Source organism: Superficieibacter sp. HKU1, assembly GCF_029319185.1.
In the GTDB taxonomy this organism is placed as follows: domain Bacteria; phylum Pseudomonadota; class Gammaproteobacteria; order Enterobacterales; family Enterobacteriaceae; genus Superficieibacter.
On the sequence record NZ_CP119754.1, the window covers coordinates 4,029,722 to 4,144,498 of the forward strand.

The following is a 114,777-nucleotide window of genomic DNA, read 5'->3' on the forward strand; positions in this document are numbered from 1 at the left end:
TGCAGAGCCTATCAGATCAGGAAACGAAAATGATTGACCCGAAAAAAATTGAACAAATCGCCCGCCAGGTCCATGAATCGATGCCGAAGGGGATCCGGGACTTCGGGGAAGACGTAGAGAAGAAAATCCGTCAGGTGCTTCAGTCGCAGCTTACCCGTCTGGATTTGATCAGTCGTGAAGAGTTTGACGTACAGACGCAGGTACTCCTGCGTACCCGTGAGAAGCTGGCGCTACTTGAGCAGCGTCTGAGCGAGCTGGAGAGCCGTTCGCAGAACGTGCCGACGGAAGTGAAACCGGCTCCGGCGATCCCGCCGGTCGATCCGCAGGAATAATCGCCCAATAAAAATGGCCCGGTAAATACCGGGCCATTCTGTTTATTCGCATACCGTTTGGCGTTGATAAAACTCGTAGCGCTGGCAGAACCAGCTACGGTGTTCCTCATCCATGTTGCCGGTCACCTTCCTGATATCAATCTGCCGTCCTTCTCTTTGCATCCTGGCAAAACTCCGCGCCAGAAAGTCAAAATTCTGTACCGAGTACAAGTCCTGTTCGTTCATTTTTACCGCATCTCCCATGATTTTTTTTAAGCGTAGGTCAAATTCTGGAAGGCGTAAGAGAGAGTGAAGCAAAATTGATCTGAGTGGGTAAAAAGTGGGCGATTAAAAATGTTAAAGGCGCGATAGCAGGTACTATCGCGCCTTAGCTACGTTTCACCGATTATTTTTTATCAGTGATCAGTCGCATCACTGCGACGATGATTTCGATGACCAGTTTAATGATGGTCAAAAGCTCAATCATCCGTTCTTCCTTAAATAAGGAATGCAGCCAGCCTGATTAGCCCTAGAATTTTCCCAAACCAGACCATGCCAGCGTTGAAATGTACTTGCTGCACTCCGGGCCGGAGCTCTGACGGCACCCCCCGTTTCAGTGGGAAAAACTTTTGGCTAAAAGCCCTACGCCCAGCAATGATTTCAACGATTGAATTTTACACGACTGATAGCGGCTGCAAAGTGAATTAACACTTGAAATTCGTAGGGCATTGAGTAATCTTGATCGGGTTGAAATGTACTTGCTGCATGCTGTATATCCGGGCCACCAATCTGTGATGTGCAGTAAATAAAAAACCCGGCCTGAGGTCGGGTTTTTTGCGTTTAATGGATATGCCGGAAGCGTTAGCAGTACTGTGTTTACAGACCGTAGCCCCGGTAAGCGTAGCGCCACCGGGGGATCGCGCCTACTGGTGGCTGTCTTTCTGGATCTTGCGAATGATATTGGTCGTCGAGCAGCCGTCTTCGAAGTTAAGCACCAGCACCTCGCCGCCGTTGGCCCACACTTCTTTGCTACCGGCGATATCTTCCGGCTTGTAGTCGCCGCCTTTCACCAGCAGATCCGGCAGAACCCCGGCAATCAGACGTTGCGGCGTGTCTTCTTCAAAAGAAACCACCCAGTCTACCGCTTCCAGCGCGCCGAGTACGATCATCCGCTGTTCCAGCGGGTTGACCGGACGCGAGTCGCCCTTCAGCCGTTTGGTGGAGGCGTCGCTGTTGACCGCGACAATGAGGCGATCGCCCAGTTTGCGGGCGTTGGCGAGATAAGAGACGTGACCCGCATGAAGAATATCGAATACGCCGTTGGTCATGACCACTTTCTCGCCGCGCTTGCGCGCCGCCGCGACCGCTTCCTGTAACTCCGCTTCGTCCATCACGCCAAAGCCGGTTTCCGAACGGCCGCGCACCGCGTTTTCGAGTTCGATGGGAGAAACCGTTGAGGTGCCGAGCTTGCCCACCACCACGCCTGCCGCCGCGTTGGCGAAGTAGCAGGCTTCTTCCAGCGTATTTCCCGCCGCCAGCGTTGCCGCCAGCACGCCGATCACCGTGTCGCCTGCGCCGGTGACGTCGTAGACTTCCTGCGCCTGGGTCGGCATATGCAGCGGCGCTTTGCCCGGCTGTAGCAGCGTCATCCCCTGTTCGGAGCGCGTGACCAGCAGGGCGCTGAGGTCGAAATCGGCAATAATCTTCATGCCGCGTTCAACCAGTTCCTCTTCGCTCTGGCATTTCCCCGCCACCGCTTCAAACTCGGAAAGGTTCGGCGTCAGCAGCGTCGCGCCACGGTAGCGCTCAAATTCAGTGCCTTTCGGGTCAATCAGCACCGGAACGTTCGCCTGCCGTGCCAGGGCGATCATTTGCTGAACGCTCGCTAACGCGCCCTTGGCATAATCAGAGAGCACCAGCGCCCCCACGTGCTTCAGCGCCTGCTGGATGCGATCGTGCATCGGCTGCGGATCGACGCCGGCGAAGCCTTCTTCAAAATCGAGGCGGATTAATTGCTGATTGCGCGACAGCACGCGCAGTTTGGTGATGGTCGGATGCGTCGGGACGGAAACAAAATCGCACTTCACGTTAACGTCAGCCAGTGATTTACTCAGCGCACGCGCTGCGTCATCGATCCCGGTCAGACCGACCAGCCGTGACGCTGCCCCCAGCGAGGCAATGTTCATTGCCACGTTCGCCGCGCCGCCAGGACGCTCCTCAATGGTATCCACTTTCACGACCGGCACCGGCGCTTCCGGTGAAATACGGCTGGTAGGGCCGTACCAGTAGCGATCCAGCATCACGTCACCGACCACCATGACGTCTGCGCGAGTAAATTCTGGCAGCGTTACTTTCATTCCTGTCTCCTGAGAGATTCATCAGTCATACGTTTTGTTGCGCGCGATAATATCACACCTGCCCTGATGTGCACGGTTCCACCAGCCACTTCTGCCAGCTGGCGCTGACCTGTGCACGTTCCGCCGTAAAGGCCTCCGGCGGCAAATGCCCCGCCTGCTCCTGAAGCGCAAGATGGTGCAGCTCATCACGCAAGGTGGTGTAAGCCCGGGTCAGCGCCTGCGCTTCCTGCTCGTCCATAATGTCGTTTTGCGCCAGCAATTCCAGGATGCGCACGTTATCTGACCAGCGGGTCAGCTTCGGTTTTTGATGGGCATAGCGCAGCACCAGGTACTGGGCAATGAATTCAATATCGGTGATGCCGCCCGCGTCGGTTTTGATGTCAAAACGGTCACGGTGCTTATTGCCGAGATGGGCGCGCATTTTCTCGCGCATCTCGCGCACGTCGGTTTGCAGTTTTTCACCCTCGCGCGGCATGCTTAAAATCTCGCGGCGGATGGCGTCAAACTGCTGGTTAAGCTGCGGATCGCCATACACCGCGCGGGCACGGACCAGCGCCTGGTGTTCCCACGTCCACGCCTCGTTTTTCTGATAATCAGCAAAGGCTTCGGCGGTAGTCACCAGCATGCCTGCCGCGCCGGAAGGCCGCAGACGCGCATCTACCTCATACAGAATGCCGGAGGAAGTGCGGGTGCTGAACAGATGCATAATGCGCTGAGCCAGCCGCAGATAGAACTGACGGCCGTCGATTTCGCGTTCACCGTCGGTCATAACGTCAATCGGACAATCATGCAGGAAGACCAGGTCGAGATCGGAACTGTAGCCCAGCTCCCAGCCTCCGAGCTTGCCATAGCCGATAACGGCAAACCCACGACCTTCACGCTCGCGAAGATGAGCGGGCTGCCCGTAGCGGGCGATCATTTGCGTCCACGCCTGCTGAACCACGGCGTCAATCATCGCCTCCGCCAGCCAGGTTAAGTGATCGCTCACTTTCATCACTGGCAGCGTACCGGCAATATCCGCCGCGGCAATACGCAGCAACTGCGCCTGCTTAAACTGACGCAGCGCTTCAAGCTGTTGCTCCTCATCCTCTTCCGGCACCCGCAACAGATACTGGCGCAGCTCATCACGATAAGCATCCGTCGCGGTCGGCTGATAGAGCGTATTCGGATCGAGAAGCTCATCCAGCAGCAGCGGATAACGTGCCAGTTGGCTGGCCACCATCGGTGAGGCGGCGCAAAGCGTAATCAGATGTTTGAGCGCGCCGGGAAACTCGCTCAGCAGCTCGAGATAGGTGGTGCGGGTGACGATCCCGCTGAGCAGCGGTATTAACCGTGACAGCGGGATCGGCGCGTCGTCGCGGGAGCAGACATCGGCCAGCAGATGCGGCATCAGGTGATCCAGCACCTGCCGACCGCGTGGGCCAATGGTCCGTTTATCCAGCTCCTTGCGAAAATCAGCGATCAGCGCCACCACCCGCTGACGGTCAGCGTCGCTGAGATGCGCCAGCACTGGCGTGACATCCTCTTCCTGCAACGCATCCTGCCACAGTTCGCGCCAGCTTTCCGACAGCTGTTCTTCCTGAGTATCGGTATCATCATCGCCGATTAGCTCGTTAAAGACCCGACGCACGCGGCGCATATGACGGGCCAGTTCTGTTTCCAGCGCGGACCAGTCGGCAAGGCGCATGCCCCACGCCAGCCGCGCGCGGTTGAGATCGTCCCCCGGCAGGGTCTGGGTCTGCTCATCGTTAATACTTTGCAGCAGATTCTCCAGCCGACGTAAAAACAGGTACGCCTCGCGTAACGCCGTGGCATCCTCTTCCGGCAGCAAATGCAATGCCGCAATCGCCGACAGCGTCGGCAGTAACGAACGCAGCTGCAATGACGGCTCGCGCCCGCCGCGAATTAACTGGAAAACCTGGACGATAAACTCAATTTCACGAATGCCGCCCGCGCCGAGTTTGATATTGTCTTTCAGGCCGCGCCGTCTGACTTCACGGGCGATCATGCCCTTCATATTGCGTAAAGACTGAATAACGCTGAAGTCGATATAGCGACGGAAGACAAATGGCCGCAGCATGGCGCGCAGTTCGCTGGCGTAAACGCCGTCGTTGTCGCCCATAATGCGAGCCTTGACCATCGCATAGCGCTCCCAGTCGCGGCCCTGCTCCTGATAATAATCTTCCAGCGCTGCAAAACTCAGCACCAGCGGGCCGCTGTCGCCAAAGGGACGCAGACGCATGTCCACACGATAAACAAAGCCGTCCTGGGTGGGCTGATCCAGCGCTTTAATCAGCCGCTGTCCGAGGCGGGTGAAAAACTGCGCGTTATCCAGCTCGCGACGCCCGCCCTGGGTCGTTCCCTTCTCCGGCCAGGCAAAAATCAGGTCGATGTCTGAAGAGAAGTTCAGCTCACCGCCGCCCAGCTTGCCCATGCCGAGAATAAGCAGCGGCTGCGCCTCGCCACGGGCGTTGCACGGCGTTCCCCACTCCCGGCAGCAGGCCGTATACAGCCAGTCGCGGGCGGCGACAATCAGCGTTTCCGCCAGCGCGCTGAGCTGCTGGAGGGTTTCCTCCTCGCTCACCAGCATTAGCGCCTGCGCCCACGCAATACGCACCATAATACGGCGCCGGAACAGGCGCAGCGCGTGCATCAATGCCGCTTCATCGTTTACCGACGCCAGCGCGTCCTGTAACCACGGCGCATAATGCCGCCACTCATCCGCCTGCGGCGGATGACTTTCCAGCGCGGTCAGCCATTCCGGATGCGCCGCTACGCTTTGCTGAACAAAATCACTGAAAGTAAGCACTAACTGCGCCTGTTCACCGGGTGCCTGAACCGGAAAATCGTCCGGCAGGCGCTCAAGCACCGTCTGCCAGTGCTGCTGTAACGCTGAAGAAAGCGGCATCATGGAATCTGTCCTTAGCCTGAATTAACGTTTACCGCTGTGTAACCAGAACGGCTCCATCGCCATCGCTTCATTGCGGAAGTGTTCGATTTCGATGTGCTGGCGTTTTTTGATGGCGTGTAGCAGACCCTGCCAGTTCTCCAGCCAGGCCTGTGCCACGACGGGATCGTAATTTCCCGCCAGCAGCGAGATGCTGTCGATATCACGACTCAGACGAGGGATTTGATCGCCATAGCTGTCACCCAGCGGATAGACGAAGGTTTTGCGCAGTTCCGCTGCATGACGGGAAAGCGAAATGTCCGCATAGCGCTTGAAAGAATCAGCAAATTTCGTTTGGGCTTTAGCGTCGAGGAATGGCTGCCAGCCGCGGGTAATCAGCCACTCGGTCAGATTGAGTTTTGCCAGCGCGATGTTGGCGCTGCTGGCAGCGGTTTCCGCCGACACATCTGACGCCAGCGTCGCTTCTGACAGCGTAAGCAGATCGCGTAAGCGAGCGCTCGCTTTACGCGGCACGATGCCGCCAAACAGGGTAAGCGTATGGCGGATCAGGCTGATAGCCGCCTGCACGCCCGCTTTGGCCGCCGCATTGCCGCGGACCCACAGTTCTTCGTGATACTGCCACTGGGAAAGCGCCTTTTCGAGCGCCGCCTCGAACGCCTGCTCAACGCTGGCTTTGCGCGGCACGCTTAAAATCGTCAGCGGCCTGAGCGGACGCTCCGGATTGCCCTGCGCCAGGTGATAACCACGCGCCGCTTTGCTCAGACTTCCCTGACGCAGCACCTCCAGATTCACCAGCTGGCGCGCCAGCTTCAGGAGATCCTGCGTTTCGCCGGACAGTAATTCCAGCTCAAGTTCACCAATCGGCTCCTGCATTTCACCGGCTTTAACTTCACCGCGATCCAGCGCGATTTCAATCCGGCTCGCGCCCACCTCCACCAGCCACTTTTCGCGCTGAAAGTCGGTACTGAACAGCGGCTGCACCTGCTCTGCCAGATGCGCAGGTAGTTCGCCCTGCGGCCAGACTTCAACCGGGAAAAGCGACAAATCCAGCTCCGGCTGGCTCAGTTCGATATTGTATTCCGGACGCTGATGCAGCCCGCCGACCACGCGCCCGGCGATTTTAATGGTCATTTCATAGCGACCATCATTGCCGCGAATACGCAGCCCCATATCATGCTGACGCAGCCAGTTATCCGGCGTCTCGTAGTAAATATTGAGCAGCGGGCTGGCAGGAACGTGCTCTGCGGACAGCGTATTCAGGTGGTTGCGCAGCGTCTCAACGCCGTCGTGGTTAACAATAAACTTCAATTCGATTTCTTGAGCCATAGCTGAATTCTTATGATTACGTTGATACGAAAGACAATTAGCACGAACTAACGCGCATCTTTTTTGTCAGTAGATAGTATTTTGCGGCAAAATACCATGAACTGTGCGTGTTGAAGGCAGAAAAGTTTGACTTCCCGACCCGGATGATTCCGATTGCTGCTTACGCCATTACGTCGTCAGACTGTTGCCACGACATTCGTTCCACTTCCATGACAATAACGATGATCTAATGCCTAAATTACGCCTTATTGCCTTAACTTTATTGACGCTCAGCGTTTCCACCGTCTCTCATGGCGAAGAAAAGCGTTACGTTTCGGATGAACTGAACACCTGGGTACGTAGCGGCCCCGGAGATAATTATCGTCTCGTTGGCACGGTAAATGCCGGCGAAGAAGTTGCCCTGCTCCAGACGGATGCGGGCAGCAACTATGGCCAGGTACGCGACAGCAGCGGCCGTACCGCCTGGATCCCGCTGAAAGAGCTGAATGCCGAGCCAAGCCTGCGCTCACGCGTGCCGGATCTGGAAAATCAGGTGAAAACGTTGACCGATAAGCTAAACGGTATCGACACCACCTGGAATCAGCGCACCGCTGAAATGCAGCAAAAAGTGGCGCAGAGTGATAGCGTCATTAACGGCCTGAAAGATGAAAACCAGAAGCTGAAAAATGAGCTCATCGTGGCGCAGAAAAAGGTGAGCGCCGCCAATTTGCAGCTTGATGACAAGCAGCGCACCATCATTATGCAGTGGTTTATGTACGGTGGCGGCGTGCTGGGTATCGGGCTGATCCTGGGGCTGGTGCTGCCGCATATGATCCCAAGCCGCAAGCGCAAAGACCGCTGGATGAACTAAGCCAAATTCGCCTTCTCCTCTACACTTACGTATGATTCGGCAAAGACAACGCGTGAGGAGAGGTGTAGTGAAGAGTTATCTGGTCGGTGGCGCAGTCAGGGACGGGTTATTAGGGCTACCGATTAAAGACCGGGATTGGGTCGTGGTTGGCGCTACACCGCAGCAAATGCTTGACGCGGGCTACCAGCAGGTAGGCCGCGATTTTCCCGTGTTTCTCCATCCTGAAAGCCACGAAGAGTACGCGCTGGCCCGTACCGAGCGTAAATCCGGTTCCGGCTACACCGGTTTCACCTGCTACGCCGCCCCGGACGTTACCCTCGAAGACGATTTACAGCGTCGCGATTTGACGGTTAACGCACTCGCTCAGGATACCGACGGCACGCTGATCGATCCCTATCACGGGCAGGCGGACCTGCAAAACCGCCTCCTGCGCCATGTTTCTCCCGCCTTTAGTGAAGATCCGTTACGTGTACTGCGCGTGGCGCGATTCGCCGCCCGCTATGCGCACCTGAGTTTTCGCATCGCCGATGAAACGATAGCGTTGATGCGCGAGATGACCGCCGCTGGCGAACTGGAACATCTGACGCCCGAGCGGGTATGGAAAGAGACGGAAGGGGCGCTCGGCACGCGTAATCCTCAGGTTTATTTTCAGGTGCTGCGCGACTGCGGCGCATTAAAGGTTCTGTTTCCTGAACTGGATGCATTATTCGGTATCCCCGCCCCGGCAAAATGGCATCCGGAAATCGACACCGGTATTCATACCCTGATGACGCTTTCAATGGCGGCGATGCTCAGCCCGGCGATTGATGTGCGCTTCGCCACCCTGTGCCACGATCTCGGCAAGGGTCTGACGCCCAAAGAACTATGGCCACGGCATCACGGTCACGGTCCGGCAGGCGTCCGTCTGGTCAGCGAAATCTGTGCGCGCCTGCGGGTGCCGAACGACATTCGCGATTTAGCGAAGCTGGTGGCGGAGTATCACGATCTCATCCATACCTTCCCGCTGCTACAGCCCAAAACCATCGTTAAACTGTTTGACTCTATCGACGCCTGGCGCAAGCCGCAGCGCGTGGAGCAGATCGCTTTAACCAGCGAAGCCGACGTGCGGGGTCGCACCGGGTTTGAAAGCAATGCGTATCCGCAAGGACGCCAGCTACGCGCCGCATGGGAAGTTGCCCGTGCAGTGCCGGTTAATGAGGTGGTGGAAGCAGGATTTCAGGGACCGGAGATCAGAGAAGAGTTAACCCGTCGTCGCATCCGGGCCGTGGCCCAGTGGAAAGATAAAAACTGCCCCCAGCCGGAAAGCTGAGGGCCGGATCTTACATAAAGACCGCGTAGACCGCGGCTGCCACGATAAAACGGTAGATGGCGAACGGAATAAACGAAATCCGTTTGATGATATGCAGGAAGGTTTTGATGGCGATCAGCGCTACAACAAAGGCGGTGATGAAGCCCACGGCAAACATCGGAATATCCGCAACCGATAAAAAGCCGATGCTCTTATAGAGATCCAGCGCGGTGGCGCCCATCATCATCGGCACCGCCAGCAGGAACGAGAATTCAGATGCGGCATAGCGGCTGACGCCCATCAGCATCCCGCCGGAGATTGTCGCCCCGGAGCGGGAGAAACCCGGCCACAGCGCCAGACACTGAAAACAGCCAATCATAAACGCCTGACGATACGTCATGTCGTCCACCCCTACGGCGCGCGGCTCTTTCGGCTTGAGACACTCGGCGGCAATCAGTAACAGGCCACCGACGACCAGCGCATACATCACGTTAATCGGGTTAAACAACGATTTAATCGTATCGTGGAATACCAGACCCAGCACCACCGCCGGGATCATACCGAGAAGGATATGAATGAGGGACAGACGACCCTTGCCAGTCCCTTCATGCTGCGGCTTGCGGCCAAAATGGATGCCAATCAGGCCAAACAGACGACGCCAGAACATCACCACCACCGCCAGAATTGAACCTAACTGGATGACCACTTCAAAGGTTTTCGCCGTTTCGTCTTCAAAGCCCAGCAGGTGGCCGACGATAATCATGTGACCGGTACTGGAAACAGGCAGAAACTCTGTCAATCCTTCGACCACGCCCAATATCGCCGCAATCAGCAGCGAATGCATATCGCTCATCAGGTAAACCCCTAAAAGATAAATGAATGAAACCCAAAATAATCCTGCATTATGACCAGCATTATCGCGCTGCGTTTAATAATACTTTATTTAAATGTTTTCTTTAGGAATATTGCCACGCTCAATGATTACGCCAACGCTTGCCGCCCGCGCTACCGCCCCCGGCTTACTGACTTTGATGCGCACCCACGGTGACGGAAAACGTTCCAGTAGCAGAGTCGCAACTTCTTCCGCGACGCGCTCGACCAGCGCAAAGCGCCCGCCTTCCACATGGCTGACCACCAGCTCGCTGACGTCGGCGTAGCTCAGACAGTCGGCGACATCATCGCTGGCCGCCGCTTTACGGTTATCCCACGCCATTTCGATATCGAACATGAGCTTTTGTTCGATAGTTTGCTCCCAGTCATACACGCCAATAGTGGTGATTACCGAAAGTTGCTCTATAAATACAATATCCATCATGACCTGCCTTTTTGGCTAAACCGGATACCACTTCCGGCGAATTATGCGTATTATCCACAGATGCAGAGAATAAACCGATTTTTTCTAAACGGAACAGCGTTATGAGTGCAATCGCGCCTGGAATGATCTTCCTTGCCTACCTTTGCGGCTCAATTTCCAGCGCCATTCTGGTCTGCCGCATTGCAGGTTTACCCGATCCGCGCGATAGCGGTTCCGGTAATCCGGGGGCGACCAATGTTTTACGAATTGGCGGCAAGGGAGCAGCCGTAACCGTACTGATTTTTGATGTCTTAAAAGGCATGCTGCCGGTCTGGGGCGCGTATGCGCTGGGCCTTGCGCCTTTCTGGCTGGGGTTAATTGCCATCGCCGCCTGCCTCGGGCACATCTGGCCCGTCTTCTTCCATTTTCGCGGTGGCAAAGGCGTTGCGACAGCCTTCGGTGCCATTGCGCCTATCGGCTGGGACCTGACCGGCGTGATGGCCGGAACCTGGCTGCTGACAATTTTGCTGAGCGGCTATTCCTCGCTGGGTGCTATCGTCAGCGCATTGATCGCGCCCTTCTACGTGTGGTGGTTCAGACCGGAGTTTACCTTCCCGGTCTCGATGCTGTCGTGCCTGATCCTGCTCCGTCATCACGACAACATCCAGCGGCTCTGGCGTCGTCAGGAGACCAAAATCTGGACCCGGCTAAAGAAGAAAAAGCAAAAAGACGCGGATGGCGGTCGTGATGCCTGATGGCGCTTCGCTTATCAGGCCTACAACATTTCCCGACATCATGCCGCCATAAGAAATGACTATCCTTTCGTAGGCCCGGATAAGGCGCAGCCGCCATCCGGCATTACGCCAGCGTCGTTCGTCTGCTTTACCCCTCTTGTTGCCCTCCCGTTATGACTTATAACCAAATGTGATTTAGCTCACTTTCTTCCGCTGGGTACTCTTTCACAACACATCGCCAACACAACTATACAAAAAATGACTGAAATCACTGAATCTGCTGCCGTTGCAACGGCAGGCAATGCCCCTGGCGGCGACATTAAATGGGTGCGGAACGCCTCCGACGTCACGCAACTGGTGAACACCGGATCGCAGGGACGGGCTAACGCCCGGATCGTCATCGGCATTGCGCTGGGCGGCATTTTCCTCGACGCTTACGATCTCGGCGCGCTGGCGTTTGGCATCAAAGACATTACCCGCGAGTTCAACCTGACGCCCGCGGGCACCGGAATGGTAGCGTCGGCCATCACCTTCGGCGCGATTGTCGGGGCCTTAATTGGCGGTTATCTCACGGATAAAATCGGCCGCTACCGGGTGTTTATGGCCGACATGATCTTCTTCGTGGTCGCCGCAATTGCCTGCGCCTTTGCGCCGAACGAATACGCGCTCGCCGGCGCGCGCTTTGTGATGGGATTGGGCGTTGGCATCGATCTTCCCGTAGCCATGGCCTTCCTGAGCGAGTTCGCCAGGCTGAAAGGCCCCGGCAACAAAGCCGCCAGCGTCGCCATGTGGTGTCCGACGTGGTACGCCGCCATCAGCATTTCCTACCTGCTGGTGCTCTTCTTCTATGCCGTTCTGCCGGAAAGCCACAGCGACTGGCTGTGGCGGATCATCCTCGGCTTTGGGGCCATTCCCGCGCTGGTGATTATCGCCATTCGCAGCCGCTATATGAGCGAATCTCCGGTGTGGGCGGCAAATCAGGGCAACCTGAAAGAAGCTGCGTCGATACTGCGCAAGGCTTACAACATTAACGCTCACGTTCCGCAAGATGCGCTGGATCGGCCTGCGCCGGTGGTCAATAAAGCCAGATGGCAAAACTATCTGGATCTGTTTCGCGGCGTGTATTTACGCCGTACCACGCTGGCCACGCTGCTGTCGGTGGTCTCGTCGTTTGCCTATAACGCCGTGGCGTTTGGTCTGCCGGTGATCATCTCCAGCTTCTTCGTACAGTCGATGCTCACCACCATTCTGATTTCGCTGGCGCTGAACCTGCTGTTTGCCTTCGTGGGTGGCCTGCTGGCCGTACGGCTGGTGCCGCGCTTCGGCGCATGGCGGATGTCGCTCGGCGGCTATGCCTGCCAGCTGATTGCGCTGCTGGTGCTGGCGCTGATTGGCCGACCGGAAGGCGCGGCGGAAGGGGTGGCGTCAGTCGCGATGCTGGCGCTATTTCTATTTGGTCAGGGGTTTGGACCGGGCGCACATACCATGGCGTTCGCCTCCCTCAGCTACCCGACTTCGCTGCGCGGCGTCGGCGTGGGTCTTAACCAGACGCTGATGCGCAGCAGCTCTACGTTGTCGCTGTTCCTGTTCCCGCTGCTGGTGGCCTCGCTGGATACCGCCGTGTTCTGGATCATCGCCCTCGCACCGTTGATTGGTCTGGTGTCGCTACTGGCGATCCGCTGGGAGCCGTCAGGCTACGATATCGACGCCGAAGATTATCGGTAATCTTCCTGAAACGGCGCAGAAATGCGCCGTTTTATCATCCATCCATAAGCGACTTGTATGACCGCGTTGATTTCCGCCAGGGCATACTAAAACAGTACATCGCGAGCGGACGGATGCAGCATGGTTGTTACCCAGGTCACTGATAAAACGTATAAAGGCTGGCAGGCATCGCTTGCATTGCAGTTTTGTCATACCGCGGAAAAAACCCTTCTGCGCTCCGCCCGCCACAGCGGTCCGCTCACCGTACAGCGGCCTTTTTATCCTGAAGGCGATACCTGCCATCTCTATTTGCTGCACCCTCCCGGCGGAATTGTCGGCGGTGACGAGTTGACGATTACCGTCAGCCTCGATCCTGCAAGCCATGCGCTACTGACGATGCCGGGCGCGAGCAAATTTTATCGCAGCGGCGGTGCTACCGCCCGGCTGAATCAGCGCTTCGATCTCGCCCCGGACGCCACGCTGGAATGGCTGCCGCAGGATGCGATTTTCTTCCCCGGTGCGCAGGCCCGCGTGCAAACCGTTTTTCATCTCAGCATCGGTTCTCGCCTGCTGGCGTGGGATCTGCTGTGCCTTGGCCGCCCGGTCATCGGCGAGTCTTTTAGCCGGGGGAAACTGGACAACCGGCTGGAAGTGTGGAAAGACGGCGTGCCGCTGCTGATTGAACGTCTGCACCTGGCGGACGGCGATCTGTCGCCCGTGGCGAATCACCCCTGGGTCGGCACGCTGCTGTTTTATCCGGCCACTGAAATGCTGCTGGACGCCGTGCGTGAAAGGCTCGCTCCGCTGGGCGCGTTCGCTGGCGCGACCCTCGTCGACAGCCTTCTGACCGTGCGGTTTCTCAGCGATGACAATTTAATTTGCCTGCGGGCGATGCGCGACATCTGGTGCTTTATGCGTCCTCACCTGCTGCAAAAACCTCCCGTACTCCCCCGTATCTGGCAGACATAAGAGACTCCTATGGAATTGACGCCGAGAGAAAAAGATAAGCTGCTGTTATTTACCGCCGCGCTTGTGGCGGAAAGACGCCTCGCCCGCGGCCTGAAGCTTAACTATCCGGAAGCCGTGGCGCTGATCAGCGCCTTTATTATGGAAGGCGCGCGCGACGGCAAAAGCGTGGCGGCGCTGATGGAAGACGGACGTCATGTGCTGACCCGCGATCAGGTGATGGAAGGCATTCCGGAGATGATCCCCGACATCCAGGTCGAGGCTACCTTCCCGGACGGATCGAAGCTGGTCACCGTCCATCATCCGATTATCTGAGGAGGAAATATGATCCCAGGCGAGTACAGGATCCAGTCCGGCGACATTGAGATTAACGTTGGCCGTCCGACGCTGACAGTGATTGTCGAAAACCACGGCGATCGGCCAATTCAGGTGGGATCGCATTATCATTTTTACGAGGTCAATCCGGCGCTGAAGTTCGATCGCGAATCCTGCAAAGGTTATCGATTGAATATAGCCTCGGGTACGGCAGTACGTTTTGAACCCGGGCAAAAGCGCGACGTAATGCTGGTCGCCGTCGCCGGTGCGCGACGCATATTCGGCTTTCGCGGTGACGTGATGGATAGCCTGGAGGCCGATCATGACTAAGATTTCTCGTCAGGCCTGGGCCGATATGTTCGGTCCCACTACCGGTGACAAAGTGCGGCTGGCGGACAGCGAACTGTGGATCGAGGTGGAGAAGGACTTCACCACGCCCGGCGAAGAGGTGAAATTCGGCGGTGGCAAGGTGATCCGCGACGGCATGGGTCAGGGACAAATGCCCGCCAGCGAGTGCGTGGATCTGGTGCTGACCAACGCGCTGATTATCGATCACTGGGGGATCGTCAAAGCGGATATCGGCGTTAAAGACGGTCGGATCTTTGCGATCGGCAAAGCCGGTAATCCGGATATTCAGCCTGATGTGACGATCCCGATTGGGGTGGCGACGGAGGTGATCGCCGCTGAAGGGAAGATCGTCACCGCAGGCGGTGTGGATACGCATATTCACTGGATCTGTCCGCAGCAGGCTGAGGAAGCGCTGATCTCCGGCGTGACCACCATGATCGGCGGTGGCACCGGTCCGGCGGCGGGGACGAATGCCACGACCTGTACCCCCGGCCCGTGGTACATCGCCCGTATGCTCCAGGCGGCGGATGCGCTGCCGGTCAACATTGGCCTGCTTGGTAAAGGCAACGGCTCAAACCCGGAAACCCTGCGCGAGCAGGTAGCGGCGGGGGCGATCGGCCTGAAAATCCATGAAGACTGGGGCGCGACGCCCGCCGCGATTAATTGCTCGCTGACCGTCGCCGACGAGATGGATGTTCAGGTGGCGCTGCACAGCGACACGCTTAATGAGTCCGGCTTCGTTGAAGATACGCTGGCGGCGATAGGCGATCGCACCATCCATACCTTTCATACCGAAGGCGCGGGCGGCGGCCACGCGCCGGATATTATCACCGCCTGCGCACACCCCAATATTCTGCCCTCTTCCACCAACCCGACGCTGCCGTATACCGTCAATACCATCGACGAACATCTCGATATGCTGATGGTCTGCCATCATCTTGACCCGGATATTGCCGAGGACGTGGCGTTTGCCGAGTCGCGCATCCGCCGGGAGACCATCGCCGCTGAAGATGTACTGCACGATGTCGGCGCGTTCTCGCTGACGTCGTCGGACTCGCAGGCCATGGGACGCGTCGGTGAAGTGATCCTGCGTACCTGGCAGGTAGCGCACCGAATGAAGGTTCAACGCGGCGCGCTGCCCGAAGAGACGGGCGATAACGATAATTTCCGCGTGAAGCGCTATATCGCCAAATACACCATTAACCCGGCGCTGACCCACGGAATCGCTCATGAAGTCGGCTCGGTCGAAGCGGGGAAACTGGCGGATCTGGTGGTCTGGTCGCCTGCCTTTTTTGGCGTTAAACCGGCGACGATTGTGAAAGGCGGGATGATTGCCGCCGCGCCGATGGGCGATATCAACGCCTCGATCCCCACGCCGCAGCCGGTGCACTACCGGCCGATGTTCGGCGCGCTGGGGGCCGCACGTCACGCCTGCCGGATGACGTTTATTTCGCAGGCGGCGCAGGCCGCCAGTATTCCGCAGCAGCTGAATTTGCAGAGCAGCATCGGCATGGTGAAAGGCTGCCGGACGGTGAAAAAGCGCGACATGATCCACAACCATCTGCAACCTAACATTACCGTTGATGCCCAGACCTACGAGGTACGCATTGACGGGGAACTCATTACCAGCGAGCCGGCGGACGTGCTGCCAATGGCACAACGCTATTTTCTGTTTTAAGGAGTCGCTATGCTCTATTTAACCACGCGGATTGACGTCCCCGCCCGGATTACGGCGACGGTAACGCTCCCCATCGACGTGCGGGTGAAAAGCCGGGCCAGAGTGACGCTCAGCGACGGGCGCGAAGCCGGGCTGATGCTGCCGCGCGGCTTGCTGCTGCGCGGCGGCGATGTCCTCAGCAGCGACGACGGCCTGGAAAGGGTTGAAGTGATCGCCGCCGATGAACCGGTCTCCGTCGTGCGCTGCGACGATCCTTTCCTGCTCGCCAGAGCCTGTTATCACCTCGGCAACCGCCATGTTCCGTTGCAGATCCTGCCGGGCGAACTGCGCTACCACCACGATCACGTGCTGGACGATATGCTGCGCCAGTTCGCGCTGGACGTTACGTTTGCTCAGGTGCCGTTTGAGCCGGAGGCCGGGGCATATTCCGGCGAAGCCCACGCACATTCGCACGCGCACTAAATGATCGAGTCTGTACGATTATTGCGCCTGATGCAGCTTGCCAGCAGCAGCCTTCCGGTCGGCTCCTTTACCTGGTCACAGGGGCTGGAATGGGCGACAGAAGCGGGCTGGGTCGCCGATAGCAAGGCTTTTAAGCGCTGGCAGATCCAGCAGATGAAGCACAGCTTCTTTTGCGTGGATCTGCCCATTTTCGCCCGGCTGTACCACGCCTGTGCCGAAGAGGATATCGACCAGGCCCGACGCTGGACGGCGTACCTGCTGGCCTGCCGTGAGACGCGCGAGCTGCGGGAAGAGGAGCGCAATCGCGGCGCGGCCTTTACCCGCCTGGTAACCGACTGGGAGCCGCAATGTACCCCGGCCTGGCGCGCGCTGTTCGCGCAAAGCCAGCTGTGCGGGATGGCCTGGCTCGGCGTGCGCTGGCGGATCGATCTCAACGCACTGGCGCTCAGTCTCGGCTATAGCTGGATCGAAAGTGCGGTGATGGCGGGCGTCAAACTGGTGCCGTTCGGCCAGCAGGCGGCGCAGCAGTTGATCCTGTCTCTGTCCGAGCACTATGCGGCAGGCATGGAAGAGGCGCTGTTGCGTGAGGAGGCTGATATTGGATCGGCCACGCCGCTGACCGCCATCGCTTCTGCACGCCATGAAACTCAATATTCGCGGTTGTTCCGTTCCTGAGGAGAGAACATGTCACACACTAAACATCCGTTGCGCGTCGGCGTCGGCGGCCCGGTCGGGTCCGGCAAAACCGCGCTGCTGGAAGCCTTATGCAAGGCGATGCGTAATACCTATCAGCTGGCGGTCGTCACTAACGATATTTATACCAAAGAAGACCAGCGCATCCTGACCGAAGCGGGCGCACTGGAGCCGGAGCGCATTGTCGGCGTGGAAACCGGCGGCTGTCCGCACACGGCGATCCGTGAAGATGCGTCGATGAATCTGGCGGCAGTGGAAGCGCTGAGCGAAAAATTCGGCAATCTGGATGTGATTTTCATTGAGAGCGGCGGCGATAACCTGAGCGCCACGTTCAGCCCGGAGCTGGCGGATCTGACGATTTACGTGATCGACGTGGCCGAAGGCGAGAAAATCCCGCGAAAAGGCGGACCAGGGATCACTAAGTCCGATTTTCTGGCGATCAACAAAACCGATCTCGCGCCGTATGTCGGAGCATCGCTGGAGGTGATGGAGCGCGATACGTTAAGAATGCGCGGCGAAAGACCGTGGACGTTCACCAACCTGAAAAGCGGCGACGGTCTGGCGAAGATTATTGCGTTTCTGGAAGATAAAGGGATGCTGAAGGGGTAAGGCTGGTCACAATGCCCGGTGGCGCTGCGCTTACCGGGCCTACGATTATTATGTAAACCGCTGATATTGTAGATTTTGTAGGCCGGGTAAGGCGCAGCCGCCACCCGGCATTCCGCCAGCTTACGCCGCAGGCAGTTCCGCCAGCGGCCAGCGCGGGCGCACGGTCACGCCGAGATCCGCCGTCGCTCCGGCTTTAAAACGCACCATGCCTGCATAGGCGATCATCGCGCCGTTATCGGTACAAAACTCCGGTCGCGCATAAAACACCTCGCCGCGGCGCTTTTGCATCATCTCTGCCAGCTTCGCCCGCAGCGTGCGGTTGGCGCTGACGCCCCCCGCCATCACCAGACGTTTAAACCCGGTCTGATCCAGCGCGCGCTTGCACTTAATCATTAAGGTATCGACCACCGCATCTTCAAACGCGCGGGCGATATCGGCGCGGGTTTGATCGTCAGCGTCGTTATTACGAATCGTATTCGCAGCAAAGGTTTTCAGGCCGGAGAAGCTAAAATCCAGCCCCGGACGATCGGTCATCGGACGCGGGAACACAAAGCGCCCTTCCGTCCCCTGCGCGGCCATTTTTGACAGCATCGGACCGCCGGGGTAATCCAGCCCCAGCAGCTTAGCGGTTTTATCGAACGCTTCACCGGCGGCGTCATCAATCGACTCGCCCAGCAGTTCATACTGGCCGATACCGGTCACGCTGATAAGCTGGGTATGCCCGCCGGAAACCAGCAGCGCAACGAACGGGAATTCAGGCGGATTCTCTTCCAGCATCGGGGCCAGCAGATGCCCTTCCATATGATGAACCGCAATCGCCGGGACGTTCCAGGCAAAGGCCAGCGAGCGCCCCACGGTCGCACCAACCAGCAGCGCGCCAACCAGTCCTGGACCGGCGGTATACGCCACCGCATCAAGATCTTTTGCCGTCAGCCCGGCCTCTTTCAGCGCCACCTGAATCAGCGGCACGGTTTTACGCACATGGTCGCGGGAGGCCAGCTCCGGCACCACGCCGCCGTAGTCAGCGTGTAATTTCACCTGACTATACAATTGGTTGGCTAACAGACCTTTTTCGTCGTCGTAAATGGCGATGCCGGTCTCATCGCAGGATGTTTCAATACCCAGTACACGCATGGCTTGTTTTACCTCATTTCACTACCGCGCAGTGTAGGGCCAACACGGGGTGATGTAAAACTTTGTTCGCCGCAGCAGTCAGCCTCGTGTATACTCCTCTCCCTTATAAAAGTCCCTTTCAAAATCGCTTCGGTGCTTTACAAAGCAGCAGCATTTGCAGTAAAATTCCGCACCATTTTGAAATAAGCTGGCGTTGATGCCAGCGGCAAACCGAATTTATTAAAGGTGAGAGTTACATGCCGGTAATTAAAGTACGTGAAAACGAGCCGTTCGACGTAGCACTGCGTCGCTTCAAGCGTTCATGCGAAAAAGCAGGTGTTCTGGCGGAAGTTCGTCGTCGTGAGTTCTATGAAAAACCGACTACCGAACGTAAACGCGCTAAAGCTTCTGCTGTGAAACGTCACGCGAAGAAACTGGCTCGCGAAAACGCACGCCGTACTCGTCTGTACTAATGATTTGAGAGCCAACGCTCTCATCTGACAGACCGAGTTGTAGTTGTAAGGCCGTGCTTCCGGAAGGAATGCGCGGCTTATTTTCGTTTACGAGTTGGTAAAAATTGTACGGGGCTTATGGCTGGACGAATCCCACGCGTATTTATCAATGACCTGCTGGCGCGCACCGACATCGTCGATCTTATCGATGCGCGGGTGAAGCTCAAAAAGCAGGGCAAGAATTTTCATGCGTGCTGTCCGTTCCATAACGAAAAGACCCCCTCTTTCACCGTTAACGGTGATAAGCAGTTTTACCACTGCTTCGGCTGTGGTGCGCACGGCAATGCCATCGACTTTTTGATGAACTACGACAAGCTCGAGTTCGTCGAAACCGTTGAAGAACTGGCCGCCATGCACAACCTGGAAATTCCGTATGAAGCAGGCAGCGGGCCCACGCAGATTGAGCGTCATCAACGGCAGACCCTTTATCAGTTGATGGATGGCCTGAATGCGTTTTATCAGCAATCTCTTACGCATCCCGCCGCAGAACCCGCGCGTCAGTATCTGGAAAAACGTGGTTTAAGCAGTGACATCATTGCTCGATTTGCCGTCGGCTATGCACCGCCGGGCTGGGATAACGCGTTAAAGCGTTTTGGTGGCAACAGCGAAAACCGCCAGTCGTTAACCGACGCGGGAATGCTGGTCACCAACGATCAGGGACGCAGTTACGACCGCTTTCGCGACCGGGTGATGTTCCCCATTCGTGACAAGCGTGGCCGGGTGATTGGTTTTGGTGGTCGCGTATTGGGTAACGATACGCCGAAATACCTGAACTCGCCGGAAACCGATATTTTCCATAAGGGCCGCCAGCTGTACGGCCTTTATGAAGCGTTACAGCACGCGGCGGAACCGCAGCGTTTGCTGGTGGTCGAAGGGTACATGGACGTGGTCGCGCTGGCGCAGTTTGACATCAACTATGCCGTTGCGTCGCTGGGAACCTCCACCACCGCCGATCATATCCAGCTGCTGTTCCGTTCAACGCCGAACGTGATTTGCTGCTATGACGGCGACCGGGCCGGACGCGATGCCGCGTGGCGCGCGCTGGAAACCGCGATGCCGTATATGACCGATGGCCGGCAGCTACGTTTTATGTTTCTGCCTGATGGTGAAGATCCGGATACGCTGGTGCGTAAAGAGGGTAAAGAGGCGTTTGAAGCGCGTATGGAGCATGCCCAGCCGCTGTCAGCGTTTTTGTTTAATAACCTGTTACCGCAGGTCGATTTAAGCACCCCCGATGGCAGCACGCAGCTTGCGGCCCTCGCGCTACCGCTGATTAACCAGGTGCCGGGTGATGCGCATCGTATTCAGCTACGCCAGACGCTGGGGCTGAAATTAGGTATTTTTGACGACGGCCAGCTTGATCGTTTAATGCCAAAACAGGCAGAAAGTGGCACGGTACGCGCGGCTCCTCAGCTAAAACGCACGACGATGCGTATACTAATAGGGCTGCTATTACAAAATCCGGATTTAGCTCCGCTGGTGCCGCCGCTGACCGGTCTTGATCAAAGTAAGCTGCCCGGGCTTGGCTTATTTGCCGAATTGGTCAACACTTGTTTGTCACAGCCTGGCCTGACCACTGGGCAACTTTTAGAACATTATCGTGGCACAAATGAAGCTGCAACCCTTGAAAAACTGTCGATGTGGGACGATATAGCAGATAAAGAGATTGCAGAAAAAACGTTCACCGACTCGCTTAACCATATGTTTGATTCGTTGCTCAGGCTGCGTCAGGAAGAATTAATCGCTCGCGACCGCACGCATGGTCTGAACAGCGAAGAACGCCGGGAGTTCTGGGAAATCAGACAGGCCCTGGAAAAAAAATGAATTTAACGGCTTAAGTGCCGAATATCGTTCGGGTAGAACCCGACAGCCGCACTGAAGGGCAGCGGCAAAAATATAAGCAAGCCCTCATTAAGTCATACAGGCCGTCGTTTCACCTGCCTCAGCGCAGCGTAAAAGATGAAATGTATTATGTTGGCGGTTCATTTCGCCGACCGACACCAACCTCATGAATTAAGTGTGGATACCGTCTTATGGAGCAAAACCCGCAGTCACAGCTGAAGCTTCTTGTCCAACGTGGTAAGGAGCAAGGCTATCTGACCTATGCCGAGGTCAACGACCATCTGCCGGAAGATATCGTCGACTCAGATCAGATCGAAGACATCATCCAGATGATTAACGATATGGGTATTCAGGTGATGGAAGAAGCACCGGATGCCGACGATCTGTTGCTTGCTGAAAACTCAAACAATACTGACGAAGATGCGGAAGAAGCGGCTGCGCAGGTTCTTTCCAGCGTTGAATCCGAAATCGGGCGCACCACTGACCCGGTCCGCATGTACATGCGTGAAATGGGTACCGTTGAACTTCTGACCCGTGAAGGCGAAATTGACATCGCCAAGCGTATTGAAGACGGTATCAACCAGGTTCAGTGCTCCGTTGCTGAATATCCGGAAGCGATCACCTATCTGCTGGAGCAGTACGATCGCGTTGAAGCGGAAGAGGCTCGCCTTTCCGATCTGATTACCGGTTTTGTCGATCCGAACGCTGAGGAAGATCTGGCTCCGACGGCAACGCACGTCGGCTCTGAACTTTCCAGCGAAGAAATGGATGACGAAGACGAAGACGAGGAAGAAGACGACGACAGCAGCGACGACGATAACAGCATCGATCCTGAGCTGGCGCGCGAGAAATTCGCTGAACTGCGCACGCAGTACATTGTCACCCGCGACACCATTAAGGCAAAAGGCCGCAGCAACGCCGCGTCACAGGAAGAGATCCTGAAACTGTCTGAAGTCTTTAAACAGTTCCGCCTGGTGCCAAAACAGTTCGATTACCTGGTTAACAGTATGCGCGTCATGATGGATCGCGTGCGTACCCAGGAACGTCTCATCATGAAGATGTGCGTCGAACAGTGCAAAATGCCGAAGAAAAACTTCATCACCCTGTTCACCGGCAATGAAACCAGCGAAACCTGGTTCAACGCGGCTATCGCGATGAACAAGCCGTGGTCTGAGAAGCTGCACGATGTCTCTGATGAAGTGCATCGCAGCCTGCAAAAACTGCATCTGATTGAAGAAGAGACCGGCCTGACCATCGAGCAGGTGAAAGACATCAACCGTCGCATGTCCATCGGTGAAGCGAAAGCCCGCCGTGCGAAGAAAGAGATGGTTGAAGCGAACTTACGTCTGGTTATTTCTATCGCGAAAAAATACACCAACCGTGGCCTGCAATTCCTCGATCTGATCCAGGAAGGCAACATCGGTCTGATGAAAGCGGTCGATAAGTTTGAATATCGTCGTGGTTACAAGTTCTCCACCTACGCAACATGGTGGATCCGTCAGGCGATCACCCGCTCTATCGCGGACCAGGCGCGCACCATCCGTATTCCGGTGCATATGATTGAGACCATCAACAAGCTCAACCGTATTTCTCGCCAGATGCTGCAAGAGATGGGCCGTGAGCCGACGCCGGAAGAGCTGGCCGAACGCATGCTGATGCCGGAAGACAAAATCCGTAAAGTGCTGAAAATCGCCAAAGAGCCTATCTCCATGGAAACGCCGATCGGCGACGATGAAGATTCGCATCTGGGTGATTTCATCGAGGATACCACCCTCGAGCTGCCGCTGGATTCTGCAACTACCGAGAGCCTGCGTGCCGCCACGCACGATGTGCTGGCTGGCCTGACCGCCCGTGAAGCGAAAGTCCTGCGTATGCGTTTCGGTATCGATATGAACACCGATCACACGCTGGAAGAAGTGGGTAAACAGTTTGACGTTACCCGCGAACGTATCCGTCAGATCGAAGCCAAGGCGCTGCGTAAACTGCGCCACCCGAGCCGTTCTGAAGTGCTGCGTAGCTTCCTCGACGATTAATCACTTCCGTCCTTCAATAAAGCCCTCCTCGTGAGGGCTTTGTTTTAACTGGAGTTCTGTATGCCGCAAGGATGTTATTCCCTCTCCGCCCTGCTCTGCGCGCTGGATAAAGGCGAGCAGGTTAAATACCTCTGGTTCTGGGGCCATCAGCCTTCCGCCAGCGGAGAAATCACCGCCTCCTGTTTCAGCCAGTGGTGGCAGGGTTCGCCTTTTACCTGCGACGGTGTCGTCTACGCGACGGCTGAACACTGGATGATGGCCGGGAAAGCGCGGCTGTTTGGTGATGACGCGACGCTCGGTAAAATTCTCCACGCCGTCACACCCGGTGAAGCCAAAAAGCTGGGCCGTCAGGTGACAGGCTTTGATGAGGCTCGCTGGCAGTCAGCCTGTTTCGATCTGGTCTGCGAAGGCAATTACCATAAGTTTGCCCGGCATCCGGCGCTGAAAACATTCTTGCTCAATACCCACTCCCGCGTACTGGTTGAAGCCAGTCCGGTAGATAAAATCTGGGGTATTGGGCTGGCGAAGGATCACCCTGACGCCGCGACGCCTTCCCGCTGGAAAGGCCAGAACCTGCTGGGATTTGCCCTGATGGCCGTGCGGGATCGTCTGGCGTCTGAGTAATCGCGCTGGTTTCCTGCTTCATGTCGTTGTGAGGCAGGCAACCGCTTTCTTACATTCCCCGCGCGATTAACGCTTCATCCAGTTCACGATAAGCCTCGACCAGTTTATCCAGCGTCGCACGGTTCAGCCCGCTGGGATTGGGCAGCACCCAGACCTGCGTCGCCCCGATGGCGATCTGCTGTTTTCCCCACGCGGCCCCGCGCTGACTGAACGCCTGCTCGAATGCCTGCTTGCCGAGGATCGCCAGCGCGTGAGGCTGATAATCTTCGATCTTTTTCACCAGCTCACGGCCGCCCGTGCGCAGTTCGTGAAGATTCACCTCACTCGCCTGAACGGTGGGCCGCTCCACCAGCATGGTAATACCGCAGCGCGTATCCAGCAGATGTTGTTCCTCTTCCGGTTTCAGCTGGCGCTCCGTAAACCCCGCCTGGTGAATCACTTTCCAGAAACGGTTGCCAGGATGGGCAAAATGAAACCCCGTATGCGCCGATGACTTGCCCGGATTAATGCCGCAGAACACCACCCGCAGCCCGGGTGCCAGGATATCGTTAATCATTCTTACTCCGGATGAATAGATCGAAGTGAAAGTATAAGGGATTGAAAAGCCATTGTTTATAAAAACAGCAAGCGGGTGTTTATGGCTGGATTGCCTTGCCAAGTTACTTTATAATTCCCCGCCACGGCCCCTTAGCTCAGTGGTTAGAGCAGGCGACTCATAATCGCTTGGTCGCTGGTTCAAGTCCAGCAGGGGCCACCAGATACAGCAAGGGCTGGAGAGAAATCTCCGGCCCTTTTGTTTTTCTCCGGGGATACGCCGGGGATATTCCATAGAGGTAAAGACAGGTCTTTAGCATGACTTGATGCGACTAAAAAGCTAACCTCTATAACCACACTTTTTAGATGATTAACTCATGAGTCGACGTCGCCCAACACCGCAGGAATTGTATTACCAGGCAATTGAGAAGCAGCAAGAGCGCGAAAGATATAATCAGTTTTTACAAGATAATGGTTATGAAAACACGCCTCATAACGCGCATCTTTACGCGAACGGAAGGGGTTACGTTGGGATGAAAGCAAGGGACACCATTGAGATGTTGGCTGGCTCGTTACCGTACATGTACGATTAATCGCGCGGTGAGATAAAGCATCGGTAGCGACGCAAGCAGATAGAAACATCAGAGAACTGAGTGGATGCCAACAGGCATTTGCCTATTGCTTTTCCATTTATTGTACATACAATAATTATATGAAAATCACATTCGATCCAGGCAAGGATAGGATTAACCAGAACAAGCATGGATACTCTCTCGCGGATGCGGAGCGGCTTGACTGGGAAAATATGGTTATCTTTGAGGATGACCGTTTTGATTACGGAGAGATTCGTTTCGTGGGGCTGACCTATGGAATAGCATACCTCGGAAACAGAATGTTTTCGGTTTGCTTCACCGAATCCAATGATTTTGCAGTCTGTAGGATTATCAGCCTGCGCCTCGCAACCAGACAGGAGATGAGACGATATGCCGAAACTTAAGCCCGGAACCCTCTTCCCCACGGATGAAGAGGACGCAAAAATTCGTGAGGCAGTGGCTTCCGATCCAGATGCCATGCTGCTTGAAAACCCAGATATCAAACTTGTACCACTCAGAAAGGTGATAAAAGCACGTCGTGGGCGACCGGCAGCAGAAACCACGAAAACACGAATCACGATTCGTTGTTCACCAGACGTGGTTGATGCGTTTAAGTCCACCGGCGCAGGCTGGCAGACACGGATGGATGCAGCGCTTAAAGACTGGTTAAAAAAACATAATCCCGCTGATGTGAAAATCTGATTGCCAGCGCAGAGGCAAGCAATATGTAGGCCTGTGCAAGCGCAGCGCCGCCAGGCATAAGTCCACGGTATAACATTTGTCAGCAATCTGACCCACCTTAAGGTGGGTTTTGTTATTTTGGAAGGTATGGGAATGGCTTACCACACAATAAGTTGTGATTCACTTCCCCCACTCATCCCCTTATTGAACCTCCCATAACACAATGTTAACCTTTCCCTTTCAGGACGCGTAGACGTCCAGACGACTATAAAAATAGTCTGCCTGTGCCTGGCATGGCGCAACGCCCACTCTGGAGAGACCATGATCCGCGCTATTGTGACCGATATTGAAGGCACCACCAGCGACATTCGCTTTGTGCATGATGTCCTGTTTCCCTATGCCCGCGAGCGGCTGGCAGCGTTTGTGAATGCGCAGCAGTATGCCGAACCGGTAAAAACGATCCTTGATAACCTGCGTGAGGAAATCCACCAGCCCGCGGCAACGGCGCAGGAGCTGACGGCAACCCTGTTTGCTTTTATGGATGAAGATCGTAAGTCGACGGCGCTGAAGGCATTGCAGGGGATCATCTGGCAGGAAGGCTACGTTAACGGCGATTTTACCGGCCATCTCTATCCGGACGTGCTGCCCGCGCTGGAGAAATGGAAGTCGCAGTCTGTTGATTTATATGTTTATTCCTCAGGCTCCGTCGCAGCGCAGAAATTGTTATTTGGCTACAGCGACGAAGGTGATATTACTCATTTATTCAGCGGCTATTTTGATACGCGGATCGGTGCGAAGCGTGAAGCGCAGTCCTACCGCAACATTGCTGAACAACTGGGGCATCCCCCGGCGTCGATTTTGTTTCTGTCCGATATTCACCAGGAACTCGATGCGGCGGAAGAGGCAGGGCTACGCACGTTACAACTGGTGCGTGAGGATCGCGATCCGGCCAGCCATCATCCGCAGGTTCAGCGTTTTGACGACATTCATCCGGAGCAGATCCCCTCATGAGCGCATTAACCATTTTTTCTGATAAAGACGCCAGTCAGCACGTCTGGCACAGCACCGACGCCGGTGAGATCCAGCAGCAGCTCAATGCGAAAGGCGTGCGTTTTGAACGCTGGCAGGCCGACCGCCAGCTGGGAGATGCCCCGACGCCTGAGACCGTTATCAATGCCTATCAGCACGCGATTGATAAGCTGGTGGCCGAGAAAGGCTATCAGAGCTGGGATGTGATCAGCCTGCGCGCTGATAATCCGCAGAAAGAGGCGATGCGGGCGAAGTTCCTCAACGAACACACCCATGGCGAAGATGAAGTCCGTTTCTTTGTCGAAGGCGCAGGGCTGTTCTGCCTGCATATCGGCGATGAGATCTACCAGGTGCTGTGTGAAAAGAACGATTTGATCTCGGTGCCAGCCGGGACGCCGCACTGGTTTGATATGGGCTCTGAACCGAATTTTACCGCCATCCGCATTTTCGATAATCAGGAAGGCTGGATCGCGAATTTTACCGGCGACGCTATCGCCGATGCCTACCCTCGCCTGCCCTGATGTTCCAGCGCTCGCCCGACACGCGGTCGGGCGGCGTATTCATGCGTAACGTCGGCGGAGCAGCTCACACTCAAACAGAAACTCCAGCCCTTCCAGCTGGCGGCGCGCTTCAGCAATGTCCTTTCCCCAGCAGGTCAGGCCGTGACCGCGCAGCAGGAAGCCGTAGCGCAGCGGATACGTCTGCGCATGGTCCTCAATACGGGCGGCCAGCGCGTCAATATCCTGATCGTTATCGAAAACAGCGATGGGCACGGCGTCCAGATGACTGTGCTGACCGGTGAGGGTTTTCTGCATCTCATACCCCTGAAGCGTCAGCGTCTGGCCCGTTTCAATACGTGACAGCACGGTGGCATTGACGGTATGCACGTGCAGTACCACGTTGGCTTCCGGAAACAGACGGTAGATCAACGTATGCAGGCCGGTCTCGGCGGAGGGTTTACGCCCCGAGGGCGCGGTATTGTCGGCGATGGCGACCTGTAAAAAGTCGTTGCTGGTCAGGCTGCCTTTGTCGCGCCCCGACTCGCTGAGCCAGCACCAGGTGGCATCCTGACGTACCGACATGTTACCGCCGGTAGCCGGAGCCCAGCCTTTTGCCCCAATCCAGTGACAGGTGGTGACCAGTTGTGCGAGCCTCTCTTGCCACATAGCGCTTCCTCAATCCAAAACGGTTTTTAGCCGTCTAAACGGCTATTTTCCCGATAGTAGCATCCCTGACCCGCCCGGACAATATTTGTTATATAACGGTTACAGGGAGTAGTAAGAAGGATGGTTCAGATCGGTCAGCAGATCCGCTTCCTGTGGCTGCCAGTTCAGCAAACGCCGGGTATGTTCGCTGCTGACCGCCATATTGGCCGTTGCCATCATGGCAAACCAGCCAAAGTGTTCTCGCTCTCGTTCGCCGGAAGGCAATCCGAGGTTGCGGCCAATGGTTTCAGCAATCGTCCGCAGGGGGATCGATTCCTCGGCGACCGCGTGGTAAATCTGCTCCGTCACGCCCTGCTCCAGCGCCAGACGATAGACCCGTGCCGCGTCGCGACGGTGCACGCCGGACCAGCAGTTATCGACGTTACCCGGCCAGGCCGATATTCCTTTCTCCCGCGCCAGACGGATCAGGATCGGCAGAAAACCGTGGTCGCCGATACCGTGTACCGACGGCGGCAGACGCACGGCGGCAGCATGAATGCCTCGCGCGTGAAGTGCCCTGGCGGCGGCTTCGGATTTGCGGGGTGACGCCGGATTAGGGAGATCCTGCTCCGTCGCGCCTTTTGGCAGACCGGCAAGGCCGGAGGTCACCAGCAGCGGACGATCCGACCCAGCCAGCGCGTCGCCCAGCAGTTCAATGGTCCGCCTGTCCTGCTCGCAGTTTTCCATAAAGCGCGAAAAGTCGTGGTTGAACGCCGTGTGGATCACCGCATCGGCGTTCGCCGCCGCCTGTTTCAGTACTTCAACGTCTTCAAGCGAGCCTTTAACCGCCTGCGCGCCAGCGGCCGTGAGTCGGGCCGCCTGCTCGTCCGCGCGAACCAGACCGGATACCTGATGCCCGTTGTTCAGCAGATCGTCAACAATGGTGGAGCCCAGCCAGCCGCCAGCCCCGGTAACAAATACATGCATCGTGTCTCTCCCGTTAATCCGGATGAATAGGTCGTACAGCTATAATGCGATGAATTATTCACCTGCGCTATTCGCATTCCTGTGCTGCGTTTATCCGCTGAGGATGGCGTGCCAGATCCCGCGTATTTCCTGAGGCAGGCAGCCAAAGCAGGGAGGTTCCGTCAGGCTGATTGCCGTGATTTTGTAGACTGCTACTCAGGTTTTATTACTTCGGAGCCGGGACTGTCTGGCTGAGTAAAATCACAGCGCACGCACTTTTGTGTACTTAGTGTGTAAAATTACACACTGATCACATATCTGATTTTCATCCCATGCTTTAATCTCCCTTAACAAACACACGAGGGATTACCGATGAAACATATGATGATCTGTTGCGGCGCTGGCGTGGCCACCAGTACCATTGCCTTAAATAAATTGCAGGATTTCCTGAAGAAAGAAAATTTACTCGATAAAGTCAGAATTTCTCAGGGCACGGTAGCGGAAGCGAAAACACGAGACGATCTGGATTTTATTGTGTCTACTTCCCCGGTTTCGCTTTCTGTTCCGGTGATTAATGCGCTGCCGCTATTAACCGGCATGGGCGTAGATAAGGTTTTCAGCAGCGTGAAAGAATATATTCTCGCCGAGGAATAATTTATGTTTATCGTCGACTATATCGTTAATTTAGGGGCATCGGTGATGATGCCGCTTATCTTTATGATCCTCGGGCTGCTGCTACGTATTCCAGTGTCCAGGGCGATTAAGGCCGGTTTAATGGTAGGTATCGGGTTTATTGGTTTAAGTATTACCGTCAACCTGATGATTGATTCGCTGACGCCGGTCAGCCACGCCATTGTCGAACGCTTTGGCCTGAATTTCTCCGTGCTGGATGTCGGCTGGCCCGCCGCGGCGGCGGTGGCGATGGGAACGCGCGTAGGTGCGCTGGTGATCCCGGTGTGCGTGGCGATTAATATGCTGATGCTCTATACCCGCACCACCAGAGTATTAAACGTTGACGTCTGGAATCTCTGGCACCACGCCTTTACCGGATCTCTGGTCACGGTTATTACCGGCAGTCTGTGGCTCGGTATTTTTGCTGCCGGAATAAACTGTATTATTACGATGGTGATTGCGGACCGTACCAGTAACGATGTGGAAAAGTACCTGAATCTGCCCTCTATTTCGGTGCCGCACGGTTTCTCAGCGTCATTTGTGCCTGCGGCATGGCTGGTTAATGCCATTGTCGACCGTATTCCGCTAGTCCGGGATATTAAGATTGATACCGAATCCATTCAGAAACGGCTGTCTATTTTAGGCGATCCGGCCTCGCTTGGTGCCATTATCGGTGCGCTGCTGGGGATTATTGCCGGTATTGAGGTTAAAGCAATTTTACAGACCGCCATTACCATGGCGGCGGTAATGACCATTATTCCGCGAATGGCAAAAATGCTGATGGAAGGGGTGTATCCGATCAGCGAACGTATTCAGGAAATTGCCCAGGCGCGCGCCGGATCGTTTGGAAAAATCGCCATCGGCCTGGACTCGGCGGTGAGCGTTGGCCATCCGGTGACCCTCTCCGTTTCTATGCTCATGATCCCGGTGATGCTGGTGCTGGCGGCCATCGTGCCGGGCAATCAGTTCCTGCCGTTTGCGTCCCTGACCGGGCTGCCTTTCGCCTTTGTGCTGGTGACCGCTGTGTGCCGGGGAGATATGTTCCGCACCCTGCTTACCGGCTTGCTGACCCTGAGTCTGGCGTTGCTGATTGGTACCAATCTGGCACCCATCGTCACCAGTACCGCCGTCAGTACCGGGTTCTCTCTGCCGCAGGGGACTACCAGCATCAGCAGCGTGGACTACGCTGGCGCGATGCTGCCGTGGGTTATTATCCAGAGCTTCTACTTTAAAGTGGCAGGCGTCGCGGTGCTCAGCCTGTGTACTCTCGGCCTGGTGCTGTGGAACCGGCGCAAGCTGCAACAGGAAAATAGCCTGATGGCGGAAGCGGCGCAGAAGGAGGAAGCATAATGTTATTTAGCCCCGAACGCGTACTGATTTTCAACGATCCCCTCAGCCGGACCGATGCCCTGCGGCAGCTGGCGGCCACGCTGGAGGCGCAGGGGCTGGTAAAAGCCTCTTTTGCCGACGGCGTGTTAGCCAGAGAAGAGATTTACCCCACCGGGATCTTTATGGAAACCCATAGCATCGCCATTCCACATACCGAATTTGAGCATGTGAATCAGACGGGCTTTGCTATTGGCATCAACCGCAGCGGCATTGATTTTCAGCGGACGGATGAACCTGACGAGACCGTCAAACCGGCGATTATTGTCATGATGGCGATCGATCCCACCTGCGAAAAGGTCGCGATCATTCAGTCGCTGTTTGCCCTGTTAGCCGACAAAGCACAGGTGAATTATTTGTGTGAACTGGCCCCGGAGGACATCGCAAAAGAGTTCACCAACGCCGTCATCACACGGTAAACTGACGTTGTCGGGTTTACTGTGTTGACGCCGGGAACGCAAAGGAAAAAGATGCTTCGAATCAGCGATGTCATTGAGCTAACGATGGTCAGCCGTAAGACCATCTATAACGCCATCAACAGCGGACGGCTGAAGTATCAGCTGGTCACCGTCGATAATCGCCAGGTCCGGATGTTCCATGAGGAAGATGTGCTGCATGCGTTCCCGAAAAACAGTCGCTCGCTGACCCAGGAGCAGGAGATCCAGGCATTGAGGGAAGAGGTTGCTTCCCTCAAATTTGCCCTGACGGAACTGCAAAAAGCCGTCAACGCAATGGACCCGGAGAGCGAATACGAGATGAAAGCGGTGAAAAGGCCAACAAAAAAAGAGCCGTGAGCCGTTCACGCATCCTTATCGACGCTCAGCGCGACCGCTTTATTCTCCTCCAGCTCCTGTAACCGTCCGTTTAACGCTTCCCGAATGGAATGATATGCCTTGCTGCCCAGCGCCAGACGGAAAGGCGCGTGTTTTGCATCTGCGGCAGCAATGATGGCGTCCACGGTTTTCGCCGCATCGCCGTTAATGGCAATCGTCCCGGCCGCCAGCCCGCGCCGCACCTCACCGGCAGGCGTGTCGTCATAGCAGGCCAGCGGCCCGGCGATATCAACCCCCGCAGCAAAATTGGTCTCCGTGGGTCCCGGTTCCGCCAGCATAAAGTCAATGCCGAACGGGGCCACTTCCTGCGCCACCGCTTCAATAAAGCCTTCGATTCCCCATTTGGTCGCGTGATACAGGCTGAAGTTGGGCCAGGCCATTTGTCCGCCCTCTGACGAGATCTGCACAATACGCCCGCCCTTTTGCTGGCGCAGATACGGCAGCGCCGCGCGGATCACCTGAATGGAACCGGTGAGATTGGTGGCAATTTGCCGCGCAATCTGTGCGTCGCTGACCTCTTCCGCCGCACCGAACAGGCCGTATCCCGCATTGCTCACCAGCACGTCAATGCGTCCGGTCTCTTCGAATGCCCGCGTCACTACACGGCGTATTGCGGCGCTATCCGTGACGTCCAGCAGCACAACGCGCAGCCGTTCGCCGTATTTTGCCTGCAGTTCATCCAGCGCGCCGGGTTTGCGCAGGGTGGCAATAACGCTATCGCCCCGCGCCAGCAGGCGCTCCGTCATCAATCGTCCCAGCCCGCTGGAGGTGCCGGTAATAAACCAGGTTTTCATGTTCATGCTGTGCTCCGTAAAAGTCGTTAACTCACAGGAACAGGTTATGGCACTATCACTGGTATGATAAGACACACTAAATAGCATGGAGAGGTGAAATGAAATCACCAGTGAAGACCCCAACGCTCTCCGATCTGAAAGCCTTTATGGCGGTAGCGGAACAGCGCAGTTTCCGCCGCGCGGCGGATCTGTCCGGCGTTACCCGCTCGACCCTGAGCCACGCCATTCGCGCTCTGGAAGCGCGCCTCGGCGTTCGCCTGCTGCACCGGACGACCCGCAGCGTCTCGCTGACCACCGCCGGAGAGCAGCTATTGCGCCGTATCACGCCGCATCTGAGCGGGCTGGAGCAGGCGCTGGAAGAGGCAGCGGATGCACAGGGCAGTCTGCTGGGGACGCTGCGCATTAACGGCGGCGAAGAGGCGATTTACTTATTGCTGCATACGGTGGTGCCGGCGTATCAGGCGCGCTATCCCGGCGTGGAGCTGGATCTGGTGGTCGATGGCAGACTGGTGGATATCGTTGCGGAGGGCTTTGATGCGGGTATTCGGCTGGCAGAAGATGTGCCCGCGGATATGGTGGCGGTGCGTTTTGGCGAGGACGTGCGTTTTCTGGCAGTGGCGTCGCCGGACTATCTGGCCCGGCACCCTGCCCCTGTGGCGCCGGACGAGCTGGCGAATCATCGCTGCATCCGCCAGCGATTACCCAGCGGCAGGCGCTATCGCTGGGAATTCGCCCGCCACGGGCAGAGTATTGCGCTGGACGTCCCCGGTACGCTGACGCTGAACAGTTCGCCGCTGATGGTGGACGCGGCGCTGAACGGTCTGGGCATTGCGTACGTTCCGGAGATGCACGCCAGGGCGGCGCTGGATGACGGCAGACTGGTCACGGTGCTGGAGCCGTGGTGCCCGCCGATCCCCGGCCTGTGCCTGTGGTTTCCCGCTAATCGCCATATGCCCGCCAGCCTGCGGGCGTTAATTGATTTAATTAAAGAGACGCGGGTCAGCCGCCCTCCGGCAACCGGGCAATGACCTTGATTTCGAAACGGAAACCATACAGCCAGGTGACGCCCACGCCCGTCAGCGTCGGCCAGGGAGCGTCGCCCCAGTAGTCCGGTAATACTTTCCAGACCGTGTCGAGCGTGGTTTCCGGGTCGAGCAGATAAACGGTAACATCCACTACATCCGCGAAGGTACACCCGGCCGCCGTCAGCACTTCAGACAAATTATCAAACGCCAGGCGGATCTCCTGCTCCAGTTCGGGCGCGGGCGAACCATCTTCACGACTACCCACCTGCCCGGAGACAAATAAAAAACCGCCGGATTTCACCGCCGGGGAATAATGATTCTGCTCATACAGCGCCTGCCGTCCGGCAGGAAAGACGACATCTTCTGGCTTTTTCATAGGGCCCCCTTTTGCAACACAAAACCGTGTTAAGGGATAATAAATGCCAGCGCGGGCAGGCACTATGCCCGCCAAATGGGATGGTCTGGTGAAGATAATTCACCGATCGGTTCACGCTGAAAAAACGTTTACACCGGGGGAAACAACGCGAACGCCGCTTTCATCTCTTTGGCTTCCTCTCCCGGACTGCGGCCAAACTGGCGGCGAAACTCACGGTTAAATTGAGACGGGCTTTCATAGCCTACCCGAAACGCGGCGGCAGCGGCGGTCAGATTATCGCGGATCATCAACAGCCGCGCCTGATTAAGCCGTATCGACTTAATGTATTGCAGCGGCGAAGTGCCGGTGACCTGCTTAAAATGCTTGTGGAAAGCAGGAATGCTCAATCCGGCGTCGCCCGCCAGCGTAGTAACCGACAGCGGCTGCGCGCAGTCGCCGTGAATACGCTGTAGCGATCGGGCAATGCTGGCAAACTGGCCGTGATGGGCCAGCGCGGCGCGAATCGCGTTTCCGCGATCGCCAATTAGCACCCGATAATACAGTTCACGCACGATCTGCGGTCCCAGAATGCTGGCTTCCTCCGGGCAGGCCAGCGCGCGCAGCAGGCGCAGCGCGGTATCCGCCAGTTGCCCATTCAGCGGCGTGGAGATAATCCCTTCCGGCGCCGCATCCACTGATGTCGCCGGGCGGTCCAGCGCCAGCGCCAGTTCTGACAACACGCGCAGATCCAGCGTTACTGCTACGGCGAGCAGAGGTTCGTCTGCGCTGGCCTCGGTTTCGGTTGCGAACGGCAGCGGTACCGACAGGACCAGATAATGCTGCGGATCGTAATGGTAGACCCGGTTCGCCAGATAGCCCCGTTTATGCCCCTGACAGACAATCACGATACACGGCTCATAGACTACCAGCGTGCGCGCCAGCGAGCGGTTGGATCGCATAAAGCGCACATTATCCAGTTGCGAGCAGGTATATCCCTCATGCGGTGCCAGCCTGTTAAGTAAAGACACCATCTCATTCATCGCCCTGTCTCCGCCGTCATGATTGAGCAATTATACTGCCGTTTATCCACTACAAAGTGAACGCCATAAATACAATCAGGCAATCATCAGAGAGGAATGCGCCTGTTTTGCTCGCCTGCATCCCACTAGCATTGAGCCTGCAACATCATCCGTACATCCACAAAATATCAGGAGTCATTATGAGCAAAACATGGCTGATTACCGGCGCATCACGCGGACTGGGGCTGGAGATGGCGCGCGCGGCGCTGGCGGCAGGCGATAATGTGGTCGCGACGGCCCGCGATGTCGGCAGCGCCAGCAGCGCGTTTACCCGGTACACCGACCGTCTGCTGCTAACGCCCCTGGACGTTACCGATCCTGCGGCACCGGACGCGGTGGTGAAAGCCGCGCTGGCGCGTTTTGGCGCGATTGATGTACTGGTCAACAATGCGGGCTACGGTCAGCTGGGCCTTTTCGAGGAGACGCCGGAAGAGGATATCCAGCGCCAGCTGGAAACCAACGTCAATGGTCTGATGCGTATGACCCGCGCCGTGCTGCCAGTACTGCGCCGCCAGCGGTCCGGGCATATCATCAACATCAGTTCGATTGGCGGGCTGGTCAGTTTTGATTTTTGTACCCTGTACGGAACTTCTAAGTTCGCAGTCGAGGGATTCAGTATTAATCTCGCCCGCGATCTGGCCCCCTTCGGCATTCACGTCACCGTCGTGGAACCTGGGATGTTTCGCACTGATTTCCTCGATGACCGTTCGGTACGTTTTTCCGGCAGTCCCATTGAGGATTACGCGCAGGCTCGTGAGGACGCGGAAACCCTGTATAAGAACTTCAACCACAAGCAGCTCGGCGATCCGGTGAAGTTCGGCGCGGCGATTGTCGAGCTGGCGAATGCCGCAGAACCGCCGCTGCACCTGCTGCTCGGTTCGGATGCGCTGAAAATGGCGCGCGACGATCTGGCCCAGCGCCAGGCGGAGATTGAGCGCTGGCAACACCTGTCGGCCTCAACCGACCATCAGGATTAATCCTCCTGCGCCGCGCACGGCGGCGCACGTTCAGGCTTTTTTAAGATGATTGATTAATTGCTTCATTGCCGGGCTGAGCGCTTCCCACGAGCGGTAGCAAAAACACAGCCTGCGTCTGGCCCAGCTATCGGTCAGGGCGAGTTGATGATAGTGAAAACGTGATTGATAATTAGCGGCAATAACCGCCGGTACAATCCCTGCCCCGATGCCCTTCTCCACCATTTCACACAGACCTTCAAAGGTACTCATTCTGATCCTGATATTAAGCTCGCCTCCCAGTGCCCGGGCGTGAGAGTGAAGATGATCCTGAAGCGCGCTCCCCGGATAAAGCCCGACAAAGGGTTCAGTAATAATATCAGCGAAAGAGACCGCCTGTTTGTTATGGAGTTTGTGCCCGGCGGGAATAATAAGCACCAGACGATCGTCGGCGACAGGTTCTGCTATTAAGCCACCGGCGTCGACCGCGTCGGAGACAATTCCCGCCTCTCCGGAGCCGGTTGTCAAAAGCGCGATAATATCGGCGCTGGTGCGTTCTTCTAATTCGATATGGCGTTGAGGGTGCAACGCCAGCCACGGCGCGAGCCGCGCCGGGAGAAAGTTGGTTAACGCCGAGGTATTGGCATACAGCTTTAGCGTACCGCGCGCGCCTGACGCAAAGGTTTTTAATTCTCGCTTAAGCTGCTGGTGCAGTTCCAGAAGCGGACGGGCATGCTTCGCCAGCGCTTCCCCTGCGTCGGTTAACGTCACGCCTCTCGGATGACGCACCAGCAGCGGCACGCCGGCACCCTCTTCCATCAGCCGCAGCCTCTCGCTGGCGGAGGCCAGCGCCAGATGCGCTTTTACCGCCCCCCGGGTAATACTGCCCGCATCGACGATACAAATAAATAACTGTAAATCAGCCATATCCAGTCTCATTGCATTCGTCCTTTTGCCTTCGGCTTTGCCGTAGCCTGCGGGAAATAATCCACATTGTGCCCCACCGATAACGGGTGTTTCAATGACGGTTCTTTCACTTTGAAAAGATAATCGGATGAGCGAAATACACTATCTCAATATAATCATTATCTTTATCGCTGCGGGCCTGGTAAAAGGCGTGACCGGAATGGGATTGCCCACGGTGGCGATGGGATTGCTGGGCACCTTTATGCCACTGCCCGTGGCGGCGGCGCTGCTGATAATTCCTTCTCTGGTGACGAACGTCTGGCAACTTTTCTCTGGTCCGGCGTTGATGGCTCTGTGGTCAAGGCTGAGGTTGATGATGTTATGTATCGTGGCCGGAACGCTTGCAGGCTCAACGCTTTTAATCAGTATCGACGCCGGCGTGTCCGGCTTTCTCCTCGGCGCGGCGCTGATCGTTTACGCGACTTACGCGCTGTATGCGCCCGTCTTTACCGTGACGAAAAAGCAGGAACGCTTGCTGTCACCGGTAATTGGCGCAAGTACCGGTGTTATCACCGGCGCCACCGGCGTATTCGTAATGCCTGCGGTGCCTTATCTTCAGACGCTCAAATTCAGTAAAGATGAGCTGGTACAGGCGCTGGGGCTTTCTTTCACCGTGTCTACGCTTGCGCTTGCCGCCGGGCTTTATGCGCAGGATGCGTATCACCTTAATCAACTATCGCTGTCGTTATTTTCCGTCTTCCCCGCATTAATCGGAATGTGGCTGGGACAAAAGATAAGATCGAAAATCAGCGCCAAAACATTCAGAAAATGTTTTTTACTCTTTTTAATATTACTGGGACTGGAATTAACCCTGAGATCGTTGCTGTTTTAAAAGCAGAGTATAACCGCAGCTGAATAGTTACCTGCAGAAATAATATTATTTATTAAGTGTAGCGCGTTGTTTTAGCTGCAATTAGCAAAGTATTCCTGAACAAAAAGTGACGTATTCCCTTAAGCGTATTGATTTATAAGTCAGACAAACTAACTTTACAAATGCAGACATTATAATTTGTAAATTTACGTACTTTTAATATGGCATAAGGAAAAGACTTTGGAGACTTCAAATAGAATACCCAGACTTTCTGTCTGGAATATCCTGTTTGCCACCGTACTGATATTATTCGGCGCGGCCATGCTAATTGGCGGCGGCTGGTTAGTGGTGCTGGGTGGAAACTGGTATTACCTTTTGGCAGGCATCGGCTGCGTCATCGCTGGCGCGCTGATTTTTGCCAGAAGAACCAGCGCTGTGTACTGGTTTGCGCTGGTATTTATTGGCACGCTGATCTGGACTATTCAGGAGTCCGGACTCGATTACTGGCGCTGGGTTCCGCGCTTCGACATTATGCTGCTGCTCGGCATTGTGTTTGCTTTCCAGCTTCCGCGCCTGAAACCCGGCGTCAGCCGTGCGCTATCCCGCTCGCTGGCGGGCGTCTTTATTCTGGCGTTTATTGTTGCGGCAGTGCTCCCGTTTACCGCCCTGAATACCACGCCTGCCACCAACGTTCCGGCGGCAGGGGAACACTCTTACGTAGCGGATACGGGAACCGGTAAAGCCTCGCAGCCTGACGCGGGCGACTGGTATACCTACGGCGGTTCGCTGGCTTCCCAGCGTTTCGTCAACGCCTCGCAGATCACTCCCGATAACGTGAAGGATTTGAAACTCGCGTGGCAGTTCCGCACCGGCGATTTGCCTAAAGCGCGCTGGGGCGGCGAAAATACGCCGATTAAGATAGGCGATACGCTGTACACCTGTACGCCGCATAACCAGGTTTTCGCCCTCGATGCCGCTACCGGTAAAAAGAAATGGCAGTTCGACCCGAAAGTCAGCGACAAATCAATTCCCTATACCGCGGCTTGCCGTGGGCTGACCTGGTTTGATGCCCAAACCAACAGCCATATTTCAACCGGGGAAAATGCTTCTGCCGCCACGCCTGCCGTAGCCACTACCGGTGCGATGTGCGAACAGCGGATTATTTTAGGCACGCTGGATGCACGTATCATTGAACTGGATGCCAAAACCGGCGAAGTGTGCCGCGATTTCGGTAATCAGGGTACGGTGAATCTCGCGGAAGATATGGGCGAAATTTACGATGGCTACGTCGCTATCAACTCCGCCCCGGTAGTGATCCGCGATACGCTGGTTGTCGGCCACCAGACCATTGACGGCCAGCGCGCATTCGGCCCGCCGGGGGTGATTAAAGCCTACGACGTGCGTAGCGGGAAACTTAAATGGGCGTGGGATGCGGCCAACCCCGACGACAGCACGCCGAAAACCGGCGCGGACGCGTATAAACGCGGTTCGCCGGATGTCTGGACCTCGTTCACCGGCGATGACAAATTAGGACTTATTTACTTACCCGTAGCGAACGCATCGGGCGACTACTGGAGCAGCTCGCGCACCGGAGCGGAAGATAAATACGCCGTCTCGGTGACGGCGCTGAACATCGACACGGGGCTTCCGGTGTGGTCGTTCCAGACGGCGCATAAAGACGTCTGGGATTACGACCAGGGGTCACAGCCGACGCTGGTGGACTACCCCGGTAAAGACGGCGTCGTTCCGGCGATTATCGTCCCGACCAAACAGGGCGAAATTTATGTCCTCGACCGTCGTACCGGGAAATCGCTGTTTGGCGTTGAAGAACGAGCGGTCCCCGGCGGCGGCGTCGAGCCGGAAGCACGCTCGCCTACGCAGCCCTACTCGCTGTTCCACCATCTGAGCAAGCCCGATCTGACACCGCAGGATATGTGGGGATTAACGCCTATCGATCAGCTGGTGTGCCGTATTCAGTTCCAGAAAGCGGGCTATAAAGGTCAGTACACGCCGCCGGAAGCCGAGCGTCACACGATTGAATATCCGGGCTATAACGGTGGTTCCGACTGGGGCAGCGTGGCAGTGGATCCTCAACGCGGGCTAATCATTGCGAACTATAATGATATGCCGAACTACAATATCCTTGTGCCGCGCGCTAAAGCCGACAAGCTGGGCTGGAAACCGCGTGATGAAATTACCCATAACCCGCATGACGAAGGCCATGCGGAAGGCGCAGGCGATCCGCAAATCGGCGTGCCTTATGCGGTAAACGTGAATGCGGGCTGGCGCTTGCCGGTGACCGGGATGCTGTGTAAGGAACCGCCTTACGGTGGCATTCGCGCCATTGATATGCGCGATGGCCGCACCGTGTGGGATCGTCCTCTGGGCACCGCGCGCCGTAACGGGCCGTTCGGCCTGCCGACCGGATTGCCGATCAATATCGGTACGCCGAATAACGGCGGTTCGGTGGTGACCTCCAGCGGCCTGATCTTTATCGCCGCCGCCACGGATGATTTGATCCGCGCCATTGATATCAATACCGGTGAAACCGTATGGAGCGCTCCGCTTCCTGCGGGAGGCCAGGCGAACCCGATGATATATACGCAGAATGGACGAGAGTATGTGGTCATTGCGGCGGGGGGCCATCACTTTATGGAGACGCCAGCCGGGGATTATGTTCTCGCCTGGGCGCTACCGGAGAAAAAGTAGTTGAGTAAAAAGCGCGCCAGGATGGCGCGCTCAGATTTTACACTGTGGAAAGATGCCGGGTGGCGGCTTCGCCTTACCCGGCCTACAAAACCACCAGATATCAATAGATTACCCTGGAATATGTAGGCCTGTGCAAGCGCAGCGCCGCCAGGCAAATCCTCCAGACATCACCATTTATCCACGCAGGAGAAAGCCTATGACGACATCAACCCAGTCTCATCACGGCCAGTGCCACTGCGGCGCAGTGCAATTTGAGGTCAAACTGAGCGATGGCTTAAACACCATTCGCCGCTGTACCTGTTCCTATTGCCGGATGCGCGGCGCGGTGGTGGTCTCCGCCGAAGCGGGTGGGATTTCTTTTCTTCGCGGCGAAGAACTGCTTACCCGCTACCGCTTTAACACCGGGGCCGCTCAGCACTTCTTCTGCTCACGCTGCGGCATCTATACCCATCATCAGCGGCGCTCTAATCCGAACCAGTTCGGCGTCAACGTCGCCTGTCTGGAAGGCGTTAGCCCGTTCGACTTCCCTGCCGTTCCCGTTTATGACGGCGTAAATCATCCTAACGACAACAACGGCGTTTCACTGCTGGCGGGGACCCTGATTTTTCAACCGGCGGACGAAGAACAGCCTGAAACCTGATCCCGTTTCATAACGCCTCAGCAAAGATATCGCTGACCCAGTTCAGGAACACGTCCAGACGCCGCGAAGCCCGCCGCTCACCGGCATAGATGGCGTTAACTTGTAAGGCACCCGGTGGATAAGCAGCAAGCACTTCCACCAGTTCGCCGCGCCTTAATTGTTCTTCAAAGCGGTAACGCGGAGCCTGAATCAGCCCCAGTCCCTGCGCTGCCAGCGCGGCGGCGGTATCGGAATTATCGGTCATCACCCGGGATGGCAAACGTCGCGATTCCGTGCGGCCATCGCGGATAAAATTCAGCGGCATCACTTCCCCGCTCTGCGATGACACAAAGCCGATCATTTTGTGCGCCGCCAGATCGTCCAGACTGTGCGGTGTGCCGTATGCCGCAAGATAGGCCGGGCTGGCGCAGGTGATTTCCGGCAGATGGCCCAGTCGCCGCAGCCGCAGACTGCTGTCTTCCGGTACGCCAACCCGGATCACGCAGTCAATTCCTTCACGCACCAGGTTAACAAAACGATCCGTTTGCCCAAAGGTAATGACGATATCCGGATACTGACGAAGAAAGTCAGGCAGGCGCGGGACCAGAAACGTGCGCGTCAGCAGGCCGGAGGCGTTGATGCGCAGATGACCGCCCGGCGTTGCGTTGCGAAACGCAGTCCAGGTATCTTCAATATCTCCCAGCACCGCCCGGGCACGGCGATGAAATTCTTCACCCTCCGGCGTCGGTTTTACCGCACGCGTGGTACGCGCCAGTAATTGTGCGCCCGTTTCCTGCTCCAGTTGCTTGATGGCATTGGTGGCGGTGGAGCGGGCAATCCCCAGCTCCTGCGCCGCCTGCAAAAAGCTGCCCCCTTCCACAATGCGCACGAAAAGCTGTAACTGCTGAATCTTGTCCAAATGGGTTCCCTCACGTTAACCCTCTTATTATTAGTGACAGATGAATTATCATGTCAATTTACAGACGATTATTTTTAATAATCCGACAGCTATAGTGTTTCAGACGATTATTCATCAACGGGAGCACAGGTATGCAGAATACAAAAGTCGCCATTGTGACGGGCGCGTCTCGCGGGATTGGCGCTGAAATTGCTCGCGGCCTTGCGGCTGATGGGATCGCGGTCATCGTTAACTATTCGCGCAGCAGCGAACAGGCGGATGCTGTTGTGGCCGCGATTAGTGCCGCAGGCGGCAAAGCACATGCCGTGCAGGCCAACATTGCCGACGCTGACGCGGCGCAAACGCTGTTCACTGCCGCGGAAAACACCTTTGGCAAGGTTGATATTCTGGTCAACAATGCGGGCATCATGGAACTCTCTGCGATTTCGGCCACTGACGACGACAGCTTTGAGCGCCAGATTGCCATCAACCTGACCGCGCCGTTTCGCCTGATGCGGGAAGCCACAAAACGCCTTTCCGAAGGTGGCCGGATTATTAACTTTTCCTCCAGCGTGGTGGGGCTGTACCAGCCGCAGTACGGCGTTTATGCCGCAACTAAAGCCGCCGTCGAAGCCCTGACCCATATTCTGCCCAAAGAGCTGGGATCGCGTGGCATCACGGTTAATGCGATTGCCCCCGGCCCGGTGGCAACGGATCTTTTCCTTAATGGCAAAAGCGACGAGCTGGTTGAGCGTATCAAAAATATGAACCCGCTGGGCCGCCTCGGCGAACCGCAGGACATCATGCAGGTAGTGCGTTTTCTGGTCAGTCAGGAAAGCGGCTGGATCAACGGTCAGGTTATTCGCGTCAACGGTGGCGTGATCTAATTTATTTCAGGAAAATATTATGCCTTTCGTTAATATCAAAACCCCGGAAGCCGCGCTGAGCGCGCAACAAAAAGCCGAAATTAGCCATCGGATCACCGATCTACTGGTCGAATACTTCTCTGAACATGCCCGGGCGCACACCATGGTGCTGATTGAGGAAGTGAAAGATGGCGGTTATTACCGTGCCGATGAACCTTTCAGCATTCCACAAGAATACAGGGCCAGCTAAATCCTCTCCCCGGCGGCGGGTTAGCCGGGGCGTTCCTTATGACTTTGCACCACTAACCACCCGGTTGCGTCCCTGTTTTTTTGCTTTATAGAGCGCCGTATCCGCCTGATAAATCAGCTCGCTGGCAATGCTGTGCAGCGGCTGTTCGCCAAAAATCGCCTTTGCATCGTATAGCGTCGCCACGCCAATACTGATGGTCAAAAATCCGGTCGGGCTGGAAACATGCGGAATATTGAGCGCCGTTACGCTGGCGCGCAGCCGCTCCGCGACAACCAGCGCGCCGTGGATGTCGGTACGCGGCAGAATCACCAGAAACTCTTCGCCCCCGTAGCGGCTGATATTGTCTTCCGGACGCAGGCTGGCCGATACCAGCGCTTTGGTGACGGCCCGCAGGCAATCGTCGCCGGACTGGTGCCCCTGATTGTCGTTAAAGTTTTTGAAAAAATCGATATCCACCAGGCAGATAGAGAGCGGCAATCCCTGCTCAAGCGCATGGGCAATTTGCTGGACCAAAAATTCATCCATATGGCGGCGATTAAACAGTCCGGTGAGATGATCCAGTTGGGCGAACTGCTTTAATACCAGGTTGGCATTCGCCAGCTTTTGCTCCGCCAGGCGGCGGGCGGTAATGTCTACCCAGGTCACCGACAGGCCGACCACGTTATCCATCGCGTCATAGACCGGCACCGGCTGGGTGTAATAATAGCGCTCGGCAAACATTACCTCCCGGCTCGGGATGTCTGCGCCGTGGCTTGCGCCGCTGAAATCCTGCAAAAACTGCTGCCAGCATTCAGGCATGACGTCAGGGAAATAATCGGTTACCGCGCCGGAAGGGGCACTGGCGAGCAGGCGGGTCATCGCTTTATTCGACATCACGATGCGCCCGTGTAAATCGATCATGCACAATGCCACGGGGGTGGTGTCGTAAATGGTTTCCAGTTGAAGTACGCGCTCGCCGAGGGTAGAAATATTACGGTCAATGCCACGATAGCCGCTGAGATTTCCCTCCGCATCAAATAACGGTATCCCGCTGGTCTCCAGCACCACAATAGTTCCGTCCGCCCGTCGGTTACGATTCACCAGACCGGAAAAGGGTCTTTTTGCCGTAACGATATCCATAAATGCCAGGCCTACCCTTTCGGCTTCTTCAGGCGGCATAAAATCAAACGGCGTCCGTCCAAGCACCTCTTCCGGCGGGTAGCCCAGCAGTTCGGTCACAACTCCGGAAACCCAGGTATAGCGCCCTTCGGCATCCACTTCCCATAGCCAGTCAGAATTATGATTGAGAAGCTCCAACAGATGCTTCTCATCCACCTCATGAAAATAAGGGCGTGTTTTATCATTCGTCATGAGCATGCTCAACGTGCGTTAAATAGAAATCGGATCGTGACAACAGACGCTATAAAGATACAGGGAAGCGCAAGGCGAGAATAGCAATCATTGATATGGTGAATATAAATATTCTTTATTGATTCGCTGCTTTTACATTCTGTACGTGAGGAAGAAGGCGTTAAGGAAGGTCAGCGGGAGAGTGAATAAGCCCGGTCGCATACACCGGCCGGGCCAGAGTGCGTCTTAGCGAGCGGCTTTCAGGCGACGGCCCTCTGCATCTGCTGCGCGCATTGCCGCCAGCACATTGACCGGCGTAACGTCGTAAGGTTCGTTATGCATGGTTTCGCCAGGCTGGCAGGAAGCCTCGGCCGCTTTCATCAGATCGGCATCGCTGACATTTTCCAGACCAATATCCGCAAGCGTGGTTGGCAGACCCAGCTCCAGGCAGAAACGATAAACGGTATTAATCAGTTCGGGATCGCGATCGGTCAGCATCAGCATTGCCAGGGTGCCGAACGCCACTTTTTCACCATGCCAGAAACGATGAGTCTCCGGCAGCACGGTCAGACCGTTGTGAATGGCATGCGCCGCCGCCAGACCACCGCTTTCAAAGCCAAGGCCGGAAAGCAGCGTATTTGCTTCGATAACGTGCTCAAGCGCAGGCGTGACCTTCTGCTGTTCGCAGGCGTTTTTCGCCTGGACGCCATATTTCAGCAGCGTATCAAAACACATGCGTGCCAGCCCGTATGCCGACATCGGGCCAGGGCGACCGGTCATGTTACCGGCCAGTTTAACGCGGCAATCTTCCGCTTCGAACCAGGTGGCCAGCGCATCGCCAATACCTGACAGCAGGAAGCGTACCGGTGCCTGGGCGATAACGCCGGAGTCAACCAGCACCACGTCCGGGTTACGCGGGATCATCAGATAACGTTTAAACTGCCCTTCCTGAGTATAAATAACCACCAGGGAGCTGCACGGCGCATCGGTTGATGCCAGGGTAGGAACAATCACAATCGGACGTTTTAAGCTCGCGCCAGTCGCTTTAGACGTATCCAGCGTTTTACCACCGCCAATGCCGACGATAACCTCCGCGCCGCAGGCTTTTGCCAGCCCGCAGATACGTTCGATCTCTTCGTCAGAGCATTCGCTGTTGAAGATTTCAACCTGATAATCCAGCTTGCCTTTCAGTGCGCCATCAATTTTATCGCCTAACTTTTGATGAACAACCGGATCCTGCAATACCAGTGCTTTTTTACCGAGGCGCAGGATTTCATCAGCAAGAGAATGTTCAATCGCGCCAGCACCTTGTACATAGCGTCCGGGGAAAATAGCGGTAGTAATCATAAAATCTCCTTATAAATAATTACAGTTCCACATAGGGAACCTAAGTTCTGAATTACATTTAAATTTACTCCATATTTAAACCCCGTCAACAGCAGAATATAAAATTCCTCGCCATGTTATTCATTAGATGAATTAAACAAATCAATTCATTTGCATAAATTATGAATGTTAATCATTCGTGAAATATTAACATCTGATATATAAAGTGGAGCAGATCACATAAATACTCTCCGTTACGTTTCGCCTTAAAATATCTATTGCACCTCTTTCTGAATAGGTAAATAATTCCCTTCACTGAACAACGGTTCTCCATGCAGAACAACAAGGATGGCAGTTTAAAATGAATCTTGATTGCTTTAAAGGGATATTCCCACCCGTTCCCACCATCGTAAATCGTGACGGCCAGCTTGACCGTGAAAGTATGGCGCGCATGCTTGATAAAGTCATCAACGATGGCGCTAACGGTATGCTAATCCTCGGCAGCGGCGGTGAGTTTAGCCACATGACCCACCAGATGCGTCTCGACGTGGCTGAGTTTGCGCTGAAGCACGTCGCGGGCCGCGTACCGGTGATGATTGGCATTGCCGCGCCGGGAACCGATGAAACGATTGAATACGGCTTGCACGCTCAGGAACATGGCGCCGCTGCCGTTCTGGTCGTGAATCCTTATTACGCCCTCTTAAATGCTGATTTTATTTATCATCATTATCGCAAGGTTGCAGAAAGCCTGAAAACGCCGGTTTTACTGTATAACTTCCCTGCGTTAACCGGGCAGGATATTGGCCTGGAGGTTATCGAACGCCTGGCGCGCGATGTGCCGAATATCGTAGGCATTAAAGATACCATTGATAACATCAGCCATACCCGTGAAATTATCAATCGCGTTCACGCTTTCCGCCGTGACTTTATTATTTTCTCCGGCTATGACGAATATATGCTTGATACGCTGATCCTTGGCGGTCACGGCGGTATTCCAGCCACCTTTAACATCGCCCCGCATATTACCGGCGGTATTTATAAAGCGTTTATCGAAAAAAATTACGAAGAGGCGTTTGAAAAGCAGCGCACGCTGGCCAAATTGTCTTCGCTTTACGCGTTAGAATCACCGTTCTTTGGCGTCATTAAAGAATGTATCAAAGCGGCAGGTACCGATATTTCAACGGAAGTTATCGCGCCAACGCAAAAACTGTCGGCAGAAAAAACTGAGCAAGCAAAATCCATCCTTCGCTCAGCAGGCATCATTAAGTAAGCCATCGGACGATATGCTCTGCGTCTTTCAGGCTACCGCATCGTCCGTAGCCTGAAAAAACAGGAAACTTAGGGACCCATGACGATGAATACACCTTATCCAGTCATTAAAATTAACGACAATGATGATGTTGTCGTTGCACGCTTTGCGGTAGCGAAAGATACGTTCCTGCCGCATGAAAATCTTACCGTGAATAAGGATATTCCGGCTGGACACAAAATTGCCCTCCACGATATTGCCGCCGGCGATGCGGTCAAGCGTTACGGTCAAATCATCGGTTTCGCCTCAAGAGACATTAAAGAAGGCGACCATATCCATACGCATAATTTGAGTATGGGTGATTTTTCCCGTGATTATGCCTTTGGTGTTGATACCGTTGAATTACCCAAAGCCGATCGCATTGATACCTTTATGGGTATCCGCCGTGCCGATGGCCGCGTGGCAACCCGCAATTTCATTGGTATTCTGACCTCCGTTAACTGTAGTGCCACCGTTGCCCGCGCCATTGAAGATCACTACAAAAAAGTGGGCCTGGATGATTTCCCGAATGTCGATGGCGTCGTCGCCCTGCCCCAGAGTTTTGGCTGCGCGTATGGTTTCGACAGCGAAACCATGACCGTCATGCGCCGGACGCTGAGCGGCTACGCGCGGCACGTTAATTTCGCCGGCGTGGTGATTATCGGCCTGGGCTGCGAATCTAACCAAATCAAAGATCTGATCCGCACGGAAGGCCTTGAAGAAGGCAAAATGCTGCACAGCATGACCATTCAGGAAACCGGCGGCACCCAAAAAACCATCGATAAAGGCATTGAAATCATTAATGCCATGCTGCCACAAGCCAATAGCGTAGTGCGTGAACCGGTGCCGGTCAGCGAAATTATCCTCGCGCTGGAGTGCGGCGGCTCAGACAGCTACTCCGGGATCTCCGGCAACCCGGTGCTCGGCTACGTTGCGGATAAAATCGTTCAGCAGGGCGGCACCGCTATTCTTTCCGAAACCTCAGAAATTTTCGGTGCGGAACACCTGTTAACCCGCCGGGCAGTCACGCCTGAAGTGGGTCAGAAGTTAGTTGACCGCATTGCATGGTGGGAAGATTACTGCGCCAGAACGAAGAGCGAGATGAACAACAACCCTTCTGCCGGTAACAAAGAGGGCGGACTGACGACGGTGCTGGAAAAATCGCTGGGCGGCATCGCGAAAGGCGGTACGTCTAATCTCGTTGAAGTGTACGAGTATGCTGAGCCGGTGACGGCAAAAGGCCTGGTCTTTATGGACACCCCTGGGTACGACCCGATGGCGGTAACCGGCCAAATCGCCGGTGGCGCCAATCTCCTGTGCTTTACCACCGGTCGCGGCTCGGCCTTTGGCAGCAAACCTACGCCGTCACTGAAAATCGCCACTAACAATGCGCTGTGGCAGCGTCAGCAGGAAGATATGGATCACAACTGTGGCGATGTGGCCGAAGGTACAGAAACCATTGCTCAGGCGGGCGAGCGTTTATACGCGCTGGTGCTGGCCATGGCGTCCGGGCAGAAAACAAAAAGCGAGAAATTTGGCTACGGCGGCCTGGAATTTGTGCCGTGGACCATGAACGCCATTATGTAATATTACCGAAATTAATCGGTAACGTATAAATATAATAAGGAGGTCTTTTGTCTGGCCTCCTTATTATTACCTTAAGAATAAACTGTATTTCTCATTGACGTTCACTATTATCAGATCGCGTGAATGCCAATCAGCGTTCATTTATACATTTCCAGTTACAAGGACTACCACTATGTCGTTCGTCAAAAAGCTATTACAGGATGTGCCATTACCGGATATGGTGAAAATAAAACAGCATTTTCCCTCTCCGGAAGAAATAACGGATATTCCGCTTACGATTCACCAGCAGTTTAGCCAGCCGGATATTCGCAAAACCATTAAACCCGGAATGACTATCGCCGTGGGACTGGGAAGTCGCGGCGTGGATAAAATTGCTGAAATTGCCCGGGCGGTCGTCGCAGAACTGAAAGCATTAGGCGCGCATCCTTTTGCGGTGCCAGCGATGGGCAGTCACGGCGGCGCGACCGCGGCGGGTCAGTTGCACGTGCTGGAAAATCTCGGCATTACCGAAGCCACGCTGGGCTGCGAAATTCGCTCCTCCATGGAAACCGTAAAGGTTGGCGAGATTGAAAACGGCCTGGACGTCCTGATGGATAAAAATGCCATGCAGGCCGACGGTATTATCGCTATCAACCGTATCAAAGCGCACAACGCGTTCACTGCGCCAATGGAAAGCGGCATTCTGAAGATGATCACCATCGGCTTTGGTAAGCAGGAAGGCGCGGATGCCTGCCATACGTATGGTTTCGGCAATATGGCGAAAAATATCCTTGATATGGCGCGCGTTAAAATGGCTAATACGCCCTTTTTATTTGGCGTGGGCACCATTGAAAACGCCTACGATAAAGTGGTTAAAATTGAAGCCATTCCGGCAAATCGCCTGGAAGAGCGTGAAAAAGCGCTGCTGGCCGAATCCAAAAGCTATTTCCCGCGCATTATGTTTGACAACGTCGACGTAGTGATTATCGATCTGATGGGCAAAATCTACTCCGGCGGCGGCATGGACGGTCACGTCATGGGTCGCGCACCGACACCGTACGTGGAGCCAATCGCCTCCATCCGTCCGGATCGGATTGCGGTCCTCGACCTGCATGAGCAGAGTGGTGGCAATGCGACCGGCATGGGCTGGGCCGATTATTGTACCCAGCGCCTGTTTGATAAAGTTGATTTGCAAGAAACCTACCCGAACGTCATTACTTCGCGTTTAGCCCGTGACGGCTTTGTGCCCGTGATCCTCTCTTCCGATAAAGAGGCGATTCAGGCCGCGCTGAAAACCTGCATTATTCTGGATGGCCGCACTGAAATCCGCATGGTCCGTATCGCCAATACGTTACATATCGACGACATGTATATCTCAGCGAATATGCTCGACGATGCCATGAAAAATGAAAATATTGAAATTATTTCTGGCCCGGCTCAGTTCCAGTTTGATGAACAGGACAACCTGGTCGATCTGGGAAATATTTCAGGAAAAAATAAGCATCATTAATATAAAAAATCCCTTTTAAACGGGAAATCATTTATATGACAGGAGTCATTATGTCAATATCCACAGCTCTACCCTCTATTGTCAGTAAAACGAAGTGGCGGCTTATTCCTTTTATGCTGATGCTGTATATTCTGGCATTTTTGGATCGATCCAATATCGGTTTTGCGAAAGAAACCTATCAGGTTGATATTGGCCTGAGCAATGAAGCCTATGCGCTGGGTGCAGGGCTTTTCTTTGTGGTCTACGCCTTCCTCGGCGCACCCGCTAACCTCTGCTTACGTAAATTTGGTGCCCGCCGCTGGATCGGCATGACCACGCTGGTCTGGGGCGCACTGTCCGTCGCGATGGGATATGCCGACAGCGAGGCGAAGTTCCTGACGGTACGCGTTCTGTTAGGCATTGCCGAAGCGGGCTTCTTCCCTGGCATGATCTACCTCACCTCCCAGTGGTTCCCGCAGGCGAACCGTGCGAGCGTGATGGGCCTGTTTTATATGGGTGCACCGCTGGCAATGGCCTTTGGTTCTCCGCTTTCTGGCGCGCTGCTGGAACTTCACGGCTGGCTGGGCCATCCGGGCTGGTTCTGGATGTTTGTTATCGAAGGTATCCTGGCGGTCGCTGCCGGTGTATGGACATTCTCCTATCTTGATGATGCACCTGCCCACGCCCGCTTCCTGGACGCTAAAGAGCGTGAAACGTTGCAGTTGCAGCTGGCAAAAGAGGAAAGCAGCAAATCCACCGCGACCATCGGTGAGGCGCTGAAAAACCCACGCGTATGGCACCTGGCAGTGATTTACGGCACCATCCAGTGCGGCGTATATGGCCTGATTTTCTTCCTGCCAACGCAGGTTGCGTCAATTATGGGCAGCTCGGTGAATTTCATGACATCCGTCATTACCGCGGTTCCGTGGCTGTGTGCATTATTCGGCACGTTCTTTATTCCGCGCTATTCAGACAAAATTCAGGAACGTCGTAAAATCGCAGCAATTACCTTCTGCATCGGTGGTCTGGCATTAATGGCTTCTGCTTTTGTCAGCCCTTACGCCGCGATTATTGCGCTGTGCCTGGCGGCAACGGCGTTCTTTGCCTGCCAGCCGGTATTCTGGGCCATTCCGACCAGCCTGCTTTCAGGTAGTGCGCTGGCCGTAAGTATCGGTTTTATTAATATGTTTGGCGCATTTTTCAGCTTTGCCGCCCCGCTTATTCGTGTGCACGCTGAAACGATCTTTGCTTCTCCGGCAGCGGGTTTAGTTTCCATCGGCTCTATTGTCGTTGTGGGCGCGCTGGCGATCATGGCGCTGGGTAAACAGGGTTCAGCTCAATTGAGCACCCAGACAAATAAATAAGATTTTCAGGAGTATTAATTCGTGAGCAGCACCAGGATGCATATTCACCTTGATGTTATTGGCGGGATTGCCGGCGATATGTTTGCCGCTGCAATGCTGGATGCGTTTCCCGACCTTCGCTTACCGCTTGAGAACATGCTGTCCGGCTTAACGCTTGCACTGAACGCGAGCTTCCGACTGGAAGACGCGATGGACAAAGGGTTAACCGGCAAGCGTTTTCAGGTCGTTATGGGTAATAGCGTGGTGAGCGATAAAACGCATCTGGTCTTTACCCCCGCCAGACGGTCATCGGCGGTGCTGGCTCCTGCTGCTCACGATCATCATCACTATCGCTGGCAGGATGTGATGCAGCGCCTCGACAGGGCTACACTGCCGGAGAATATCGTCCGCTGTGCCAGGGAGATTTATACCCTGCTGGCTCAGGCCGAGTGCGCCGTTCACAATACCAGCCTTGAGCAACTACATCTGCATGAAGTGGGCGCAGCCGATGCGTTAATTGACATCGTCAGCGCCGCTTTTCTTATTCATCACAGCCAGGCCAGTAGCTGGTCTGTCTCTTCCCTGCCGTGGGGCGGCGGCATGACCCGCTGCGCGCACGGTAACATTCCCGTTCCCGCACCAGCCACGCTTAACCTGCTCGACGGCTTCTCATGGTTTGACGACGGCCAGCCCGGCGAGCGGATCACGCCCACCGGTGCCGCCATCCTCGCGTGGCTCAAGCCGCGTTTCGCGCCGGTTCACGGGAGCAGTAGCGCTACCGGTTATGGCTTCGGCAACCGCCAGTTTGCCCAGTGCGCTAATGTCCTGCGCATCTGCGCCTTTACTCAGCGCGCCGCCACCCTGCAACAGGAGAGCATTATCGCGGTGCAGTGTGTCATTGACGATATGACGCCGGAATTGTTGGCTATCGCTATCGACCAGTTACGCCAGCATGACGCGGTTATCGACCTGAACACCTACGCCGGGCAAGGCAAAAAACAGCGCTGGGTTACCCATCTGGAGATCCTCTGCCGCGCGCCGGAGCTGGATGACGTATGCCAGGCCATTTTTAACCAGACTTCGACGCTGGGCGTGCGTTTTCATCCCGTTACCCGCTACACCCTGCCGCGTCGCCATGACGTGATTACTCACGAACAGCAAGAATGGCCGGTGAAATACGCGCGTCGTCCCAACGGCGAAGAGAGCTGCAAAGTCGAGGCGGACAGCCTGTGCCTCTCTTCGCAGAGCCATCATCAGCGTCAGGGTATTAAAGCCACCATCGAAAATCATCTCGTCAGCAAATAAGGCCATAACGTGAATACAGATCGGGAAATTCTCCATAAAATTTCGCTATTAGAAGCATGTCTGCGCGCAACCGAACGCTGTACGATAGCCGTCAGCGGCGGTATCGACAGTATGCTGCTGTCATGGATAGCCAGCCGCTGCCTGGGCGATAACGCGCTGATTGTTCACGCCACCTCACCCGCCGTATCGCAAAAAGACGGTAGCCGGGTCCGCGATTATGCCGCGCGCTGGCAGTGGAATTATCAGGAGATCGTCTCCGATCAAATCCACCAGGAACGTTATCAAAGCAATCCGCTAAACCGCTGTTACTACTGCAAAAGCGGTCTCTATTGCCAGCTGGGAAAATTCAACCACGGCCATATCATGACCGGCACCAACATGGACGATCTTGGTGATTTCCGTCCGGGGCTGATTGCCGCTCAGGAGCAGGGCGTGCGCCACCCTTACGTCGAATGCCAGATAGATAAAGCCACCATCCGTCACATCGCCGCCCATTTTCAGCTTGTTGATTTGCAGGATCTCCCGGCGTCACCTTGCCTGTCGAGCCGGATTGAAACCGGGATCCGCATCAACACGGCCCAGCTCTCTCTGATTGACCGCGCGGAAAACTATCTGCGCCAGCATTTTCCTGAACAAACCGTCCGCCTGCGGATTCGTAAAGACGGGCTGGTGGTCGAACTCGCCGGATCGACGCTCGACCGGCTGGATGCGCAAAATAAAGCGGACCATATAACCTGCGTCGAATCGATGGCGCGCGAAAGCGGCATTGATGCGCCGGTACGTTTTGCCCCCTATACGCAGGGCAGCGCGTTTATTGGGGATAAGAGTGTGCGAGTGGGGCAATGACAGACATTATTATGGATTTCCAGCGCACGGCGCGCTGCGGCATCAGCGAAGCGGTGCTGTGTGAATATAAAGACAGCGATCAAATCGCCGCCATTCTGACGATGGGCCAACAGCAGCAGCAGCGGTTGCTGTTAACCCGCCTGTCGCCAGAAAAGTATCAACAACTCGACGAGCAGCATAAACGCCAGCTGCACTGGTTTCCTGGCGCCCAGTGCGCCATTCTCGGTGAAAATCCGCCGCTCACCGCTGAGGCCGTCATCGGCGTGATCTCCGGCGGCGCATCCGATCGCCGGGTCTGCGAAGAGATCCAGCTTACGCTGAACTTCCACGGCATCGCCTGCCAGCTGCACCAGGATCTGGGCGTTGCCGGATTATGGCGCTTACAACAACATCTGGCGCAGTTGCAGCAGTACAAAATTATTATTGCCGTGGCGGGAATGGAAGCTGCGCTGCCGACCGTGGTGGCCGGACTGGTTCGCGCCCCGGTGATCGCCGTCCCCACTTCCGTAGGCTACGGTATTTCCGCTGGCGGACAGGTGGCGCTGAACGCCTGCCTGGCAAGCTGCGCGGGTGGGGTGATGACCATGAACATTGATAACGGCTACGGTGCTGCCACGGCCGCCATCCGTATTTATCACCAGTTTGCGACGATCTGAAAAGACAACATGATGAAACGACATCCTCAGGCTATTATGCTTATCGCCGTGCTGGTCCTGGCCAACCTGTTTTCCTGGATCTGGGCCTTTTATGTGTTCCACGATAACACCACGCTCATGGCATCGGCGTTGCTGGCGTGGAGCTACGGCCTGCGTCATGCGGTGGACGCCGATCATATTGCCGCTATTGATAACGTGACGCGCAAGATGCTCCAGCAGAATAAATATACGCCGGGCGTCGGCGCATGGTTCTCGCTCGGACATTCCAGCATCGTGATCCTCGCTACCGTCGCGATTGCCGTCACGGCCACCGCCTTTCAGCGGCAGATGGGCTGGCTGCATGACTATGGCGGCATTATCGGTACGCTGGTTTCCGCGACCTTCCTGATCGTCCTGGCACTGGTTAACCTGGTGATCCTGCGCAGCGTCTGGCAGTGCTTCAAAAAAGTGAAACAGGGGCAAACGCTGGCCTCAACGGAGCTGAACCTCGCCTCCGGCGGCCTGATGAGCCGGATCATGGCCGGAAGCTTCAGGCTGGTAAATCAAAGCTGGCATATGTATTTCGTTGGCTTTTTATTTGGCCTCGGTTTTGATACCGCAACGGAGGTGGGTCTGCTGGCAATTTCCGCCACCGGCGCATCAACCGGCATGTCAATATGGGCGATTCTTGTCTTCCCGGCGCTATTTACCAGCGGTATGGCATTAATTGACACCATTGATAATTTATTGATGATCCATGCCTACGGCTGGGCCTTTAATAAGCCGCAAAGAAAGCTCTACTATAATATGACGATTACGGGCACCTCGGTCATTATTGCGCTGTTTATTGGCGGACTGGAGGCATTAGGCTTACTCGTTGATAAATTCAGTTTACGGGGTGAATTCTGGGAATGGATTAATACAATGAATGATAGTTTAGGTGACGCGGGTTTCTGGGTCATTGGCATATTTATCGTTTGCTGGATTGTCTCCGTGCTTAACTACCGCTGGAAAAACTACGACGCCCTGCCGGTAAACTGATTGTCAGATTAAACCGGCCGCGGAAAAGTGTCCGCAGTCGGTCATCAGTCATATTGCAAAGGAGTTTAAAGCAAGTATAACTATGCGTATGTATTGGAGTATAATATTTCGTATTCTTCTGGCTGGCTATTGAACTTAATTATGCTATCAAATTCAACCACCTCTGTTCCCGCACTCGATAAGACCATCAGGATCTGCAACTATCTTTTTGCTTCGCCGGGTGCGACTTTCAGCCAGATCCAGCAGGACCTTTCTCTACCTAAAAGCAGTACCTCTTCTCTGCTTAACGCCCTTACCGTTCACCACATTTTGCGTCAGGAAAAAGGCCGTTTTTATCTGGGCCTTAAACTGTATGAGTGGGGTAACAGGTCGCTTGAGCAGTTCGATATTCGTAATATTGCGCTACCGGTTCTGGAAAGAGTGCGTAATCAAACCGGGCTCACCTGCCATTTAGGCGTGCTGGACGATCTCTCTCCCATCTATATTCTGAAACTGGAAAGTAATCATCCTATTGGCATTCGTACCTGGGAAGGGAAAAAATTACCCCTTCACAGCTCTGGCGTCGGCAAAGCGCTGTGTGCGTGGTTACCGGAAGAGAAAATTGACGTGCTGCTGCCGGATGAAAACCTGCCCCGCTACACCGACACCACCATCACCAAAAAAAGCGAGTTGATGAAGGAGTTTGCCAGCATCAGAAACCGGGGCTGGGCTTATGATAACGAAGAAGATTGCCCTGGAGTGTTCTGCATCGCCGCGCCGGTGTTCGATCACAAACATAATGTTATTGCGGCGATCAGCGCCTGCGGCGTACAGCTTCAGCTTCCCGAAGAGAAGATCGCCGAAATCTCCCGGCTGATTATGAATGCCTGCCGCGATCTCTCCGCCAAAATGCTGTGATCCTGTCGTGGTCAGCCCTGCGGGGCTGACACGCTATTCCGCTTTTTTATGCCAGTAGGCCACGCTGCGTATCCGCTGCGGGTCAGGATCCTGAGCCTCAAACACCGCCGACAGCTTTTTCACCGTCTCGCCTTCACCGGTCAGCCAGATAAAGTAATCGTCACGCGGAACCGTGAACTGCGCCAGACGTGACGCAAGGGCTTGCTCATCGTGACCGATAATCCACGCAATGTTGAAATCAGCAAGATGCGCCAGATACCCTTTCAGCGCCGCATCGTTTACGCTGACGATCGCCTCAACGTGCGGACGCCGGGCCAGACGCTGTAACCCCTCCAGCCGACGACGCAGGGCTGGCATACCGGACTCATCACACACGTAAAGCTGCCAGGCATAATCCTCCGGCACCACCAGCGATCCGCGCGGCCCGCCAATCGTCAGCGTATCCCCGACCCGGGCATTGACCGCCCAGCTGCTCGCCACGCCACCCTCGTGGATGAAAAAATCCAGCGCCAGTTCATGACGCTCAGCATCGTAGAGCGGCGTGTAATCACGGGCGGCAGGACGCACGCCATCGGCCCAGATAATGCCTTCATCCGTCACCGTGGGCGGGATCAGTCGCGTCCCCTCCGCCGGGAAGAAAATTTTAGTGTGGTCATCAAACCCTTGCGAGGAGAAACCGTCCAGCGCCTCGCCGCCCAGCACGATACGCTGGAAGCCGGTGCTGATACGTTCGACGCGCAGCACGTCAAGTTCACGAAAACGCAGTTCATTGCGCACGCGCCGTGGATAAGGAGATTTTTCGCTCATAATGTCGCCTTTTGTGAATTTCCGATATATCTAATCTTATTTTTAAATGATAATGATTGTTATTTATCAGAAAATCAAGCATTTTTTGATACACACCGGTAATGTTTATGACGACTTTAAAAAACCATTAAAATTAGGGCAATAAGGTCATTTCCTCTTGTAGTAAATGCATAATTAGATATAAATTAGATATATCAAAACACGTAAGGAGTTTTTATGCGACATGTTGCTCAGGATGGCGAACAGCATCCTCATGAACGCGGCGGACGCCGCCAGCGCTTCTTTGGTCACGGCGAGCTACGGCTGGTGATCCTCGACAGGCTACGGCGTAACGCCAGCCATGGTTATGAGATCATCAAAGAGATTGAAAATCTGACGCTGGGCAATTATGTCCCAAGTCCGGGAGTGATTTACCCGACGCTCGATCTGTTACAGGATCAGCAGTTGATTACCATCACCGACGAAGACGGCGGGCGTAAAAAAATCGCGATCACTATGATGGGCCAGCAGTGGCTGGAGAGAAATCGCGAGCAGTTGATTCAAATCCACGAGCGGATTAAAGCGCGCTGCGTTGGCTATGAGCTACGCAAAAATCCGCAGATGAAACGCGCGATTGATAACTTTAAGGCCGTGCTGGATTTAAAAGTGAATCAGGGAGAACTTAACGCCGCGCAGCTTAAACATATCATCGGCATTATTGACCGCGCGGCGCTGGAGATCTCCCAACTGGATTAATGCAGCACGGCGACGGCATCTTCCAGGCGACTGGCGCGGTGCTTCACCATCGCCGAAACGGCAGCGTTCTCCTCCACCAGCCCGGCGTTTTTCTGGGTGATCGCGTCCAGCTCTGCCACGGCACGGGTCAGGTCGGCCAGGCCGGTTGCCTGCTCGGCGGTTGAACTGCTGATTTCGCCGAGCAGTCGGGTAACGTTTTGTACCTGCAACACGATGTCTTCCATGGTCTGCCCGGCGGCATGTACCTGATGGGAACCGGATTGCACTTTGCTGGCGCTGGCATCAATCAGCTTGCGGATATCGTTGGCGGCACTGGCGCTGCGGCTTGCCAGATGGCGCACTTCGCCCGCCACCACCGCGAAGCCTTTGCCCTGCTCGCCCGCCCGCGCCGCTTCGACGGCGGCATTCAGCGCCAGGATATTGGTCTGAAAGGCAATGTCGTTAATCAGCGTGGTAATGGAGCCAATACGCTGAGTGCTGCTGGCGATCTCATCCATGGTTTTTACCACCGTTTCCATGGCCCTGCCGCCATCGGTCGCTGCACTGCTGGCGGCACTGGAGAGTTTATCGGCCGCGGCGGCTGTCGCGGAGTTCTGCTGCACCGACGCGGCCATCTGGCTCATGGTCGCCGCAGTCTGCTGGACGTTGACCACCGTTTGCCGGGTGCGCTCGTTCAGTTCATTATTGCCTTTTGCCATTTTAACGCTGTCATTGCGCACGCTGGCTACCTGGCTGGCAACATCGTTCATCAGCCAGCGGCTCATCAGTCCCAGTTGCCCGACGGCACGCAGGGTCAGTCCCAGTTCATCGCTGCGATGAAACGGCTCAACGCTGCTTTTCTCGCCGGTTGCCACGCTCAGCGCCTCTCGTGCCACCTTTTCTACCGGCCGGATAATCTGCCATTCAAAGCAGGCGCAGCCCAGCATGACCAGCAAAGCACTGTAAAGAACCGACCACGGTGGCGCACCGCTGGCCAGCAACGCGCCCGTGAGGGCCAGAAAAAGGACCGCCATTACGCTACGCGCACGCCAGCGCAGCGGCAGGGCATTCAGCCGCCCGGTAATGCCTTTATGGATTACCCTTCCCTTATGGATCCGCTTATTGCAGCGGCCGGTTTTCAGCGCCTGATATAACGGCGTCACGGCAGCCACATCGTCCGCCTGCGCCTTTGTACGAATCGACATGTAACCGGTAATTTTACCGTCGCGCACCATCGGTGCCACGTTAGCCTGTACCCAATAGTGGTCGCCATTTTTGCAGCGGTTTTTGACGATGCCGGTCCACGGTTCGCCCTGCTGTAGCGTGTACCACATATCAGCAAATGCCGCTTTGGGCATGTCCGGGTGGCGCACCAGATTGTGCGGTTGCCCCATCAGTTCCTGAAGTGAAAACCCACTGACCTGTACAAAAGTATCATTGGCGTGAGTGATTATACTGCGCAGATCGGTGGTGGACATTAATGTCGTGTTGTCGTCCAGAAGATGCTCACGTTGGGTAACAACAGAAGAGTCAGACATAATTGCATCCTTTGCATGTGATTGGATGTTAATTTTTTGATGTAATGTTATGTCGGCGATAATTTTTTTATCTTTAGTTGTTAAATTTGATTTAGATCGCAATTTGCGATTAAACCTCATTATTTGCAGGATTATTTAATTCATTGATTTTTAATATTTTCGTCATGAAATAATTCATTCCTGTGCTCATTGCTGGTGCAGTCCGCGCTTCATTCTGGCGCAACCGCCTGATTCCCCTACTCTCTTGCTTTTGGCTTTCAGACAGAACCGTTGCCTGAGGATAAGCGGTACGATTAAATATCGTACTATTCTGCTTTTACCTGGTGTTTATCCTGATTTCTGCTAAGCCCGTCGAAGTGGCGCAATCCCTGCAATACTTAAATCAGTATCATGTGATACGCGCGCCCCCGGAGCTTATTTTGAACAGACTACCTTCCAGCGCATCGGCGTTAGCCTGCACCGCGCACGCACTGAATCTCATTGAAAAGCGAACGCTTGATCATGAGGAGATGAAAGCACTTAACCGAGAGGTGATTGACTACTTCAAAGAGCATGTAAATCCAGGGTTTTTAGAGTACCGAAAATCTGTTACCGCTGGCGGGGATTACGGAGCCGTAGAGTGGCAAGCGGGAAGTCTGAATACGCTTGTCGACACCCAGGGGCAGGAGTTTGTCGATTGCCTCGGTGGTTTTGGCATTTTTAACGTGGGGCACCGTAATCCGGTTGTGGTTTCCGCCGTACAGAATCAGCTCGCTAAACAACCTCTTCATAGCCAGGAACTGCTCGACCCCTTACGGGCGATGCTGGCAAAAACGCTGGCGGCCCTCGCGCCCGGCAAACTGAAATACAGCTTCTTCAGCAATAGCGGCACCGAATCTATCGAGGCGGCGCTGAAACTCGCCAAAGCGTACCAGTCCCCGCGCGGCAAATTTACCTTTATCGCCGCCAGCGGCGCGTTTCACGGTAAATCGCTGGGCGCGCTGTCGGCCACGGCGAAATCCACCTTCCGCAAACCGTTTATGCCGCTGCTGCCGGGTTTCCGTCACGTTCCCTTTGGGGATATTGACGCGATGCGTCTGATGCTGAGTGAATGCCAGAAAACCGGCGACGACGTGGCGGCGGTGATCCTGGAGCCGATTCAGGGTGAAGGCGGCGTGATCCTGCCGCCGCCAGGCTATTTGCCTGCCGTGCGTAAGCTGTGCGATGCTTTTGGCGCATTGCTGATTCTGGATGAAGTACAGACCGGCATGGGCCGCACCGGCAAAATGTTTGCCTGCGAGCATGAGAACGTGCAGCCGGATATTTTATGTCTGGCAAAAGCGCTCGGCGGCGGGGTGATGCCGATTGGGGCGACTATTGCGACCGAAGAGGTGTTTTCGGTGCTATTTGATAATCCTTTCCTGCACACCACCACCTTTGGCGGCAATCCGCTGGCCTGCGCGGCGGCGCTGGCAACCATTAACGTTCTGCTGGAGGCGAACCTGCCCGCACAGGCCGAGCAGAAAGGCGATATGCTGCTGGACGGCTTTAAACTTCTCGCCCGCCAGTATCCGGGGTTGATTCAGGATGCGCGCGGCAAAGGGATGCTGATGGCGCTTGAGTTTGTTGATGGTGAGACGGGATATCAGTTTGCCAGCCAGATGTTCCGCCAGCATATTCTGGTGGCCGGCACGCTGAACAACTCGAAGACGATCCGCATTGAACCGCCGCTGACGCTGACCGTTGAACAGTGTGAGGTGGTATTGAAGGCGGCAGGTAATGCGCTGGCCGCCCTCCAGACCACGCAGCAGGAGCCGGAAGCGGAACAGTAAGTTTATCCCCCGGCGGTGTCGCCGGGGGATAATTTACGTCGGTATGGCGTGGTCATGCCCGGTGGCCTCGCTCATCGCTCAAACCTGAAAAGGATCCGCCACACTCCGCCACTGCACCTCGCAATCGCTGGTGCCGCAAAATAACCGGACCTCTTCTCCCGGCAGGCCATACAGCCCGCCGGAAAATACCACATCGCCTAAATCGTCGCGCTTGCTGTCACCGGGGAGAAAATCATCACGACAGGCGATGATTTTTATCGCTGAGCTTACGCCAGACGCAGGATCGAAAATAAACGACGCGGCGTAATAGTGCCGCTGCTGCTGCGCATCAAACCGGGCCACGTGGGCCAGTACACCGACCCGCCCGTCCGCCAGCAGATGCGCTTCATTGGCTCCGCACCAGTCGTTTTCATCCACCTGTTCCAGTAGCGTTGCACGGGAGAGCGTCTGCGCCGTTAGCTCGCTCAGGCGGTCGATAATCGTCCAGCCAATCGTGCCCCGCCCGCCGGGCTGTCCCTGCGGGCGGGTAAACACCAGAATACGGGCATCTGCCAGTTGCACCAGGCGAATATCTTTCATTCCCCACGGTCCACAACTCAGTAACCGTAGCTGGTCGAGCGTCGAACCGCACCAGAACTGGGTGCGCCAGCGCGATACCTCACCGCCGGCAGTGAATTCTACCTCGACGCCGCCCAGCACCAGCTGGCCGCCTATCCGGCAGACAAACGGGTCCTGAAGCGGAAATATCGGGGCATCCGGCAACAAATAAGCCTGATTCCCACCCTGCCAGTGAAAAAAGCGCACCTCTGAGCGCTCGCTGTCGCGCTTCTCCACCCGCGCGGCCATCAGCCAGCGCTCGCCGTCATAAAACGGCGCGGTCGGATTATAAACGTCAAATCCATTTACGCCATCAAAGCGTATTTTTCCCCGCGCCGAAGGCTGACGGCGCGCCAGATAGTCGCGATATAACGCGTCAACCGGCGCGCGCATTTATGCCAGTCCCAGATGTTTCCACAGTGCGTCGAGCGGCATCGTTGCCAGCGCCACCTTCTCATCCGCCGCGCCGTACCAGACGTGGAGAACGTCATTACGCACCAGCGCGCCACAGGTAAACACCACGTTACCAAAGAAGCCTTCGCGCTCATACGGCGCGGTTGGCTCCAGCAGCGGCACCGGCGATTTTGCGAGGATCACCGTCGGATCGTTGAGATCCATCAGTAGTGCGCCCAGGCAATAGCGCTGATCGGCATCGACCCCGTGATAAATCTCCAGCCAGCCGCGATCGGTCTTGATCACCGGCGCGCCGCCGCCGGATTTCCGGCAGTCCCACGCGTCGCCGGAGCGTCCGAGCAGATGGCGATGATTCCCCCAGTGCAGCATATCCGGCGACTCGCAAATCCAGATTTCCGGATGCCCAAAATGGCACGGTGCCGGGCGCGTCAGGGCCTGATATTTGCCGCCGACTTTCTCCGGGAAGAAGCAGACATCGCGGTTATCCGGACACAGGATCAGCCCTTTTTTCTCCACCGTCACAAAGTCTTTCGTCACCGCCAGGGCAGTAGAAATACCGAGTGAAGAGACCGCTGAATAGTTGATGTACCATTGGCCTTCAATGTGCGTAATACGCGCATCTTCGCAGCCAAACTCTTCGTACTGCGTATCTGCGGTGATAAACGGCTGGGTATCGATGCGGAAATTGACGCCGTCGGTGCTGCGAGCCAGCCGCAGGTGCGACATCGAGGTCAGCCAGACCTGCGCCGGGTCGCTTTTCAGCACGATGACGCGCGGATCGCTGAAATCATAGCGATCGTCGCGGCGATCGAAGGTCCGCGTCGTCACCGTCCAGCCCTGCGCGCCTTTCTCCAGCAGCGGCACCACGATCTGCTGCGGATCGTCGTTGATTACGCTTTCCGCCACGCGCAGTAGCAGAATAATTTCGCCGTTGTATTCCGTCACGCCGGTATTAAAGGCGCATTCGACTTTCAGATAGGGCTGTGAAGGAACTACATCCGCCGGAACGATGAGAGGATTATGACTGTGCCTTTCCATGACGACTCCTTTTGATTAAAAACTGGTTTTTCGCTATCCACGTCGCATCGTCGCCGCTCAGGATGTCAGCGGCAATATCACGCCAGGGATTAAGAACGGGCTCGCCGAAATTGATCGCCACCCACACCTGTTCTTCCGCCGTTTCGCGGGAGAACCAGATGCAGGACTGGGTTAATTCAAGCGAGCAATAGTGGCCCTGGCGCAGCGCATCGGTGGCGTTACGCAGGGCAATAAGCTGACGGTAATCGTGCCAGAGTGAAGCGGCATCCTGCTGCTGCGCCGCCGCATTCAGCGCCTGCATCCGGATATCAATGGGCATCCACGGCGCTACGCTGGAGAACCCGGCGTAATCGCCGTCGTCCCACGGCAGCGGCGCGCGCGAACCGTCGCGCGACTGCGCCACCGCCACCGCCAGCGCCTGCTCGGGTGACATCCCGTTGTCGAGCGCGGTCTGATAATGGGTCCGCCCCTGAATATCAAACACCTGCCCGATAGACTGCGGACGATAATCGGTCAGCCCCAGCTCCTCGCCCTGAAAAATAAAGGGCACGCCGCTGGCGGTAAGCTGAAGGGCGAGTACCGCGCGGGCGCGGGCAACATCCCGGTCGTTTTCGCCAAAGCGGCTGATCATTCTCGACATGTCATGGCTGGAGAAAAACAGCGTCGGCAGGCCGGACTGCTGTTGTCGCATCGCGTCCAGCTCAGCAAACAGGCGCGCCGCGTCGAACGTTTTCTGGCTGCCGAGGTTAAAGTTAAAGACGACATCCATCAGCTGCGGGCGTTGATAGCGGCGAAGTACGCTGAGATCCTCGCTGCCAATCTCACCAATCAGGAAGATATCACCGCGCTGCCGCACGTAGTGACACAGCCGCTGGAGCGCGTTGATAATCCCCGGCTGGTTGATGTCGTGGTCGTGGCGCTGCTCGCCGTTCTCTTCCGGGTTATCCGCCAGGATACCGTCAGTGGTCAGGAAGTTGATGACGTCAAAACGAAAACCGTCTACGCCCTGCGTAATCCAGAAGTCGATTACCTGGCGAATTTCACGTTCTACCTGCGGATTCGCCCAGTTTAAATCCACCTGCTGCGGGGCGAATTTATGGTAATAGTACTGGCCGGTATCCGGCTCCGCCGTCCAGGCGCTGCCGGAGAAAAACGACTGCCAGTTATTCGGCCGGTCGGTAAAAATAAAGTAGTCGCGATAGCGGCTGGCGGGATTATTCCACGCGTCTTTAAACCACGGATGCTCAGACGAGACGTGGTTGACCACCAGATCGATAATCACCCGGATGCCGCGCGCATGGCATCCCGCCACTACGCGGCGGAAATCATCCATATCACCGAAGCGCGGGTCGACCGCGCAGTAGTCACTAATATCGTAACCGTTATCGACCAGCGGCGACGGGTAAAACGGCGTGATCCAGATGGCCCCGACGCCGAGGTCCGCCAGATAATCCAGCCGGGTCAGCAGCCCTGGAAAATCGCCGAGGCCGTCGTGGTTGCCGTCGCAAAAGGACGGCAGATAAATTTGATAGCAGACGCTCTCCTGCCACCAGGGAATAGTATTCACGTCAATCTCCTTATTTCAGTGACAGCGACATACCCTGCAGGAAATATTTCCGGAACAGAATAAACAGGATAATGATCGGCAGCATCTGCACCACCGCGCCCGCCAGTACCGGTCCCAGATAAATGCCGTAGGATTTGCTAAACGTTGCCAGCAGCACGGAGAACGGCATTTTATCCGCCTCGCGCATCACGATCAGCGGCCAGAGGAAGTTGTCCCACGAGCTTGAGAAGGTGAACAGCGCGACAATCGCCAGAATGGCCTTATTCAACGGCATCATGACGTGGCGCAGAATCCCCCACAGGCTGGCATGATCGAGGCGAGCGGCATAAAGATAATCATTCGGCGTGCCCTTAAAGCTCTGCGACACCATAAAGATCCCCCAGGCGCTCATCGCATAGGGCAGGATCATTGCGCTGTAGCTGTTGATTAACCCCAGTTCCCGCATCAGAACGAACTGCGGAATAATGAACATAAAGGCCGGAAATACCATCTGCACGATTAACAAATTTTTAAACGCATTCCTGCCGCGAAACTCCGTTTTTGCCACCGCGTAGCCCACCAGCATTGACGTGACGGTCACACAGGCGGTAATAGTGAGTGAAACAAATAACGAGTTAAACAAAGTGCGTAAAAAAGGTTTATCCGCCCGGTTGCTGTTATCAAACAGGAACGTGTAATTGTCGAACGACAAATGCCCGGAAAATAGCGACGTCGTGTAGATCTCCGCCGTCGGTTTTAACGAAGCAATGATCATCCAGATAAACGGATAAAGCCAGGTGAGTGCCAGTAATAACATGGCGACGTGGATTATCAGACTTAGCGGCGTGAGTTTTTTCATTCACACGATCTCTATATTTTTTTCAAACAGTTTTCTGAACAGCCAGATAATGAGGAAGCTGCACGCTGCCACAATAATTGACATCGCCGCCGCCCAGGTGGGCTTCATTTTCTGGAAGGCCATTTCGTACATCACCACCATTGGGCTGGTCGTGCTGTCCAGCGGACCGCCGCCGGTGATGAGATACGGCTCGGTGAAAATGCTGAAGGCGACGGTAATCGCCAGCACCATGACCATCACTATTTGCGCGTTCATCATCGGCAGAGTAATCGCCCAGCCCTGTTTAAAGCGTCCGGTTTTATCCAGCAGCGCCGCGCTGTAGATATCGCCAGGAATCGCCTGCATCCCGGAATAAAGGATCAGCCCGTAATAGCCAACGAATTTCCAGGTCACACTCAGGGCGATAGATAACATGGCGCAATCCGGGTTGGTAAACCACGGGACCGAGACGCCAAACCACTGCTGCAAGAAATGATTTACCGGCCCAAATTCGCTGAATAATTTCGAGAAGACGATAGAGTACGCCACGCCGGAAGAAATATTCGCCAGCAAAAAACTGAGGGCGATAAAACCCTTGCCGTATTTAATACGTTTCAGGCCCGCAGCAAAAAGCAGCGAGGCGAGAAAAACGATCGGCAGGTAATACAGCAGGAAACGACCCACGTTGAGCATCGATTTCCAGAACAACGTATCGTGCATCACGCCGATAATATTTTGTAAGCCGGTAAATTTCGGCGTACCAATAAACTGCCACTGCGTTACGCTCAATACCACCAGCCAGGCCAGCGGGTAAAACCAGAATAACAGCGAGTACCCTATCCATGAGGAGGCCAGAAGGCCTCCGGTACGTGAATCATATCCTGCCATAGATCCCTCTTATTTTTTCAGCAGGCCGTCAATTTCCGTGGCAGACTGCTTAAGCGCTTCCGTAGAGTCCGTATGCTTAAAGATCACCTGTTCAAGCATTTGCGTCATACTGCGCTGGATTTCCGTGGTCTGGGTCGTGGCAACCGGCGGCAGCGCGACATCAACGTAAGAGGCAATCTCTTTTTCCAGCGGGTTTTTCGCAAAGTAATCAACAAAGATCGGGTTAGTCATCAGGTCAGAGCGTGCGGGCGGCATGCCGGTGGTTTCAAGCCAGGTCAGATCGTGCTCGGCTTTGCCATAAACCCATTGGATAAAGGCCCAGGCGTCGGTTTTATGTTTACTGGTGCTGAAAATGACCAGCCCTTTACTGTCGCCAAACGTGTGCGGATGCGCGGTGCCCTGCTGCGTCAGCATTGGACCGATTTTGATGCTCTTGAGGATTTCGGGATATTGCTTACGATAGCGAGCGATGTCCCACGGGCCGCGCGCAGACGCCAGCACCTGTCCGGTCGCCAGCGGATCGTCAGCGGCGGTAAAGTCATAGCTGCTCCAGTTGTTAGCGAAAACTTTGCCCATAAAATTCAAAACGGCAACGCCAGCATCATCGTTAAACTGGGCTCTATCGTCGGCAACATAGCTTTTGCCGCCGCTTTGCGCATAGTACAGCGGGATCAGATCAAACCAGCGTTCCCACCAGTTTTTCCCGGCGGTCATCTGGATCACATAGCCTTTGTTATCCGCGGTGCGTTTTTCTGCCAGCGAATACAGCTCGTCATAGGTGGTCGGCACATGATCCACGCCGTACTGTTGCAGCAGATCGCCACGCCACCACCAGACGATAGGATTCACATAAAGCGGTAAAACGTTTTGCTGCCCCTGCAGTTTCCACGCGGGCAGAAGCGCTTCCATATGTCGATTTTTTACCAGTTCGTCATAGCCTGGCATTTTGGAGAGATCTTCCAGCTGGCCGACCTCCACCAGTTGACTGGCGAAGCCGATAAAGACATTGCTGGAAAGGTCTGGTTCGGTCCCGGAAGCCAGCGCGTTCATGATCGCTTCTTCAGAACTGCTTGCCGCCGGGATAGCGGTGAATTCAACGGGGGTATGAGACGGGTTCTGGTTCCACTCCTTCACCATCGTGTTCCAGAAGGCCTCTTCATTTTCATTCGGGGCAACCCACATTTTGATAGGGGTTTTCGCCCCCTCGCTGGCAGCGGGTTTTTCATCCGGTCCGCAACCTGCGATACATAGACTGAGAAGTGCCGAAGCCGTCCATTTAGCTACTGTTGCAACTTTCACAATTAATCTCCCTGACTCTGAGTAAGAGGTGTTCCTGATTCTTCCTGCGCTTTAGAACGTTGCGTAAGCTAACACCAGTTTTTTATGTTTAACGTTAAACACGTCACATTTTGCTTTTTGTTTAACGTTAAACTGAGCAACCGTGATTTCAGACAAACTGATAGCAACCATTATTGGCATATAATGTTAAAGAAATGAAAAATAAAGATAAAATTACGACGAAGTCACTGGCACAGGCGTTGGGAATTTCTCATACCACCGTCTCAAATGCCTGGAATAACCCGGAGAAGCTTTCTACCGATTTACGCAACCGAATTCTGAGCTACGCTGAAGACGTCGGCTTTAACGGCCCGGATAAACTGGCGCGGGCGCTGCGTACCGGTAAGTCGGACACGATTGGCGTCATTTTCAATGACTCAATGAGCTATGTGTTTATCGATCCGCACGATATCAGTCTGATGCGAGGGATTGCCACCCAGTGCGAAAAGCTGGATAAGAATCTGGTGCTGATCCCGCTGCGTAAGCGTCAGCAGGCGGAAATCGCGCCGATTACGACGCTCGTGGACGGCTACATCCTCAATGCCACCCACAATAACGAAGCGGTCATTCAGCAGACGCTGGCGCGTCAGCTTCCCGTGGTAACGCTGGATTTTCGCCTGCCGCAATACAGCAGCGTGTCGATTGATAACGCGGGTGCAATGGCGGAAATCACCCGCTATTTGATCGACAAGGGGCATCGCTGTTTTGGCATTATCTCCTTCTCCGCCAGTAAAAACTCGCGGGGTATGCGTGACCTGAGCCTGCCGGTCACCGGCGACAACCTGGTCATGGTCACCCGCGTCAATGCCTGCCGGGACACCTTTATTGCGCATGATATTGCTCCTGCGACCTGCTGGCTGTACGAAACCCGTCACGATGAAGCGCACGGCGCGCAGGCCGCAAAGTCGCTGCTTACCGCACATCCTGACATTACCGCATTGATTTGCCTCTCTGACCGCTTTGCGCTGGGCGCGATCCGCCACTGCCAGCAGCACGGTATTGCCGTTCCGCAGCAGCTGGCGATAACCGGTTTCGATAACTTAACCCTCGATACCGACGGCCCGACGCTGACAACCATCGCCCAGGATGCGGTGAAAAAGGGCGAAGTTGCGGTTGAACTTCTGTTACAAAACGGGCCGATTACCCATTACGAACTGGAGCACCAGCTCATTATTCGGGAGTCGGCCTGAGTTAATCCCACCACTAAAGAGCAGATTATGGATGAACTGAACTGTTTTAAAGCCTATGACATTCGCGGTGAAATCGGCGTGACGCTGACACCGGAGATCGCTTTTCGTATCGGACGCGCTTACGCGACCTGGCTCCAGCCTCGCCGGGTAGTGATAGGTGCCGATGTACGTCTGAGCTCCGATGAACTTAAAGCTTCGCTGGCGGAAGGGTTGATCCTCAGCGGCGCTGACGTGATTGACCTCGGGCAAACCGGGACAGAGGAAATATACTTTGCCACCCGCGAGCTGAAAGCGGATGGCGGGATTCAGATCACTGCCAGCCACAATCCCGCGCAGTACAACGGCATGAAGCTGGTGCGCGAAGACGCCCGCCCCATCAGTAACGACAACGGCCTGCTGGAGATTAAGCGGCTCGCCGAACGCAATCAGTGGCAGCACAGCGAACGCCGCGGCAGCCTGCACAGCATTGATCATCGCCCGGCCTGGGCCGCTCATCTGCTGCAGTATCTCCCGCATAACCCTCAGCGCACGCTGCGCGTGGTGGTCAATGCCGGGCATGGTACGGCAGGTCCGGCGCTGGACGCCATTGATGCCGCGCTGCGCGCCCGGGGTATTGAAATCGACTTTATTCGTATCCACCACCATCCCGACGGCCACTTTCCGGCTGGCGTACCGAATCCGATGCTGGAAGAAAATCGCCGCGTCACCTGCGAGGCGGTACTGGCTCATCATGCCGATGTCGGCGTGGCATGGGACGGCGATTTCGACCGCTGTTTTTTCTTTGATGAACGCGGCGAATTTATCGAAAGCTATTATCTGGTTGGCCTGTTTGCCCGTCATTTTCTACGGCAGGCGCCTGGCAGTACGATCCTTCTCGATCCGCGCCTCACCTGGAACACGCTGGATACCCTCGCACGCGACGGCGGTCGCGCGGTGATCAGTAAAACCGGCCACGCGTTTATCAAAGCCAGAATGCGGGAAGAGAATGCAATTTACGGCGGCGAGATGAGTGGGCACCACTATTTCCGCGATTTTGGCTACTGCGACAGCGGCATGATCCCGCTGATGTTAATGCTCAACATTCTCGGCCAGAGCAGTGAACCGCTCTCCCGCTACGTTCAGGCGGCGCTGGAACGCTACCCCGTTTCCGGCGAAATTAACCTGACCGTCGCGTCGCCTGCAAAGGTACTGGAGAGCATCGCTGCACATTATGCTTCCCACGCGGCTTCGCGTAGCGATGTGGATGGATTAAGCATGGACTTTGCCGACTGGCGCTTTAATGTGCGCGCGTCTAATACCGAGCCGTTGTTAAGACTGAATGTCGAAACACGCGGCAACCCCGCGCTGCTTGCGCAAAAAACCGAAGAACTCCAGCAACTTATCAACCTGAGCCAGCACTAAGAAAGGATGCAACATGACGGCCCTCACCTTACGTAACATTCATAAGAAATACGATAAATCGACCATTATTGAAAACCTGTCGCTGGATATCGCCTCCGGTGAATTTATCGTTCTCGTTGGTCCTTCCGGCTGCGGTAAATCGACCCTGCTGCGGATTATCGCCGGGCTGGAATTGCCCAACAGCGGAACGCTAATGATGGGTGAAAAAGATGTCACCCAACTGGCGGCGGGCAAGCGTAATCTCTCGATGGTCTTTCAGTCCTACGCGCTCTATCCGCATATGACCGTGCGGGAAAACCTGGCGTTTGGATTAAAAAACATCAAAACGCCCACTGAAGAAATTGATAAACGCATCCAGCAGGCGTCGCGAATGCTGAAGCTGGAAGAGATGCTGGATCGACTGCCGCAAAACCTCTCCGGCGGCCAGCGCCAGCGGGTGGCGATTGGCCGCTCTATCGTCCAGCAGCCGGAACTGTTTTTGTTCGATGAACCGCTGTCGAACCTTGACGCCGCCCTGCGCGTGGAAATGCGCCAGGAGATCCAGCAACTGCATAATACGTTGCACAACACCATGGTCTATGTGACGCACGATCAGGTGGAAGCCATGACGCTCGCGGATCGCATCGTGGTGCTCTACAAAGGCAAAATTGAACAGGTCGGGACGCCGCTGGAGCTCTATAACACGCCCGCTAACCTGTTCGTGGCCGAGTTTATCGGCACGCCGAAAATCAACGTTCTGCCCGCCGTATGGCGCGGAGGCGCACTGCGGATCACCGATAATTTAACGTTGCCATTAAGCCGCGCGCCGCAGGGCGTGCAGGAGGGAGACAAGCTGTTCGTCGCGCTGCGGCCAGAGCATTTACAGTATGAGGGCGAAGGCGAGTTCACGCTGACGGCGCGCACGCGACTGTGCGAGTTGCAGGGGGATTCCACGCTGGTATGGCTGGATCTGGATGGTCACCCGATTTGCCTGAAATCGTTCCGCCAGTTGAGCTTTACGCAGGGAACGGTACTTAACCTGTCGATTGCTGAGCAGCATCTGCACCTGTTTGATAGCCTGGGGAAACGGCTGCCCTGAGGCGCTGGCATCGGCAGGTTGACTGCATCTGTCTGGCATCCTGGCCGTGTTGCCCGGTGGCGCAAGCTTACCGGGCCTACGAATATGATGTAAATCGCTGATATTTTGGATTTTGTAGGCTGGGTAAGGCGAAGCCGCCACCCGGCATTATGCCGGTATCGGTATCAGCACCGTACCCCGGATGCCCGGTGGCGCAAGCTTACCGGGCCTGTGAGATCGATGATTAACAAACGTTCACCCACGTGTAGGCCGGGCAAGGCGAAGCCGCCGCCCGGCATTGCCGCACTGAAGCCCCCCTCAATCAGCGATCTTTGAATCCCATCACAATCACCACACAGATCTTTTCCCTTTTTCGCTGCGCCCGCTAAATTAGTAACTCATCCGACCACATAACAATAATTTTACATACTGGACGCAATTATGAGCTACCCGTCGCTGTTCACTCCGCTCGATCTGGGCTTTACCACCCTGAAAAATCGGGTATTAATGGGCTCCATGCATACCGGTCTGGAAGAGCGTCCTGATGGCCCGGAAAGACTGGCCGCGTTTTATGCCGAACGCGCCCGCCACGGGGTAGCGCTGATCGTCACCGGCGGCGTCGCCCCGGCGCTCTCCGGTGTGACGATGCAGGGCGGCGCGGCATTAACCGATGCCGGCCAGCTTTCGCACCACCGCCCGATCACCGATGCGGTCCACCAGGCAGGTGGCAAAATCGCCCTGCAAATCCTGCACACCGGACGCTATAGCTACCAGCCACACCTTGTTGCCCCCTCTCCTCTTCAGGCGCCGATTAATCGGTTTGCACCGCGCGAACTCACCCATGGCGAGATCCTGGCGCTGATTGACGATTTTGCCCGCTGCGCCGCTCTGGCGCGTGAAGCCGGATACGACGGTGTGGAGGTGATGGGTTCCGAAGGTTACCTGATTAACGAATTCCTTGCGGCGCGCACCAACCAGCGTGATGACGAATGGGGAGGCGATTACGCCCGGCGGATGCGTTTTGCCGTTGACGTGGTGCGCGCCGTTCGCGCCCGCGTCGGCGAGGCGTTTATTATTATCTATCGCCTGTCGATGCTCGATCTGGTGGAAAACGGCGGCACGCTGGTGGAAACCATCCAGTTAGCGCAGGCAATTGAAGCGGCGGGCGCAACCCTCATCAACACCGGTATTGGCTGGCATGAAGCGCGTATCCCGACCATTGCCACGCCGGTGCCACGCGGGGCGTTTAGCTGGGTGACGCGCAAGCTGAAGGGCAAAGTCACGATCCCGCTGATTACCACCAACCGTATCAACGATCCGCAGGTGGCAGAAGAGATCCTCACGCGCGGCGATGCGGATATGGTCTCCATGGCGCGCCCGTTTCTCGCCGATGCGGCGATCCTCTCCAAAGCCCGGGCCGGTCGGGCGAATGAGATCAACACCTGCATCGGCTGCAATCAGGCCTGTCTGGATCAGATCTTCGCGGGCGAAGTCACCTCCTGTCTGGTCAACCCCCGCGCCTGCCATGAGACGTTAATGCCCGTCGTTCCCGCGCTCAGGAAGAAAAACCTGGCGGTGATCGGCGCGGGTCCGGCGGGCCTCGCCTTTGCGGTTAACGCCGCCGCGCGCGGGCACCGCGTGACGCTCTTTGATGCGCAGGGCGAGATCGGCGGTCAGTTTAACGTAGCCAAACAGATCCCCGGCAAAGAAGAATTCTATGAAACGCTGCGCTATTACCGACGGATGATCGACATAACTGGCGTTGCCCTGGAGCTCAATCATTTCGCCACAACAGAGCAGCTTAATGTATTTGATGAAGTGATCCTCGCCAGCGGCATTGAACCCCGGATGCCGCCGATCGATGGCATCGATCACCCGACGGTACTGACTTATCTTGAGGTACTGCGTGACAAAGCCCCGGTTGGCGAACGGGTGGCGATTATTGGCTGCGGCGGGATCGGCTTTGACACTGCAATGTACCTGAGCCAGCCCGGCGATCCCACCAGCCAGAACATTGCTGAGTTCTGCGTCGAATGGGGAATCGACACCAGTCTGCATCAAATCGGCGGCCTGCGCCCGGAAGGTCCGCAGTTGCCAAAAAGCCCGCGCCAGATCGTGATGCTTCAGCGTAAAGCCAGTAAACCGGGTGAAGGTCTGGGGAAAACCACCGGCTGGATCCACCGCGCCACCCTGCTGGCGCGCGGCGTGAAGATGATCCCGTCCGTCAGTTATCAGAAGATCGACGACGACGGATTACACGTCCTGATCGGCGGTGAACCGCAGGTGCTGAAGGTGGACAATGTTGTGATCTGCGCCGGGCAGGAGCCGCGTCGCGATCTGGCTGAACCGCTGCGGGCAATGGGTAAGACGGTGCACCTCATCGGCGGCTGCGACGTGGCGCTGGAACTGGATGCCCGACGCGCCATTGCGCAGGGCACCCGGCTGGCGCTGGAGATTTAGCGGCGGCGTCCCAGTTTCACCGCTTTCAGCACCACAAACTTGCTGTTCGTCGCGATGGTCTCGCAGTTGCCGAAAATCTTTTTCAGCTTGTGGAAATAATCGAGATGGCGGTTGGCGACAATATACAACATGCCGTTGATCTTCAGGCAGCGGCGCGCATGATGGAACATCTCCCACGCGATGTTATCCGTCAGCGCATGCTGCTGGTGGAACGGCGGGTTGCACAGTACGGCGTTGAAGCGGAACGGCTCCACGCCGGAAAGGGCGTTGTTGATCATAAACTCACAGCGATCCAGCGCATCCGGCATGTTGGTTTCGACGTTCAGGCGGCTTGACGCCACCGCCATCGGCGATTCATCGACAAACACCACCGTTGCTTCGGGGTTTTTATCCAGCAGCGTCAGGCCAATCACGCCATTGCCGCAGCCCAGATCGACAATTTCACCGTCCAGATTTTCCGGCAGATGCTGCATAAAGAAGCGCGCACCGATATCCAGCCCGGTACGGGAGAAGACGTTAGCGTGGTTATGGATGGTCCACGGCGTGCCTTCCAGCGCCCAGTTCAGGGTTTGCGGCGCGTCGGCCACGGCTGGTGCAGTAAAGGTACAGTTGATCAGACGCGCTTTTTTCCACGCCAGCGTGGTTTTTGTCGGCCCGAGGATTTTTTCGAATAAATCCAGCGTGGAGTTATGAATATCCCGCGCTTTGGCCCCGGCAATAATCCGCGTTTCAGCGGTCGCCACCAGGCGCAGAGCGCGGAGCTGCTGCTCCAGTAAGGCCAGCGTTTTCGGGATCTTAATCAGTACCACGCCCGGCGCCTGCGGGTATGGCGCGGTGCTGTCGAGGAAGGTAACGTTGCCCTCTTCGATTTCATTGTGGCGCAAGTTTTCTCGCGTACCGAGTTCGCTTAAATACGAATCACCAATGCTGAACGGCTTATGTTCCGCCAGCGCGCAGCTCAGCGCGCCAAAGGTATCGTTAAAGATCAGGACCGGGCCGCTGATGACGGTATCGTCCAACTGTTGCAGCAGATATTCATCCGCCGCTTCCCACGCCTGCAGCGGGTTGACGTCATCCGTTTCGGGGAAGCGTTTAAGATCCAGTGAACGGAAACCGTTGTCTATGTGGCTCATCGGCCCTCCAGAATGGTAAAATTTCGGTGTTATCCCTAAAAGGGTGCGTGAGTATACTCTTTTTTACTGGCAGCGTGGGGCATTGATGAGCAATCTTAACTATCTACAGGGCTATCCGGAAAACCTGCTTTCCCAGGTCCGCACGCTTATTGCTGAACAGCGGCTCGGCGAGGTGCTACAAAAGCGCTACCCTGACACCCATGAGATCACGACCGACAAAGCGCTCTGGCAATATACCCAGGATCTGAAAAGTCAGTATCTGCGTAGCGCCCCGCCGATCAATAAAGTGATGTATGACAATAAGATCCACGTGTTGAACAACGCCCTCGGCCTGCATACGGCGATTTCACGCGTGCAGGGTGGAAAGCTGAAAGCCAAAGCCGAAATCCGCGTTGCCACCGTGTTTCGCAACGCGCCGCAAGCGTTCCTGCGGATGATCGTGGTGCATGAACTGGCGCATCTTAAAGAGAAAGAACATAACAAAGCGTTTTATCAGCTCTGCTGCCATATGGAGCCGCAATATCACCAGCTGGAGTTTGATACCCGCCTGTGGCTGACGCATCTGGCGCAGCCATGAATCCGAAAACGGAATTGATTTTAATCTTCTGCGTGTGTTTTGCGTATTCCAGTTTATTCTTTGTCGCAGGGAATCATAAGGAATGAACAATGCACGCAAGACGGATAGCTACAGCACTCTCTCATTTTATTTTTAACCGCTATTTTTTTATTCTGCTGCTGCTGGCGATCATCGCGGCGGCAGGGCTGATGCTTTACGCCAGTCACACGATGATCGCCTCCACGCAGGGGCGGCTTTACGATCGGGTTGACAACCTTCCTGCCCGTAAACTGGCGCTGGTGCTCGGCGCAAAGCCCGGCAACCGCTACTTTACCCGACGTATTGACGCCGCTGCCGAGCTCTATAAAGCGGGTAAGGTCAAATGGCTGCTGGTAAGCGGCGATAACGGCAAAGTACATTATGACGAACCTTCTGCGATGCGTAAGGCACTGCTCGCGAAAGGCGTTCCTTCAGAAGCGATCTACTGCGATTACGCTGGTTTCTCTACACTCGACTCCGTTGTCCGCACGCAAAAAGTTTTCGGTGAAAATCGTTTTATCGTTGTCTCCCAGCAGTTTCATAACCAGCGGGCGATTTGGCTGGCGCAGCAGTATGGTATTGATGCCATTGTCTTTAACGCGAAGGATTTAACCGACAGGCACGGCAGATATACCCAAATGCGGGAGAAACTGGCGCGAGTCAGCGCGGTACTGGATGCCAACATATTGCACCGCCAGCCAAAATATCTTGGTCCAACCGTCACGATTGGTTCCGACGCTAAAAGCGGCTGTCCCGTCCAGTAAATCGGGATGGATATAACGTTATGCGCTATGGCGCACTCGTTTTGTCATGTCGCCATGCTACATTGGCGGCAGGTTCTCACAATGGAGTACATATTCGTTTATGATACGTTTCGCAGTCATTGGCACAAACTGGATCACCCGTCAGTTTGTCGATGCCGCCCATGAAACCGGTAAATACACGTTAACCGCGGTTTACTCGCGCAGCCTTGAGCAGGCGCAGCATTTCGCCAGTGATTATCCGGTGGATCACCTGTTTACCTCGCTGGAAGAAATGGCGAACAGCGACGCTTTTGACGCGGTGTATATCGCCAGCCCAAACTCCCTGCACTTCCCGCAAACGCGCTTATTCCTCAGCCACAAAAAACACGTCATTTGTGAAAAGCCGCTGGCGTCTAATCTGCGTGAAGTGGAGGAAGCTATCGCCGTGGCGCGGGAGAACCAGGTGGTGCTGTTTGAAGCGTTCAAAACCGCCAGCCTGCCTAACTTCCTGCTGCTGCAACAGTCGCTGCCGAAACTGGGCAAAATCCGCAAGGCGTTTATTAACTACTGTCAGTACTCTTCCCGCTACCAGCGCTACCTGGACGGTGAGAACCCGAATACCTTTAATCCGGCGTTTTCTAACGGATCGATTATGGATATCGGTTTTTACTGTCTGGCGTCAGCGGTCGCGCTGTGGGGCGAACCGCACAGCGTTCAGGCGTCGGCCAGTCTGCTGGAAAGCGGCGTGGATGCCCACGGTACGGTGGTCATGAACTACGGTGATTTTGACGTCACGCTGCATCATTCAAAGGTGAGTGACTCTGTGCTGGCGAGCGAAATTCAGGGCGAAAATGGATCGCTGGTGATCGAAAAAATCTCCGAGTGTCAGAACGTGGCATTTGTACCGCGCGGTGGCAAAGCGCAGGATCTGACGCAGCCGCAGCACATCAATACCATGCTGTACGAGGCTGAAGTTTTTGCGCGCCTGGTGGAGACCGGTGAGGTGAATCATCCGGGGCTGGCGGTCAGTCGAACCACATCGACATTGCAGACGGAAATCCGTCGTCAGACCGGGGTTGTCTTTCCGGCGGATGATATCAATGCGCAGGCGACCGCGTAAAACTGTGTAAAAGGCAGGTGGCAAGGCATTGACCAGGTGAATGCTCTGTCATAATTTGTTACCTGCAAAGGGGAGTAACTTCATTGCCGGTAGATCGTCATTACGATGCGGAAATCCGTATCCGGTCACCGGGCAACTTATGTTGCGCTGACGTCTGCCGGATGGCGCTTCGCTTATCCGGCCTACAAAACGCAGATCCGCCAGGCATAGCGCCAGCCGGTCTCTATTACGTAGGTCCGATAAGCATAGCGCCATCGGGCAGGCAAACAGCGCAGGCTGAAGTTGTAAGTGAGACCTTGCCGGAAGGCGAGGTCTATGCATAAACGCGCAGCGGCTGACGTCTTCTGACCTCAGCCGTTTTTGTTTTTATGCGTAAGGAGTTGCTCTATGAATACTGTCGGCACACCGTTGTTATGGGGCGGATTCGCGGTTGTCGTGGTGATTATGCTGGCCATCGATCTCCTGTTACAGGGGCGGCGCGGCGCGCACACCATGTCAATGAAACAGGCCGCCGTCTGGTCTCTGGTCTGGGTCACTCTTTCCCTGCTGTTTAATGCCGCGTTCTGGTGGTATCTCGCCACTACGCAAGGGCGTGCCGTTGCCGATCCGCAGGCGCTGGCGTTTCTTACCGGGTACCTGATCGAAAAAGCCCTGGCGGTGGATAACGTCTTCGTCTGGCTGATGCTGTTCAGCTATTTTGCCGTGCCCGCCGCGCTACAGCGTCGCGTGCTGATCTACGGCGTTCTCGGGGCGATCGTCCTGCGTACCATCATGATCTTCGCTGGCAGCTGGCTGATCGCTCAGTTTGACTGGCTGCTGTACGTCTTCGGTGCCTTTCTGCTGTTTACCGGGATCAAAATGGCGCTGGCGAAAGAAGACGAAAGCGGTATCGGCGAAAAACCGATGGTGCGCTGGCTACGCAGCCATTTACGCATGACGGATAAAATCGAGAGCGAGCATTTCTTCGTGCGCAAAAACGGTCTGCTGTTTGCCACGCCGCTGCTGCTGGTGCTGATTATGGTCGAACTCAGTGACGTGATTTTCGCAGTCGATAGCATCCCGGCTATCTTCGCGGTCACCACCGATCCCTTTATTGTCCTGACCTCAAACCTGTTCGCGATCCTCGGCCTGCGCGCGATGTACTTCCTGCTGGCGGGCGTGGCGGAACGCTTCTCAATGCTGAAATACGGGCTGTCGATCATTCTGGTATTTATCGGTATCAAGATGCTGATCGTCGACTTTTACCATATCCCGATTGCGGTCTCGCTGGGTATCGTGTTCGGCGTTCTGGTGGTCACGCTGCTGGTTAATGTGTGGGTAAACCGCCAGCACGATAAGAAACAGCTCATGCGATAGCGGGCTGTTTAACTAAGGAGCATCAGGCGATATGAATTTCACGCCCGGCAGAATTTGTCCGGGCTTTTTGTTTAATATGTCACATTATTGTTAAATAAAAGTTATAAAATATGATCCGCTCATAAAATCCAGCATATTTCGCTTCCCGAACATTGTTCTTTCCTTATACTCGACCAGGCAAACACTTTGTTACATCCTGAAAGATGCGCCATCAGAGCGCACAAAGGATGAGCAACAACATAATGAAAGGATCAAGAAATGACGACGCAACGTACTCCGGGGCTATTCCAGCGTTTAGCTCAAGGGAGCCTGGTTAAGCAAATTTTAGTAGGTCTTGTGCTGGGTATTTTACTGGCGTGGATTTCAACGCCAGCGGCGATTGCCGTCGGTTTACTGGGCACGCTGTTCGTCGGCGCGCTTAAGGCCGTCGCGCCAGTGCTGGTATTAATGCTGGTCATGGCATCCATTGCCAATCATCAGCACGGGCAAAAAACCTCGATTCGCCCGATTTTGTTCCTCTACCTGCTGGGGACCTTCTCCGCCGCGCTGGTCGCCGTGGTATTCAGTTTCGCTTTCCCATCAACGTTGCACCTGACCAGCAGCGCCAATGATATTGTGCCGCCGTCTGGTATCGTGGAAGTACTGCGCGGCTTGTTGCTGAGCATGGTCGCGAATCCGATCGATGCCCTGCTTAACGCAAACTATATCGGCATTCTTGTCTGGGCGGTTGGCCTGGGTTTTGCCCTGCGTCACGGTAACGAGACCACCAAAAATCTGGTCAATGATATGTCCAGCGCCGTCACCTTTATGGTACGTCTGGTTATTCGTTTTGCGCCGATTGGGATTTTTGGTCTGGTTTCATCAACCCTGGCCACCACCGGTTTTGCAACGCTGTGGGGCTACGCGCACCTGCTGGTGGTGCTGATCAGCTGTATGCTGCTGGTGGCGCTGGTGATTAACCCTCTGCTGGTGTTCTGGAAAATTCGGCGTAACCCCTACCCGCTGGTCTTTGCCTGCCTGCGTGAAAGCGGCGTTTACGCCTTCTTTACCCGCAGCTCTGCCGCCAATATTCCGGTCAATATGGCGCTGTGCGAGAAGCTGAATCTGGACCGCGATACCTATTCCGTCTCTATTCCGCTGGGCGCAACCATTAACATGGCAGGCGCGGCGATCACCATTACGGTGTTAACCCTGGCGGCAGTCAGCACGCTGGGTGTGCCGGTGGATCTGCCGACTGCATTGTTGCTGAGCGTGGTGGCGTCCCTGTGCGCCTGCGGAGCATCCGGCGTGGCGGGCGGCTCTTTGCTGCTCATTCCACTGGCGTGCAATATGTTTGGCATCCCCAATGATATCGCCATGCAGGTAGTGGCCGTCGGGTTTATTATCGGTGTCCTGCAGGATTCCTGTGAAACGGCGCTGAACTCCTCTACCGACGTGCTGTTCACCGCGGCGGCCTGCCAGGCGGAAGACGAACGTCTGGCGAACAACGCCCTGCGCAGTTAATAACGCAGCCTCTCCGTCACCGGGCGGAGGGGCTTTCTTCCTGTACGCGTTTTTCAATCTTAAACGGATCGATACCGCGTTTCTGCATCCGCCAGAAACGAATGATGTTCAGCCCGTTCATAATCAAGAAACTGCCTTCAATCAGCGTGCCGCCAATCGATCCGAGCCAGAAGTTATGCGCGACCCAGCAGGCGGTTGAGCACCACATCACGCAGCGGGTGGTCAATCCTTTGCAGCGGAACAGCGCCCAGGTACTGACGGTGGTGCCGATAATCGGCAGGAGTTCCATCGCATGATGCAGTTTGCTGAAGCCGAGGATCAGGGTCAGGGCAATAAACACGCTCATCACCCAGAGTCTGCGGGTGCGCAGGGAGATGACGGTGCGGATAGCGTTCAGTTCTGCGCTCATGCCCGCCGGGTAAGCGCCCATCAGGAAAAAGTGCAGCCCAATGACCGAACTGTAGACGGCGAGCTGAAGCTTGAAACGCCGCTCGTCACGGTTGATAAAGGTGGTGATACCAATCAGAAAGGCGATGACGCCGACGCCTTGGGCCAGCCAATACGCGGTCATGACAACATCCTTAGCGGATAGAGAAAAGAAAACGGCGCTTCATTATATGAAACGCCGTTTTAAAATGCTAACTACAAATAATTACAGCGTTACGCCACTTTTGAATATCGCCAGTTCGCGGAAATCGTTGCGCTCGTTACAGGCTTTTTTGCCGCTGGCAATGTCGACGATGGTATCGACGAATTCGCTCAGTAACTGCGGCATAGCTTTGCCATGAATAAGCTGTCCGGCGTCGAAATCAATCCAGTGCTTTTTCTTCGCCGCCAGTTCACTGTTGGTAGCGATTTTTACCGTCGGGACAAATCCACCGTAAGGCGTGCCGCGACCGGTACTGAACAGCACCATATGGCACCCTGCCCCGGCCAGCGCGCTGGTGGCTACGGCATCGTTGCCCGGCGCACTCAGCAGATTAAGACCGTGAGTTTTCAGACGTTCACCGTAGCGCAGCACGTCAACCACCTGGCTGGAACCGGCTTTCTGCGTGCAGCCCAGCGATTTATCCTCAAGCGTCGTGATGCCGCCCGCTTTGTTACCCGGCGACGGGTTTTCGTAAATCGGCTGATTATGGGCGATGAAATACTGTTTGAAATCGTTGACCATCGTCACCAGCTTTTCAAACGTCTCTTCGTCACGGCAGTGGCTCATCAGCAGTTGCTCAGCGCCGAACATCTCCGGTACTTCGGTCAGCACGGTCGTCCCGCCGTTGGCAATCACATAATCCGAGAAGCGTCCCAGCATCGGGTTGGCAGTGATCCCGGAAAGGCCGTCTGAACCGCCGCACTCCAGACCAAATTTCAGCTCACCCAGCCTGCCCGGCTCGCGCTTGTCGTGGCGCATCACCTCGTAAAGCTGATGCAGATGCTCCAGGCCCGCTTCAATTTCATCTTCCTGATGTTGCAGGACCATAAAATGCACGCGCTCAGGGTCGAAATCACCCAGCGTTTCGCGGAACACATCGACCTGGTTGTTTTCACAGCCGAGACCAACCACCAGCACCGCGCCCGCATTCGGGTGACGCACCATGTTTTGCAGCATGGTGCGGGTGTTGATGTGATCGTCGCCCAGTTGCGAACAGCCGTAGGTATGGCTGAAGAGGAAAACGCCGTCGGTGCCTTCCGCATCGTTGGTCTCTTTCAGGAAACGGTTCTGGATCTGCCGGGCAATGCCGTTAACGCAACCGACGGTCGGCAGGATCCACAGCTCGTTACGCACGCCAACGTCACCGTTGGCGCGACGGTAAATCTGAACTTCACGATCCGCAGGCTGTACTTCTTCAGCCTGAAAATCAGGTTGATAGCGATACTCGTCCAGATCGCTGAGGTTAGTGCGCGTGTTATGGGCGTGAATGTGTTCCCCTGGCGCAATATCCGTCAGCGCATGACCAATAGGCAGACCATATTTTGTGACGTTTTCCCCTTTCGCAATGGCGCTAAGGGCAAATTTGTGCCCGCGCACCACGTCCTGACGCAGCGTGACGGTTTGACCGTCAACGGTCACTTCGGTGCCGTTTTCCAGGTCAGCCAGCGCGACAGCGACGTTGTCCTGCGAATGGATCTTAATGTATTGCATATCAACCAACCTCAAGGCTTAGTTCAGTTCAATGGCGAAGTAGTCACGCGCATTGTTAAAGCAGATATTTTTCACCATCTCGCCCAGCAGCTGAATATCTGCCGGCGCTTCGCCTGCTTCTACCCAGCGACCTATCATCTGGCACAGGATGCGACGGAAATATTCATGACGGGTGTATGAGAGGAAGCTGCGGCTGTCGGTCAGCATGCCCACGAAGCGGCTTAACAGGCCAAGCTGCGCCAGTTGGGTCATCTGACGTTCCATGCCGTCTTTCTGATCGTTAAACCACCAGCCGGAACCGAACTGCATTTTGCCCGGCATCCCTTCGCCCTGGAAGTTGCCGATCATGGTGCCCAGCACTTCGTTATCGCGCGGGTTCAGGCAGTACAGAATGGTTTTCGGCAGCAGGTTCTGCTCGTTCTGTTTGCTCAGCAGTTTAGACAGCTCTTCCGCCAGCGGACGGTCATTGATGGAGTCAAAGCCCACGTCCGGCCCCAGCAGTTTGAACTGGCGCAGGTTGTTATTGCGCAGTGCACCGATATGGTACTGCTGTACCCAGCCGCGACGGGCATATTCCGCGCCGAGGAACACCAGTACGGCGGTTTTAAACTGGGCAACGTGATGCTCGCTCAGGGTTTCGCCGGAGAGACGGCGCGCCAGAATGCTGTCCAGCTCGCTCTCGTTCGCTTCCGCAAACAGCACCACGTCCAGCGCATGATCGGAGACTTTACAGCCGTGAGCGGCAAAGTGATCCAGACGTTTGGTCAACGCGGTTTGCAGATCGCTGAAGCGACGGATGTCGGTATCGGAGACTTCACCCAGCTTCGCCATGTAATCATTGAACGTCGCCTGTTCAATATTGAACGCTTTGTCAGGACGCCAGCTCGGCAGCACCTTAACCGTGAAACTGGTGTCTTTGGCGACGCTGGCGTGATGCTCCAGAGAATCAATCGGATCGTCGGTGGTGCCGACCATCTTCACATTCATCTGCTGCATGATCCCACGGGCAGAGAATTTATCCTGCGCCAGCAGTTCATTCCCACGTTCCCAGATTTCATCCGCAGTAGATGGTGAAAGCAGCTTACCTGTAATACCAAACGGGCGGCGAAGCTCCAGATGCGTCCAGTGGTATAACGGGTTGCCGATAGTGTGCGGCACCGTAGCGGCCCAGGCGTCAAACTTCTCACGATCGCTGGCATCGCCAGTACACAGGCGTTCTGCGACACCGTTAGTGCGCATCGCGCGCCATTTGTAATGGTCACCTTTCAGCCAGATATCATACAGGTTTTTAAAACGGTAGTTCTCCGCGATCTGCTGCGGCGGCAGATGGCAGTGGAAGTCAAAAATCGGCTGGTCTTTCGCGTAGTCGTGGTACAGACGGCGGGCAAATTCGGTATCCAGCAGGAAATCTTCGGTCATAAACGGGGTCATTTCATCTTCCTCTCAGAGAGTGCGTCTGATGCATATGTTCAATGCTGACAAAGTTATCACACCAATTTCTACAGTCCGAGCATATTTTCGTGAGTTAGATCAATAAAAAAGGATAAAAAAACTACTCCCTGGGGAGTAAATCAATGTCAACTTGTTGTTTAAAAAGCATTTTATGGAGCAAATCAATATCCTTACAAAGATTCACACATTTGTGACGGCACTCACCTTTTAAAGTTGTATGACAAGTTATCTTTCTGCCGTCGCAACACATAGCGTCAATGAATGCATTCATGATGATTTGTTCATCAGATTTACCGGTATGGACGCCGATGACTTATGAAGTCTTTACATAGCAAGGAGCAGGTCGTACCGGTTTGTTATCCCGCTACGACTCTCCGTTACTAGCACATCCCGGAACAATGACCGAGATGTGACCGCGTCAAACGCGGACATACCATAACGAAGAGGTTTTAAATGCGTAAAATTAAAGGTTTACGTTGGTATATGATCGCCCTGGTGACTCTGGGCACCGTCCTGGGCTACCTGACGCGTAATACCGTGGCGGCGGCCGCACCAACATTAATGGAAGAGCTGCATATTTCCACGCAGCAATACTCTTACATTATCGCGGCCTATTCAGCAGCGTATACCGTGATGCAGCCGGTAGCGGGTTATGTGCTGGATATTCTGGGCACCAAAATCGGTTATGCCTTCTTTGCTATCGCCTGGGCAGTTTTCTGCGGCGCGACAGCGCTGGCAGGCAGCTGGGGCGGCCTGGCGCTGGCGCGCGGCGCGGTAGGTGCGGCGGAAGCGGCGATGATCCCTGCCGGTCTGAAAGCCAGTTCTGAATGGTTCCCGGCAAAAGAACGTTCTATTGCCGTTGGCTACTTCAACGTTGGTTCTTCCATCGGTGCGATGATCGCTCCGCCGCTGGTGGTGTGGGCTATTGTGATGCATAGCTGGCAGATGGCGTTCATTATTTCGGGCGTACTGAGCTTTGTCTGGGCAATGGCGTGGCTGATTTTCTACAAACACCCACGCGATCAGAAAAAATTAACCGAAGAAGAACGCGAATACATTATTGGCGGCCAGGAAGCCCAGCATCAGACCAATAACGGCAAAAAAATGTCCGTCTGGCAGATACTCGGCACCCGTCAATTCTGGGGTATCGCCCTGCCGCGTTTCCTGGCGGAACCCGCATGGGGCACATTCAACGCGTGGATCCCGCTGTTCATGTTTAAAGTCTACGGCTTTAACCTGAAAGAGATCGCCATGTTTGCCTGGATGCCGATGCTGTTTGCTGACCTCGGCTGTATTGTCGGGGGCTACCTGCCGCCGCTGTTCCAGCGCTGGTTTGGCGTGAACCTGATTGTATCGCGTAAAATGGTGGTTACCATGGGCGCGCTGCTGATGATTGGCCCAGGCATGATTGGTCTGTTCACCAGCCCGTATGTGGCGATTGGCCTGCTGTGTATCGGTGGTTTTGCTCACCAGTCACTGTCCGGCGCGCTGATTACCCTGTCTTCCGATGTTTTTGGTCGTAACGAAGTGGCGACGGCAAACGGTCTGACCGGGATGGCGGCATGGATGGCAAGTACCATGTTTGCGCTGGTGGTCGGTGCCCTGGCAGATACTATCGGCTTCAGCCCGCTGTTCGCTGTGCTGGCGGTGTTCGATCTTCTCGGTGCGCTGGTCATCTGGACGGTATTGAAAAATAAACCGGCCGCCGAGATTGTTCAGTCGCCGCCGAGGAACGATCCGGCGACGCAGAACTGATTATTTTTGCTCCTGATATAAACCACAGAAGCCGCCTGTAAAGGGCGGCTTTTTTGTCGCGTAGTGGTGCCAGAAGCGTAAAAGTGGTATAACAAATAAAGGTGCCTTATTCCGTCCGGAGCACAAATGGAAATTACCGAAACACGTCGTCTGTACCAACAGCTTGCCGCCGACCTTAAGCAGCGCATTGAGCAGGGTGTCTATTTAGTGGGCGATAAACTGCCCGCTGAGCGTTTCATTGCCGATGAAAAAAATGTCAGCCGCACGGTGGTGCGTGAAGCCATCATTATGCTGGAGGTAGAAGGCTACGTTGAGGTCCGCAAAGGCTCCGGTATCCATGTCATCTCTAATCAGGCAAAGCACTATCACATTCCCGACGAAACCCAGGAATTTGCCAACTACGGTCCTTTCGAACTGCTACAGGCGCGTCAGCTGATTGAAAGTAACATTGCTGAATTCGCCGCCACCCAGGTGACGAAACAGGACATCATGAAGCTGATGGAAATTCAGGAGATGGCGCGTAAAGAGAAATGCTTCCGCGACTCCGAATGGGATCTCCAGTTCCACGTTCAGGTAGCGCTCGCCACGCAGAACTCGGCGCTGGCGGCCATCGTCGAGAAGATGTGGACCCAGCGCGTGCATAATCCGTACTGGAAAAAACTGCACGACCATATCGATCTGCGCACCGTGGATAACTGGTGTGACGATCACGATCAAATCCTCAAGGCGCTGATCCGTAAAGATCCGCACGCGGCAAAACTGGCGATGTGGCAGCATCTTGAGAACACCAAGCAGATGCTGTTTAACGAAACCAGCGACGACTTTGAATTTAACGCCGACCGTTATCTTTTCGCTGAAAATCCGGTGGTCCATCTCGATACCGCGCTCGCCAGCACCAAATAATCCTCTTCACGCCCGGCCGGTCATTTCCGGCCTGCCGCGCCTGTTTCTGGTAAGCAAAGCACTTATTGTGTCAGAGAGTGTAAAACTCCTCGCCTGAATCGGTTCCAGCAAGCAAAATCAAACCTCAAAGCACTGCAATTACTGTGACGAATTTCCGCACCTTTGTTACAATTAGATGCATTTTGCACTTTAGTGAGTGAGTTATTGCTCACCTCGCTCAACGACAAGGAATCGTCTGAACGGGTTTGTTGCGGCCACGCTTACGATAAATAAAAGGTCGCCCTGTAGTTAAACCGCGTTCCGTCGCGACGTTAACCGATGTACCAGGAATATTGAATGGAACTTTTTACTCAGTTGATGCATGCCCTCTGGAGCCAGGATTATGAAACGCTGGCGAATCCATCCATGATTGGCATGCTGTATTTTGTTTTGTTTGTGATCCTGTTTCTTGAGAATGGATTACTACCTGCGGCTTTTCTGCCGGGGGATAGCTTGCTGGTGCTGGTCGGTGTCCTGATTGCCAAAGGCGCAATGGGCTATCCGCAAACCATTATTTTGTTGACCATGGCGGCAAGCCTTGGTTGCTGGCTTAGTTATATTCAGGGGCGCTGGCTGGGTAATACCCGACTGGTGCAAAAATGGTTATCGCACCTGCCTGCGCACTATCATCAGCGGGCGCACCATCTTTTTCATAAGCACGGGCTTTCCGCGCTGCTGATTGGCCGCTTTATCGCATTTGTTCGTACGCTGCTGCCAACCATCGCCGGAATTTCTGGCCTCAGCAGCGCCCGCTTCCAGTTTTTCAACTGGGTTAGCGGCCTGCTGTGGGTACTTATTTTGACAACGCTGGGCTATCTGCTGGGTAAGACCCCGGTCTTTCTCAAGTACGAAGATAAGCTCATGTCCTGCCTGATGCTGCTGCCGGTGGTGCTGCTGGTATTTGGCCTGATCGGCTCGCTGGTGGTTCTCTGGAAGAAGAAACACCGGGAGATTGAGGACAAGTGATGGCAATTAAACATTCGCTACTGCGTCGACTCACCTGGAGTCTTGGTGCGCTGACCCTGTTTACCTGCTTGTTTTATGCAGGGGTTACGCTTCAGCGCCATGAATCAACGCTGGCTATTCGACCGTCAAGTCAGGGCGTTAGCGTCCCTGACGGTTTCTCCGTCTGGCATCAGCTTGATGCCAACGGCATTCGTTTCAAGAGCATCACCCCGCATGCAGATACCCTGCTTATCAAGTTTGATTCCAGCGCCCAGAGCGCCGCAGCGAAAGAAGTGCTCGACCGTTCGCTCCCCCACGGGTACATCATCGCACAGCAGGATGAAGACGATCAGGCGACAATGTGGCTCACCCGTCTGCGGGATACCTCTCGTCGATTCGGCTAATTTCTTCCACCTTTCTGAATCTTTTAACTTATTTTGGTGATTTCTCGTTTACTTACTATTCTTAAGTATGCGCAAGGCAATCACATCATTTTTGGCCTGGACGCGCAGGCACAGTCCCTATGCGCCGCAACATTATGGAAGCTTTCATTTATGAAATACCGCATCGTTACCGCTTTTGCTCTTTTATCCATCAGTGCAGGTGCCTGGGCACAGACGCCTTGTCAGGAAAAGGAACAGGATATACAGCGTGAAATTAGCTACGCCCAAAAGCATAACAATCAGAGTCGTATTACCGGCCTGAAGAAAGCCCTGAGCGAAGTTAAAGCAAACTGTAGCGACAGTCAGTTACGCGCCGACCATCAGAAGAAAATTGCCGATCAGAAAGAAGAAGTGGCTGAACGACAAGAGGATCTGAAGGAGGCCAGACAGAAAGGCGATGCGGAAAAAGTAACGAAACGCGAAAATAAACTCAAGGAAGCGCAGGACGAACTGAAAGCGCTGGAATCACGGGATTATTGAGTTTACGGAAATTTAACTTACTCACCTGGAGAGAACATCTATGTCTAAAGACAACAATACCGATCATCTGCGCGCTGAGTTGAAATCCCTTACGGATACTCTGGAAGAAGTACTAAGTTCTTCCAGCGACAAATCCAAAGAAGAAATGAGCAAGCTGCGCAGCAAAGCAGAACGCGCGCTGAAAGACAGCCGTAAGAGCCTGGGCGAGACTGGCGACGCGCTGGCAAAACAGACCCGCGTCGCGGCAGAGCGTACCGATGAGTACGTGCGTGAAAATCCGTGGGCGAGCGTAGGCATCGGTGCTGCCATTGGGGTGGTGCTGGGTGTTCTGCTGGCGCGTCGATAATTATGGCTGATTATCGTCAAGCACAGGGGCCCGGAAAAAGCGTGCTGGGAATCGGGCAGCGGATCGTCTCGATCATCGTTGAGATGGTGGAAACGCGGCTGAGGCTGGCGGTGGTAGAACTGGAAGAAGAGAAAGCGAATCTCTTTCAGCTGCTACTGATGCTGGGACTGACAATGCTTTTTGCCGCCTTTGGCCTGATGAGTCTGATGGTGCTGATCATCTGGGCTGTCGATCCGCAATATCGGTTGAATGTGATGATAGGTACCACCGCCGTTCTGTTGCTGCTGGCAATAGGCGGAGGGATATGGACGCTGGTTAAAGCGCGTCGCACCACATTCTTACGCCATACCCGTCAGGAACTGGCTAACGACCGTTCCTTGCTGGAGGAGGATAAGTCTTGAGTAGTAAGCAGGAACGCGAACAGCGTAAAGCCTGGCTGCTCAGTCAGATCCAACAGCAACGGCTGGACTTATCCTCCAGCCGCCGCGACTGGCTGGAAGTGACCGGAGGCTACGACCGTGGCTGGAACACGCTGCTTAACCTTCGCGCCTGGGCGCTGGTAGGCAGCAGCGTGATGGCCATCTGGAGCGTACGTAACCCCAGTTTCTTAGTACGCTGGGGGAAACGTGGCTTCGGTATCTGGAGCGCATGGCGTCTCGTGCAAACGACGATCCGCAACCAGCGCCTGCGTTAATCCGTTACTCTTGTCTGTCAAGCTCGCCTGCGGCAACGCACGCGGGCTTTTTTATTCAGTCTCTATTGCTCATATTTTTTGAAGAAGATTGACAGCTTTCCTTGCTAACAATCATTATCACTCCCGCTTATGATTCTCTCTATCGACAGCAAACCGGTGGCAAGCGCCTCTATTGCTGGCTAATAACACTATTGAAAAAATAAGGCTTTCGGGAGAGAAAAATGAAAAAATTAGAAGATGTTGGCGTGCTGGTAGCAAGAATTCTGATGCCAATTCTGTTTATCACCGCAGGATGGGGCAAAATTACCGGTTATGCCGGGACTCAGCAATATATGGAAGCGATGGGCGTACCAGGGTTCCTGCTGCCGCTGACTATCCTGCTGGAGTTTGGCGGCGGTCTGGCTATCCTGTTCGGTTTCCTGACCCGCACCACGGCCCTGTTTACCGCTGGTTTTACGCTGCTGACGGCGTTTATTTTTCACAGTAACTTCGCTGAAGGCGTGAACTCGCTGATGTTTATGAAAAACCTGACCATCGCAGGCGGCTTCCTGCTGCTGGCTATCACCGGTCCGGGCGCGTTCAGTATCGACCGCCTGCTGAATAAAAAGTGGTAAGCGCTCTATACTGGAATGAAGACTTAAGGGCTGGCGACTAACGTTAAGTCCTGTGGCGTAATAATGCCGGGTGGCGCTTCGCTTACCCGGCCTACGTTTTTAACGCGTTGCGCGTCAGAGTGGCAGGTTGCGTGTAGGCCCGCGCAAGCGAAGCGCCGCCGGGCATTTTTACGCACCGGACGCCAGCTTGATGGCGTTTATCAACCTGCGCAAACCGGCTTTATAACGGAGGAAAAGATGGGACAACTTGTAGACGGTGTCTGGCAGGATACCTGGTACGATACCAAATCCACAGGCGGTAAATTTAAACGTTCCGCATCCGCTTACCGTAACTGGCTAACCGCTGACGGTGCGCCGGGTCCCTCCGGAGAAGGCGGTTTCGCTGCGGAAAAAGATCGTTACCACCTGTATGTTTCCCTCGCCTGTCCGTGGGCGCATCGCACGCTGATCGTGCGCAAATTAAAAGGGCTGGAACCCTTTCTCCCGGTCTCCGTCGTTCACCCGCTGATGCTGGAAAATGGCTGGACCTTCGGCGATGATTTTCCGGATGCCACCGGCGACCAGCTCTATCACCATGATTTTCTTTATCAGCTTTATCTGCACGCCGATCCACACTACACCGGTCGCGTTACGATCCCGATCCTGTGGGATAAAAAAAACCAGACCATCGTCAGTAACGAATCGTCAGAAATTATCCGCATGTTCAATACGGCCTTTGACGCGCTGGGGGCCAAAGCAGGCGATTACTATCCTGCTGAACTACGCGAGAAAATCGACGAGCTGAACGGCTGGATCTATGACGATCTGAATAACGGGGTGTATAAAGCAGGATTTGCCACCAGCCAGCAGGCTTATGACGAGGCGGTGGAAAAGGTCTTTGCGGCACTGGCCCGTCTGGAGCAGATCCTGGGACAACATCGATATCTGACCGGGGATCGCCTGACCGAAGCCGACATCCGTTTATGGACCACGCTGATCCGCTTTGATCCTGTCTACGTCACCCATTTTAAATGCGATAAGCATCGGATTAGCGATTTTCTCAATCTTCACGGCTTTCTGCGCGATCTGTACCAGACGCCCGGCATTGCCGAAACCGTTAACTTTGCCCACATCCGTAATCACTATTATCGCAGCCATAAAACGGTTAACCCGACGGGAATTATCTCCATCGGGCCATGGCAGGATCTGGATGAACCCCACGGCCGCGATAGTCGCTTTGCTTAACCCGGCCAGCCGCGCGGCGAATGACGCTCGCCGCGCGCGCCCTTCAGCGTTGCACCAGCGCCTGCACTTCAGCCCATACGCTGTCATCCGCCGGAATGCCTTCCGCACGATGGCGGGCACGACGGCTCACTTCCCTTTCTCCCGGATAGAAAACCTCGTCGCTGCCTTCCGCAGGCTCTGAGGATTTAACGTATTCAGCAATACTGGCGGCCATGTTCTCGCTGAATTCTTTGCCGCCGAAGTGTTCGGGATTAAACACCATAAAGACCTGACTGGCCCCGGTGCAGCTTCCCTGCTGAATTTTATCAATCTCATTGGTGGATGCGCCCGCCGTCAGGAAAGCCGCCATCGCATCAAGTACGATCGCCATGCCTGAGCCTTTCCAGTAGCCGGTCGGCAGGATGCGCATGGACTCTTCAATCGGGCCTGGCTCGTCGGTCAGATTACCGTCTTTGTCAAAGCCTCCCGGAAACGGCAATTTTTCGCCTTTCAGACGTGTGACCTGTAGCTTACCGTAGGCATATTGCGACATTGCCATATCCAGAATGAGCGCCCCTTCTTTCATTGGTACGGCCATGACATAAGGGTTATTTCCCAGACGGGTATTTTTCGCTCCCCAGGCAGGCATACAGGACTCGGTATTGGTCCAGCATAAGGCAGCAAATCCCTTATTCGCCGCCCGCCAGCCGTAGGTGCCGCCGCGCATCCAGTGGGTGGTATTGCGCAGGCCAACCAGCCCTATACCCTGTTCAGTCGCCAGCGCCATTGCCCGGTCAACGGCAAATAACGCGTTGGTAATACCCGGCCCGCGCTGACCATCATAAATTTCAAAGCTCCCCGACGATTTCACCAGCACTGGCTCAGCATTGATATCGATCCAGCCTTTTCGCACGTAATCGACAAATCGGGCTACCCGATTTAGCCCGTGCGAGAAAATCCCGTCGCAGCTGGTTTCAGTATGAATTTGCGCACAGGTATCGGCCTGCGCCTCATTGAGGCCAGCGTTGAGGAATGCCTGGTTAACGGTCTGTTTCATTTCATTGAAGGGAACTAATGGCATGTGGGATCCTTTTATTACCAGGGGATTTATCACCATGCTGGCGCAAGGCGATTCATTACGGCAACAGGTTCTGCCTGATAAGATAAGGCTACCGCTGGACCATCTACCATACAAGTATATGGAGGTAAAAGTACGTTCTGCCTCACAAATTTAGCGCTCAGGAAGTCAACAATGACTTACGGTGATTTTCACCTTATCGCCACTTACCGGCAGTAAAAGCCCCCACTTCGGACTGCTCCCATAGTAGTGGAACTGACCTCAATACATCATTCAGCTAAATAATTTCACCATTTACATAAAAGCGATTAATATTATATTAATGCTTATAAAACAAATGATTGATAGCTGATTGAGGTTGAAATGGATTGGTATCTTAAAGCGCTAAAGAACTACATTGGTTTTGGCGGCCGGGCGCGCCGTAAAGAGTACTGGATGTTCGTGCTGGTCAACATCATCCTGACCTTTGTGCTGGGCGTGCTGGATAAGCTGTTCGGCTGGCAGCACTCCAGCGGTGAAGGCGTCCTGACCACAATTTACGGCGTGCTGATATTTATTCCCGGATGGGCGCTACAATTTCGTCGTCTGCACGACACCGACCGTTCGGCCTGGTGGCTGCTATTACTGCTGATCCCGGTCGTCGGCTGGCTGGTCATGCTGATTTTCAACTGCCAGGACGGTACTAAAGGCGATAATCGTTTCGGACCCGATCCTAAGCTTAATTCATGGTAATGGCCCGGCTCCTCCATCAGGAGGAGCCTTTTAAATTGCACGGGTATTTTATACACATTAAATAGCACCAACTAATGAGTTGTACTCGTAATATTTATTATAATTATCAAAACCTTTATATTTTCCTAAAAATATTTTTAAGCGATGTTTATCGCATAAAAGAAGAATACACTTCAATACAATTTTCATTGTACAGGGTAGTTGATATGAATTGGTATATTGGAGTTTTAAAGAACTATGTTGGTTTTTCCGGACGTGCACGACGTCAGGAATATTGGATGTTTATATTAATTAGCGGTATTATCGGTGCAATAATAAACTTAATCCAAATGCTGGTGGGCATGCAAATTCCCTGGCTAACGATCATTTATACAATAGCTACCTTGCTGCCTAACCTTGCTGTAACTGCACGTCGCCTGCATGATACTGAACGCTCTGGCTGGTGGATGTTAATTTGCTTAGTCCCCTTTGGAGTCATTGCAATGATCGTATTTTTATGCAAAGCAGGCACTTCTGGTACTAACCGCTTCGGTAATGATCCGAAATACAGCGTAAATAATTAATAATAAAAAGGGCATCATTGATGCCCTTTTTATTGTCTGTGGAACAGTCTTATATTACCGCCACGCTAGCGTCCCATAAATAACTTCGGAATTTCACGCAGGCACCAGGCTTTAGCCTCGCCCATGCTGTCGCGCCGCCAGGCCATAATAATATCAATTTCGCTGGTATATTCCGGGCTGACCACACGCAGACGGCCTTCGGCAATATCCTGCTCCACCAGCGCATAGGGCATCGTGGCGACGCCCAGCCCGGCTAATAATGCCTGGCGTTTATCTTCAATTGAGCTGACCGTCAGGCGCGGCTGCTTATCAAGAAGCTGAACGGTTAAGACCGGGCGTTCGCGCGCGGTATCGGCCACGGCCACGCCGCGATACTTCACGCGGGTGACTTCGGAGAGCGGCTCAGGTTCGCGGTGGATAGGATGATCCGGCGCGGCAACGTACACGTTCAGCACTTTATACAGTTTGCGGGAATTAATTTCAGACGAGGAGCGGAAATGCATATCCGGTGCGATAACAATATCCGCTCGCCCCTGCTCGAGGCGTTCCCACGCTCCCGCCAGCACCTCGGTAATAATCGAGAGTTGGGTAGTAGATTTTGTCGCCAGCTTTTCCACCAGCGGGAAAATGTCCTGAGTGGGCACCAGGGCTTCAGTGACCAGCGTCAGATGCGTTTCCCAGCCGCGGGCCAGCGCTTCGGCATCGGTCGTCAGCTTGTCAGCGGCTTCCAGCAGGACGCGGCCACGCTCGAGGAGCATTCGCCCGACGTTGGTAAATTTGGTACGGTGGCCGGAACGGTCGAACAGGATCACATCCAGTTCTTCTTCCAGCTTTTGCATGGTGTAGCTCAGGGCAGAAGGCACGCGTCCCAGCTCATCGGCGGCAGCGGCAAAGCTGCCGCGTCGGTCGATAGCGTCCATAACGCGCAGGGCTTCCAGGGTGAGTGCTCTATCTTTAGCCATTTCGCTCTCGTTCAGGAAATTTGAACATACCGGGCAGAATATCTGGCTTACATTGAAGCGTCCATCGCTTTAACATGAGTTCAGTGTAAAGAGAGGTCAAGAATTATGATTACTACCCGAACCGCTAAACAATGTGGGCAGGCAGATTTCGGATGGCTACAGGCCCGCTACACCTTTTCTTTTGGACACTACTTCGACCCGAAACTGTTGGGTTACGCTTCCCTGCGCGTACTGAACCAGGAAGTACTGGCCCCTGGCGCGTCTTTCCAGCCGCGCACCTACCCAAAAGTGGATATTCTTAATCTTATTCTGGAAGGCACGGCGGAATACCGCGACAGCGAAGGCAGCCATATTCAGGCAAAAGCCGGTGACGCGCTGCTGATCGCCACTCAGCCCGGCGTCAGTTACAGCGAGCATAACCTGAGTAAGGATAAGTCGCTGACGCGCATGCAGCTCTGGCTGGATGCCTGTCCGGAGCGGGAGAATCCGCCGCTGCAAAAAATCGCCCTGACCGACACCGCACAACAACTGCTGGCGTCTCCGGAAGGGAGCAATGAAAGTCTGCAACTGCGTCAGCAGGTATGGGTGCATCATATTGAGCTGGAGAAAGGCGAGCAGCTCAGTTTTCAGATCCACGGACCGCGCGCCTATCTGCAATCCATTCATGGTACGTTCCATGCCCGGACCCAGCAGCAGGAAAACCAGACGCTGACCTGCGGCGATGGCGCTTTTATTCGTGATGAGGCTAACATAACGCTGGTTGCCGATACGCCTCTGCGCGCTTTACTGATAGATTTACCGGTATAGTTCCACTCAGCGAGTGAGTAAACCCATGAGCAAAAAAACAAAAAAACGTCCCGCGATTACCCCTGTTCCCGTCACGCAGCCTGCGGTGCCTGTGGCCTTTGGTTATGAAGAGATGCTAACCGAACTGGAAGCTATCGTCGTGGACGCCGAAGTCAGGCTGGCAGAGGAAGAGGTTATCCCGGACAGCACGGCGCTAACCCGGACGATATAGTTTCCCGCTATCCGGCAGCGGTGCAGCCACAACGCATTATGCACACACCACTTTAATCGCCAGCCCGCCGCGCGACGTCTCCCGGTATTTGACGTTCATATCTTTACCGGTTTCGTACATCGTCTCAATCACCTTATCGAGCGAGACGCGCGGTTCGCTGGTACGTCGAAGCGCCATGCGCGCCGCGTTCACGGCTTTTACCGCATTGATCGCGTTACGTTCGATACAGGGGATCTGTACCTGCCCCGCCACCGGATCGCAGGTCAGCCCGAGGTTATGCTCCATGGCGATTTCCGCCGCGACGCAGACCTGTGCCGGGCTGCCGCCGAGAAGCTCCGCCAGTCCCGCCGCCGCCATTGAGCACGCTACGCCGATTTCCCCCTGACAGCCCACTTCCGCCCCGGAGATAGACGCATTCATTTTATACAGCGCTCCGACGGCTCCGGCGGCAAGCAGGTAGCGGGAAATCGAACCGGCGTTAACCGGACGTCTGAACTTGTCGTAGTAGGCCAGCACCGCCGGTACGATCCCGCAGGCCCCGTTGGTCGGCGCAGTCACGACGCGCCCACCCGCCGCATTTTCTTCGCTGACGGCGAGGGCAAACATATTGATCCAGTCGATGACGTTCATCGGATCGCTGGAAAGACTATCGGAAGAGACCAGCATTCGCCGCAATGCGACCGCACGACGCGGCACTTTTAGCGGTCCGGGAAGCACACCTTCCGTATTTATCCCGCGCTGAATACCGGCAGACATCATCTCCCACAGGCTGACACACTGCGCGTCAATCTCATCTTTGCTGCGCAGGGCCAGTTCGTTTTGCAGCATTAAGCCAGAAATGGACAAACCGTGTGCTTCGCACAGCGTCAGTAATTCGCTTGCGGAACGAAAGGCAAACGGCATCGGCACGTCAACCTGACGATCCTGACCAAAATCCGCCTCTTCGATAATAAAACCGCCGCCAACGGAGTAGTACGTCTTACTCAGCAAGGGTTCTTCACCGCGCCACGCGCTGATACGCATCCCATTTTCATGGCGGGGCAAGGTTTCCGGATGAAAAATGACGTCGTCGGCAGGGGAAAATGCAACGCATGCCAGGCCATCGGCAATCGGTAAAACGCCGCTCTGGATCACCTGCTGAATAAACCCAGGGATGGCGTCAATATTGACGTTCTGCGGACGATTACCCGCCAGCCCCACGATCACCGCCGTGTCCGTGGCATGGCCTTTTCCGGTCAGAGAAAGCGAACCGTAGAGATCGACCACCAGCCGCGTCGTTTGCGTCACCAGCCCGAGCGCTTCCAGCGCTTCGATAAAACACTTACCGGCATTCATTGGGCCGACCGTATGGGAGCTGGAAGGCCCAATACCTGGTTTAAAAATATCGAACGCGCTAATCATGTTCAGTACCTCAAAGAGACAACCGAAAAAACCGTGGGCTGGCGGAACGCGCAGCCCACGACAGGCTCGTGTTACAGGGTGTTGCCCGGATCGATCCCTTGTACGCAGGGGCCGATCGCGCCGGGTGCACGTGTTATTGCAATACTCTTTTTCATCGTTAAATAGCCTGGGTAAAAGTACGAGAGATCACATCCTGCTGCTGTTCGCGGGTCAGGGCATTAAACCGCACCGCATACCCGGACACGCGGATGGTCAGGTTGGGATAGGCTTCCGGATGCTCAATTGCCGCCAGCAGCATGTCGCGGTTCATCACGTTAACGTTAAGATGCTGCCCACCTTCCACATTTGCCTCGTGATGGAAATAACCGTCGAGCAGCCCTACCAGGTTGGTTTTGCGCACCACGTCATCTTTACCCAGCGCCGCCGGAACAATGGAGAAGGTGTAGGAGATGCCGTCTTTAGCGTAGGTGAACGGCAGCTTAGCGACCGAGGTCAGCGAGGCGACGGCGCCTTTCCGATCGCGACCGTGCATCGGATTCGCCCCCGGCGCAAACGGCGTGCCAGCGCGGCGTCCATCCGGCGTGTTGCCGGTTTTTTGCCCGTACACCACGTTAGAGGTGATGGTCAGGATCGACTGCGTCGGGACCGCATGACGATATGTCGGTAACACCTTAATTTTCTTCATAAAGCGCTCGACCAGATCGCAGGCGATGCTGTCTACGCGTTCATCGTTATTACCGTACTGCGGGTACTCGCCTTCAATCACAAAATCCACCGCCAGACCGGTATGGTCGCGCACCGGTTTTACCGTGGCGTACTTGATAGCCGACAATGAATCCGCCGCCACCGACAGCCCGGCAATACCGCAGGCCATCGTGCGGTAGACGTCGCGATCGTGCAGCGCCATCAGCGAGGCTTCATAGCTGTATTTATCGTGCATAAAGTGGATGATATTCAGCGCGCTGATGTACTGCACCGCCAGCCAGTCCATGAAATGATCCAGGCTCTGCATCACCGTGTCGTAATCCAGCACCTCATCCAGCAGCGGCGCGGTTTTTGGCCCGACCTGGATTTTCAGTTTCTCATCGACGCCGCCGTTGATCGCGTACAGCAGCGTTTTGGCGAGGTTGGCGCGCGCGCCGAAGAACTGCATCTGCTTGCCGATCACCATCGGGCTGACGCAGCAGGCGATAGCGTAGTCATCGCTGGCGAAATCCGTGCGCATCAGATCGTCATTTTCGTATTGCAGCGATGAGGTGACAATGGATACCTGTGCCGCATATTTCTTAAAGGCAATCGGCAGCGCTTCGGACCACAGGATCGTCAGATTGGGTTCCGGCGCAGGTCCCATGGTGTGCAGGGTATGCAAATAGCGGAACGCGTTTTTGGTCACCAGCGTGCGGCCATCCAGCCCCATCCCGCCAATCACTTCCGTCGCCCAAATCGGATCGCCGGAAAACAGCGAATCGAATTCCGGGGTACGCAGGAAACGGACCATGCGGATCTTCATAATGAAGTGGTCGATCAGCTCCTGCGCCTGTTGCTCCGTCAGCTTTCCGGCACGCAAATCGCGTTCAATATAGATATCGAGGAATGTCGCGGTACGCCCCAGCGACATTGCGCCGCCGTTCTGGGATTTTACCGCCGCCAAATAGGCAAAATAGAGCCACTGCACGGCTTCCTGCGCGTTACAGGCCGGGCGGGAAATATCGCAGCCGTACTTCGCGGCCATTTCCTGAATTTGCAGCAGCGCGCGGCGATGCTCTGCCAGTTCCTCACGCTGGCGCAGGGTCGCTTCGAGATCGTCCCCCCACTCCAGTTTTGCCTGTAAATCGGCAAATTGCTGTTCGCGCTCGCGCACCAGATAGCGGATGCCGTACAGCGCCACGCGGCGGTAGTCACCGATAATACGCCCGCGCCCGTAGCCGTCCGGTAAACCGGTAAGCACGCCCGATTTACGACAGCGCAGCATATCCGGCGAATAAACATCAAACACGCCCTGGTTATGGGTTTTGCGCAGCGCGGTGTACTGGTACTCAAAATCCGCGTCCATTTCCCGCCCGTAGGCTTCAAACGAACTTTTGATCATGTTGATGCCGCCGAAAGGATGCAGCGCGCGCTTCAGCGGCTTGTCCGTTTGCAGGCCGACAATTTTTTCCAGCGTCTGGTCAATATATCCCGCGTCATGGGCGGTAATGGTCGTCGCCACGTTGGTATCAAAATCGACGGGCGCATGGGTGGCGTTTTCAATGCGAATACCCGCCATCACCTTTTCCCACAGTGCCGACGTAGCCGGCGTGGCCTCCGCGAGGAACGACTCATCGCCTTCATAAGGCGTATAGTTTTGCTGAATAAAATCGCGAACGTTAATTTCACTTTTCCATTCAGCGCCGTGAAAATCTCGCCATGCATCGGCAAAATGCATATCGTTAATATCGATATTTACCTTCATGAATACTACTCTCTCTACAAATAAATCAGATATGTTCCACAGCGGCGTTAATTTCCGCTAAACGTAGCGCGTCCAGGGCAATCATTTTTTCTTCATTGGTCGGAATCACGGCGCAGCGAACACAGGAATTTTTTTGCGAAATAACGCGTTCGCCGGAGGCATTGGGCAGTTTATTTTTAACCTGATCTAACGCAACGTTAAATACGCTCAGATGTTCAATGACCAGCCGACGAATAAGCGCTGAATTTTCGCCAATGCCGCCGGTGAAAATAATAGCGTCCAGACGATGAAGCGCTGCCGCATGTCCGGCAATATGCCGGGCGATACGGTGGACGAAGATTTTAATCGCCAGCTGCGCTCGCTTATTTCCTTCATGCCAGGCGTTTTCCAGCACCCGTAAATCAGAGGAAATGCCGGAAACCCCCAACAGGCCGGATTCACTGTTTACCATCCGTTCCAGGTCGCTGAGGGTTTGTCCGGTTTGCCCGGCAATCCATACCATCGCGCCAAAATCGACGTCGCCGCAACGGGTGCCCATCATCACCCCTTCCAGCGGGGTCATTCCCATTGAGGTATCGACACTTTGCCCGTCACGCACCGCGCAGACAGAGGCGCCGTTACCTAAGTGAGCAATCACTAACCCAGAGCTCCGCGGGTTAAGATCCAGCAGCGCGTGTGCCTGCTGAGAGACGTAACGATGTGAGGTGCCGTGAAAACCGTAGCGACGCACGCCCAGCTCTTCATAATACTTCCACGGCAGGCCGTAGAGATACGCGTCGGGCGGCAGCGTCTGGTGAAAACTGGTATCAAATACTGCTACCTGCGGCACGCCGGGAAACAGCGCCCGTGCTGACGTTATTCCACTCAGATTGGCGTAATTATGTAGCGGGGCCAGAGAGGAAACCTGGCGAATTTGTTCAATCACCTTATCGGTAATAATTGCCGAGTGCTTAAAGACATCGCCACCGTGAGCAACCCGGTGGCCAATTAAGGCCACGCTGGAGATTAAATTACGCGTTTCCAGTTCACTGGAAATGGCTTTAAAGGCACCTTCATAAGTATAATGCGTGAGTTTTTTGGGCTCACCGCCATTAACTGATAAAAAAGCCTGCCCGGAATTAACGCCATCGGCAATCCCTGCCAATAATACGTCACAGGTTGCTGCGTCAAGAACTGAGAACTTAACCGATGACGATCCACAATTAATCACCAGTACAACTGGAAATTCATTCATTTCAGACTCCGTTAATCCTGAATATGCGGATTAAAAAAGTTTATAAACAATATTCAGAATGGTCAGCAGGCCAATAGCGGTAACGAAAATATTATCCAGCTTGCCACGGTATTTTGTCAGCGATGGCGCTTTACGAATGGCGTACATCGGCAGCAGGCAGAGCAAGGAGGCAATAATTGGCGCTCCCATCGCTTCAATCAGGTCGAGAATGTTCGGGTTCGCGTAGGCCACCACCCAGGTGGATCCCATGATGAAGACCATGCTGATCAGATTGAGCTTGCCGGTAGAGACTTTGGTTTTATCCCCTTTATAACCAAAATTGAGGATCAGACCGTTTAAGCCTTCCAGAGTGCCGAGATAGTGACCGAAGAAGGATTTGAAAATCGCGACCAGGGCAATGATCGACGCGCCATACTCCAGCACGGTGGCAAACGTTGATTTGGTGCCGGACAGCGAAGCGAAGTGGTTCGCCAGATAAGAGAGCACCGGAATGTTCTGCGTTTTGGCTTCGGCCATATTCTGCGGTGAGAGGGTAAACAGGCAGCTAAAGGCAAAGAACATCACCACGGCAACCATCAGCATACTGGCGCGGGAGATGATTCTGGAACATTTGCGCTCGGTAAAGTCTCTGCCGAATTCCTGTTCGTACTCTTCACGTTTTGACACCACGAACGACGAGACAATCGGCGAGAAGTTAAAGGAGAAGACCATGATGGAAATTCCCAGCCACACGGTGACCAGAATGCCGTCGTGGCCGACGAGCGAAATATCGCTGAGGTTAACCTGATCGACCACCGCTGAGTTCCAGTACGGGATCAGCGACAGTGAAATCAGCACCAGGCTGGCGATGAACGGGAAGACCAGGAAGCTCATCACCCTGACCATCAGATCTTTACCGAAGTAAATCACGAACGCCATCAGCAGCAGCAGGAACAGCGCGACGACGCCACGGTTTAACGGCATCATTTGCAGCTGGTTTTCCCAGAAGGTCATAAAGGTGTTGGTAATGGTCACGCCGTAGATCCACAGCAGCGGACAGATGGCGAAGAAATAGAGGAAAGTAATAACCACGCCGCCGGTTTTACCGAAGTGCTCCTCCACCGTCTCGGTAATGTTACCTGACGGATTACTGCCGGACAGACACAGCCGGGCCAACGCACGGTGGCAGAAAAAGGCGATAGGGTACGCCAGCACCAGCATTAACAGGATCGGGATCAAACCGCCGTAGCCTGCGCGGATCGGGAAGAAGAGAACCCCGGCACCAATTGCCGTGCCGAACAATCCGAGGGTCCAGGTAGTGTCAGATTTACGCCATGACGAGGGGGCTGTCTGACCGGTAACGAGACTATCAGTCGTGCTCATGTTATATCCTCAGCAAAAGTAATTAAGCATCAGCTAAACCAGTAATTTGCGAAACGCGTGACAGATCGATATTGCCGCCAGAAATAATGCTGACCGTTTTTCTGTTCTGAATATAACTGTCAAGTTTGCCACTTAATAATGCGGCACAGGCCAGGGCACCTGCGCCTTCGGTAATCACTTTATTACGTTGAATTAAGGCCACCATGCTATTACGAATTTCATCTTCGCTAACTAATACAATTTCATCGACCAGCTCGCGAACGATTTCATAAGTAATAGCGCCGGGGCGGGAAACATCACAGCCGTCCGCCAGGGTTCCGCTGGTGCGGTGGGTCGTTATTGTTCCGGCATAATAAGAGGCGGCCATCCCATGAACATTTTCGGACTGCACGCCGATAATTTTAATCGTCGGGTTAATGGATTTAATGGCAATGGCAATACCGGCGATAAGTCCACCGCCACCAATCGGCACAATAACATTATCGACGTCATACAGATCTTCCATAATTTCCAGACCAATCGTCCCCTGTCCGGCAATGACTTGCGGATCGTCATACGGCGGAATAAATATCCGGCCTTCCAGTTCGACAATTTCGCTGACTTTAGCAATGGTATCGTTGAAGTTATCACCGTGCAGGACGACTTCTGCCGAGTAGTCGCAGGTGGCGGCCACTTTCGACTTAGGCGCGCCTTTCGGCATCACCACTTTGCCGTCAATGCCAAGCATCGCGCAGGAGAGTGAAACGCCCTGGGCATGGTTGCCTGCCGAGCAGGCAACGACGCCTTTCCGCCGTTCCGCATCGCTTAACGAGCTGAGTTTGTTAAACGCGCCGCGAATTTTAAAGGAGCCGGTACGTTGCATGTTCTCAAATTTTAAAAAGATCTCACCCTTGCAACGCTCACTAAAATAGTTGGAGCGTGGCATACCTGTTTTATAAATTTTTCCGGCCAGACGCTTTTTTGCTTCAAGAACGTCTTCAATTGAGACAGGGAGTTCGTAGGTAATGTGCATAATAACCTCTTGAGATAAATTCAGGTATAATATTGCCGTCGATCTGATGAGGCAGATCTAAAATTCAGTCATAAATTAAATCAGAAATAATAAGTTTTATAACGCATCCGCTTGTCGTCGTCGGGAATAATTAAAAGAGGAGTGCTCTTTGGCTAACTCCACGAGGAACGAGGCCGATTTTTTTAATCTATAATTTTTCGACCATACTGCCGCATAACGCGCTACGGGAAGAATGTCTTTAATAGTGAGGGTAATAAATTGGTTTGAACCGAAGGGTGCAATCATGTCGCAGGGAATGACGGTCAGGAAACCTGCATTCAGTACAAGATTATAAATGGTAACGACAGAATCGGTTTTAATAATATTTTCGTTATCAATGCCGTTATTTTGTAAGGTGGTAAGCAGTTCGCTGTAATATCCCATATCGGTGTGAGGCAAGATCCAGCGTTCGTTTTTCAATGACCCCAGCGTGATGGGGCCGGTGCACGTTCGTGATGTGCTGGCCACCAGCCGGAACTCGGATTCGAACAGCGGCTCTACGTGCAGGTCCTGCAGCTTCATTTCATCGCTCAACGTGCCGATGGCAAAATCCAGCCGCCCGTCACGCAGCGCTGGCAGAAACGAGGAAAGCTGCGCTTCGTACATACAGACCTGCGCTTTAGGGAACGTCTGCTGAAATGTCTGGATCATGCTGGACATGATGGTAAAACCAATCAGCGACGGGAAGCCGAACGAGACATCGGCTACGCCGCTACTGCTCATGCTGTTCATCTCGCTGACCATGTTTTTCATTTCCCTGGTGATGGATTCCGAGTAGGTCAGCACAACCTGTCCGGCACTGGTTAACGTCACGCCGGTGTTTTTACGTACGATTAATTCCATGCCAAAGTAGGTTTCTATTTCGCTAATAATTTTACTTACTGCTGGTTGAGTTAATCCTAACTGTTTTGCCGCAGAACCAATTGAGCCGCTGCGAATAACCTCCTGAAATACGACGAGGTGTTGTGTTTTCGGTAGGGTAAATGTTTCCATCATGCTTAACTCATCTCGTAACATCTTGCGGCTAAGTGTACGTAATTATGTCATGGATGATATGTGCTGTTACTCACAAAATAGTATTGGATTACTATTTCTAATGTATGATTTAATTTTAAAGTCATTAAAAATCAATATGTTAAATGAATAAAATCTGACTTTTATCTGATTTTTATCAATAAAAAAAGCTAAGATGAAAATATTTTATGGCGATAACTAATTTATGGTAGAGTACAAATAAATGAGCCAACTGGATTATATTTCAACTAATTAATTGCGTCTTTCACAGGTGCATATAAAATAAAATTTAAATAATCAAAAATATTATTTAAATCTGGTTATTCGGCGATAAAATCGTAATAGATCACATTTTGGGACGTGAGCGTATTCACGGACGCAATAATAATTATCATTTTATTTAATTAAAATTAAACATTTTAATTACATTATGGGTGGCGCTTTACACTGGTTGCCGGGTGGCGGCTTCGCCTTACCCCGCCTACATCGCTGACCGATAAGCCGCGTTCTTTTCATAGAGAGCGGAGTGGACAGTCATTCATCCTGTCGCGAGCACAAAGCAAAACGCCCGCCGGATTGCTCCTGCGGGCGTTTTACTGAATGGTTGAAGCTGACCGATAAGCCGGGTTCTGTCGTGGACAGTCATTCATCTAGGCCAGCAATCGCTCACTGGCTCAAGCAGCCTACCCGGGTTCAGTACGGGCCGTACCTTGTGAACCCCTATTTGGCCTTGCTCCGGGTGGAGTTTACCGTGCCGCGAACTGTTACCAGCCGCGCGGTGCGCTCTTACCGCACCCTTTCACCCTTACCTGATCCCGCTTGCGCGGGCCATCGGCGGTTTGCTCTCTGTTGCACTGGTCGTGGGTTTCCCCCCCAGGCGTTACCTGGCACCCTGCCCTATGGAGCCCGGACTTTCCTCCCCTCCGCCCGTCTCCCCCGAAGGAGGACGGCGACGAAGCGGCGACTGTCTGGTCAGCTTCGGCGCGCAGTATAGAGTGTTTCCACCCTGCTGTCACCTTTCGGTCAACATTCCCACCTGCAGCGTCGCGGCAATGTTGCGGGAAGCGCGATAAATATTATCGAATGCCCCCCTGAACGCTTCCTCAAGCGTACTGATGCTGGTCAGCACGCTGAAAACGGCATCAATACCGTATTGATGGACAATACCGACATCGTTGGTCAGGCTACCGGCAATGCCAATCACCGGCTTGTGGTATTTTTTAGCGACCTGCGCCACGCCGACCGGCACTTTACCGTTAATGCTTTGGCTGTCGATCCGGCCCTCGCCTGTCACCACCCACGTACAGTCGTGAATGTGTTCTTCGAGATTAAGCGCCTGTGTGACGATTTCAATCCCGCTGCGCAGCTCCGCGCCGAGGAACGCCATCAGCGCTGCGCCCATACCGCCCGCCGCGCCAGCACCGGGGACCTGTTTGACATCAATGCGCAGGGATTTTTTGATCACCTCCGCGTAATGGTCGAGGTTGCGATCCAGTTCAACGATCAATTCTTCGGTCGCGCCTTTTTGCGGCCCGAATACCCGTGATGCCCCTTTTTCGCCCGTTAGCGGATTGGTCACGTCGCAGGCCACACGGATCGTACATTCGCGCAGGCGAGGGTCCAGTTGCGTAATATCAATGGAATTAAGACCGATTAGACTGCCGCCGCCGTTGCCGATATCCGTGCCGTTCGCATCGCAAAGTTTCGCGCCCAGCGCCTGTACCATGCCCGCGCCGCCGTCATTGGTCGCACTGCCGCCAATGCCGATAATAATATTTCTCGCGCCGTGCTCCAGCGCCTGCAAAATCAGCTCGCCGGTGCCGCGGGAGGTTGTCACCAGCGGGTTGCGCTGTGAAGGAGGAACCAGCGCCAGTCCGCTGGCCGCCGCCATTTCGATAAACGCGGTCTTACCGTCGCCGGAGATCCCCCAGCAGGCGTTAACGGGCTCGCCTAACGGTCCGGTAACCTGCGCGGTATATTCTGTACCCTGCGTTGCGGCGATCATCGCTTCAACCGTCCCTTCCCCTCCATCAGCGACCGGAACAGAGACATATTGCGCATCAGGAAAGATTTCCCGAAATCCTTTTTCTATCGCCTGAGCTACCTCGCTGGCAGAAAGGCTTTCTTTATAAGAGTCTGGGGCGATTACGATTTTCATAGTGAGTAGCCTGTTACCACGCAACGCCGGAGAATAGTGATCTTTCCGGCCTACAAAGGCGTATTCTGTCGGCCCGGCAACATGCGCCGCCGGGCAATACGTTGTTAGCGAGAGACTTCGACTTTCGCCAGTTTTTCGTAGTAGCACGCGATGGCGCTATGGTCGTCGTTACCGTGACCGTCGGCACGCAGCGCCTGCATCATTTCCATAACCGCGGCGGTCAGCGGCAGCTGTGCGCCCACGCCGTGAGAGGTATCCAGCGCGTTAGCCAAATCTTTAATGTGCAGATCGATGCGGAAACCCGGTTTGAAGTTACGATCCATCACCATCGGCGCTTTCGCGTCCAGCACGGTGCTGCCCGCCAGACCGCCGCGAATCGCCTGATACACCAGGTCCGGGTTCACGCCTGCTTTGGTTGCCAGGGTCAGCGCTTCGGACATGGCGGCAATATTCAGCGCCACGATCACCTGGTTTGCCAGCTTGGTCACGTTGCCTGCGCCAATATCACCCGTGTGAACCACCGATCCGGCCATCGCTTTCATCAGATCGTAGTATTTATCGAAAATCGCTTTGTCGCCGCCAACCATTACGGACAAGGTGCCGTCGATGGCTTTCGGTTCGCCGCCGCTGACCGGCGCATCCAGCATATCCACGCCTTTTGCCTTCAGCGCATCGCTGATTTCACGGCTCGCCAGCGGCGCGATAGAACTCATGTCGATCAGAACGGTACCGGCTTTCGCGCCTTCAATGATGCCGCCTTCACCCAGCGCGACGTCTTTGACGTGCGGGGAGTTCGGCAGCATGGTAATGATCACGTCGCACTGTTCGGCGATAGCTTTAGCCGTGGTAGCGGTTTCTGCGCCTGCAGCCACCAGTTCAGCGACGGCTTCAGGATTACGGTCAGAAACCACCAGCGAGTAACCGGCTTTAATGAGGTTTTTGCTCATTGGTTTGCCCATGATGCCCAGGCCAATGAAACCTACTTTAATGGTCATAATTGCTCCCTCTTCTTTCGGTGGTGGTTATTTCTTAAAGGAATCAGCTAATTTCTGCGTTGCGCCGCGGAAGACGCCCAAATCGCTGCCAACGGCAACAAAGGTGGCACCCATTTCCAGATAGCGACGCGCATCAGCATCAACCGGTGCCAGGATGCCGCACGGTTTGCCGTGGGCTTTCGCGCTGGCAAAAATCTGCTTAATGCACTGCTGAACGTCAGGGTGAGAGGCATTGCCAAGATGGCCCAGCGCAGCGGCTAAATCGCTGGGTCCGACGAAGATACCGTCCACACCGTCCGTCGCAGCGATGGCATCAACGTTATCCACGCCCTGCTGGCTTTCAATCTGCACAATGATGGTGATGTTCTTATTAGACTGCGCGAAGTAATCCGGCACGGTGCCAAACATGTTGGCACGGTGCGAGACGGACACGCCGCGAATACCTTCCGGCGGATAACGGGTAGAAGCCACCGCCAGCGCCGCTTCTTCCTGCGACTCTACAAACGGGATCAGGAAGTTATAGAACCCGATATCCAGTAAGCGTTTGATGATCACCGGCTCGTTGGTCGGTACGCGGACCACCGAAGCGCTGGTGCTGCCCTTCAGCGCCATCAGTTGGGGAATGAAGGTGGAGATATCGTTTGGCGCATGTTCGCCATCCAGAACCAGCCAGTCAAACCCGGCCAGACCCAGCACTTCGGTGCTGATAGGGCTTGCCAGCGCGGACCAGCAGCCAATCTGAACCTGCTGCGCGGCCAGCGCAGCTTTGAATTTGTTCGGGAAAATATCGTTATTCATCGTCTATACCTTGTAACGTAACCGTGAATTATTTCTGCAGTTCCATGCGCTTGATGTCGCCAACAATAAACAGGTAGCAGACCATCGCCATCAGTGCTGAACAGCCTACGAAGATCAGCGCAGCGTTGAATGAGTGCAACTCGCTCACCAGGTAACCAATGACCAGCGGGGTGACAATAGAGGCCACGTTACCAAACACGTTGAACACGCCACCACACAAGCCAACAATTTCTTTCGGCGCGGTATCGGAGATAACCGGCCATCCCAGCGCCCCAAAGCCTTTACCAAAGAAGGCCAGCGCCATCAGTGCCACCACCAGAGTGGTATTATTGGTGTAATTGCAAAGAATAATCGTTGATGCCAGCAGCATTCCCAGCACAATCGGTAATTTACGCGCCAGGGTAATGGTGGAGCCGCGCTTGATAAGGTGATCGGAGAAAACGCCGCCCAGCACGCCACCGGCGAAGCCGCACAGTGCCGGAATCGATGCCACCAGACCCACTTTCAGAATCGACATGCCTTTATCCTGCACCAGGTAAATCGGGAACCAGGTGAGGAAGAACCAGGTAATGGTGTTAATAAAGTACTGACCAAAAAACACGCCCAGCATCATCCGGTTAGTCAGTAGCTGTTTGATGTAGTGCAGTTTCGGGCCGGAAGTCGTTACGCCGGGCTTTTTGTGGTCCATATCAACCACCGCGCCGCCTTTCGTAATGTAATCCAGTTCCTGAGCAGACATACGTGGATGGTCAGTCGGGTTATGAATGAACTTCACCCACACTCCGGTCAGCACAAAGCCAATCGCCCCCATCACGGTAAAGACATGTTCCCAGCCCCACGCGAAGACCAGCCAGCCAAGCAGCGGCGAGAAAATTGCCAGCGAGAAGTACTGGGCCGCATTAAACAGCGCTGAGGCCGTACCGCGCTCTTTGGTCGGGAACCACGCCGCTACGATACGGGCGTTAGCCGGGAAGGACGGCGCTTCGGAGAAGCCCAGCATAAAGCGCATGACAAACATGGACATTCCGGCCCAGGCCAGCGGGAACATATCGACAAAGCCTTGCAGGAATGTAAACAGCGACCAGAAGAACAGACTGTAGGTGTAGACTTTCTTCGATCCGAATTTATCCAGCAGCCAGCCGCCGGGGATTTGCATTAGCAGGTAAGCCCAGCCGAATGCGGAGAAGATGTAGCCCATTGAGATAGCGCTAAGATTTAATTCTTTCGCGACTTCAGTCCCGGCAATCGACAGCGTTGCACGGTCCGCATAGTTAACTGCTGTCACGATGAAGATAATCAGCAGTATTATATAGCGAGTGGGTATACTTTTTTTAGAGGTAATAGCAGTATCCAGCGACATTAATTTATCCTCGGGTACGGAGCCACCTGTTTATTTATTTTTATCAGGTGAGATAACTGATTATTTATTGATGCAGGCACCTCAATAAACAGATCAGACACAATGTAATTGGCAATTAGTATAATCAGGCATCTCTAAATACACATTGGGTGTTTGACTAATTAACGGATTTGATTAACCAAATTTTTATGGCATATGCACATACTCCTGGGCGCTAATGCACAGATTTACTCATTGCCCGCCTTGTGCCGCGCCCCATCGCGGTAATGAGTGATCTGGATCACATTCTTAATTTAAAAGTCAGTGCATTCTTAATGTCATAATATTGAGGTTTTATCTTTTATCCTTTTTCTAAAACGCTCAGTTTACCGTTTTTTATTATCTACATTTGCTGGAGAATACTGGACAATGGCCGACATCGAAATTAGACAGCAGTCGCCTTCGGCGTTCTATATTAAAGTGCACGATACCGATAACGTGGCGATTATTGTCAATGATAACGGTTTGAAAGCGGGCACCCGTTTCCCCAATGGGCTGGAACTCATTGAACATATTCCACAGGGACATAAAGTAGCGCTGGTGGATATTCCCGTCCACGGCGAAATCATTCGCTACGGTGAAGTCATCGGCTATGCGGTGCGCGACGTGGCGAAAGGCAGCTGGATCGATGAATCCACCGTCGAGCTGCCGAAAGCGCCGCCGCTGAACACGCTGCCGCTGGCAACCAAAGTACCGGAACCGCTACCGCCGCTGGAAGGCTATACCTTCGAAGGCTACCGCAATCCGGACGGCAGCGTCGGCACCAAAAACCTGCTCGGCATCACCACCAGCGTTCACTGCGTGGCGGGGGTGGTGGATTACGTCGTTAAAATCATTGAGCGCGACCTGCTGCCGAAATACCCGAACGTGGATGGCGTGGTTGGCCTTAACCACCTTTACGGCTGCGGTGTGGCGATCAACGCACCCGCGGCGATTATCCCGATTCGGACGATCCACAATATTGCCCTGAACCCGAACTTTGGCGGCGAAGTGATGGTGGTCGGCCTCGGCTGTGAAAAACTCCAGCCGGAGCGCCTGTTACAGGGAACGGAAGACGTCAAAGCGATTGCGGTTGATGATGCCAGTATTGTTCGTTTGCAGGATGAGCATCACGTCGGCTTTAAATCAATGGTTGACGATATTCTGCTGGTCGCCGAGCGCCATCTGCAAAAACTTAACCAGCGCCAGCGCGAGACCTGCCCGGCGTCTGAACTGGTGGTCGGTATGCAGTGCGGCGGCAGCGACGCCTTCTCCGGCGTCACCGCAAACCCGGCGGTCGGTTACGCTTCTGACCTGCTGATCCGCTGTGGCGGGACGGTGATGTTCTCAGAAGTCACCGAAGTCCGCGATGCGATCCACCTGTTAACGCCGCGTGCTATCAATGAAGAGGTGGGCAAACGTCTGCTCGAAGAGATGGCCTGGTACGATAATTATCTCGATATGGGTAAAACCGACCGCAGCGCCAACCCGTCTCCGGGGAACAAAAAAGGTGGTCTGGCAAACGTGGTGGAAAAAGCGCTTGGCTCAATTGCCAAGTCCGGTAAAAGCGCGATTTCCGAAGTGCTGTCACCCGGCCAGCGCCCGACAAAACGCGGCCTGATTTACGCGGCAACCCCCGCCAGCGATTTCGTCTGCGGTACTCAACAGGTCGCCTCCGGGATCACCGTACAGGTCTTCACCACCGGTCGCGGGACACCTTACGGACTGGTGGCGGTACCGGTAATTAAAATGGCTACCCGCACCGAACTGGCAAACCGTTGGTATGACCTGATGGATATCAACGCAGGCACCATCGCTACCGGCGAAGAGACCATCGAGGATGTGGGCTGGAAGCTGTTCCACTTCATTCTGGACGTGGCCAGCGGCCGGAAAAAAACCTTCTCGGATCAGTGGGGCTTACATAATCAGCTGGCGGTGTTTAACCCGGCTCCGGTGACGTGATAACCCCATCATGCTAAATGCTAACCCTGGCAGGGAGACCTGCCGGGGTTTTTTATGGCTGACAAACTTACCATCAGCATGCCGCATGAACAGGAACGGCAGTGACTAAACAGAACGGCAGCGCTGGGCCATCAAGGCTTCAATTTCCGCAAGAGTTGAGGTTCCCTCCATTGGCCCACGATGAGATATTGCCAGCGAACCACTGGCATTTGCATAAGCCAGGGCGTCCGGCACGCTGTAACCTGCCAGGAACAGGCTGACAAACGTTGCGCCGAAGCAATCCCCGGCACCGGTGGGATCAACAACCTCTACCGGATACCCTGCCACGTGATGCTGCTCATGTTGCGCATAATAACTGGCCCCCTGGGGGCCACGTTTGACAATGACATGCTTAATGCCGCGCTTAAGTAGACGCTCAACGATTTCTCCCTCATCACCCGATTTATTCAAACCAAAATAATCCAGTTCACCGTCACTTGGCAGGAAAAAGTCTGTGTAATCGAGAATATATTCAAACGCCTGCGACATCTCGCGGATGTTCAGCATTTCTTTACGAATATTCGGATCGAAGGAGATTGACCCTTGATTCTCTTTAACGATACCAATCGCTTTACGAACGGCATCAATCAGACGAAACGAAAAAAGCGAGGAGCCCATAATGTGGAAATGGTTACACTGGCGCAGCAGCGTTTCATCCAGATGATCGGCATTCAGTTGCCCACAGGCGCTGTTAGGCATATTGAAAATGAAATCCCGTTGCGCCTGCGTGCGATAACTGACAAAGGCGCTACCCGTATTGGCATGAGGTAGCACGGAAATCCCCTGAACATTGACGCCATCCCGCTTCAGTCGGGCGATATTCATCTCACCAAAGGCGTCGTTACCAACGCAACTGAACAGCAAAACCGGAAAGCCAAGCTTAGCAACCTGATCGGCAAAAATGGCAGGTGCCCCACTGGGATAAGGTCCCCAAAACTCACCGGGAGCCAAAAATCCCTGATTTTCTTTCTTCGCTAAAAACTCGACCAGCAGTTCGCCAAGTGTCGCAATAGTGATGTTCATGCGTCGTCCTTTACCTCGTCAAATTCAGGGCGGGGTTTATCCAGGTCAGGCATTTATTATTGGTGTAGCTATTGGTCAGCCCCACCGCCAGAAACCGCGAATGATATTCAGCCGCCACGATTTGCGGCGTTACCACAGCATTAATCTCGCTAAGCTTACCGACTGCATAACGGGCCACGCCAACGATGGGACGCCGGGCAATAACCACAATGCTACGCACACTCTGCATGAGGCTTTCCTGAAGCAAAGTAGCAGCCGATTCACTGGCGACATTAAGCGTGCCATCATCACTAATATGGTCGATCATCAGCACACTACAGGACGGCTGAAATTGCTGTAGTGAGCGACACGCCATTTCACCTTCCAGATGCTGACCCGACTCATCAAGAACGCCACCCAATAAGGCTATCTCCCCATCAAGATAGTCTCGTGCTGACGCCACATGTCCCAGATCGTTCACCATCAGACGCAAATCCCGATACCCGGCCATAAAAGGGATTGCCTTACGTAACACGTTGCCTGCACCGAGAAAAAGCTGGTCCTCATCAGCGATTAGCCGGGCGACATGTTTCGCCAGCTCAAGTTCGCTCGCATTATCAAGTCTCTCGCTCCTTTTAGCGTCCGGGTGAACGGACGGGTTGACAGGCTGCGCGGTATAAATCGCCCCGCCAAAAGATCGCTTCAGGTAGCCCTGCTGTTCCAGATAATTGAGATCGTTACGGATCGTCACGCCCGAAACCGCCAGCATTTCAGCCAAATCATCCACTTTGATCTCACCGTTTTTGCGAACGATTTCGGCAATGTCCAGACGTCGTTTCAACAGGCTGGTCGAAGGTTTTGCCACAACATACCCTTTTTAGCTGGATTGTCGGGAGCCACTCCCGCTCGTTAACTTTCATTTTTAAATTTCCATAGGGTGATGTCAATTCTATGTCGGTCATTAACAGAAGGATAACCCGTCACTTGCCAGTAATATCAATAGATTACTGGGGTTCCGACTGCAAACATTAACTTATAAAATAAAACAACATGTCAAACTATTACTTTCTTTTTGTAAAAAACATTGCCGTTTCGTGCTTCAGATCACATCAATGACGCACGATGATCATTACATTACTTTCAAAATGAATGTTAAAAACCATTTTTAACTTTAATTATGAAAGACAACTGGCGGAGTAGTTTATGTTCATCATTTCCAGTAAAAACATGCTCTTGAAAGCACAGCGTAAAGGCTATGCTGTCCCTGCATTTAACATCCACAACCTTGAAACACTGCAGGTGGTCGTCGAAACGGCGACAGAAATGCGATCGCCTTTGATCGTCGCTGGCACGCCCGGCACCTTTAGCTATGCCGGTAAGGGGAATATCGTGGCAATCGCTGCCGATCTGGCACGCGAACATAACCTGCCGCTGGCAATCCATCTGGATCACCATGAGGTTTTGAACGATATCGAAGCAAAAGTATTCGCGGGTGTACGTTCTGTAATGATCGACGGCTCCCATTATGCTTTCGAAGAGAATGTCAGAGTGGTGAAAGAGGTAGTCGATTTTTGTCATCGTTATGATGCCAGCGTTGAAGCTGAACTTGGTCGTCTGGGCGGTGTAGAAGATGATCTGGTCGTTGAGGGTAAAGATGCGCTGTATACCCATCCCGAACAGGCACACGAGTTTGTCACACGCACCGGTATTGACTCTTTAGCGGTCGCGATTGGTACTGCGCACGGGCTCTATACCGCCGAGCCTAAACTCGATTTTGAGCGGCTGGCAGAAATTCGCGCACGCGTAGATGTGCCACTGGTTCTGCACGGTGCTTCAGGCCTGCCCGAACATGACATTCGCAAAGCCATCGACCTCGGTATCTGCAAAGTCAACGTTGCGACAGAGTTGAAAATTGCCTTCTCCGACGCACTTAAAACCTATTTTATACAACATCCAAAAGCCAACGATCCGCGCCATTATATGCAGCCTGCGAAAGTAGCGATGAAAGAGGTAGTGCGTAAGGTTATTCATGTCTGTGGTTGTGAAGGACAACTGTAAGGAGCCGTTTGTGATTTATACACTTACGCTGAATACGGCGATTGATATGAATATTTTTAGCGATCCTCTTTTACCTGGGGTGGTTAATCGCACGCACCATACGGAATACTGCCCAAATGGTAAAGGGGTCAATGTCGCACTGGTATTAGATCACTTTCAGCAACCTGCCCATATATTAGGTATTTTTGGAGGATTTACCGGTCATTATATCATTGACGAACTC

Annotated in this window: 112 protein-coding genes, 1 tRNA gene and 1 other RNA gene (1 of these 114 running past the window's edge); 70 read left to right on the forward strand and 44 right to left on the reverse strand. The window is 54.6% G+C overall.

Translation table 11 applies throughout. From position 1 onward, the window contains the following. Positions 1 to 29 precede the first annotated feature (29 nt). Positions 30 to 332, forward strand: coding sequence for a ubiquinone biosynthesis accessory factor UbiK (ubiK, locus tag P0H77_RS19150; RefSeq protein WP_276158791.1), 303 nt, complete (start codon positions 30 to 32; stop codon positions 330 to 332). Positions 333 to 374: 42 nt separating this feature from the next. On the opposite strand, the gene glgS is transcribed toward ubiK, so the two are convergent. From glgS to P0H77_RS19170, 4 genes are all read right to left on the reverse strand, one after another. Then, a complete protein-coding gene (gene glgS / locus P0H77_RS19155; RefSeq protein ID WP_276158792.1) occupies positions 375 to 557 on the reverse strand; it encodes a cell surface composition regulator GlgS in 183 nt (60 codons plus the stop codon). A gap of 677 nt (positions 558 to 1,234) precedes the next feature. Then, positions 1,235 to 2,668 (reverse strand): bifunctional D-glycero-beta-D-manno-heptose-7-phosphate kinase/D-glycero-beta-D-manno-heptose 1-phosphate adenylyltransferase HldE, encoded by a 1,434-nt coding sequence (gene hldE, locus P0H77_RS19160; protein WP_276158793.1) that lies wholly within the window; start codon positions 2,666 to 2,668, stop codon positions 1,235 to 1,237. A 52-nt stretch (positions 2,669 to 2,720) separates the two neighbouring features. Next, positions 2,721 to 5,579: a bifunctional [glutamate--ammonia ligase]-adenylyl-L-tyrosine phosphorylase/[glutamate--ammonia-ligase] adenylyltransferase gene (glnE, locus tag P0H77_RS19165; protein WP_276158794.1), complete on the reverse strand. Its 2,859-nt coding sequence runs from the start codon at positions 5,577 to 5,579 to the stop codon at positions 2,721 to 2,723. 21 nt (positions 5,580 to 5,600) lie between these two features. Then, on the reverse strand, positions 5,601 to 6,902 hold the full coding sequence (locus P0H77_RS19170; RefSeq protein WP_276158795.1) for an inorganic triphosphatase: 1,302 nt from the start codon (positions 6,900 to 6,902) through the stop codon (positions 5,601 to 5,603). Between the two features lie 229 nt (positions 6,903 to 7,131). On the opposite strand from P0H77_RS19170, the gene P0H77_RS19175 reads away from it, so the two are divergent. Both P0H77_RS19175 and P0H77_RS19180 read left to right on the forward strand, forming a co-directional pair. Then, positions 7,132 to 7,752 (forward strand): TIGR04211 family SH3 domain-containing protein, encoded by a 621-nt coding sequence (locus P0H77_RS19175; RefSeq protein ID WP_276158796.1) that lies wholly within the window; start codon positions 7,132 to 7,134, stop codon positions 7,750 to 7,752. 67 nt (positions 7,753 to 7,819) lie between these two features. Next, positions 7,820 to 9,061 (forward strand): multifunctional CCA addition/repair protein, encoded by a 1,242-nt coding sequence (locus tag P0H77_RS19180; RefSeq protein WP_276158797.1) that lies wholly within the window; start codon positions 7,820 to 7,822, stop codon positions 9,059 to 9,061. Between the two features lie 10 nt (positions 9,062 to 9,071). Here P0H77_RS19180 and bacA read toward each other — a convergent pair whose 3' ends face one another. Further along, positions 9,072 to 9,893, reverse strand: coding sequence for an undecaprenyl-diphosphate phosphatase (gene bacA / locus P0H77_RS19185; RefSeq protein ID WP_103677026.1), 822 nt, complete (start codon positions 9,891 to 9,893; stop codon positions 9,072 to 9,074). Positions 9,894 to 9,983: 90 nt separating this feature from the next. Then, a complete protein-coding gene (gene folB / locus P0H77_RS19190; RefSeq protein ID WP_194206924.1) occupies positions 9,984 to 10,352 on the reverse strand; it encodes a bifunctional dihydroneopterin aldolase/7,8-dihydroneopterin epimerase in 369 nt (122 codons plus the stop codon). Between the two features lie 104 nt (positions 10,353 to 10,456). Between folB and plsY the strand changes: the two genes are divergently transcribed. From plsY to ureG, 9 genes are all read left to right on the forward strand, one after another. Next, positions 10,457 to 11,089 carry a glycerol-3-phosphate 1-O-acyltransferase PlsY gene (gene plsY / locus P0H77_RS19195; protein ID WP_276158798.1) on the forward strand — a complete coding sequence of 211 codons (633 nt, stop codon included), beginning with the start codon at positions 10,457 to 10,459 and terminating at the stop codon, positions 11,087 to 11,089. A gap of 237 nt (positions 11,090 to 11,326) precedes the next feature. Then, positions 11,327 to 12,793 (forward strand): MFS transporter, encoded by a 1,467-nt coding sequence (locus P0H77_RS19200; RefSeq protein WP_276158799.1) that lies wholly within the window; start codon positions 11,327 to 11,329, stop codon positions 12,791 to 12,793. Positions 12,794 to 12,913: 120 nt separating this feature from the next. Further along, positions 12,914 to 13,741, forward strand: coding sequence for an urease accessory protein UreD (locus P0H77_RS19205; protein ID WP_276158800.1), 828 nt, complete (start codon positions 12,914 to 12,916; stop codon positions 13,739 to 13,741). Between the two features lie 9 nt (positions 13,742 to 13,750). Continuing rightward, positions 13,751 to 14,053: an urease subunit gamma gene (locus tag P0H77_RS19210; protein WP_276158801.1), complete on the forward strand. Its 303-nt coding sequence runs from the start codon at positions 13,751 to 13,753 to the stop codon at positions 14,051 to 14,053. Between the two features lie 9 nt (positions 14,054 to 14,062). Further along, positions 14,063 to 14,383 (forward strand): urease subunit beta, encoded by a 321-nt coding sequence (locus P0H77_RS19215; RefSeq protein ID WP_276158802.1) that lies wholly within the window; start codon positions 14,063 to 14,065, stop codon positions 14,381 to 14,383. After that, positions 14,376 to 16,079: an urease subunit alpha gene (gene ureC / locus P0H77_RS19220; protein WP_276158803.1), complete on the forward strand. Its 1,704-nt coding sequence runs from the start codon at positions 14,376 to 14,378 to the stop codon at positions 16,077 to 16,079. Before P0H77_RS19215 ends, ureC begins: the two co-directional genes overlap by 8 nt. 9 nt (positions 16,080 to 16,088) lie before the next feature. Continuing rightward, positions 16,089 to 16,541, forward strand: coding sequence for an urease accessory protein UreE (gene ureE / locus P0H77_RS19225; protein WP_276158804.1), 453 nt, complete (start codon positions 16,089 to 16,091; stop codon positions 16,539 to 16,541). Beyond that, complete coding sequence (locus tag P0H77_RS19230; protein WP_276158805.1) at positions 16,542 to 17,216, forward strand: urease accessory protein UreF; 675 nt, start codon at positions 16,542 to 16,544, stop codon at positions 17,214 to 17,216. 9 nt (positions 17,217 to 17,225) lie between these two features. Continuing rightward, the gene (gene ureG / locus P0H77_RS19235; RefSeq protein WP_276158806.1) at positions 17,226 to 17,843 is read left to right on the forward strand and encodes an urease accessory protein UreG; all 618 of its coding nucleotides are present in this window, start codon (positions 17,226 to 17,228) and stop codon (positions 17,841 to 17,843) included. A 120-nt stretch (positions 17,844 to 17,963) separates the two neighbouring features. On the opposite strand, the gene tsaD is transcribed toward ureG, so the two are convergent. Further along, on the reverse strand, positions 17,964 to 18,977 hold the full coding sequence (tsaD, locus tag P0H77_RS19240) for a tRNA (adenosine(37)-N6)-threonylcarbamoyltransferase complex transferase subunit TsaD (protein ID WP_276158807.1): 1,014 nt from the start codon (positions 18,975 to 18,977) through the stop codon (positions 17,964 to 17,966). A 236-nt stretch (positions 18,978 to 19,213) separates the two neighbouring features. On the opposite strand from tsaD, the gene rpsU reads away from it, so the two are divergent. The 4 genes from rpsU (at position 19,214) to P0H77_RS19260 (ending at position 23,967) form a co-directional block, all read left to right on the forward strand. Further along, entirely contained in the window at positions 19,214 to 19,429 is a 216-nt protein-coding gene (gene rpsU, locus P0H77_RS19245) for a 30S ribosomal protein S21 (RefSeq protein WP_001144069.1), read from the forward strand. 117 nt (positions 19,430 to 19,546) lie between these two features. Beyond that, positions 19,547 to 21,292: a DNA primase gene (gene dnaG / locus P0H77_RS19250; RefSeq protein ID WP_276158815.1), complete on the forward strand. Its 1,746-nt coding sequence runs from the start codon at positions 19,547 to 19,549 to the stop codon at positions 21,290 to 21,292. A gap of 209 nt (positions 21,293 to 21,501) precedes the next feature. After that, a complete protein-coding gene (rpoD, locus tag P0H77_RS19255; protein WP_276158816.1) occupies positions 21,502 to 23,343 on the forward strand; it encodes an RNA polymerase sigma factor RpoD in 1,842 nt (613 codons plus the stop codon). Positions 23,344 to 23,403: 60 nt separating this feature from the next. Continuing rightward, positions 23,404 to 23,967, forward strand: a complete 564-nt coding sequence (locus P0H77_RS19260) for an NADAR family protein (protein WP_276158817.1) — start codon at positions 23,404 to 23,406, stop codon at positions 23,965 to 23,967. A gap of 49 nt (positions 23,968 to 24,016) precedes the next feature. Here P0H77_RS19260 and mug read toward each other — a convergent pair whose 3' ends face one another. Next, positions 24,017 to 24,523 carry a G/U mismatch-specific DNA glycosylase gene (gene mug, locus P0H77_RS19265; RefSeq protein WP_276158818.1) on the reverse strand — a complete coding sequence of 169 codons (507 nt, stop codon included), beginning with the start codon at positions 24,521 to 24,523 and terminating at the stop codon, positions 24,017 to 24,019. 125 nt (positions 24,524 to 24,648) lie between these two features. Here mug and P0H77_RS19270 point away from each other — a divergent pair. The 6 genes from P0H77_RS19270 (at position 24,649) to P0H77_RS19295 (ending at position 27,325) form a co-directional block, all read left to right on the forward strand. After that, positions 24,649 to 24,724, forward strand: a tRNA-Ile gene (locus tag P0H77_RS19270). A gap of 154 nt (positions 24,725 to 24,878) precedes the next feature. Then, positions 24,879 to 25,094: a hypothetical protein gene (locus P0H77_RS19275; RefSeq protein WP_276158819.1), complete on the forward strand. Its 216-nt coding sequence runs from the start codon at positions 24,879 to 24,881 to the stop codon at positions 25,092 to 25,094. Positions 25,095 to 25,213: 119 nt separating this feature from the next. Beyond that, positions 25,214 to 25,498 (forward strand): BrnT family toxin, encoded by a 285-nt coding sequence (locus P0H77_RS19280; RefSeq protein WP_194206957.1) that lies wholly within the window; start codon positions 25,214 to 25,216, stop codon positions 25,496 to 25,498. Then, complete coding sequence (locus P0H77_RS19285) at positions 25,485 to 25,796, forward strand: BrnA antitoxin family protein (RefSeq protein ID WP_276158820.1); 312 nt, start codon at positions 25,485 to 25,487, stop codon at positions 25,794 to 25,796. Before P0H77_RS19280 ends, P0H77_RS19285 begins: the two co-directional genes overlap by 14 nt. Before the next feature lie 300 nt (positions 25,797 to 26,096). Continuing rightward, positions 26,097 to 26,786: an acireductone synthase gene (gene mtnC / locus P0H77_RS19290; RefSeq protein ID WP_276158821.1), complete on the forward strand. Its 690-nt coding sequence runs from the start codon at positions 26,097 to 26,099 to the stop codon at positions 26,784 to 26,786. Further along, positions 26,783 to 27,325, forward strand: a complete 543-nt coding sequence (locus tag P0H77_RS19295; protein ID WP_276158822.1) for an acireductone dioxygenase — start codon at positions 26,783 to 26,785, stop codon at positions 27,323 to 27,325. The genes mtnC and P0H77_RS19295 overlap by 4 nt, the downstream gene beginning before the upstream one ends. A gap of 39 nt (positions 27,326 to 27,364) precedes the next feature. On the opposite strand, the gene P0H77_RS19300 is transcribed toward P0H77_RS19295, so the two are convergent. Together P0H77_RS19300 and P0H77_RS19305 are read right to left on the reverse strand one after the other, a co-directional pair. Beyond that, positions 27,365 to 27,970 (reverse strand): methylthioribulose 1-phosphate dehydratase, encoded by a 606-nt coding sequence (locus P0H77_RS19300; protein WP_276158823.1) that lies wholly within the window; start codon positions 27,968 to 27,970, stop codon positions 27,365 to 27,367. A 99-nt stretch (positions 27,971 to 28,069) separates the two neighbouring features. After that, positions 28,070 to 28,936 carry an SDR family oxidoreductase gene (locus P0H77_RS19305; protein ID WP_276158824.1) on the reverse strand — a complete coding sequence of 289 codons (867 nt, stop codon included), beginning with the start codon at positions 28,934 to 28,936 and terminating at the stop codon, positions 28,070 to 28,072. A gap of 351 nt (positions 28,937 to 29,287) precedes the next feature. Here P0H77_RS19305 and P0H77_RS19310 point away from each other — a divergent pair, with 351 nt between their 5' ends. The 4 genes from P0H77_RS19310 to P0H77_RS19325 are packed head-to-tail and all read left to right on the forward strand — an operon-like array spanning position 29,288 to position 31,767. Beyond that, positions 29,288 to 29,569, forward strand: coding sequence for a PTS sugar transporter subunit IIB (locus tag P0H77_RS19310; protein ID WP_276158825.1), 282 nt, complete (start codon positions 29,288 to 29,290; stop codon positions 29,567 to 29,569). Between the two features lie 3 nt (positions 29,570 to 29,572). After that, positions 29,573 to 30,937: a PTS transporter subunit IIC gene (locus P0H77_RS19315; RefSeq protein ID WP_276158826.1), complete on the forward strand. Its 1,365-nt coding sequence runs from the start codon at positions 29,573 to 29,575 to the stop codon at positions 30,935 to 30,937. Beyond that, the gene (locus P0H77_RS19320) at positions 30,937 to 31,392 is read left to right on the forward strand and encodes a PTS sugar transporter subunit IIA (protein WP_276158827.1); all 456 of its coding nucleotides are present in this window, start codon (positions 30,937 to 30,939) and stop codon (positions 31,390 to 31,392) included. The genes P0H77_RS19315 and P0H77_RS19320 overlap by 1 nt, the downstream gene beginning before the upstream one ends. A 51-nt stretch (positions 31,393 to 31,443) precedes the next feature. Then, positions 31,444 to 31,767, forward strand: coding sequence for a helix-turn-helix domain-containing protein (locus tag P0H77_RS19325; protein ID WP_276158828.1), 324 nt, complete (start codon positions 31,444 to 31,446; stop codon positions 31,765 to 31,767). Positions 31,768 to 31,772: 5 nt separating this feature from the next. Here the strand turns inward: P0H77_RS19325 and P0H77_RS19330 are convergent, their stop codons facing one another. After that, the gene (locus tag P0H77_RS19330; RefSeq protein ID WP_276158829.1) at positions 31,773 to 32,606 is read right to left on the reverse strand and encodes an SDR family oxidoreductase; all 834 of its coding nucleotides are present in this window, start codon (positions 32,604 to 32,606) and stop codon (positions 31,773 to 31,775) included. A 92-nt stretch (positions 32,607 to 32,698) separates the two neighbouring features. On the opposite strand from P0H77_RS19330, the gene P0H77_RS19335 reads away from it, so the two are divergent. Continuing rightward, positions 32,699 to 33,628: a LysR family transcriptional regulator gene (locus tag P0H77_RS19335; protein WP_276158830.1), complete on the forward strand. Its 930-nt coding sequence runs from the start codon at positions 32,699 to 32,701 to the stop codon at positions 33,626 to 33,628. Here P0H77_RS19335 and P0H77_RS19340 read toward each other — a convergent pair. Next, positions 33,600 to 34,001 (reverse strand): RidA family protein, encoded by a 402-nt coding sequence (locus tag P0H77_RS19340; protein ID WP_276158831.1) that lies wholly within the window; start codon positions 33,999 to 34,001, stop codon positions 33,600 to 33,602. The two genes, P0H77_RS19335 and P0H77_RS19340, sit on opposite strands and share 29 nt — an antisense overlap. Before the next feature lie 128 nt (positions 34,002 to 34,129). Then, positions 34,130 to 35,020, reverse strand: coding sequence for an AraC family transcriptional regulator (locus P0H77_RS19345; protein ID WP_276158832.1), 891 nt, complete (start codon positions 35,018 to 35,020; stop codon positions 34,130 to 34,132). Positions 35,021 to 35,199: 179 nt separating this feature from the next. On the opposite strand from P0H77_RS19345, the gene P0H77_RS19350 reads away from it, so the two are divergent. Continuing rightward, the gene (locus P0H77_RS19350; RefSeq protein WP_276158833.1) at positions 35,200 to 36,036 is read left to right on the forward strand and encodes an oxidoreductase; all 837 of its coding nucleotides are present in this window, start codon (positions 35,200 to 35,202) and stop codon (positions 36,034 to 36,036) included. A gap of 30 nt (positions 36,037 to 36,066) precedes the next feature. Here P0H77_RS19350 and P0H77_RS19355 read toward each other — a convergent pair whose 3' ends face one another. Further along, positions 36,067 to 36,951, reverse strand: coding sequence for a LysR family transcriptional regulator (locus P0H77_RS19355; RefSeq protein ID WP_276158834.1), 885 nt, complete (start codon positions 36,949 to 36,951; stop codon positions 36,067 to 36,069). A 115-nt stretch (positions 36,952 to 37,066) separates the two neighbouring features. On the opposite strand from P0H77_RS19355, the gene P0H77_RS19360 reads away from it, so the two are divergent. The 3 genes from P0H77_RS19360 to P0H77_RS19370 all read left to right on the forward strand — a co-directional run bounded on the left by P0H77_RS19360 (position 37,067) and on the right by P0H77_RS19370 (position 41,138). Beyond that, positions 37,067 to 37,810 (forward strand): sulfite exporter TauE/SafE family protein, encoded by a 744-nt coding sequence (locus P0H77_RS19360; protein WP_276158835.1) that lies wholly within the window; start codon positions 37,067 to 37,069, stop codon positions 37,808 to 37,810. A 219-nt stretch (positions 37,811 to 38,029) separates the two neighbouring features. Further along, the gene (locus P0H77_RS19365; RefSeq protein ID WP_276158836.1) at positions 38,030 to 40,498 is read left to right on the forward strand and encodes a membrane-bound PQQ-dependent dehydrogenase, glucose/quinate/shikimate family; all 2,469 of its coding nucleotides are present in this window, start codon (positions 38,030 to 38,032) and stop codon (positions 40,496 to 40,498) included. Positions 40,499 to 40,694: 196 nt separating this feature from the next. Further along, the gene (locus P0H77_RS19370) at positions 40,695 to 41,138 is read left to right on the forward strand and encodes a GFA family protein (protein WP_276158837.1); all 444 of its coding nucleotides are present in this window, start codon (positions 40,695 to 40,697) and stop codon (positions 41,136 to 41,138) included. Between the two features lie 7 nt (positions 41,139 to 41,145). Here the strand turns inward: P0H77_RS19370 and P0H77_RS19375 are convergent, their stop codons facing one another. Further along, positions 41,146 to 42,036 (reverse strand): LysR family transcriptional regulator, encoded by an 891-nt coding sequence (locus P0H77_RS19375; RefSeq protein ID WP_276158838.1) that lies wholly within the window; start codon positions 42,034 to 42,036, stop codon positions 41,146 to 41,148. A 131-nt stretch (positions 42,037 to 42,167) separates the two neighbouring features. Between P0H77_RS19375 and P0H77_RS19380 the strand changes: the two genes are divergently transcribed. Together P0H77_RS19380 and P0H77_RS19385 are read left to right on the forward strand one after the other, a co-directional pair. Further along, positions 42,168 to 42,902: an SDR family oxidoreductase gene (locus P0H77_RS19380; protein ID WP_276158839.1), complete on the forward strand. Its 735-nt coding sequence runs from the start codon at positions 42,168 to 42,170 to the stop codon at positions 42,900 to 42,902. A 19-nt stretch (positions 42,903 to 42,921) separates the two neighbouring features. Further along, complete coding sequence (locus tag P0H77_RS19385) at positions 42,922 to 43,131, forward strand: 4-oxalocrotonate tautomerase family protein (protein ID WP_276158840.1); 210 nt, start codon at positions 42,922 to 42,924, stop codon at positions 43,129 to 43,131. A 36-nt stretch (positions 43,132 to 43,167) separates the two neighbouring features. Here P0H77_RS19385 and P0H77_RS19390 read toward each other — a convergent pair whose 3' ends face one another. Beyond that, the gene (locus P0H77_RS19390; RefSeq protein ID WP_276158841.1) at positions 43,168 to 44,481 is read right to left on the reverse strand and encodes a diguanylate cyclase; all 1,314 of its coding nucleotides are present in this window, start codon (positions 44,479 to 44,481) and stop codon (positions 43,168 to 43,170) included. 225 nt (positions 44,482 to 44,706) lie between these two features. Continuing rightward, a complete protein-coding gene (locus P0H77_RS19395) occupies positions 44,707 to 45,807 on the reverse strand; it encodes a glycerol dehydrogenase (RefSeq protein WP_276158842.1) in 1,101 nt (366 codons plus the stop codon). A gap of 340 nt (positions 45,808 to 46,147) precedes the next feature. Here P0H77_RS19395 and P0H77_RS19400 point away from each other — a divergent pair, with 340 nt between their 5' ends. The 9 genes from P0H77_RS19400 (at position 46,148) to P0H77_RS19440 (ending at position 56,196) form a co-directional block, all read left to right on the forward strand. Further along, positions 46,148 to 47,056: a dihydrodipicolinate synthase family protein gene (locus P0H77_RS19400; protein ID WP_276158843.1), complete on the forward strand. Its 909-nt coding sequence runs from the start codon at positions 46,148 to 46,150 to the stop codon at positions 47,054 to 47,056. Between the two features lie 84 nt (positions 47,057 to 47,140). Beyond that, on the forward strand, positions 47,141 to 48,661 hold the full coding sequence (locus P0H77_RS19405; RefSeq protein ID WP_276165181.1) for an altronate dehydratase family protein: 1,521 nt from the start codon (positions 47,141 to 47,143) through the stop codon (positions 48,659 to 48,661). Positions 48,662 to 48,833: 172 nt separating this feature from the next. Continuing rightward, complete coding sequence (locus P0H77_RS19410; RefSeq protein ID WP_276158844.1) at positions 48,834 to 50,150, forward strand: lactate racemase domain-containing protein; 1,317 nt, start codon at positions 48,834 to 48,836, stop codon at positions 50,148 to 50,150. 50 nt (positions 50,151 to 50,200) lie between these two features. Further along, positions 50,201 to 51,493 (forward strand): MFS transporter, encoded by a 1,293-nt coding sequence (locus tag P0H77_RS19415; RefSeq protein WP_276158845.1) that lies wholly within the window; start codon positions 50,201 to 50,203, stop codon positions 51,491 to 51,493. 21 nt (positions 51,494 to 51,514) lie between these two features. After that, on the forward strand, positions 51,515 to 52,777 hold the full coding sequence (locus P0H77_RS19420; protein ID WP_276158846.1) for a LarC family nickel insertion protein: 1,263 nt from the start codon (positions 51,515 to 51,517) through the stop codon (positions 52,775 to 52,777). A 9-nt stretch (positions 52,778 to 52,786) separates the two neighbouring features. Continuing rightward, positions 52,787 to 53,623 (forward strand): hypothetical protein, encoded by an 837-nt coding sequence (locus P0H77_RS19425; protein ID WP_276158847.1) that lies wholly within the window; start codon positions 52,787 to 52,789, stop codon positions 53,621 to 53,623. Continuing rightward, positions 53,620 to 54,279 (forward strand): nickel pincer cofactor biosynthesis protein LarB, encoded by a 660-nt coding sequence (larB, locus tag P0H77_RS19430; protein WP_276158848.1) that lies wholly within the window; start codon positions 53,620 to 53,622, stop codon positions 54,277 to 54,279. Before P0H77_RS19425 ends, larB begins: the two co-directional genes overlap by 4 nt. A gap of 9 nt (positions 54,280 to 54,288) precedes the next feature. After that, positions 54,289 to 55,299, forward strand: a complete 1,011-nt coding sequence (locus P0H77_RS19435; RefSeq protein ID WP_276158849.1) for a HoxN/HupN/NixA family nickel/cobalt transporter — start codon at positions 54,289 to 54,291, stop codon at positions 55,297 to 55,299. Between the two features lie 141 nt (positions 55,300 to 55,440). Beyond that, entirely contained in the window at positions 55,441 to 56,196 is a 756-nt protein-coding gene (locus tag P0H77_RS19440; protein ID WP_276158850.1) for an IclR family transcriptional regulator, read from the forward strand. Between the two features lie 33 nt (positions 56,197 to 56,229). Here the strand turns inward: P0H77_RS19440 and P0H77_RS19445 are convergent, their stop codons facing one another. Further along, a complete protein-coding gene (locus tag P0H77_RS19445; protein ID WP_276158851.1) occupies positions 56,230 to 57,003 on the reverse strand; it encodes a siderophore-interacting protein in 774 nt (257 codons plus the stop codon). 216 nt (positions 57,004 to 57,219) lie between these two features. Here P0H77_RS19445 and P0H77_RS19450 point away from each other — a divergent pair, with 216 nt between their 5' ends. Then, complete coding sequence (locus tag P0H77_RS19450; RefSeq protein ID WP_276158852.1) at positions 57,220 to 57,738, forward strand: PadR family transcriptional regulator; 519 nt, start codon at positions 57,220 to 57,222, stop codon at positions 57,736 to 57,738. Here P0H77_RS19450 and P0H77_RS19455 read toward each other — a convergent pair. Next, positions 57,735 to 59,255 carry a PAS domain-containing methyl-accepting chemotaxis protein gene (locus P0H77_RS19455; protein ID WP_276158853.1) on the reverse strand — a complete coding sequence of 507 codons (1,521 nt, stop codon included), beginning with the start codon at positions 59,253 to 59,255 and terminating at the stop codon, positions 57,735 to 57,737. The two genes, P0H77_RS19450 and P0H77_RS19455, sit on opposite strands and share 4 nt — an antisense overlap. A gap of 419 nt (positions 59,256 to 59,674) precedes the next feature. Here P0H77_RS19455 and ygjG point away from each other — a divergent pair, with 419 nt between their 5' ends. Continuing rightward, on the forward strand, positions 59,675 to 61,066 hold the full coding sequence (gene ygjG / locus P0H77_RS19460) for a putrescine aminotransferase (protein WP_276158854.1): 1,392 nt from the start codon (positions 59,675 to 59,677) through the stop codon (positions 61,064 to 61,066). 78 nt (positions 61,067 to 61,144) lie between these two features. On the opposite strand, the gene P0H77_RS19465 is transcribed toward ygjG, so the two are convergent. From P0H77_RS19465 to P0H77_RS19490, 6 genes are read right to left on the reverse strand one after another with little or no spacing between them, the layout of a single operon-like run. Further along, entirely contained in the window at positions 61,145 to 62,056 is a 912-nt protein-coding gene (locus P0H77_RS19465) for a DUF1861 family protein (RefSeq protein ID WP_276158855.1), read from the reverse strand. Beyond that, positions 62,057 to 63,115: a glycoside hydrolase family 130 protein gene (locus tag P0H77_RS19470; RefSeq protein WP_276158856.1), complete on the reverse strand. Its 1,059-nt coding sequence runs from the start codon at positions 63,113 to 63,115 to the stop codon at positions 62,057 to 62,059. Then, complete coding sequence (locus P0H77_RS19475; RefSeq protein WP_276158857.1) at positions 63,096 to 64,682, reverse strand: alpha-amylase family glycosyl hydrolase; 1,587 nt, start codon at positions 64,680 to 64,682, stop codon at positions 63,096 to 63,098. The genes P0H77_RS19470 and P0H77_RS19475 overlap by 20 nt, the downstream gene beginning before the upstream one ends. 10 nt (positions 64,683 to 64,692) lie before the next feature. Next, positions 64,693 to 65,520 carry a carbohydrate ABC transporter permease gene (locus P0H77_RS19480; RefSeq protein WP_276158858.1) on the reverse strand — a complete coding sequence of 276 codons (828 nt, stop codon included), beginning with the start codon at positions 65,518 to 65,520 and terminating at the stop codon, positions 64,693 to 64,695. Beyond that, positions 65,521 to 66,387 carry a sugar ABC transporter permease gene (locus P0H77_RS19485; RefSeq protein ID WP_276158859.1) on the reverse strand — a complete coding sequence of 289 codons (867 nt, stop codon included), beginning with the start codon at positions 66,385 to 66,387 and terminating at the stop codon, positions 65,521 to 65,523. It abuts the gene before it with no gap. Between the two features lie 9 nt (positions 66,388 to 66,396). Beyond that, positions 66,397 to 67,686, reverse strand: a complete 1,290-nt coding sequence (locus P0H77_RS19490) for an ABC transporter substrate-binding protein (protein WP_276158860.1) — start codon at positions 67,684 to 67,686, stop codon at positions 66,397 to 66,399. A gap of 194 nt (positions 67,687 to 67,880) precedes the next feature. On the opposite strand from P0H77_RS19490, the gene P0H77_RS19495 reads away from it, so the two are divergent. The 4 genes from P0H77_RS19495 to P0H77_RS19510 all read left to right on the forward strand — a co-directional run bounded on the left by P0H77_RS19495 (position 67,881) and on the right by P0H77_RS19510 (position 73,833). Beyond that, complete coding sequence (locus P0H77_RS19495) at positions 67,881 to 68,915, forward strand: LacI family DNA-binding transcriptional regulator (protein WP_276158861.1); 1,035 nt, start codon at positions 67,881 to 67,883, stop codon at positions 68,913 to 68,915. Between the two features lie 27 nt (positions 68,916 to 68,942). Beyond that, positions 68,943 to 70,316: a phosphomannomutase CpsG gene (locus P0H77_RS19500; protein ID WP_276158862.1), complete on the forward strand. Its 1,374-nt coding sequence runs from the start codon at positions 68,943 to 68,945 to the stop codon at positions 70,314 to 70,316. Between the two features lie 13 nt (positions 70,317 to 70,329). Beyond that, a complete protein-coding gene (gene ugpC / locus P0H77_RS19505) occupies positions 70,330 to 71,394 on the forward strand; it encodes a sn-glycerol-3-phosphate ABC transporter ATP-binding protein UgpC (protein WP_276158863.1) in 1,065 nt (354 codons plus the stop codon). A gap of 420 nt (positions 71,395 to 71,814) precedes the next feature. Next, positions 71,815 to 73,833, forward strand: coding sequence for an NADPH-dependent 2,4-dienoyl-CoA reductase (locus P0H77_RS19510; protein ID WP_276158864.1), 2,019 nt, complete (start codon positions 71,815 to 71,817; stop codon positions 73,831 to 73,833). On the opposite strand, the gene rlmG is transcribed toward P0H77_RS19510, so the two are convergent. Continuing rightward, the gene (rlmG, locus tag P0H77_RS19515; RefSeq protein ID WP_276158865.1) at positions 73,830 to 74,966 is read right to left on the reverse strand and encodes a 23S rRNA (guanine(1835)-N(2))-methyltransferase RlmG; all 1,137 of its coding nucleotides are present in this window, start codon (positions 74,964 to 74,966) and stop codon (positions 73,830 to 73,832) included. The two genes, P0H77_RS19510 and rlmG, sit on opposite strands and share 4 nt — an antisense overlap. An 85-nt stretch (positions 74,967 to 75,051) precedes the next feature. Between rlmG and P0H77_RS19520 the strand changes: the two genes are divergently transcribed. The 5 genes from P0H77_RS19520 to sstT all read left to right on the forward strand — a co-directional run bounded on the left by P0H77_RS19520 (position 75,052) and on the right by sstT (position 80,283). Then, positions 75,052 to 75,543: a M48 family metallopeptidase gene (locus P0H77_RS19520; RefSeq protein ID WP_276158866.1), complete on the forward strand. Its 492-nt coding sequence runs from the start codon at positions 75,052 to 75,054 to the stop codon at positions 75,541 to 75,543. Between the two features lie 89 nt (positions 75,544 to 75,632). After that, complete coding sequence (locus P0H77_RS19525; protein WP_346429440.1) at positions 75,633 to 76,325, forward strand: ElyC/SanA/YdcF family protein; 693 nt, start codon at positions 75,633 to 75,635, stop codon at positions 76,323 to 76,325. A gap of 100 nt (positions 76,326 to 76,425) precedes the next feature. Further along, positions 76,426 to 77,424 (forward strand): Gfo/Idh/MocA family oxidoreductase, encoded by a 999-nt coding sequence (locus tag P0H77_RS19530; RefSeq protein WP_276158867.1) that lies wholly within the window; start codon positions 76,426 to 76,428, stop codon positions 77,422 to 77,424. A gap of 387 nt (positions 77,425 to 77,811) precedes the next feature. Further along, a complete protein-coding gene (locus P0H77_RS19535) occupies positions 77,812 to 78,780 on the forward strand; it encodes a TerC family protein (protein ID WP_276158868.1) in 969 nt (322 codons plus the stop codon). A gap of 258 nt (positions 78,781 to 79,038) precedes the next feature. Then, complete coding sequence (gene sstT / locus P0H77_RS19540) at positions 79,039 to 80,283, forward strand: serine/threonine transporter SstT (protein ID WP_276158869.1); 1,245 nt, start codon at positions 79,039 to 79,041, stop codon at positions 80,281 to 80,283. Positions 80,284 to 80,299: 16 nt separating this feature from the next. Here the strand turns inward: sstT and P0H77_RS19545 are convergent, their stop codons facing one another. The 3 genes from P0H77_RS19545 to uxaC all read right to left on the reverse strand — a co-directional run bounded on the left by P0H77_RS19545 (position 80,300) and on the right by uxaC (position 83,854). Continuing rightward, entirely contained in the window at positions 80,300 to 80,854 is a 555-nt protein-coding gene (locus P0H77_RS19545) for a YgjV family protein (RefSeq protein WP_176919894.1), read from the reverse strand. A gap of 81 nt (positions 80,855 to 80,935) precedes the next feature. Further along, a complete protein-coding gene (locus tag P0H77_RS19550) occupies positions 80,936 to 82,423 on the reverse strand; it encodes an altronate dehydratase family protein (RefSeq protein ID WP_276158870.1) in 1,488 nt (495 codons plus the stop codon). 18 nt (positions 82,424 to 82,441) lie between these two features. Continuing rightward, the gene (uxaC, locus tag P0H77_RS19555) at positions 82,442 to 83,854 is read right to left on the reverse strand and encodes a glucuronate isomerase (RefSeq protein ID WP_276158871.1); all 1,413 of its coding nucleotides are present in this window, start codon (positions 83,852 to 83,854) and stop codon (positions 82,442 to 82,444) included. Between the two features lie 474 nt (positions 83,855 to 84,328). Here uxaC and P0H77_RS19560 point away from each other — a divergent pair, with 474 nt between their 5' ends. From P0H77_RS19560 to P0H77_RS19605, 10 genes are all read left to right on the forward strand, one after another. Beyond that, positions 84,329 to 85,630, forward strand: coding sequence for an MFS transporter (locus tag P0H77_RS19560; protein ID WP_276158872.1), 1,302 nt, complete (start codon positions 84,329 to 84,331; stop codon positions 85,628 to 85,630). A 126-nt stretch (positions 85,631 to 85,756) separates the two neighbouring features. Continuing rightward, positions 85,757 to 86,533, forward strand: a complete 777-nt coding sequence (gene exuR, locus P0H77_RS19565) for a transcriptional regulator ExuR (RefSeq protein WP_276158873.1) — start codon at positions 85,757 to 85,759, stop codon at positions 86,531 to 86,533. A 336-nt stretch (positions 86,534 to 86,869) separates the two neighbouring features. Then, positions 86,870 to 87,538 carry a DedA family general envelope maintenance protein YqjA gene (gene yqjA, locus P0H77_RS19570; RefSeq protein ID WP_276158874.1) on the forward strand — a complete coding sequence of 223 codons (669 nt, stop codon included), beginning with the start codon at positions 86,870 to 86,872 and terminating at the stop codon, positions 87,536 to 87,538. Further along, positions 87,538 to 87,921 carry an EnvZ/OmpR regulon moderator MzrA gene (mzrA, locus tag P0H77_RS19575; RefSeq protein ID WP_276158875.1) on the forward strand — a complete coding sequence of 128 codons (384 nt, stop codon included), beginning with the start codon at positions 87,538 to 87,540 and terminating at the stop codon, positions 87,919 to 87,921. The genes yqjA and mzrA overlap by 1 nt, the downstream gene beginning before the upstream one ends. A gap of 150 nt (positions 87,922 to 88,071) precedes the next feature. Then, a complete protein-coding gene (locus tag P0H77_RS19580; protein WP_276158876.1) occupies positions 88,072 to 88,440 on the forward strand; it encodes a DUF1090 domain-containing protein in 369 nt (122 codons plus the stop codon). A 40-nt stretch (positions 88,441 to 88,480) separates the two neighbouring features. Beyond that, positions 88,481 to 88,786 (forward strand): YqjD family protein, encoded by a 306-nt coding sequence (locus P0H77_RS19585; protein ID WP_276158877.1) that lies wholly within the window; start codon positions 88,481 to 88,483, stop codon positions 88,784 to 88,786. 2 nt (positions 88,787 to 88,788) lie between these two features. After that, a complete protein-coding gene (locus P0H77_RS19590; RefSeq protein WP_276158878.1) occupies positions 88,789 to 89,187 on the forward strand; it encodes a phage holin family protein in 399 nt (132 codons plus the stop codon). Continuing rightward, on the forward strand, positions 89,184 to 89,480 hold the full coding sequence (locus tag P0H77_RS19595) for a YqjK-like family protein (RefSeq protein WP_176919884.1): 297 nt from the start codon (positions 89,184 to 89,186) through the stop codon (positions 89,478 to 89,480). Before P0H77_RS19590 ends, P0H77_RS19595 begins: the two co-directional genes overlap by 4 nt. A gap of 221 nt (positions 89,481 to 89,701) precedes the next feature. After that, positions 89,702 to 90,094, forward strand: a complete 393-nt coding sequence (locus P0H77_RS19600; protein WP_176919883.1) for a DoxX family protein — start codon at positions 89,702 to 89,704, stop codon at positions 90,092 to 90,094. Between the two features lie 237 nt (positions 90,095 to 90,331). Further along, entirely contained in the window at positions 90,332 to 91,318 is a 987-nt protein-coding gene (locus P0H77_RS19605; protein ID WP_276158879.1) for a glutathione S-transferase family protein, read from the forward strand. Between the two features lie 43 nt (positions 91,319 to 91,361). Here the strand turns inward: P0H77_RS19605 and yiaK are convergent, their stop codons facing one another. Continuing rightward, positions 91,362 to 92,378: a 3-dehydro-L-gulonate 2-dehydrogenase gene (yiaK, locus tag P0H77_RS19610; RefSeq protein ID WP_276158880.1), complete on the reverse strand. Its 1,017-nt coding sequence runs from the start codon at positions 92,376 to 92,378 to the stop codon at positions 91,362 to 91,364. A 360-nt stretch (positions 92,379 to 92,738) separates the two neighbouring features. Here yiaK and P0H77_RS19615 point away from each other — a divergent pair, with 360 nt between their 5' ends. Beyond that, entirely contained in the window at positions 92,739 to 93,107 is a 369-nt protein-coding gene (locus P0H77_RS19615; RefSeq protein ID WP_276158881.1) for a DUF805 domain-containing protein, read from the forward strand. A gap of 206 nt (positions 93,108 to 93,313) precedes the next feature. Next, positions 93,314 to 93,670 carry a DUF805 domain-containing protein gene (locus P0H77_RS19620; protein WP_276158882.1) on the forward strand — a complete coding sequence of 119 codons (357 nt, stop codon included), beginning with the start codon at positions 93,314 to 93,316 and terminating at the stop codon, positions 93,668 to 93,670. 65 nt (positions 93,671 to 93,735) lie between these two features. Here P0H77_RS19620 and P0H77_RS19625 read toward each other — a convergent pair whose 3' ends face one another. Further along, entirely contained in the window at positions 93,736 to 94,632 is an 897-nt protein-coding gene (locus tag P0H77_RS19625; protein WP_276158883.1) for a LysR family transcriptional regulator, read from the reverse strand. 105 nt (positions 94,633 to 94,737) lie between these two features. On the opposite strand from P0H77_RS19625, the gene P0H77_RS19630 reads away from it, so the two are divergent. Together P0H77_RS19630 and P0H77_RS19635 are read left to right on the forward strand one after the other, a co-directional pair. Beyond that, positions 94,738 to 95,439, forward strand: a complete 702-nt coding sequence (locus P0H77_RS19630; protein ID WP_276158884.1) for a pirin family protein — start codon at positions 94,738 to 94,740, stop codon at positions 95,437 to 95,439. Positions 95,440 to 95,464: 25 nt separating this feature from the next. After that, entirely contained in the window at positions 95,465 to 95,650 is a 186-nt protein-coding gene (locus P0H77_RS19635) for a hypothetical protein (RefSeq protein WP_276158885.1), read from the forward strand. Positions 95,651 to 95,686: 36 nt separating this feature from the next. On the opposite strand, the gene tdcG is transcribed toward P0H77_RS19635, so the two are convergent. The 11 genes from tdcG to P0H77_RS19690 form a co-directional block, all read right to left on the reverse strand. Beyond that, the gene (gene tdcG, locus P0H77_RS19640) at positions 95,687 to 97,051 is read right to left on the reverse strand and encodes an L-serine ammonia-lyase (RefSeq protein ID WP_276158886.1); all 1,365 of its coding nucleotides are present in this window, start codon (positions 97,049 to 97,051) and stop codon (positions 95,687 to 95,689) included. Positions 97,052 to 97,208: 157 nt separating this feature from the next. Next, entirely contained in the window at positions 97,209 to 99,503 is a 2,295-nt protein-coding gene (pflB, locus tag P0H77_RS19645) for a formate C-acetyltransferase (RefSeq protein ID WP_276158887.1), read from the reverse strand. A 25-nt stretch (positions 99,504 to 99,528) separates the two neighbouring features. Further along, entirely contained in the window at positions 99,529 to 100,737 is a 1,209-nt protein-coding gene (tdcD, locus tag P0H77_RS19650; RefSeq protein WP_276158888.1) for a propionate kinase, read from the reverse strand. 30 nt (positions 100,738 to 100,767) lie between these two features. Next, positions 100,768 to 102,099 carry a threonine/serine transporter TdcC gene (tdcC, locus tag P0H77_RS19655; protein ID WP_276158889.1) on the reverse strand — a complete coding sequence of 444 codons (1,332 nt, stop codon included), beginning with the start codon at positions 102,097 to 102,099 and terminating at the stop codon, positions 100,768 to 100,770. A gap of 22 nt (positions 102,100 to 102,121) precedes the next feature. Continuing rightward, positions 102,122 to 103,111 (reverse strand): bifunctional threonine ammonia-lyase/L-serine ammonia-lyase TdcB, encoded by a 990-nt coding sequence (gene tdcB / locus P0H77_RS19660; protein WP_276158890.1) that lies wholly within the window; start codon positions 103,109 to 103,111, stop codon positions 102,122 to 102,124. A 96-nt stretch (positions 103,112 to 103,207) separates the two neighbouring features. Continuing rightward, positions 103,208 to 104,143: a transcriptional regulator TdcA gene (tdcA, locus tag P0H77_RS19665; protein WP_276165182.1), complete on the reverse strand. Its 936-nt coding sequence runs from the start codon at positions 104,141 to 104,143 to the stop codon at positions 103,208 to 103,210. A gap of 623 nt (positions 104,144 to 104,766) precedes the next feature. Further along, positions 104,767 to 105,144, reverse strand: an RNA gene (rnpB, locus tag P0H77_RS19670) — RNase P RNA component class A. Positions 105,145 to 105,176: 32 nt separating this feature from the next. Then, a complete protein-coding gene (gene garK / locus P0H77_RS19675) occupies positions 105,177 to 106,322 on the reverse strand; it encodes a glycerate 2-kinase (RefSeq protein WP_276158891.1) in 1,146 nt (381 codons plus the stop codon). A gap of 104 nt (positions 106,323 to 106,426) precedes the next feature. Beyond that, entirely contained in the window at positions 106,427 to 107,317 is an 891-nt protein-coding gene (gene garR / locus P0H77_RS19680) for a 2-hydroxy-3-oxopropionate reductase (protein ID WP_194207031.1), read from the reverse strand. Positions 107,318 to 107,344: 27 nt separating this feature from the next. Further along, the gene (garL, locus tag P0H77_RS19685; RefSeq protein ID WP_276158892.1) at positions 107,345 to 108,115 is read right to left on the reverse strand and encodes a 2-dehydro-3-deoxyglucarate aldolase; all 771 of its coding nucleotides are present in this window, start codon (positions 108,113 to 108,115) and stop codon (positions 107,345 to 107,347) included. A 28-nt stretch (positions 108,116 to 108,143) separates the two neighbouring features. Further along, positions 108,144 to 109,475, reverse strand: coding sequence for an MFS transporter (locus tag P0H77_RS19690; RefSeq protein WP_276158893.1), 1,332 nt, complete (start codon positions 109,473 to 109,475; stop codon positions 108,144 to 108,146). A gap of 408 nt (positions 109,476 to 109,883) precedes the next feature. On the opposite strand from P0H77_RS19690, the gene garD reads away from it, so the two are divergent. After that, positions 109,884 to 111,455, forward strand: a complete 1,572-nt coding sequence (gene garD / locus P0H77_RS19695) for a galactarate dehydratase (protein ID WP_276158894.1) — start codon at positions 109,884 to 109,886, stop codon at positions 111,453 to 111,455. A 105-nt stretch (positions 111,456 to 111,560) separates the two neighbouring features. Here the strand turns inward: garD and P0H77_RS19700 are convergent, their stop codons facing one another. Continuing rightward, positions 111,561 to 112,517: a sugar kinase gene (locus tag P0H77_RS19700; RefSeq protein WP_276158895.1), complete on the reverse strand. Its 957-nt coding sequence runs from the start codon at positions 112,515 to 112,517 to the stop codon at positions 111,561 to 111,563. Positions 112,518 to 112,527: 10 nt separating this feature from the next. After that, the gene (locus tag P0H77_RS19705; protein WP_276158896.1) at positions 112,528 to 113,361 is read right to left on the reverse strand and encodes a DeoR/GlpR family DNA-binding transcription regulator; all 834 of its coding nucleotides are present in this window, start codon (positions 113,359 to 113,361) and stop codon (positions 112,528 to 112,530) included. 338 nt (positions 113,362 to 113,699) lie between these two features. Here P0H77_RS19705 and P0H77_RS19710 point away from each other — a divergent pair, with 338 nt between their 5' ends. Continuing rightward, positions 113,700 to 114,554 (forward strand): tagatose bisphosphate family class II aldolase, encoded by an 855-nt coding sequence (locus P0H77_RS19710; protein ID WP_276158897.1) that lies wholly within the window; start codon positions 113,700 to 113,702, stop codon positions 114,552 to 114,554. Between the two features lie 10 nt (positions 114,555 to 114,564). Then, positions 114,565 to 114,777 carry the start of a 1-phosphofructokinase gene (gene pfkB, locus P0H77_RS19715; protein ID WP_276158898.1) on the forward strand. Its footprint extends 702 nt past the window's final position, so the window shows 213 of its 915 coding nt (coding positions 1-213); its start codon is at positions 114,565 to 114,567; its stop codon lies beyond the right edge, outside the window.

Coding starts and splice junctions, on each gene's coding strand:
- P0H77_RS19395 (WP_276158842.1), bottom strand. CDS start 45,807: ATGATTACTACCGCTATTTTCCCCGGACGCTATGTACAAGGTGCTGGC.
- P0H77_RS19175 (WP_276158796.1), top strand. CDS start 7,132: ATGCCTAAATTACGCCTTATTGCCTTAACTTTATTGACGCTCAGCGTT.
- garL (WP_276158892.1), bottom strand. CDS start 108,115: ATGAATAACGATATTTTCCCGAACAAATTCAAAGCTGCGCTGGCCGCG.
- P0H77_RS19345 (WP_276158832.1), bottom strand. CDS start 35,020: ATGAATGAGATGGTGTCTTTACTTAACAGGCTGGCACCGCATGAGGGA.
- P0H77_RS19325 (WP_276158828.1), top strand. CDS start 31,444: ATGCTTCGAATCAGCGATGTCATTGAGCTAACGATGGTCAGCCGTAAG.
- yiaK (WP_276158880.1), bottom strand. CDS start 92,378: ATGCCATTAGTTCCCTTCAATGAAATGAAACAGACCGTTAACCAGGCA.
- P0H77_RS19300 (WP_276158823.1), bottom strand. CDS start 27,970: ATGTGGCAAGAGAGGCTCGCACAACTGGTCACCACCTGTCACTGGATT.
- P0H77_RS19485 (WP_276158859.1), bottom strand. CDS start 66,387: ATGGCAGGATATGATTCACGTACCGGAGGCCTTCTGGCCTCCTCATGG.
- plsY (WP_276158798.1), top strand. CDS start 10,457: ATGAGTGCAATCGCGCCTGGAATGATCTTCCTTGCCTACCTTTGCGGC.
- P0H77_RS19700 (WP_276158895.1), bottom strand. CDS start 112,517: ATGAACATCACTATTGCGACACTTGGCGAACTGCTGGTCGAGTTTTTA.
- ureG (WP_276158806.1), top strand. CDS start 17,226: ATGTCACACACTAAACATCCGTTGCGCGTCGGCGTCGGCGGCCCGGTC.
- P0H77_RS19315 (WP_276158826.1), top strand. CDS start 29,573: ATGTTTATCGTCGACTATATCGTTAATTTAGGGGCATCGGTGATGATG.
- P0H77_RS19445 (WP_276158851.1), bottom strand. CDS start 57,003: ATGAGCGAAAAATCTCCTTATCCACGGCGCGTGCGCAATGAACTGCGT.
- mzrA (WP_276158875.1), top strand. CDS start 87,538: ATGGCAATTAAACATTCGCTACTGCGTCGACTCACCTGGAGTCTTGGT.
- tdcD (WP_276158888.1), bottom strand. CDS start 100,737: ATGAATGAATTTCCAGTTGTACTGGTGATTAATTGTGGATCGTCATCG.
- P0H77_RS19400 (WP_276158843.1), top strand. CDS start 46,148: ATGAATCTTGATTGCTTTAAAGGGATATTCCCACCCGTTCCCACCATC.
- ugpC (WP_276158863.1), top strand. CDS start 70,330: ATGACGGCCCTCACCTTACGTAACATTCATAAGAAATACGATAAATCG.
- dnaG (WP_276158815.1), top strand. CDS start 19,547: ATGGCTGGACGAATCCCACGCGTATTTATCAATGACCTGCTGGCGCGC.
- P0H77_RS19625 (WP_276158883.1), bottom strand. CDS start 94,632: ATGGCTAAAGATAGAGCACTCACCCTGGAAGCCCTGCGCGTTATGGAC.
- glnE (WP_276158794.1), bottom strand. CDS start 5,579: ATGATGCCGCTTTCTTCAGCGTTACAGCAGCACTGGCAGACGGTGCTT.
- P0H77_RS19310 (WP_276158825.1), top strand. CDS start 29,288: ATGAAACATATGATGATCTGTTGCGGCGCTGGCGTGGCCACCAGTACC.
- folB (WP_194206924.1), bottom strand. CDS start 10,352: ATGGATATTGTATTTATAGAGCAACTTTCGGTAATCACCACTATTGGC.
- P0H77_RS19205 (WP_276158800.1), top strand. CDS start 12,914: ATGGTTGTTACCCAGGTCACTGATAAAACGTATAAAGGCTGGCAGGCA.
- P0H77_RS19585 (WP_276158877.1), top strand. CDS start 88,481: ATGTCTAAAGACAACAATACCGATCATCTGCGCGCTGAGTTGAAATCC.
- garK (WP_276158891.1), bottom strand. CDS start 106,322: ATGAAAATCGTAATCGCCCCAGACTCTTATAAAGAAAGCCTTTCTGCC.
- rpoD (WP_276158816.1), top strand. CDS start 21,502: ATGGAGCAAAACCCGCAGTCACAGCTGAAGCTTCTTGTCCAACGTGGT.
- glgS (WP_276158792.1), bottom strand. CDS start 557: ATGAACGAACAGGACTTGTACTCGGTACAGAATTTTGACTTTCTGGCG.
- P0H77_RS19600 (WP_176919883.1), top strand. CDS start 89,702: ATGAAAAAATTAGAAGATGTTGGCGTGCTGGTAGCAAGAATTCTGATG.
- P0H77_RS19630 (WP_276158884.1), top strand. CDS start 94,738: ATGATTACTACCCGAACCGCTAAACAATGTGGGCAGGCAGATTTCGGA.
- P0H77_RS19285 (WP_276158820.1), top strand. CDS start 25,485: ATGCCGAAACTTAAGCCCGGAACCCTCTTCCCCACGGATGAAGAGGAC.
- P0H77_RS19530 (WP_276158867.1), top strand. CDS start 76,426: ATGATACGTTTCGCAGTCATTGGCACAAACTGGATCACCCGTCAGTTT.
- P0H77_RS19295 (WP_276158822.1), top strand. CDS start 26,783: ATGAGCGCATTAACCATTTTTTCTGATAAAGACGCCAGTCAGCACGTC.
- P0H77_RS19690 (WP_276158893.1), bottom strand. CDS start 109,475: ATGTCGCTGGATACTGCTATTACCTCTAAAAAAAGTATACCCACTCGC.
- P0H77_RS19560 (WP_276158872.1), top strand. CDS start 84,329: ATGCGTAAAATTAAAGGTTTACGTTGGTATATGATCGCCCTGGTGACT.
- tdcG (WP_276158886.1), bottom strand. CDS start 97,051: ATGATTAGCGCGTTCGATATTTTTAAACCAGGTATTGGGCCTTCCAGC.
- P0H77_RS19615 (WP_276158881.1), top strand. CDS start 92,739: ATGGATTGGTATCTTAAAGCGCTAAAGAACTACATTGGTTTTGGCGGC.
- P0H77_RS19470 (WP_276158856.1), bottom strand. CDS start 63,115: ATGGAAAGGCACAGTCATAATCCTCTCATCGTTCCGGCGGATGTAGTT.
- tdcA (WP_276165182.1), bottom strand. CDS start 104,143: ATGGAAACATTTACCCTACCGAAAACACAACACCTCGTCGTATTTCAG.
- P0H77_RS19590 (WP_276158878.1), top strand. CDS start 88,789: ATGGCTGATTATCGTCAAGCACAGGGGCCCGGAAAAAGCGTGCTGGGA.
- P0H77_RS19320 (WP_276158827.1), top strand. CDS start 30,937: ATGTTATTTAGCCCCGAACGCGTACTGATTTTCAACGATCCCCTCAGC.
- P0H77_RS19550 (WP_276158870.1), bottom strand. CDS start 82,423: ATGCAATACATTAAGATCCATTCGCAGGACAACGTCGCTGTCGCGCTG.
- P0H77_RS19335 (WP_276158830.1), top strand. CDS start 32,699: ATGAAATCACCAGTGAAGACCCCAACGCTCTCCGATCTGAAAGCCTTT.
- P0H77_RS19350 (WP_276158833.1), top strand. CDS start 35,200: ATGAGCAAAACATGGCTGATTACCGGCGCATCACGCGGACTGGGGCTG.
- P0H77_RS19495 (WP_276158861.1), top strand. CDS start 67,881: ATGAAAAATAAAGATAAAATTACGACGAAGTCACTGGCACAGGCGTTG.
- tsaD (WP_276158807.1), bottom strand. CDS start 18,977: ATGCGTGTACTGGGTATTGAAACATCCTGCGATGAGACCGGCATCGCC.
- P0H77_RS19360 (WP_276158835.1), top strand. CDS start 37,067: ATGAGCGAAATACACTATCTCAATATAATCATTATCTTTATCGCTGCG.
- P0H77_RS19355 (WP_276158834.1), bottom strand. CDS start 36,951: ATGAGACTGGATATGGCTGATTTACAGTTATTTATTTGTATCGTCGAT.
- P0H77_RS19605 (WP_276158879.1), top strand. CDS start 90,332: ATGGGACAACTTGTAGACGGTGTCTGGCAGGATACCTGGTACGATACC.
- garR (WP_194207031.1), bottom strand. CDS start 107,317: ATGACCATTAAAGTAGGTTTCATTGGCCTGGGCATCATGGGCAAACCA.
- P0H77_RS19170 (WP_276158795.1), bottom strand. CDS start 6,902: ATGGCTCAAGAAATCGAATTGAAGTTTATTGTTAACCACGACGGCGTT.
- P0H77_RS19280 (WP_194206957.1), top strand. CDS start 25,214: ATGAAAATCACATTCGATCCAGGCAAGGATAGGATTAACCAGAACAAG.
- P0H77_RS19230 (WP_276158805.1), top strand. CDS start 16,542: ATGATCGAGTCTGTACGATTATTGCGCCTGATGCAGCTTGCCAGCAGC.
- mtnC (WP_276158821.1), top strand. CDS start 26,097: ATGATCCGCGCTATTGTGACCGATATTGAAGGCACCACCAGCGACATT.
- P0H77_RS19410 (WP_276158844.1), top strand. CDS start 48,834: ATGTCGTTCGTCAAAAAGCTATTACAGGATGTGCCATTACCGGATATG.
- P0H77_RS19380 (WP_276158839.1), top strand. CDS start 42,168: ATGCAGAATACAAAAGTCGCCATTGTGACGGGCGCGTCTCGCGGGATT.
- tdcB (WP_276158890.1), bottom strand. CDS start 103,111: ATGCACATTACCTACGAACTCCCTGTCTCAATTGAAGACGTTCTTGAA.
- P0H77_RS19330 (WP_276158829.1), bottom strand. CDS start 32,606: ATGAACATGAAAACCTGGTTTATTACCGGCACCTCCAGCGGGCTGGGA.
- P0H77_RS19545 (WP_176919894.1), bottom strand. CDS start 80,854: ATGACCGCGTATTGGCTGGCCCAAGGCGTCGGCGTCATCGCCTTTCTG.
- P0H77_RS19620 (WP_276158882.1), top strand. CDS start 93,314: ATGAATTGGTATATTGGAGTTTTAAAGAACTATGTTGGTTTTTCCGGA.
- ureC (WP_276158803.1), top strand. CDS start 14,376: ATGACTAAGATTTCTCGTCAGGCCTGGGCCGATATGTTCGGTCCCACT.
- uxaC (WP_276158871.1), bottom strand. CDS start 83,854: ATGACCCCGTTTATGACCGAAGATTTCCTGCTGGATACCGAATTTGCC.
- P0H77_RS19200 (WP_276158799.1), top strand. CDS start 11,327: ATGACTGAAATCACTGAATCTGCTGCCGTTGCAACGGCAGGCAATGCC.
- P0H77_RS19215 (WP_276158802.1), top strand. CDS start 14,063: ATGATCCCAGGCGAGTACAGGATCCAGTCCGGCGACATTGAGATTAAC.
- P0H77_RS19305 (WP_276158824.1), bottom strand. CDS start 28,936: ATGCATGTATTTGTTACCGGGGCTGGCGGCTGGCTGGGCTCCACCATT.
- P0H77_RS19500 (WP_276158862.1), top strand. CDS start 68,943: ATGGATGAACTGAACTGTTTTAAAGCCTATGACATTCGCGGTGAAATC.
- P0H77_RS19480 (WP_276158858.1), bottom strand. CDS start 65,520: ATGAAAAAACTCACGCCGCTAAGTCTGATAATCCACGTCGCCATGTTA.
- hldE (WP_276158793.1), bottom strand. CDS start 2,668: ATGAAAGTAACGCTGCCAGAATTTACTCGCGCAGACGTCATGGTGGTC.
- P0H77_RS19520 (WP_276158866.1), top strand. CDS start 75,052: ATGAGCAATCTTAACTATCTACAGGGCTATCCGGAAAACCTGCTTTCC.
- P0H77_RS19455 (WP_276158853.1), bottom strand. CDS start 59,255: ATGTCTGACTCTTCTGTTGTTACCCAACGTGAGCATCTTCTGGACGAC.
- garD (WP_276158894.1), top strand. CDS start 109,884: ATGGCCGACATCGAAATTAGACAGCAGTCGCCTTCGGCGTTCTATATT.
- ubiK (WP_276158791.1), top strand. CDS start 30: ATGATTGACCCGAAAAAAATTGAACAAATCGCCCGCCAGGTCCATGAA.
- P0H77_RS19535 (WP_276158868.1), top strand. CDS start 77,812: ATGAATACTGTCGGCACACCGTTGTTATGGGGCGGATTCGCGGTTGTC.
- P0H77_RS19405 (WP_276165181.1), top strand. CDS start 47,141: ATGAATACACCTTATCCAGTCATTAAAATTAACGACAATGATGATGTT.
- yqjA (WP_276158874.1), top strand. CDS start 86,870: ATGGAACTTTTTACTCAGTTGATGCATGCCCTCTGGAGCCAGGATTAT.
- bacA (WP_103677026.1), bottom strand. CDS start 9,893: ATGAGCGATATGCATTCGCTGCTGATTGCGGCGATATTGGGCGTGGTC.
- P0H77_RS19450 (WP_276158852.1), top strand. CDS start 57,220: ATGCGACATGTTGCTCAGGATGGCGAACAGCATCCTCATGAACGCGGC.
- P0H77_RS19415 (WP_276158845.1), top strand. CDS start 50,201: ATGTCAATATCCACAGCTCTACCCTCTATTGTCAGTAAAACGAAGTGG.
- P0H77_RS19340 (WP_276158831.1), bottom strand. CDS start 34,001: ATGAAAAAGCCAGAAGATGTCGTCTTTCCTGCCGGACGGCAGGCGCTG.
- P0H77_RS19525 (WP_346429440.1), top strand. CDS start 75,633: ATGCACGCAAGACGGATAGCTACAGCACTCTCTCATTTTATTTTTAAC.
- tdcC (WP_276158889.1), bottom strand. CDS start 102,099: ATGAGCACGACTGATAGTCTCGTTACCGGTCAGACAGCCCCCTCGTCA.
- P0H77_RS19370 (WP_276158837.1), top strand. CDS start 40,695: ATGACGACATCAACCCAGTCTCATCACGGCCAGTGCCACTGCGGCGCA.
- sstT (WP_276158869.1), top strand. CDS start 79,039: ATGACGACGCAACGTACTCCGGGGCTATTCCAGCGTTTAGCTCAAGGG.
- mug (WP_276158818.1), bottom strand. CDS start 24,523: ATGATTAACGATATCCTGGCACCCGGGCTGCGGGTGGTGTTCTGCGGC.
- rlmG (WP_276158865.1), bottom strand. CDS start 74,966: ATGAGCCACATAGACAACGGTTTCCGTTCACTGGATCTTAAACGCTTC.
- P0H77_RS19710 (WP_276158897.1), top strand. CDS start 113,700: ATGTTCATCATTTCCAGTAAAAACATGCTCTTGAAAGCACAGCGTAAA.
- pflB (WP_276158887.1), bottom strand. CDS start 99,503: ATGAAGGTAAATATCGATATTAACGATATGCATTTTGCCGATGCATGG.
- P0H77_RS19510 (WP_276158864.1), top strand. CDS start 71,815: ATGAGCTACCCGTCGCTGTTCACTCCGCTCGATCTGGGCTTTACCACC.
- P0H77_RS19390 (WP_276158841.1), bottom strand. CDS start 44,481: ATGACGAATGATAAAACACGCCCTTATTTTCATGAGGTGGATGAGAAG.
- ureE (WP_276158804.1), top strand. CDS start 16,089: ATGCTCTATTTAACCACGCGGATTGACGTCCCCGCCCGGATTACGGCG.
- P0H77_RS19580 (WP_276158876.1), top strand. CDS start 88,072: ATGAAATACCGCATCGTTACCGCTTTTGCTCTTTTATCCATCAGTGCA.
- P0H77_RS19275 (WP_276158819.1), top strand. CDS start 24,879: ATGAGTCGACGTCGCCCAACACCGCAGGAATTGTATTACCAGGCAATT.
- rpsU (WP_001144069.1), top strand. CDS start 19,214: ATGCCGGTAATTAAAGTACGTGAAAACGAGCCGTTCGACGTAGCACTG.
- P0H77_RS19260 (WP_276158817.1), top strand. CDS start 23,404: ATGCCGCAAGGATGTTATTCCCTCTCCGCCCTGCTCTGCGCGCTGGAT.
- P0H77_RS19635 (WP_276158885.1), top strand. CDS start 95,465: ATGAGCAAAAAAACAAAAAAACGTCCCGCGATTACCCCTGTTCCCGTC.
- P0H77_RS19435 (WP_276158849.1), top strand. CDS start 54,289: ATGATGAAACGACATCCTCAGGCTATTATGCTTATCGCCGTGCTGGTC.
- larB (WP_276158848.1), top strand. CDS start 53,620: ATGACAGACATTATTATGGATTTCCAGCGCACGGCGCGCTGCGGCATC.
- P0H77_RS19385 (WP_276158840.1), top strand. CDS start 42,922: ATGCCTTTCGTTAATATCAAAACCCCGGAAGCCGCGCTGAGCGCGCAA.
- exuR (WP_276158873.1), top strand. CDS start 85,757: ATGGAAATTACCGAAACACGTCGTCTGTACCAACAGCTTGCCGCCGAC.
- P0H77_RS19440 (WP_276158850.1), top strand. CDS start 55,441: ATGCTATCAAATTCAACCACCTCTGTTCCCGCACTCGATAAGACCATC.
- P0H77_RS19465 (WP_276158855.1), bottom strand. CDS start 62,056: ATGCGCGCGCCGGTTGACGCGTTATATCGCGACTATCTGGCGCGCCGT.
- P0H77_RS19210 (WP_276158801.1), top strand. CDS start 13,751: ATGGAATTGACGCCGAGAGAAAAAGATAAGCTGCTGTTATTTACCGCC.